The following is a 111882-nucleotide window of genomic DNA, read 5'->3' as shown; positions in this document are numbered from 1 at the left end:
CCGGGGATGTGGAAGTCTGTACCGGCCGGGAGTGGTGGGGCGGGCCTCGCGGGCGTGGGCAGTGCCAGGTTGCCCCGCACTGTGTCCAGCTCCCGCCGCCCGCCGAGCTGCCGCCCCAGCACGGCGGCCGCCCCGGCCACCACGATCCCGCCCGCCACCCCGGTGATCAGCCGCCGCCGGTCGAAACCGCGCTCCACCACCGTGGCACCCCCGGCCCGCATCACGGCCGGCCGCTCCACAACCCGCTCGCCGCCCCCGACCTCCTCCCCCTCAGCCCCGGACACCCCAGCCTCGGACACCTCAGGCGGGGAAGTCTCGCCCCGGGAAGTGTCGGCCGGGGGAACCTCAGCCCGGGAGATCTCAGCCCCGGAGACCTCGGGCCGCGCAGCCGCACCGGGCTCAGGAGCCGGAACCGTCCCGGAAGCCGGAACGGCGAGCCCGCCACCGGCGCGCCGGAGCAGCCACCCCAGGGCCAGCCCCCCGCACACGACCCCCACCACCGTCGGCAGCACGTCAACCGCGCCCGCCCCCGGACGGGTGAGCACCGCGACGGCACCCACCACCCCGAACCCGGCCAGCCCGACATACCCATACAGGAGCCGCCGCCGTGCCAGCACCCCGATGACGGCCGCGATCCCGGCGAGCACCACCAGCACGCCCCCGACGAGGACGGTCTTGTCGTTCTCCCCGAACGTGTTGATCGCGAAATCCTTGACCGGCGCGGGCGTCAGATCGACGGCGGCGTCCCCCACCGCCACCACCGGAAAGGTCTCAGGCCCCGCGAACCCGGCGACGAGCTGCGCGATCCCGAGCGCCAGCGCGCCCGCCGTCAGCCCCGCCAGGGCGCCGGCCCAGGCGGGTACCGTCTCGTTCTTCTGCACGGTACGACGTTACGTCGCCCGCGGTCAGGAGGTTCTTACGCGGTGGTTACGAGCCGACGATGTCGCGCACGATCGGCGCCAGCGCGCGGAAGGCGCGGCCCCGGTGGCTGATGGCGTCCTTCTCGTCGGGAGACAGCTCGGCGGTGGTGCGGTCGTGGCCGAGCGGCACCAGGATCGGGTCGTAGCCGAAGCCGTTGGTGCCCCGGGGGGTGGTGATCAGGTGACCGGGCAGCGTGCCCTCCACCACCCGGTGCTCCCCGGACGGCAGCGCGAGCGCGGCGGCGCAGGCGAAGTGCGCGGACAACTTCTCGGCGGGCACGTCGGAGAGCTGGGCCAGCAGCAGGTCGAGGTTGGCCTGGTCGTCGCCGTGACGGCCGGACCAGCGGGCCGAGAAGACGCCGGGCATGCCGTTGAGCACGTCGACGCAGAGCCCGGAGTCGTCGGCCACGGCCGGCAGCCCGGAGCCGTTGGCGACGGCGTGCGCCTTGAGCAGCGCGTTCTCCTCGAAGGTGACGCCGGTCTCGGCGACCTCGCCGATCTCGGGGAACTCCTCCAGCCCGACGATCTCGAACCCGACGAGGATGCGCCGCAGCTCCGCGATCTTGCCCGGGTTGCGGGTGGCGAGCACGATCTTCATGCGCCCAGCGCCTCCTGCTGGATCAGGGTGAGCTCCTCGCACCCGGCGGCTGCCAGGTCGAGCAGCTGGTCGAGGGCCGCGCGGTCGAAGGGCACGCCCTCGGCGGTGCCCTGCACCTCGACGAAGGCGCCCTCACCGGTCATCACGACGTTCATGTCGGTCTCGGCGGCGACGTCTTCGGTGTAGCACAGGTCGAGCATGGGGACCGAGCCGACGACGCCGACGGACACGGCCGCGACCGAGCCGATCAGCGGGTCTCCCGGGCACATCTTGCGCGCCTTCATCCAGGAGACGGCGTCGGCGAGCGCGACGTACGCGCCGGTGATCGCGGCGGTCCTGGTGCCGCCGTCGGCCTGGAGCACGTCGCAGTCGAGCAGAATGGAGTTTTCGCCCAGGGCCTTGTAATCGACGCAGGCGCGAAGTGATCTTCCGATCAACCGGGAAATCTCGTGGGTGCGCCCGCCGATTTTGCCGCGGACCGATTCACGATCATTACGGGTATTGGTCGCCCGAGGGAGCATGGCGTATTCGGCCGTAACCCAGCCCTGCCCGCTGCCCCTGCGCCAGCGCGGCACGCTGTCCTGCACCGACGCCGCGCACAACACCCTCGTGCCGCCGAACTCGACCAGGACCGAACCCTCGGCGTGCGCCAGCCACTGCCGGGTGATGGTGATGGGGCGGAGCTGGTCGGGGTTGCGGCCATCCTGTCGGGACATGCAGATCACCCTATCTCCGTGGCACGACACTCTTGACCAAATGTGTCCGACACATGGATCCTTACGCAATGACAACGGGGGTGTTGCGAAACCCTGACTTCCTCCGGTTCCTGACTTCACATGTGGGGAACGAACTGGGAGCGAATATCTCGCGCGTGGCCCTCCCGCTCGTGGCGGTCGTCACGCTGCACGCGCAACCGGCCCAGGTGGCCCTGCTGTCCGCGCTCCAGACCACCGCGTTCCTCCTGCTCGGCCTGCCCGCGGGGGTGTGGGTCGACCGGATGCGCCGGCGCCGCGTGATGATGGTCTCCGACCTGGCCAGGTTCCTGCTGCTGGCGACGATTCCGCTGGCGGCGCAGCTGGGCGTGCTGTCGATCGGCATGATGTTCGCGGTCGCCTTCCTGGCCGGTGTGGCGCAGGTGTTCAACGACGTCGCCGACCAGACGTACCTGCCCAGCCTGGTGAGCACGCCGCAGCTCAGCGACGGCAACTCCAAGCTGGAGGTCGTGCGCTCGGGCAGCTTCCTGGCCGGGCCGGGCGTCGGCGGCCTGCTGGTGCAGCTCATCGGCGCACCGCGGACGCTGGTCGCCACCGCGCTGGGCTCGCTGGCGTCGGTGCTGTTCCTCGGCAGCATCAAGACCCCCGACAAGCCGCCGGCATCGGGCGAACGCGAGCCGCTCCTGCGCGGCATCGGCGCGGGCCTGCGCTACGTGTGGCGCGACGGCCTGCTGCGCATGTTCGCCGCGTCCTCGGTGGTGACGAACGTCACGGTCGGCGGCGTGCTCGGTCTGTCGGTGCTGTTCCTGGCCGACGAGGTGGGGCTGGCGCCCGGTCTCATCGGCATGCTGCTCATGTCCGGCGGGTTCGGCGGCGTGGCCGCGGGCCTGCTCGGCGCCCTGCTGTCGAGGCGGATCGGCACGGCCAGGATGACCTGGCTCTCCGTCACCGTGCCGGCGCCCTTCGCCCTGCTGCTGCCGATGACCCAGTCCGACTGGCGGGTGGCGTTCTTCGCCGTCACCTCGATCGCGCTGTCGTGGAGCGCGGCGCTGAGCACCGTCGGCCAGATCACCTACCGCCAGACGACGGTGCCCGAGCATCTGCTGGGCCGGGTCAACGCCTCGTTCCGGTCGTTGATGTGGGGGTCGGTCCCGCTGGGCGCGTTGCTCGGCGGGATCATCGCCCAGCATCTCGGCGTCCGGACGGCCTTGTGGGTGCTGATGTGCGGGCGGGTCGTGTCGTTCGTGCCGCTGCTGTTCTCGCCGCTGCCCCGATTACGTGACTTCGACCAGACTCAGGCCAGCTCGTAGACCGCGCCGCTGCGCGCCAGCTCGATGGGCCCGGCATAGCCGCCCTTCGACGCGTCCTCCAGCACCCTGGCGTTGTCGTTCCACGGCACGAGATGGGTGAGCACGAGTTTGCCGGCGTTCGCCTTGGCCGCGTGCTCGGCCGCCTGACGGCCGGTCAGGTGCAGGTCGGGAGGCAGGTCGGGGCCTTCGACGAACGACGCCTCGCACAGCATGAGATCGGCCCCCGTGGCCAGCCTGACCAGCTCCGCCGACTCCCCGGTGTCCCCCGAGTACGCCACGCACACGTCGTCGGTGGCCACCCTGAACCCGTACGCCTCGACCGGATGGTTCACCAGGCCGGCCGTGACGATGAACGGCCCCACCTCGAACGAGCCGGGCGACAACACCGTGAAGTCGAAGGCGGTCTCCAGGCCGGGCTCGTCCGGCATCCCGTACGCCGCCGCCAGCCGCGCCGGAGCCCCCTCGGGCGCGTAGACCGGCACGGGCGGGTACGGCGCGTCGGGCCCGTACGTGCGGGCCACGTGGTAGCCGCAGACGTCGAGGCAGTGGTCGGCATGCAGATGGGACAGGCAGATGGCGTCCACGTCGTAGAGGCCGATGTGGCGCTGGAGCGCGCCGAGCGACCCGTTGCCGAGGTCGAGCAGCATCCTGAACCCCTCGGCCTCGACGAGATAGCAGGACGCGGGGCTGTCGGGGCCGGGGTAGCTGCCCGAGCATCCGACGATGGTCACCTTCATGTGGGCCTCCCGCTAAAGGTAGTACCCCCCACTGGCGCGACTTCGACCACGTCGATCTCCGGGCCCAGGAAGCGCCTGCCCAGGCGGGCGAAGAGCCGGGAGTCGCCGGTGGCGCGGAAGCGGTGCCGGGGGGTGGACTCGCCTCCCGCCGCCAGTCCGCGGTCGTGCAGGATCCGGTAGACGTCCTTGGCCGTCTCGTCGGCGCTGGAGACCAGCGTGACGCCGTCTCCGACGACGTAGGAGATCGCGCCGGTGAGCAGCGGGTAATGGGTGCAGCCGAGGATGAGCGTGTCGCAGCCGGCCGCGCTGATGGGCTCCAGGTAGCCGCGCAGGACGTCGATGAGCTCCTTGCTCATCGTCTCGCCGCGCTCGACGTACTCCACCAGGCGTGGGGCGGCCACGCCGGTGAGCTGCACGTCGGGGGCCGCGGTGAAGGCGTCGTGGTAGGCCAGCGACGTGATGGTGGCCTGGGTGGCGATCACGCCGACCCGGCCGGTGCGGGTGGCGCGGACCGCGCGCCTGGTGGCGGGCTGGATCACCTCGACGACCGGCACGTCGTAGCGTTCGCGGGCGTCGCGCAGCACGGCGGCGCTGGCGCTGTTGCAGGCGATGACGAGCATCTTGACGTCCTGGCCGACGAGGTGGTCCATCACCTCAAGGGCGTAGGCGCGCAGCTCGGCGATGGGCTTCGGCCCGTACGGCTGGCGGGCCGTGTCCGCCACGTAGGTGATCGACTCGTGGGGCAGCTGGTCGATGATCGCGCGTGCGACCGTCAGGCCGCCCACCCCGCTGTCGAAGATCCCAATACTCGCGTCCGGCACGTTCTAGAGGGTAGGCGACCTGCGCGATCAACACTGCGTAAGAATGCTCACACCTGGTGAAGGCGGGACTGTTGTGTTGCTCACATCAGCCCCTTCCGACCCTGGCGAGCTGGCGCGACTGGGCGACCAGGCGGCCCGTGGAGTCCCACACCTCGACCTCCTCGTCGAACCAGCCGTCCGCGATGAGACGGCCGCCGCCGATCAGGGTGAGCCAGCCGGGGGCGGGCAGGGCGCGCAAATGCCAGGTCAGCTCGACGGTGGGCGCCCAGCCGCGGGCGCCGGCGGAGAACACCACGGGCGGCAGCGCGTCCACGGCCAGGGCCAGCACGTACGGGTCGGCGTCCTGCGGCTCGGCCATCCTGAAGTACGCCCGCGACTCCGGCCGGCCCGTGGGGTCGCCCTTCAGCCAGGCGATGGTGGGCGGGTCGAAGCGCATGTCCATCTGGGCGTTGAGCGTCATGTTGTTCTCGGGCTTGGGATCGGGGAGCTTGACGCACTCCTCGACCTGCGGCATGACGACCGAGGGCGCGTCGGTGTAGACGGGATCGGCGCCGGTCAGTGTGGCGGTGGTGATCAGGCTCTCGATCTGCGGCACGCCGTCCTGGACGAGCGTGGCCCTGGCGAACGCGGCCGTGCGGCCCGACTTCAGCGGCTCGACCCTGACCTGGGCGGGGCCGGCGACCGGTGACCTGAGGAACTGCGAGGTGGTGCTCACCGGGTGCTCGAACGGCGAGGCGTCCACGGCGGCGCGCAGGACCACGGCCATCAGGTAGCCGCCGTTGAGCGGGCCGCCGATGGAGTATCCGGGGTCGAGGCACACGTCATAGGTGGTCTCGTCGACCCTGATCGCCTGTGTGGCCTCGTCGAACTTGGTCATCCCGCCCTGCCTTCACCGTACGGAACTATATTCTAGTAGTCCCCCCACTTTACGCGGGGCTGCGGCGTTCGCACCACGCCGTTCCCATATCAGCGCGCCTACCTGGGAAAACACCCTCAGGATGGAACAGTTCGATCATGGCAACTGTCACCGAACTCATCGGTCACTCGGTGTGGGACTCGAACGGGGTGTGGGTCGGTCACGTCGTCGACCTCCGCGTCCACAAGCACAAGGGCGAGCTCCAGCAGAGCCAGACGGTCTACGGGCTGGTCGTCTCGGGGCGGCGCGCGCCCGTCCTGCTCGGGCTCACGCGTGACCGCCATGGCCGCTCCCCCTGGCTGTCCAGGACGCTGGCGCGGACGGTGTACGTCGGGAGCACGTTCGTCCCCTGGGCCTACGTGACGGACTGGACAGGCGGCGAGGTTCACCTCGATGTGTTGAAAAAGGAGCTGAATCGGGCCTAATCCCGACTTCAGCACATTGCAAGCGGCCATCTAGCAACATCAGCTACCTTCTCTGTGGTCAAAAGTCCACATTGTGAGTTGAGTGATGTCTGCGAATAATCCCCCTTACGGCGATGATCCCGACCGCACCACGGCATACCGAGGCGGCTGGGAGCAGCCGCAGGAGCCGCAGCAGCAGTCGTACCAGCCGCAGCAGCCGTACCAGCAGCCCTATGGTCAGCAGGCCCCCCAGCCGGGGCAGCCGGCATACAGCCCCCAGTCCGCCTACGGCCAGCAGCCCGCCTACGGCGCCCCGTACGGCGGCCAGGCGCAGCAGAACCAGCAGAACTGGCAGCAGCAACAGCAGCAGCAGACCTGGCCGCCACAGGACCAGTACGCGCAGCAGCAGCAGCAGGGCTGGCAGCAACAGGACCAGTACGCCCAGCAAGGTTGGCAACAGCAGGACCAGCAGGGTTGGCAGCAGCAGGGCCCCGACGGCTTCGGCCCGCCGCAACCGGCGAAGAAGGGCGGCCGCAAGGGCTGGCTGATCGCCGGCGCGGCGGCGCTCGCGGTGGTGCTGCTCGGCGGCGGCGCGGTGTGGGCCGTGGGCGCGATCGGCGGTGGCGGCACGCAGCCGGACGAGGTCCTGCCCGCCAACGCGATCGCCTACGCCCGCCTCGACCTCGACCCGGCCGCCAACCAGAAGCTGGCGCTGTTCCAGCTCGCCAGGAAGTTCACGGTCACCAAGGGCTCCTTCACCGGCGAGGACCCGCGCCAGGCCCTGTTCAACCTGGTCAACGAGAGCGGCGACAAGAAGATCGACTTCGGCAAGGACGTGGACCCGTGGCTGGGCAGCAGGGTCGGCTTCGCCGCCGTTCCCTCGGGCAAGTCCGAGCCCGACTTCGCGGTCGCCGTCCAGGTCAAGGACCAGACGCAGGCCAAGGCGGGCATCGCCAAGCTCATGGACGGCGACAAGTACGGCATCGCCTTCCGCGACGACTACGCGCTGCTGTCCTCGACGCAGGCGCTGGCCGACAAGTTCGCGCAGGGTGAGGCCACCCTCGCCGACAACAACGAGTTCAGCGACGACATGGGCGACGTCGGCGAGCAGGGCGTGCTGTCGTTCTGGGCGGACATGGGCGGGCTGGCCAAGCTCACCGCCATCCCCGCCGAGCAGGCCGCGAGCATCGAGCCCATCAAGGACGCCCGCTTCGCCGGCGCGCTGCGCTTCGACAGCGCGTACGTCGAGCTGGCCGGCCTGGTCAGGGGCGCCAAGGGCGTGACCGCGGACGACCTCCAGCCCGCGTCCCTGGGCACACTGCCCGCGGGCACGGCCGGCGCCGTGTCGGTCTCCGGCATGGACCAGATGATCACCAAGCAGTGGGCCCAGATCCAGAAGTCGGCCGCGGCCAGCGGCGGCGCCGAGGTGCAGCAGCTCCTCGAACAGGCCAAGACCAAGTTCGGCCTCGACCTGCCGGGCGACCTCGCCACGGTGCTCGGCAAGAACTTCACGGTCGCGGTGGACAGCCAGGGCCTGGACGGCGACCAGATCAAGGCCGGCGTCCGCGTCGTCACCGACCCGGCGAAGGCCCAGGCCGTCATCGCCAAGATCGAGAAGGCGCTGGCGGCGAGCGGGCAGCCCGCTCCGCAGATCGCCAAGGTCCCCGGTGACGGCGTCTTCACGGCGGCGACGAGCGAGGAGTACGCCAAGAAGCTGGCCGAGGAGGGCACGCTGGGCGACTCCGAGACGTTCCAGACCGCGATCCCCAACGCCGGCGAGGCCACCTTCGCGCTGTTCGTGGACCTCGACAAGGTCGAGCACCTGTACCTGCAGAGCATGGACGGCGACGACAAGGCCAACGTGCAGGTCCTGCGGGCGGTCGGCCTGAGCGGCAAGCAGAGCGCCACCGAGGCGGACTTCTCGCTGCGGCTCCTGTTCAACTGACCATGGAAGAAGGGGGCGGCCGGACCGGCCGCCCCCTTCTCATGTCGTCAGGCCCAGAGCTGCCCTTCCAGGCGTTCTTCGGCCTCCTCCAGGGTGCCCTCGTAGGCGCCCGTGGACAGGTACTTCCAGCCGCCGTCGGCCACCACGAAGGCGACGTCGGCGCGCTCGCCCGCCTTGACCGCCTTCCTGGCCACGCCCAGCGCGGCGTGCAGCGCGGCGCCGGTCGAGACCCCGGCGAAGATGCCCTCGGCGGCCAGCAGCTCGCGGGTGCGCCGCAGCGCGTCGGCCGAGCCGACCGAGAAGCGGGTGGTCAGCACGGACTCGTCGTAGAGCTCCGGGATGAAGCCCTCGTCGACGTTGCGCAGGCCGTAGACCAGCTCGCCGTAGCGCGGCTCGGCGGCGACGATCTGCACGCCGGGCACGTGCTCGCGCAGGAACCGGCCGACGCCCATCAGCGTGCCCGTGGTGCCGAGCCCGGCCACGAAATGGGTGATCGTGGGCAGGTCGGCCAGGATCTCCGGGCCGGTGGTCTCGTAGTGGGAGCGCCAGTTGGCCGGGTTTCCGTACTGGTAGAGCATCACCCAGGACGGGTTCTCCGCGGCCAGGCCCTTGGCCACGCGCACGGCCTCGTTGGAACCGCCCGCGGCGGGCGAGGAGATGATCTCTGCGCCCCACATGCGCAGGAGCTGCCGGCGCTCCTCGGAGGTGTTCTCCGGCATCACGCAGATCAGCTTGTAGCCCTTGAGCCTGGCCGACATCGCCAGCGAGATGCCGGTGTTGCCGCTGGTGGGCTCAAGGATCGTGCAGCCGGGCGTGAGCAGGCCGTCCTTCTCGGCCTGCTCGATCATCCACAGCGCCGGCCGGTCCTTGATCGACCCGGTCGGGTTGCGGTCTTCGAGCTTGGCCCAGACGCGCACCTCGGGCGAGGGCGACAGCCGGGGCAGCCCGACGAGCGGCGTGCGCCCGACCGAGTCGATCAGCGAGTCGAACCGCATGTCACCCGCCGGCGACGGCGGGCAGCACGGTGACCGTGTCGCCGTCGGACACCGGGGTGCCGAGGCCGCCGAGGAAGCGCACGTCCTCGTCGTTGAGGTAGACGTTGACGAAGCGGCGCAGGCTGCCCTCGTCGACCAGGCGGGCCTTGATGCCGGGGTGCCGGGACTCAAGGTTGCTGATCAGCTCGTCGAGGGTGGCGCCCTCGGCGTCGACGGCCTTGGCGCCGTCGGTGTAGTTACGCAGGATGGTGGGAATGCGAACCTCGATGGCCATCGCGGTCATTCTCCTCTTATCTGGTCGTCGTCCCATCGGCGCCAACACCGAGGGCTGGGTACGGATTCCAGATCAGCGACAGTCGTAGACGACGACGGCCGGAGTGTGCGCGAAGAGGTAGCTCTGCACCGGCCGGACCATCATGGGAGGAATCTTACCTCTTCCTCCTCGATCACTCCGTCGAGGATCCGGTAGGAGCGGAACTCGACCTCGTTCTCGTCCCGGGTCGAGACCAGGACGTAGTGGGCCTGCGGCTCAGAGGCGTAGGACACGTCGGTGCGCGACGGGTACGCCTCGGTGGCGGTGTGGGAGTGGTAGATCACGACGGGCTCCTCGTCGCGGTCGTCCATCTCCCGCCAGACGCGGAACTGCTCCATGGAGTCGAACCGGTAGAACGTGGGCGAACGCTCGGCGTTCTCCATCGGGACGAACCGCTCGGGAACGCCGTTCCTACCCGCGATCACACCGCACGCCTCGTCGGGATGGTCGGCCCGCGCGTGCGCGACGATCTTGTCCACCAGTTCCTGCGAGATCGTGAGCATGCCCGGAAGCTACCAGAGGGCGCGTACCAGGCTGTCTTGGAGGTAGGTCAGCCAGTCGTAGGTGACGTAGGCCGGGTAGCGGGGGTCGTCCTCGGACATCGTGGCGATCTCGTCGTGGACCTCCTCGGTCACGTCGAGCTTGGTGCCGAGCGTCAGGCGGACGTCGTTGAGCGAGCGCAGCCACGCCTGGGCCTGCTCGGGCGTCAGGTCGGCGCGACCCGAGCGCGCGGTCTCCAGGACGGTCCGGGCGTCGGCGCGCTTGCCGTCGCGCAGCGTGGCCTCGGTGTAGCGGCGGAACTCCGTGGCCTCCTTCTCGTCCTCGTACGCCGAGGGGAACAGCCGGGCCAGCACCGGATCGGTCGGCGCCTGGGCCGCCCCGATGCCGAGCGCCCGCTCCAGCGGATCGTCGCTGGTCTCGCCCGGCGACACCAGGCCGAGCAACATCGAGACGAGCGAGCGCAGCAGCGAGACCTCCGCCGCCTCGAACTGCGCGATGACCGAGCCGTCCCGCCCGGCCGAGAACCCCGAACTCACCGCCGCCGCCTCACTTGACCGAATCCGGCTGGACCGTCGCCCACAGGCCGTAGGAGTGAAGAATCTGCACATCGCGTTCCATCTCTTCGCGCGTGCCACTGGACACGACCGCCTTGCCCTTTTGGTGGACGTCCAGCATCAGTTTCTCCGCCTTCTCCTTGGTATAGCCGAAGACGGTTTGGAAGACATAGGTCACGTAGGACATGAGGTTGACCGGGTCGTTCCAGACGATGGTCACCCATGGCAGATCGGGCCGGACGTCCGATGACGGACGCTCGACGGTGATTGGAGCGGTGCTACCCACATCCCCGAGTCTGCCCTATCTGGGCCGTAGTCTTCGAGTCGTGAGAATGACCATGAGCACTGCGTTGCTCACAGATCACTATGAGCTGACGATGCTCCAGGCGGCGCTGCGCAGCGGTGCCGCGCACCGGCGCGCGGTCTTCGAGGTGTTCGCCCGGCACCTGCCGGGCGGGCGCCGGTACGGGGTCGTGGCCGGCGTCGGACGCATCCTGGACGAGCTCGAACGCTTCCGTTTCGGTGACGAAGAACTCACTTTTCTCCGCGAGCAGGAGGTGGTCGACGAATCGACTCTGGCGTTTCTCGCCGATTACCGGTTTTCCGGGAACGTCTACGGCTACCGCGAAGGCGACCTCTACTTCCCCGCCTCCCCGATCATGATCGTCGAGGGCACCTTCGCCGAGGCCGTGCTGCTGGAGACGCTGGCACTGTCGATCCTCAACCACGACTGCGCCATCGCCTCGGCCGCCTCCCGCATGACCAACGCCGCCGGCAAGCGCCCGCTGATCGAGATGGGCTCGCGCCGCACGCACGAGTACGCCGCCGTCGCCGCCGCCCGCGCCGCCTACATCGCCGGATTCGCCTCCACCTCCAACCTCATGGCCGGCCACCGGTACGGAGTCCCGACCGCGGGCACGGCCGCGCACGCCTTCACCCTGCTGCACGACTCCGAGCGCGACGCGTTCGAGGCCCAGATCGCCTCGCTCGGCGCGGAGACGACGCTGCTGGTGGACACCTACGACGTGCAGCAGGCGGTGCGCACGGCGGTCGAGCTGGCCGGGAACAAGCTGGGCGCGGTCCGCATCGACTCCGGCGACCTGGCCGCCGCCGCGCAGGAGGTGCGCGAGCTGCTCGACTCGCTCGGCGCCTTCGACACCCGCATCGTGGTCACCTCCGACCTCGACGAGTACGCCATCGCCGCGCTCGCCGCCGCCCCCGTGGACGGCTACGGCGTGGGCACCTCCCTGGTGACCGGGTCCGGCGTCCCCACGGCGGCCCTGGTGTACAAGCTGGTGGCGCGGGAGACCGGGGCGGGCCGGCTGGAGGCCGTGGCCAAGCGCTCGGTCGGCAAGCCGTCGCGCGGCGGGCGCAAGGAGGCGTACCGGCTGCTCGACGCGGGCGGGCACATTGAGACCGAGCTGATCACCACCGGCGGCGTCGTCCCCGACGGAGGCATCCCCCTGCTGCACGAGCTGGTGCGCGACGGCGAGATCGTCGGCCGGGAACCCCTCTCGGCCGCCCGCGACCGCCACGCCGAGGCCGTCGCGCTGCTCCCCCAGGAGGCGCTGCACCTCGGCAGGGGGTATGCGGCGATCCCCACGGAGTTCGTCTGACGTATCGTGCTCTTATGGGCACCGCGTTGATCATCGTCGATGTGCAGAACGACTTCTGCGAGGGTGGGAGCCTGGCCGTGGCCGGCGGCTCCGAGGTGGCCGCCGAGATCACCCGCCATCTCAGCGAGCACGGCTACGACCACGTCGTGGCCACCCGTGACCACCACGTCGAGCCCGGCACCCACTTCTCGGACACCCCCGACTACGTCACGACCTGGCCCGCCCACTGCGTGGCCGGCACCCCCGGCGCCGACTTCCACCCCTCCTTCGACGTCTCGGAGGTGGAAGAGGTCTTCAGCAAGGGCTCCTACGCGGCCGCCTACAGCGGTTTCGAGGGCACCTCGGGCGACGGCGCGCCGCTGGCCGACTGGCTGCGCGAGCACGGGGTGACCGAGGTCGACGTGGTGGGCATCGCCACCGACCACTGCGTCCGCGCCACCGCGCTCGACGCGGTGGCCAACGGGCTGACCGTACGCGTGCTGCTCGACCTCACCGCGGGCGTCTCCCCGGCCACCACGCAGTCGGCCATGGCCCAGATGGAGGCCGCGGGCGTGACGCTGACGGGCGCCCCCAAGGAAGGCTGACCGGCCCCTTGACTTCACCGGCCACCGCCCGGACTTCGCCATGCCCACACTGATCACGGACGGTACACAGTGCGCAACCCTGCGGTCATGTGATATCCAAGGATGACCTAACCCCTCCGCAGTCGAAGTAGTACGTAGAGTCATATCTCTTCATCCTGTGCGAGGTTCCTCATGCTTGCCATCTCCCTGGGCGCGGCCTGGCTGCTCCTCGCCCCTCTCGCCCTCTGGGTGCTCGTCAAGGGCCGTCCGGGAGCGCGGGTGGGGGCGGTCGTGACACTGGCGCTGCTGGAGGTCGCGACGGTCGCGATGAGCGACGTGCCCGCCGGCCGTGGCCCCACGGTCGTGGCCCATGACATGCCGCCCGCGCCGGCGCTGCCCGCGTGCGACGAGCGCACCCCGATCCCCCAGTGGGCCACGGTCGGCGGGCACGTCGGCCGGCGGCTCGTGCTGTCGTGGACGGCCGCGCCGCACGAGTGCGCGACGGCCAAGGTGATCGCCCGTCCCGAGGGCCGCCGGTTGCTGGTGTGGGTGCACGAGGGTCCACTGAGCGGCGACCATGAGGGCGTACGCGTCCTTCCCGTCCGCGTCAAGGACGGCCGGGCCGCGCTGACGGTCCCGCTCCCGGCCGACGAGCGGTACATCCCGGTGGACGGCCGCTCCGGCAGGCGCATCCCGGCCCCCGCGCGCCTCTAGAGAGTCGCGACGGCCAGCCCCAGGGCGTCGTCGAACCTGGCGAACACCTCGAACGCGTGCCGCAACCCGGTGATGGACAACACCCGAGCCATCACCCCGTGCACCCCCGCGAGCAGCAGCCGGGTGCCCCTCGACTCGCACCGCTGCATGACCTCGACGAGCTCGTTCATGCCCATCGAGTCGCAGAAGGCGACCTCGCCGAGGTCCAGGATCAGGAACGGCTTGGCGGGCAGCTCCCAGATGCGCAGCAGGTGCTCGCGCAGGATCGGGATCGCGTAGACGTCGAGCTCCCCTTCGAGCCGGACGATGACGGCGTTCCGGGAGAGGCCGGAGGTGACGGTCAGCGTCGACTTGCCGGGGGCCTCAGACGACATGGGCAAGATCCTTCTGGTATCCCGAGACAGCCAAGAGGGTTCTTGCCGTTCTGGCCGGCCTTCTAACGGAAGGTCACTGCTCTGTGTCCAAATGTGCAGGGTCCCCCGCCGGCCCCTTCGCCGGTTTCAAGTGAACCGGCGAAGGGGGCGCGGCTAGCGTCGCTGGGTGGCCCAGCGGCGGATGGCGTCGATGCGTTCCTGGATCTGCTCGGACGTGGCCTGCGCGATCGGCGGGCCGCCGCACGTGCGGCGCAGCTCGGCGTGGATGACCCCGTGGGGCTGGCCCGTGCGGTGGTTCCAGGCGCCCACCAGGCCGTTGAGCTCGCGGCGCAGCTCGGCGATCTGCTCGTGGGGGGCCAAGGTCTCCTTGGGCTGCTCGGCCGGGCCCTGCCTGCGCTTGGCGGCCTGCTGGTCGGACTGGCGCTTGCGGAGCAGGGTGGCCACCTGGTCGGGCTCAAGGAGGCCGGGCAGGCCCAGGAAGTCCTCCTCCTCGGCCGAGCCGATCTCCGCGCCGGTGCCGAACTCGCCGCCGTCGAAGAGCACCCGGTCGAAGGTGGCCGAGGTCTCCATCGTCTCGAACGGCAGCTCGTCGCCCAGGACGTCGGGGTTGTCCTTCTGACGGTTGGCCTGCTCCAGCAGGCTGTCGTCGAGGCCGTCCTCCGGAGGCTTCCTGTTGAGCACGTGGTCGCGCTCGACCTCCATCTCGTTGGCCAGCCCCATGAGGGTGGGCACCGAGGGGAGGAAGACCGAGGCCGTCTCGCCGCGCTTGCGGGCGCGGACGAAGCGGCCCACGGCCTGGGCGAAGAAGAGCGGGGTCGAGGTCGAGGTGGCGTAGACGCCCACGCACAGGCGCGGGATGTCGACGCCCTCGGACACCATGCGGACGGCCACCAGCCAGCGGTCTTCGGAGGCGGCGAACTGCTTGATCTTCTTGGACGCCCCCGGGTCGTCGGACAGGACGACCGTCGCGCCCTCGCCGGTGATGTTGCGCAGGTGGCGGGAGTAGGCCCGGGCGGTCTCGTGGTCGGTGGCGATCACCAGGCCGCCCGCGTCGGGCACGCCCCGGCGGACCTCGGTCAGGCGGCGGTCGGCGGCCTGCATGACCTGGCGGATCCAGTCGCCCTTGGGGTCGAGCGCGGCCCGCCACGCCTGGGAGAGCTGGTCCTTGGTGAGCGGGGTGCCGAGCGTCGCGGCGATCTCGTCGCCCGCGCGGGTGCGCCACTTCATCTCGCCGGAGTAGGCCAGGAAGATCACCGGACGCACGACGCCGTCGTCGAGCGCCGGGCCGTAGCCGTAGGAGAAGTCGGAGACGCTGCGCTTGACGCCCTCGGCGTCCTCCTCGTAGCCGACGAACGGGATCGGGTTGTCGTCGGACCTGAACGGCGTGCCGGTGAGCTGGAGCCGGCGGGTGGCGGGCTCGAACGCCTCGCGCACGCCGTCGCCCCACGACTTGGCGTCGCCCGCGTGGTGGATCTCGTCGAAGATGACCAGGGTCTTGCGGGCCTCGGTGCGCGCCCGGTGGAGCGCGGGGTGCATCGCGACCTGCGCGTACGTCACCGCCACCCCGGTGTAGTCGCGCGAGGTGGTGCCCTGGCTGTTCTTGAACTCGGGGTCGATGCCGATGCCGACCCGGGCGGCGGCGTCGGCCCACTGGCGCTTGAGGTGCTCGGTGGGCGTGACGACGGTGACGGCCCTGATCACACCGTTGGCCAGCAGCTCGCTGGCGATGCGCAGGGCATAGGTCGTCTTGCCCGCGCCGGGGGTGGCCACGGTGAGGAAGTCACGCGGCTCGCGCCTGAAGTACAGGTCGAACGCCTGCTGCTGCCAGGCGCGCAGCTTGGGCGCGGTGCCCCACGCGGCGCGGTCTGGATAGGAAGGCGAAAGGTGGGACGCGGCGAAGGTGCTCACCGCATCACCTCTGGGGTTCGTGTGCTTCGCTCTCTCACAGTGACCCAAGAGTAATCGGGCTCACCGACAAGACGTGCCGTGCACCGAGGATTCTGGCCAAGGTCTTCCCTACGTGCTATGCGGCTTATCTGAAGCTCGTCATCACCGCGTCCAGCGCCTGTCTCCCGGTGGTCGCCTCGGGCTGGAGCAGCCCGAGGAGCAGTACCGCGCGGCCCGCGCGGGTGAGAAGCATCACGCGCAGGAAGGCGGGCCGGTTGACGACGTCCTGGTACTCGGCCCGCAGCGCCCTGGTGTGCCCCTGCGGGATGTCGCGGTCGTCGACGACCGTGACCTTGTCGCCCTTGAGCAGGAGCCTGGAGTACAGCTCGGCGGCCTCCCCGGCGGCCTTCTTGGCGTTCGGCACGGGGTCGGGCACCCGCATGGCCATGACCAGCGCGCCGTTCCCGTCCCTGGCGACCGACGTGAAGCCGGTGACCGGCGGGATCGTGCCGGCGCTCCAGCCGGGCGGCAGCCGCAGTGACACGCCCGCCACGGCGTCGCTCAGCCGGTCGGACTCCGGCGGCGGCGCGGTGAACCGGGACGCCACCGTACTCACCCCCGCGACCAGCCCCGCCACCGCCGCCACCGCCGCCACGGCGACCAGGGCGCCGGCCACGCGACGTCCGCGCCTCGGGGGCTCCTCCAGCGGCCCGGGGTCGGCCGGGGTGCCGTAGAGCCGCGCCGAGGGCGGCAGCGGCTCGGAGGCGGCCGGCGGGTCGAGCGGGGCGGTCCTGCGGATCCGCGGGTTCCACGCGGTCTCCCGCTCGTACGGGTCGCGCCCGCGGCGGGGCGGCCAGGGGGCCTCCTCCGCGTCCTCGTCGGGGTCGTCCGGGGGGTCCGCGTCCTGGGGAGGAGTGCGGCGGTGCCGGGGCCCGGAAGCGGGGGGCCAGACCCGGTGATCATCCTCCATGACACCTCCTCGTCCCGTTGTCCTATCACTCCTCGGGACGAAGATCTGGCGATCCGTGATCACTGTGGCGGGAGGGGCAGAATCGCACGATCAGCGCGTACGGGCGGCCAGGAACGTGGCAGTGAGCCCGATGAGCGCCATCATGACCGAGATCACCACGAACCCGGTGGCGATCTGCCCGGACTCGTGGCCGATGAAGTTGATCACCGCGCCGCCCAGGCCGACGGTCAGCGCGGAGCCCAGCATGTCGGTGACCGACAGCGCCGCCGAGTTGGCGCCCTGCTCGCTGACCGGCGACTGCCTGAGCGCGGTGACGCTGACCGTGGTCATGCCGAGGCCCATCCCGAACCCGGCCGCGATCCAGGCCGGCACCGCGATCCACCCGCTCACCGCGGGCAGCGCCGCGAACAGCGCGATCACGATCCCGACCGTGACGCACACCGCTCCGAGCCTGATCCGCCGGTGCGGCTCGGCGGTCCGCCTGCTCTGCAGGAACGAGCCCGCCGACCAGCCGAGCGCGCCCGTGGTCAGCGCGATCCCGGCGGCCCTGGCGTCGAAGAACTTGACCGACGTCAGCACCAGCGGGATGAAGGAGTTGACGCCGAAGAAGGCCGCCGAGAAGAACCCGCGCAGCAGCACGGTGGTGGGCAGCCCGCGGCCGAACCGCAGCGCGCCCGGCGGCAGCAGCCGGTACAGGCCGTAGATCAGGAAGCCCAGCCCGCCGAGCGTGGCGGCCGTGCCGACCAGCGGCTGTTTGTGCAGCTCGTCCACGCCCCACAGCAGCACGCCCGCGCCGCCGGCGGCGGAGGTGGCGGCCAGCGTCATCGCCAGCGGCTGCGAACGCGGCCCGCGCGGGCCCTCCTCGGCCTGCTCGGGCCCGGCCATCCGGAGCGCGGGGACGAGCATCACCAGCGCGGGCACCACCAGCGGGATGATCCCGTAGAAGACGTAACGCCAGCCCCACTGCTCGGCGACGGCCCCCGCCACGGCGGGCCCGACCATCGAGGGCACGACCCAGGCGGCCGACAGCGCCGCGAAGACCTTGGGCCGCAGGTCCGCCGGGTAGACCCGGGCGATCATCACGTACAGCGCCACGATCGAGGCTCCGGCCCCCAATCCCTGGACGGCCCGCGCGATCAGGAACAGCTCCTTGGCGTCCGCCGTGCCGGCCAGCGCCATCCCGGCGACGAACAGCACCACCCCGGCCAGGAACGGCAGCGGGTAGCCGCGCCGGTCCGACCAGAGCCCGGCGACCACGTTGGCGAACAGGCTGGCGATGAGGAAGGCGGAGAAGCTGATGCCGTAGAGGTTGAGCGCGTCGAGGTCGCGGGAGACCTCCGGCATCACGACGCCGACCGACATCCCCTCGAAGGCGATCAGGGTGACCACGAGGACGATCCCCAAAGTGGCCGTGCGGTACGCCGGTCCTAGGATCCGGGGTGAGATGTCGGGAGCGTCGATTGCCTTCGGTGCTGTCACCTACACATGGTAAATGCGTCGAATCTACGCATCTGCGCTGCGTCGGTACACCGTCCACATCTCGTGCATGCGGTCGGCCTGGCCCTGGGTGAACTCCGACATGCACCGGTCATGGGCATAGTCCATGTAGTTGTGCATCGGGTCGGTGCCGGTGTTGGGGCAGGTGTCCTTGCTCTCGGGACAGCCCTCGGTGGCGCGGGCCTCGGGGGCGGTGTCGGCGATGCCGTCGCCCGGCTCGTCGCAGCCGTTCTCGAAGGTGTGGAACAGGCCGAGCCAGTGGCCGATCTCGTGGACGACGGTGAAGCCCTTGTCGTAGTTGGTCATCGCGCCGCCGGGCAGGCTGCGCCAGTCGATCACGACGCCGTCGAGGGCGGGGGCGCCGGCGTACCAGTAGGGGTAGCTGGCGAAGCCCAGCATGAGCTCGCTGAGCTGGGCGATGTAGAGGTTGAGCGTCTGGGCGCCGCCCTGGTGCAGGCGGGTCTTCATGGCCTTCTCGCCGCCGACCGGGTCGGCGAACCAGGTGGCGTTCTCCTTGACGGAGACGGACTCCAGCTTGAAGCGCAGGCCGGTGTCCACGCCGCCGTTGCGGCCGGCGTAGGCGGCGTTGAGCACGTCGATCTGGGTTCTGACCAGCTGCTCGGAGATCTTGCGCCGGCCGTCGGTGAGGACGACCACCCGGGTCGGCACGGTGATGCGCGCGGGCACGGTCAACCCCCGCAACCGGGTCTTCAGCTCGGCCGAGATCCTGGCGACGTCTTCGGGGAGCGGCGAGCGCGGGCCGGTCCCGGCCGGCGCGCGGGGGACGGCCAGGCGCGCGGCCGACGGGACGCAGGCGGACGCCGGCTCGGCGCCGACCGGGAGCGGCATGGCACCGAGCGGGAACGGCGGGGCGAGCCCGGCCGCGAGCAGGCATGCCAACGAGACGGCGGTCGCGCGCCGGGCCATACGATCCCCCCGTGACGGTATGGGCTGGTCAGATTACCGACCGTAGCCTTACCCGGGGGGAATGGGCTTCAGCAACACTCACTGCTTCTTGTCGTCATCGCCACCGCCGCCGGGCGGGAGACCTTCGTAGATCTCCTTGCACTCCGGGCAGACCGGGTATTTCTTCGGGTCACGGCTGGGCACCCAGATCTTGCCGCAGAGCGCGCGGATGGGCGTGCCCGTCACCATGCTCTCGGTGATCTTGTGCTTGTCCGCGTAGTGGGCGAACCGCTCGTGGTCGCCGTCACCGTGAGAGGTGCGCGGAGTGGTCTCCTGCTCAGGGAGGATCTTCGTGCTCACCCCATCGAGTTTATGCCCGCCGGCGACCGGTCCCGCGTTCCGGACCGGCGCGGCAGCGCGGCGAGCCCGGGGAGCCAGCCGAGGACGATTCCCCAGATCAGACCCGCGACCAGGCCGCCGCCGAGATAGCCGAGGTAGGCGCCGATCCCGGCCTCGGCGACGGTGGCGAGCAGGGCGGCGCGCACCAGGTTCACCGCGACCGCGGCGACCAGGAACCTGCCCCAGGTGCGCCAGAGTCCGGCGCGCGTGGACGCCACCGCGCCGACCAGGGCGAGCGCGAGGACCGTGTCGGCGAGCGTGAGCAGCCAGGTCGTCTCGCCCAGGGGGACGACGCGCAGGCCCGGCAGCGCGTACGGGGCCCCGACCGCGGACGGCACGGCCAGGTAGCCGACCCTCGTGACCAGGACCGCGCCGAACAGACCGAACCCCACGACGATCAACAAGGTGACGATCGCCGGCAGGCTATTGCGAACAAGGCTCATGTTCGGCAGGCTAGCCGCGTCCATGATTCTGATGGAAGACCCTATTTCCCGGCATCCGCGGAGATCAGATGAAGCGTGCCAGGTTGCTCGCGACGACAGCCGTGCTCGTCCTGCTGGCCGGAGGCGCTGTCGCCGCCGCGACCAGGGACGCTCCTCCGTCCACCCCCCGCTACGTCACCGACGACCGCGGCCGGGCGCTGATCCTGCACGGGTTCAACACGGCGGGCAGCGCCAAGGGCGCCCCGGACGCGCTCCCGGAGCTGACCCCGGACGACATCGACCGCGAATACCGGGACATGGGCACGAACTTCGTGCGCTTCCTCATCCTGTGGCGGGCCGTGGAGCCCTCCCCAGGCACCTATGACATGAAATATCTGGACAAGGTGGCTGAGCGGGTGCGGTGGTACTCCGACCGCGGCTACCAGGTCATGCTCGACATGCACCAGGACCTGTGGGGCAACGCCATCACCCCCACCGGCGTCGCCGGCAACGGCGCGCCCGCCTGGGCCACCCACACCGACGGCCTGCCGGTGGCCACCGAGCAGTTCACCTGGGAGATGTACTACCTGGAACCCGGCGTCATCCGGGCCTTCGACCACTTCTGGAACACCACCGGCGACCACCCCGACCTGATGGACCGCTACGCCAAGGCGTGGGCGGCGGTCGCGGCCCGCTTCAAGGACGTGCCGGGCGTTCTCGGGTACGACCTGATGAACGAGCCGTGGGGCGGCTCGGTGCAGGGCGCGACGTTCGAGACCGGCCCCCTGGCCACCCTCTACCGCAGGACCATCGCCCGGATCAGGGAGGTCGACCCCGACCGCTGGATCTTCCTGGAGCCGCAGGCCGTGGGCGTCAACTGGGGCCTGCCGTCGGCGCTGCCGCGCTTCGACGACCCGCGCGGCGGCCCGCCGCGCATCGCCTTCGCCCCGCACCTCTACCCGCTGCCCCTGGACCTCGGCGACGACTACGCCGCCGGCTCCAAGGAGTGGACCGACCGCACGCTCGGCTGGTGGCGCGAGAACATCGCGCGGACGGCCGAGCGCATGCGGGCGCCGGTCCTGCTGGGCGAGTTCGGGCTGGACATGACCAGGCCGGGCGCTTCCGACCTGGTGCGGAAGGTGCAGGAGGTGAGCGACCAGGTGGGCACGGGCATGGCGTACTGGTCGCGGGACGCCGACGCCTGGGGGCCGTACGACGCGAAGGGGAAGGCCACTCCGCTGCCGGGCGTGTACGTCAGGGCGTACCCGAGGGCGATCGGCGGCGTCCCGGTCGCCGTCACGTACGGCGAGAACCGCCTCCAGGTGGTCTTCGAAGCCAACGAGACCGGCCCCACCGAGATCTACCTGCCCGAGCGCGGCTTCCCGAACGGCGCGCAGGTGGACGGCGGCACGGCCGTCTGGAACGCCGCCCGGCGCATCCTGACGGTCACCACCAAGACCTCGGGCCGCGTCATCCTGACCGTCACCGCAAAATAGCGGCCCCCGCGACAGAGGGGCCCGGACAGCGGAACGGCCCCCGCCACGATGGCGGGGGCCGTTCCGGCGGGAAGCGGTCAGCCCATGTGGACCGGCGCGCCCTCGCTCTTGCGACCGGCCCTGACGAACAGCGTCAGCAGGGCCGTCAGCACCGCGACACCGGTGCTGACCAGGAAGGCGAGGTGCATGCCGTCCATGAACGAGTTGTGCACGGCGTCCGTGACCACCTGCGGCAGCCCCGGCGGGGTCGCGCCGAACGCGGCGGCCTTCTCCAGCAGCGTGAGCTGCCCCGGCGGGATCGCCTGCGCCGCCGGGCCGAGGTAGCCGGGCAGCGTGTCGGCGATCTCGCCGGCCATCACGGCGCCCAGGATCGCGGTGCCGAGCGCGCCGCCGACCTGCATGGCCGACTGCTGAAGGCCACCCGCGACACCGCTCAGCTCGACCGGCGCGTTGCCCACGATGATCTCGGTCGCGCCGACGAACACCGGCGAGAGGCCGAAGGCCAGCAGCACGAACGGCAGGCCGCTCTCGATGAACGAGGCGTCGATGCTGAGACGCGACATGAGGAACATCGAGGACGCGGTGATCAGCAGACCGGCGGCCATCGTGATCTTCGGCCCGAGCTTGCCGATCGCCATGCCAGCCAGGGGCGAGGCCACGATCATGCCCGCGCTCATCGGCAGCATCCGCAGGCCGGCGTCGAGCGGGGTCAGGCCGTGCACGCCCTGGAAGAAGAAGCCCAGGAAGAACATCGCGCCGAACATCGCGAACGCGACCATCATCATCAGCAGGGTGCCGATCGAGATCGAGACGTTCCTGAACAGCGACAGCGGCACCAGCGGCTGCTTGGCCCTGCTCTGCCAGAAGATGAACAGGCCGATGAGCACCACGAACGCGGCGATGAAGGTCAGCGTCGTCGAGTCGCCCCAGCCCCACTCGGGGGCCTTGATGATCGTCCAGACCAGCGAGAACATCGCGCCGGACAGCAGCACCACGCCGAGCCAGTCGATGCGGGCGAACGTCTGGACGCGGTTCTCCTTGATCAGCAGGAAGCCCATGATCAACGCGATGATGCCCACCGGTGCGTTGATGAAGAAGACCGACTCCCAGCTCACCTTCTCCACCAGCACGCCGCCCACGATCGGGCCGGCGGCGCTGGAGAGGCCGATGATGGCACCCCAGGCCCCCATCGCCTGGTTCAGCTTCTCACCGGGGAAGGCGCCACGCAGCAGCGCCAGGGCGGCCGGCTGGAGCAGGGCGCCGAAGAGGCCCTGCAGCACCCGCAGGCCTATCAGCGCGCCCACCGGCGACAGGCCGGGGACGACGTCGGCCAGCTCCTGGCTGAGACCGATGCCCACCGAGGACAGAGCGAAGCCGGCCACACCGATCAGGAAGACGCGCTTGTGCCCGAACAGGTCACCGAGCTTGCCCGCGGTGATCAGGAACACGGCCAGCGCGAGCAGGTAGCCGCTGGTCACCCACTGCAGGTCGGACAGCGACGCCTTCAATTCCACCTGGATGACGGGGTTGGCGATGCCCACCACCGTGCCGTCCAGCATCACCATGATGACGCCGAGGCTGACCGCCAGCAGCACCAGCCATGGGTTCCCGCCACCCGTCCCCGTCTTGCCGAGGCCGGGCGACGACGGTTCGGCGACCGCCTTCGCGTTAGCCATAAGGTCCCCCTCAGTTACATACCGCCTCAACAAGCGGCATAGGTCTCGTAAGCCTCAGGTAGAGTATGTCAGGCCATGACTTATGACAAACGATTTTAAAAAGACGCCGCATGACTTCTGGCACACTGTGACAGAAAGGTGGCGAAGGGGTGTCCGCAGTGGGTCTACGGGAACGCAAGAAGGAGAAGACGCGCCTCGCGCTCCTCGACGCGGCGCTCGACCTGTTCCTCGAACAAGGATACGAGTCCACCACGATCGAGCAGATAGCGGGGGTCGTCGAAGTCTCCCCCCGCACCTTCTTCCGCTACTTCACCGGCAAGGACCATCTCGTGCTGTGGTTCCACGACCACGGCGAGGAGGTCCTGATGGAGGCCTTCGCCGGCCGTCCGGAGGACGAGCCCCCGTTCACGTCGCTCATGCACGGCCTGCGGGCCATGGTGGAGGACATGCAGGGGTCAACGCCGGAGGACACCGAGAGGTTCCTGAAGCTGCGGCAACTTTTCGATAAATATCCGCACTTGGTGGGGCAGTCCGTCGCCCGGGGCGCCTTGACCGAGAGCCGCCTGGCCGAGGCCGTCGCCGCCCGCCGGGGCGTCGACCCCGAGGACGATCAGCTGACGCACCTGATCGTGGCGTTCGCGATGTCCACCATGCGCATCGGCTTCGAGTGCCCCCGCAGGGAGACCACCATGCCGGAGATCGTCACGCGCATCGCCGAGGCGGTCACGCTGGCCGAGGAGTCGCTGCGGCCCGGCTGGGACACCCGCCCGGCCTAGTTCATCGTGGGGTCGTCGGGGCAGGTCGCCACAAAGGCCAGCTCGCCCGGCTGACGCCGCAGCACGTGCCGCCAGAGCGAGCCGGGGTCGCCGTGGAAGGTGTCGCCGGCCTCGGAGTCGACGACGTACCAGGCGCCCTCGGCGATCTCGCTCTCCAACTGGCCGGAGGTCCAGCCGGCGTATCCGGCGAAGATCCGCATCTGCGCGATCTCGCCCTGGAGGATCTCGGGGGGCGCGTCGAGGTCGACCGTGCCCAGCCGGGAGACGGCCGGGGTGCCGGCGTGCAGCCTGCGCCAGCCGAGCGGCTCCTGCCCGCTCGGGACCGCCGCCAGGGCGAGGGCGCTGTCGGTCTGCACGGGACCGCCCTCGAACAGCACCGGCGGCCCGGTGACCAGCGGATCCCAGACCGGGAGCACCTGGGTGACCGAGATGTCGCTCGGCCGGTTGAGCACCACGCCGAGAGTGCCGCCGTCGTGGTCGTGTTCGAGGATCAGCACGACGCTACGCCGGAAGTTGGGGTCGTCGAGAAGCGGCGTCGCCACCAACAAACCGCCGACGTAGATCGCTTCCGCCATACCTCCATCATGAAGGGTGTGACGGGCTTTCCGCTCCCCCGGCCCGGCCATGTTACTTTCTGTGGCCTTATGGGCACGATCTGTAGCAAAGATCATGCTTGCGGAAGGCTCGGGAGGAGCACATGCGCATCGGTACCCGCCTCGTCCTGGCCGCCCTTCCCGTGGGCGCGGTCCTGCTGCTGCCGTCGCCCGCCGAGGCATGGCCCGACCGGGGCGATCCGTTCACGATGACGACCGACAAGCTCGGGTGCGGGTCGGGGTCCGTACGGGTCACGTTGCGCAACCAGACCCCCCAGCTCGCCCGGTTCGACCTGCGGGTGGACGCGACCAGCGTGGCGACCGGCTCGATCCCGGCCCGCAAGCAGGTGGTCAGGACGGTCAAGATCGACCGGGGCGCCACCCGCGAGATCGAGGCCTTCTCCGTCACCGACACCCACCCCGACACGCTCATCGACTCCACCCGGGTGCGCAACGACTGCGCCTGGGGGCGGGGGCACGGCAGGGGACACGGCCGCCTGCCCTACACCGGGCCGCCCTCCGACCTGTGGGGCAAGCTGGCCACGGGCGGCGGACTCGTGGTGATGGGCGGGATCATGTGGTGGTACGGCTCCGTCTGGCCCCGTTCGGTCCCCGACGGCCCCCTGTGACCCCGCCCGTACGGTGTCAGGCGTCCCGTGGGACGAACGCGCCCGCCCGCGCCGCCGCCAGCGTGCGCAGCGCCGCGTCCGTGGCGACCCCCTGGTCCACCGGTTCCTTGGTGACCAGCAGGCGGTAGTAGAGCGGCGCGGAGATCGCCCGGATCACCTCCATCCCGTCAGTGCCCTCGGGCAGTTCCCCCCGCTTCACCGCGAGGTCGACGACCTTGGCCCATTCCTCGATGCGCCGCAGATAGAAGGCCCGCAACGCCTGGACGGCCTGCGCGTCGGACGTGCCCGCCGCGATCACCGCCTGGAAGGTGGCCCCGAGCCGGTGGTCGGTGACCGCGCCCACCACGGCCATGGCGTTGGCCAGCAGGTCGTCCTCGACGGATCCCGTGTCGGCGTGTGGTGACGACTGCTCGGCCAGCTCGATCATCAGATCCGTGACCAGCCCTGCCCTGCTCCCCCAGCGCCGGTAGACCGTGGTCTTGCCCACGCCGGCCCTGGCCGCCACCTGATCCATGGTCAGCCCATGGAAGCCGTGCTCGACCAGCTCGTCCTGAGTGGCCTCCAGCACGGCCGCGCGCACGCGCGCGGTGCGGCCCCCCGGCCGCACAGTCCCCGCCAAACGGGACTCTTGTTCCATCAACTCCCCTTTCATGCTGACGTCATGGCACACTTAATGGAGCACTTGTCCCATTAAGGAGCTGTCGTGATCGTACTTTTCGACCGGCCCCTCCGATCGGACGACGTCCGCACAGCGGCTGGTTCCCGCGCTCTTGCCGGGCTTCCGGTTGATGCTCGCCGTGGCCATTGCGAGCGGTGGGGGCCGTCCTTCAGGGGGTGAGCGTGGCGGCGTCCGTCAACGCCGCGCCGACCGTCGCGGGAGCGCTGATTCCATAAAAGCGTTCGGCAATGTCGAACCGATCTGCGCTATGGTTGCCGCCGTGGGAGAGACGATTCAATCGGTGGAGCGGGCGGCCGCGATCCTGCGCCTGCTCGCCTCCGGCCCCCGCCAGCTCGGCGTGGCCGAGCTGGCCAGGGCGCTGGGCCTGCCCAAGGGCACGCTCCACGGCATCCTGCGCACGCTGGTCCGGGTCGGCTTCGTCGAGCAGGACGCGGCGACCGGCAAGTACCGGCTCGGGGCCACGCTGCTCCACCTGGGCAGCAGCTACCTCGACGTCAACGAACTGCGCACCCGCTCGATCAACTGGGCCGACGCCCTGGCCGGGCGGAGCAGGGAGAGCGCCTGGATCGGCACCCTTCACGAGGGCCACGTGCTGGTGATCCACCACGTGTTCCGCCCCGACGACAGCATGCAGACCCTCCAGGTCGGCACCTACCTGCCGACGCACGCCAGCGCGCTCGGCAAGGTGCTGCTCGCCTACGACCCCTACGGGGAGTCGCTCACGGCGCCGCCGCTGCCGGCGTACACGGACCGGACGCTGGTCGACACCGCCAAGCTGGAGGAGGACCTGGAGCAGGTCCGGACCAGGGGGTGGGCGGCCGAGATGGAGGAGCTGACCGAGGGCGAGGTCGCCATCGCGGCTCCGATCAAGGACCCGCGCGGCCTCGTGGTGGGCGCCATCGGCATCCGGGGCGCGGTCGAACGGCTGACCGCCGACGGCGCCCTGACCATGGAGTACGTCTCCTACGTCCGCGACGCCGCCCGCGCGATCACCCGCGATCTGGCCAGATGACCGGTTGAACAACACCGGGGCGAACACGTAACATCGCTCACATCGTTCGACAATGTCGAACCCCGACTCCCAAGCGAGGAACCTCGTGCCTCGACCGCACTACATCGCAGCCATTGACCAGGGCACCACGTCCAGCCGGTGCATCGTCTTCGACCAGGCCGGCAACATCGTCACCGTCGCCCAGCGCGAGCACCGCCAGATCTTCCCCAAGCCGGGCTGGGTCGAGCACGACGCCGAGGAGATCTGGCAGTCGGTCCGGACCGTCATGGCCGAGGCCACCGAGGGGCTCGACATCGCCGCGCTGGGCATCACCAACCAGCGCGAGACCACCGTCCTGTGGGACCGGGAGACCGGGCGTCCCGTCTGCCCCGCGATCGTGTGGCAGGACACCCGCACCGACGCGCTCACCCAGGCGCTCGCCGAGCACGAGGCGCTGTTCAAGGAGAAGGCGGGGCTGCCGCTGACCACGTACTTCTCCGGGCCGAAGATCCGCTGGCTGCTCGACGCGTACGGGCTGCGGGAGCGGGCCGAGCGCGGCGAGGTGCTGTTCGGCACGATGGACAGCTGGCTGCTGTGGAACCTGACCGGCCGCCACCTCACCGACGTGACCAACGCCAGCCGCACGATGCTGATGAACATCCACACGCTGAGCTGGGACGACGACCTGCTCGCCGCCCTCGGCGTGCCGCGCGCGATGCTGCCGGAGATCCGTCCGTCCGCCGAGGTCTACGGCCACACCGCGGCCGGCGTGCCGGTGGCCTCCGCGCTCGGCGACCAGCAGGCGGCGCTGTTCGGCCAGACCTGCTTCGAACCCGGCGAGACCAAGAGCACCTACGGCTCGGGCAGCTTCCTGCTGATGAACACCGGCCAGGAGCCCGTCGTCTCCCGGCACGGCCTGCTCACCACGGTCGGCTACCAGATCGGCGACGGCCCGGCCACGTACGCGCTCGAAGGCGCGATCGCCGTCACCGGCTCGCTGGTGCAGTGGCTGCGTGACAACCTGGGCCTGATCTCCAGCGCCGCCGAGATCGAGACGCTGGCCAAGACCGTCGACGACAACGGCGGCTGCTACTTCGTCCCGGCCTTCTCGGGGCTGTTCGCGCCCCACTGGCGCTCCGACGCCCGTGGCGTGATCGCCGGGCTGACCGGGTTCGTCACCAAGGGACACATCGCCCGCGCCGTCCTGGAGGCCACCGCCTGGCAGACCCGCGAGGTCGTCGACGCGATGAACGCCGACTCCGGGCTCGACCTGACCACGCTGCGCGCCGACGGAGGCATGACGGCCGACAACCTGCTCATGCAGACGCTGGCCGACGTGCTGGCCGTCCCCGTGATCAGGCCGATGGTCGCCGAGACCACCGCGCTCGGCGCCGCGTACGCCGCCGGCCTGGCCATCGGCTACTGGCCCGACCTCGACAGCCTGCGCGCCAACTGGCACAAGGCGTCGGAGTGGCGGCCGGAGATCGACGAACAGGTCCGTGCGCGGGAGTACCGCAATTGGAAGAAGGCCGTGGCCCGCACCCTCGACTGGGTCGAAAAGTAGGACTGGAGCACGTCATGAACATCGCCATCGGCGCCGACAGGGCCGAGATCCGGGACGAGCTCTCCCGCGCCACGTACGACCTGCTGGTGATCGGCGGCGGCATCCTCGGCACCTCCGTCACCTGGATGGCCGCGCAGGCCGGGCTGCGGGTGGCGATGGTCGAGGCCGGCGACTTCGCCGGGGCCACCTCCAGCGCGTCGTCCAAGCTGGTCCACGGCGGCCTGCGCTACCTGCAGACCGGCAACGTCAAACTGGTCGCCGAGAACCACCGCGAACGCCGCGCCCTGGCCGGCGACATCGCACCCCACCTGGTCAAACCGCTCACCTTCCTGGTGCCGATCTACAAGGGCGGCCCGCACGGCGCGGCCAAGCTCGGCGCCGGCGTCTTCCTGTACTCCGCGCTGTCGGTGTTCGGCGACGGCATGGGCAGGGTCATCACACCGCACCAGGCCATGAGCCGGGTGCCCGCGCTGCGCAGCGAGGGCCTGCGCGCCGCCGCCGTCTACGGCGACCACCAGATGAACGACAGCCGCGTCGCCGTCATGACCGTGCGCGCCGCCGTGGACGCGGGCGCGGTCGTGCTCAACCACGCCGAGGTCGTCGGCCTGCGCAAGTCGGGCGGCAACGTGACCGGAGCGGAGCTGCGCGACCGCCTCGACGGCACCGAGTTCGGGGTGAACGCCCGGCTCGTCCTCAACGCCACCGGCCCGTGGGTGGACCACCTGCGGCGGATGGAGGACCCGAACGCCGCGCCGAGCATCCGGCTGTCCAAGGGCGCCCACCTGGTCATGCGCCGCCACGACCCGTGGAAGGCCGCGCTCACCACGCCGATCGACAAATACCGGGTCTCCTTCGCCATCCCGTGGGAGGACCACCTGCTGCTCGGCACCACCGACGAGGCGTACGAGGGCGACCCGGCCGACGTGCGCGCCACCGACGCCGACATCACCCAGATCCTCGACGAGGCCGGCCACTCCGTACGCGACTGCCAGCTCCGCCGCGAGGACATCACCTACGCCTTCGCCGGGTTGCGCGTGCTTCCCGGCGGGCCCGCCCAGGTGTCGGCCGCCAAGCGGGAGACCGTGGTGACCAGGGGCGCGGGCGGCATGTTGTCGGTCGCGGGCGGCAAGTGGACCACCTACCGCCACATCGGCAGGCACGTCCTGGAGACCCTCGCCCGCCTGCCCGGAAGGCCGCTCGGCGACGACCTGGCGGCCATCCTGCCGGCCGTGCCGCTGCCGGGCCTGGCCAGCCCCGACGCCGTCGCCATGCGCCTGTGGACCGAACGGGAGCCGGGCGCCCGCATGGACCCGCTGGTCGCCCGCAACCTGGCCACCCACTACGGCACGATCGCCTTCGACGTGGCCCGGCTCATCCGCGAGGACCCCTCACTCGGCGAGCGCATCCACCCCGACGGGCCCGACATCTGGGCCCAGGCCGTCTACGCCCGCGACCACGAGTGGGCGGCCACCGTGGACGACGTCGTGCGCCGCCGTACCACGCTCACCGTGCGCGGGCTCGACACGCCCGACGTCCGCACCCGGATCGAGCAGCTCCTCGGCTGACAGTGACCCCGGCCGCGGCCTGTGCCGCCGCGGCCGGGGTGACGGCCGTCACCGCAGATCAGAGGTTCATGTCGGCCGATTCTGGGCATCTCCACCCTCGCATCCGTCGCCGAGGACCGCCGGGAACCCCCCGCGGCCGCACCGAGGCGGCGGGCCGCCGACCGGCTGTACCCCTTTCTGCCGCCCCTACGGAGGTGACGTCATGTCCGCCCAGTCCCGGCTGCACATCGCGCTGGTGGCTCCCCCGAGGTTCGAGAACCCGTCCCGCTCGTACGGCGGTGTCAGGGTCATGATGGACGACCTCGCGCGATCCCTGCTCAGACTGGGCCACCAGGTCACCTTGATCGGAGCCGGCCGCCCCGGCGCCTCCGCCCACTTCCTCGCCGCCTACTCCGAACCCCCTTCCCACCCGCTGGACGAACCCGTCCCTGGAACGGCGGTCCCCGACGTCCGGCTGGAGGACCTGGACGTGGACGTCGTCCACGACCACTCTCCGGCGGGCCCGCTGACCGCCCTGAACCCCCGGATCCCGACGGTGACGACCGTGCACGGCCCGGCCTCGGGCGAGCAGGCCGAGCGGCTCCGCCGGCTCGGCGACTCCGTCGGCCTGGTGTCCACCTCGACGTTCCAGCGCATGCAGGCCCCCGACCTCAACTGGGTGGGCACCGTGCACAACGGCGTGGACCTGAAGAGCTTCCCCTTCCGCGAGCGCAAGGAGGACTACACGCTCTTCCTCGGCCGGTTCAGCCCCGACAAGGGCGCCCACCTGGCCATCGACGCCGCCCGGAAGGCCGGACGGCGCATCCTGCTCGCCGGCGGGATGAACGAGCCGTCCGAGCACGAGTACTTCGACACCCACATCCGCCCCCGGCTCGGCGACGACGCCGTCCACGTCGGCGAGGCCGACGGCCCGCGCAAGCGCGAGCTGCTGGCGAACGCGCACTGCCTGCTCTTCCCCAGCCGCCGGGAGGAGTCCTTCGGGATGGTGATGACCGAGGCCATGGCGAGCGGCACCCCGGTGGTCGCGCTGCGCGGCGGCGCCGTGGGCGAGGTCCTCGTCGACGGTGTCACCGGTTACATCTGCGACGGGCCCGCCGACCTGGCCGAGGCCGTCGAAGCCGCGGGCGGCCTGAACCCGGCCGACTGCCGCATGCACGTCAAGCGCAACTTCGACGCGCTCGGCATGGCCATGGGCTACGAGAAGATCTACGAACTGAGCGTCCGCGATCGGCGTCCGGCGCCCTTCGCCGCCTGACCTGCGCGTTCCCATGCGGCGGATCGCCGCCGCACAGGGTGTCGCCGCCGTCCCGGGGGAAGATGGTAGGCATGCGCACTGCCATGAACGAGGCTCTGATCAGGCATTTCACCGACCTGCGCGACGGCGTCCACGGCGGCGTCACCGCGCGGGAGGACAAGGAACGCCTGTTCGCCACGGCGGTCGAGCTGCTCGACCCGGTGGCGCGGGCGACGCTGGACGAGTTCAACGCCGACCTGCTCCTCGGCACCGGGCAGGTGGTGTCCAGCGGGCTCACCAGGTCTCAGGAGGGCGGGCTGAACGCCATGTGGTCGCTCACCTGGCCGGAACAGCGCGACAAGGACATCCTGCCGATCGCGATCGTGGCCCACTACGGCGCCGACTTCCACCACCCGCACCTACGCGGCAACACGGTGGGCGACTGGCCGCTGAACGTCTTCGACCACTCGGACGCGGCGGGCCAGCTCACGACCCTGCGCGCCATCGCCGCCGCCGACGCCCACAACCTCGTCTTCCAGGAAAGCTACCGCCTCATCCCCGCCGTCACCCACACGTAGACGACAACCAGCCGCCTTTTGTCTTCACGGCTTCGCGTGGTCACCCCACCCGCCGTACTTCGGCTGATGGCCTTCCAGGTCACGCCCTCTGACCCTTCACCGGCTCGCTCTGTGGGCCGCCCGGGTGGAAGGCACGCAGGGGCCGAACCGGACGGATCGGCCCCTGGCGGATCACGCCTCGGTGAAGCCCCGGGCCCGGCCGCCGGCGCTTTCGCGGACCGCGGCCGCCACCGCCGTCGCCACGTCGGGGTGGAACACGCTCGGCACGATGTAGTTGGGGCCCAGCTCCTCCGGCGTCACCACCGCCGCCAGCGCGCCCGCCGCGGCCAGCAGCATCTCCTGGGTCACCCCGCCGGCCTGCGCGTCGAGCAGCCCCCGGAACACGCCCGGGAACGCCAGCACGTTGTTGATCTGGTTGGGGTAGTCGGAGCGCCCGGTCGCGACCACCGCGGCGTGCTCACGAGCGTCGTCGGGCGACACCTCGGGCTCGGGGTTGGCCAGCGCGAACACCACGGAGTCCTTGGCCATCGTGGCGATGTCGTCGCCGGTCAGGATGCCGGGCGCGGACACGCCCACGAACACGTCGGCGTCCTTGACCGCGCCGCGCAGGTCGCCCGCGTAGCCCTCGGCGTTGGTGTGCTCGGCGATCCAGCGCAGCGACTCGTCGAGGTCGTCGCGGCCCTTGTGCACGGCGCCCAGGTAGTCGCAGACCACCACGTTGCGCGCCCCCGCGGCCAGCAGCAGCCGCAGCACCGCGTTCCCGGCCGCGCCGGCGCCCGCCATCGTGATCTTGACGTTCTCGATGGACTTGTTCACCACGCGCAGCGCGTTGGTCAGGGCCGCCAGCACGCAGATCGCCGTGCCGTGCTGGTCGTCGTGGAAGACCGGGATGTCCAGCAGCTCGCGCAGCCGGCGCTCGACCTCGAAGCAGCGCGGCGCGCCGATGTCCTCCAGGTTGATGCCGCCGAAGCCGGGGGCGATCAACTGCACCGTGCGGACGATCTCGTCGACGTCCTGGGTGTCGAGGCAGATCGGCCAGGCGTCGATGCCCGCGAACCGCTTGAACAGGGCCGCCTTGCCCTCCATGACCGGCAGCGCGGCCTCCGGCCCGATGTTGCCCAGCCCGAGCACCGCCGACCCGTCGGTGACCACGGCCACCGAGTTGCGCTTGATGGTCAGGCGGCGGGCGTCCTCCTTGTTCCTGGCAATGGCCATCGACACGCGCGCCACACCCGGGGTGTAGGCCATCGACAGCTCGTCGCGGTTGCGCAGCGGCACCTTCGACTTCATCTCGATCTTGCCGCCGAGGTGCATGAGGAACGTGCGGTCGGAGACCTTGTGGATGACGACGCCCTCGACCGCCTCCAGCTGGTCGACGATGGCCTGCGCGTGGTCGGTGTCACGCGCAGCGCAGGTGACGTCGATGCGGAGCTTCTCGTGGCCCGCGTTGGTGACGTCGAGTGCGGTCACCACGCCTCCGGCCGACTCTACGGCGTGGGTGAGCTGGCTCACGGCCTTGCCGCCTGCGGGCACCTCAAGACGCACGGTTATGGAGTACGACACACTCGGGACGGTCGCCACGTCAATCGCTCCTTCGGGACTGACCAAGAAGTCATCCCAGGATAGGGGGCATCAGGTCAACCCAGTGCCGTCGCTGCGGTGACGATGAGTTCGACACACGCGGGGACGGGGATCGTGGTGCTGTCGAGCACAAGGTGATAGTGGCACGGATCGCCCGGATCCGCCCGGTAGAAATGGCGTACGTACGCCGTCCTGGCCCGGTCGTTGTCCTCGATGACGGCCTTCGCCTCCCGCTCGCTCATCCCGCTCAGCGTGGCCGTCTGGCGGATCCGGCGCTTGAGCGGCGCGTCGAGCCTGACGTGCAGCGCGCCCGGATGGTCGGCCAGCACCAGGGCCCCGGCACGGCCCAGGAAGACGCCGCCCTGGGTGAGCGCCATCTCCTTCAGCATGCGCTCGGTGCGCCGGACGAACTCCTCCGGCGGCAGGGGCATCGCGCCCGGGACGTACATGTCCACCCCGCCGAAGGTGACCGTGGGCAGCCTGATCGCGCCGGACAGGAGCCTGCCGAGGCCGTGCTCGGCGCGGTCGTCGTGGGCCAGCGCCTCCTCCAGCGTGCAGCCGAGCTCCTTGGCCACCGCGCTGGGAATGGCACGGTCGACGAAGGGCACGCCGAGCCGTTCGGCGACGGCCGGGCCGATGTGGCTGCCGGCCGTGCCGTAGGCCGCGGAGATCGTGACGACCCGCATACCTCCAGGTTAGAACAGGGCGTTCGCCAATGCTCTACGCGCTTTCGCCAAGGATGGGTCGTCTGACGGCAATGCGTCGAAAAGCCCGAGCAAATGCTTCCTGGCCCGGTCGCGGTCGTCGCCCGAGGTGCGCTTGACCACGGCCACGACGCGCTCGAACGCCTCGTCGACCGCGCCGGAGAGCATCTCCAGGTCGGCGGCGAGCAGCTGCGCGTCGATGTCGGACGGGTCCTGGAGGCGCCGCTGCACGTCGGCCGGGTCGGCCTCGGAGGTGCGCTTGATCAGGCCGACGCCCGCCAGGCCCATCTTGGCGTCCTCGTCGCCCGGGATGCGGGCCAGCAGGCGCTGGTAGGCCGCCTCGGCCGCGTCGAGGTCTCCGGCGTCGATGGCCTGCTCGGCGGCCACCAGGTCGGGGTCGGCGGGCGGCCCGGCGGGCGCCTCCTCCCCCTCCTCGGCCGCGGGCGGCCGGGCGTCAGGGTTGGCCTGGTAGAACTGCTCGACCGCGCCCATCAGCTCGTCGAGCCAGCGGCGCACCTCCTGCTCGGGCAGCACCTGCTGGAAGCCGGTGACGGCCTGCCCCTGGAAGATGGCCAGCACGGTGGGCACGGCCTGCACCCGCAGCGCCTGCGCGATCTGGGGGCTGGTGTCGACGTTGACCTTGGCCAGCACGGCCCGGCCACCCATGTCGCCGACCACCTTCTCCAGCACGGGGCTGAGCTGGGCGCTGCCCGGCGACCGGGGCGACCACAGGTCGAGCACCACCGGCACGGTCATCGAACGGTCGATGACGTCCGTCGTGAACGTCTCCTCGGTCACGTCGACGACCGAGGCCGAGGTGGCCCCCTGGGGACCGGCGGCCTCCCGCCGGGCCTGGGCATCCAGTGCCTGTTTGCGCGCGCCCAGGTCCACAGCTCCGTAGAGCGACCCGGGCCTAGAGAAGTCCGCCATGCTCCTCATCTTGCCGCATGGACGGGCCGGAGAAGTCACCCGCCGCCACCCTCAGCGTGCGGAGCTGGTCGAAGATCTGCTGGAGTTCGTCCTCGGCGTACATCGTCAGGCCGAACTCGGCGGCCATCAGGTCGTCCGTTGCCCGGCGCACGACCTCCCTGCCCTGGTCGGTGATCTCGGCGAGCACGCCGCGGCCGTCGCGGGGGTTGGGCAGGCGGCAGACGAACCCGGACTTCTCCAGCCTGTCCACCGTGTTCGTGACGCTGGTGGGATGGACCATGAGCCGCTCGCCGATCTTCCACAGCGGCAGCGAGCCGGTGTGGCTGAAGGTCAGCAGCACCAGGGCCTCGTAGCGGGCGAAGGTGAGATCGTGGGGCTTGAGGAGGGAGTCGAGCTGTGACAGCAGGATCTGCTGTGCTCTCATGATCGAGGTGACCGCGGCCATCGCGGAGGAAGGCCCGAAGCGGGCACGCCAGCTCTCCGCGGCGCGGTCGATGGGATCGAACGGCAGATTGAGCGGCTTCGGCTGGGACACAGCGCTACGTTAGCGCGCCTCTCGTCCCGGTTTCGTCGGGCTACCTGGAGCGACAGGCTTCACCGCTTGACCAAGAATCCGACCGTCAATCATCACGCTCCGTTATGGTTCTCTTACGTAAGGTGACGCGGAAGCCAAGTCCAACTGCCGTGGGGACGGATCTGGGCTGACATTCTTCCGCATTGCCAGGGGCACGGGGGGTGCTTGGTGAACTGCAACGGGATACAGGGTGCGTGAGCACGCGGGCGTTACACGCGAGGAGCTGAAGCACAGCGCGGCCGTGACAGTGGCGGTGCTGCTCGCTCTCGGCCTGGTCGCGGCGTGGAACGTCCTGATACCTGGCGTCGACGCGTGGGAGAACATCCTGGCGGCGGTCATCGGCTCGCTGCGGATGACCGGGCCCGTGGCGGCCGCGTTCGCCGCGTGGGTGGCGCTGCGCAAGCGGCGCGCGCTGCGCGGGCGTTCGCTCACCACGTGGCGGGCGCTCAAGGCGCCGCTGGCCATCGTGGTGGTGGTGCTGGGCTCGTTCGGCGCGACGGTGCTGGTGCTGGCGGTCAAGACCGTGCTCACCGACCAGGCGGGGCGGCTGAGCCTGTCCGGCCTCGGCATGGGCATGGCGGGCCTGGCGCTCTACGCGGTGATCGGGTGGGTGGCCGGGTGGGTCGTGCCCAAGGCGCTCACGCCGCCGATCGCGGGGCTGGCCTGTTACGTCGCCTTCTCGTGGCTGGCCGACGACCGGGGGCTGGCCGACCGGCTGGTGCCGGGCACGGGCGAGCCGTACGACCTGTTCCAGGGGCTGGGCGGGGCGCCGTTCTTCGACCAGACGATCTGGCTGCTCGGCATCACCTGCGCGCTGCTGCTCGGCTGGGCGGCGCTGGTGACCAGGCAGGCCCTGGTGCTGGCGTGCGCGCTGCTGGCCGTGCTGGCGGCGGGCATGGGCGTGTCGCGGATGCTGGCCCACCCCAAGCCGGCCGCGGCCGAGGACATCGCCTACGCCTGCCAGGAATGGCCGATCACGGTCTGCCTGCACCCCGGGATGCGGGCCGGGCAGACCGAGCTGGGCGCGGTGTTCACGCAGATCGCCTCGCGCCTGGCCGGCACGCCGGCCGCGTTCACGCGGGTGGAGCAGCGGCCGCTGGACGAGCCGCTGAAGCCCTCCAACGGCCTGGCGCCCATCCACGTGCCCGACCTGTCGGCGGGGTTCGCCGAGGAGGCGGCCTACGAGTACATCGACGCGCTGGCCGCCCGCTGCCCCGGCACGCCGGCCGACGGTTACCGGGAGATCGTGATGGCCTGGCTGCGCGGCGAGCCGCTGCCCGGCGGCCCGCTGCCCGAGCACCAGTACGCCGCGTCCTGGTTCTCGGGCCTCGACGAGCACCAGCGCAGGGAGTGGCTGCGCATGTTCTACAGCGACTTCCAGTCCTGCCGCCTGTCCAGCACGCACTTCGGCGGCGGGCCGGCTCCCACCGCGGTCCTGACGCCGCCCTCCGGCGTCACGCCCGAGAGCAGCCACGTCTACCCGGTCTACCCCGACCCCGGCACCGCGGGCACCTCAGGCTGACGACGAAGATGTCACCATACGGCTGGCACTGATGATCGCCTGGCGGGTAGTCATGCCCCATGACGACTTCCCAGACGACGCCGCCGGACCTGGCTCCCCGGCGGCGCCGCAGGTGGCGATATGCGGCGGGGTTCCTCGTCCTGGCGGTCCTGCTCGTGGTGGGCGGCCGGCTGGCCTGGACGTGGCTCAACCCGTTCGGAGAGCAGACCGTCGACCGCAGTCAGCCGGTGCTGCTGCAGTCCATCAAGGACCTCAGCCGGTTCGAGGCGGCGACGGGCACCTTCCAGGTCGTCGTCGACCTGGAGAAGGACGCCAACTTCCTGCCTGACGCGGTCAAGGGCACCCGCACGCTGTTCGTGGGCGCCGGCGGCGTCGACGCGTACGTGGACTTCTCGGCCATGGCGGCGGGCGCGGTGACCGTGAACAAGGATCGCACCGAGGCCACCGTCCGGCTTCCGCGCGCCCAGTTGGAGAAGCCCAACCTGGACAACAGCCGCTCGTACGTGTTCGCCCAGCAGCGCGGCCTGCTCGACCGCGTCCAGGACTTCCTGTCGGGCTCCCCTGGCGACCAGCGCGAGCTCTACCTGCTGGCGGAGAAGAAGATCACGGAGGCGGCCGTGGCCAGCGACCTGCGGGCGCGGGCGGACGCCAACACCAAGTCGATGCTCACGGGCATGCTGAAGTCGCTGGGCTTCTCCAAGGTCACCGTCAAGTTCACGGACGAGCTCTGACCTGCCTGTTCGTCCTGCCGGCGGGCCGCCTCCCCTCGGGTGGGGCGGCCCGTCCGCGTTCCCGCCTAGGTATCCCCGTACGTGCTTAGTCCACGGACGCGCCCGCCTAAGTACCTCCCTACCTGCCCGAACCCCGGCAGATAGGACATCCGCCCGATGTGGCGGGAGGGGCCTTAGGAGGAGTCTTAAAAGTGCAGGGAACAAGGAACACGAACAGCAGGAGCACTCGAATGAACGCCGAACTCGAATACAGCGTCATGCAGCACCACGCCGCCGAACTCCGTCGGGCCGCCGCCGAGCAGCGGCGCGTACGGGAAGCACTGAAGGGACAGCGTTCCGAGCGTCGCCACCGCTCGGTCTTCGCCAAGTTCCTGGCTTCATGACGTCCCACAAGCAGCCCGGCCGCATCCTCCCTCGCGGCCGGGCTGAAATGCCCCCTTAGGGGGGCGCGTCCGGCGCCGGATTCCTGGCCGGCCCGAGCGCAGCGTCTGCGACACCCCGGTTCCCGTTCCTGGTGGGACCGGGGTGTCGCGCGTTCACGCCGTACGTCGCGGGGGCTCGTACGGCGTGAACGCACCGCCGCCGGGACACTGACGGAAGATGTCAGGGATGGGCGCTTACCGTCCGGGCATGGACAACAGCTTCGACTTCTTCGTCGGCACCTGGACCTCACGGCAGCGACGGCTGCGCAAGGCACTCGCCGGCAGCGACGAATGGTACGAGTTCACCGGCCACACCAGGTGCTGGAGCGTCCTGGACGGGACGGGCAACATCGACGAGGTCACCTTCCCCAGCGAGGGGTCCGCCGGGGTGACCCTACGCCTGTACGACAAGGCGGCCGACGAATGGGCGCTCTACTGGGCCGGCAGCGCCACCGGCATGTCACTGCCGCCCGTGGTGGGCCGCTTCGACGACACCGGGCGCGGGGTCTTCACCTGCGACGACGTGTACGACGGCCGGCCGATCAAGGTCGCCTACATCTGGTCGGACATCACCGGTGAGTCGGCCCGCTGGGAACAGCGGTTCTCGCCCGACGGCGGGGCCACCTGGGAGACGAACTGGATCGCCGACTTCACCCGTTCCTCCTGAATCCTTTTCGGGGGTCGATGCCTCTCATGTCCGTACAACCCAACGAGACAATGGGAGACCATCATGGTGATTGCCATCGCGGCCGGGGCTGCGGCCGTACTGATCTGCACGTGCGTGGTCGTACTGCGGCGAAGGAGCAAGGAACGTGGCTGACCCGCAGCGCCTCGGCATGTCCGCCGGCTCCGGTGCCGTGGCACCGGAGCCGGCCGGCGGCGGGCGCGCCTGGTCGGACGAGCAGCTGATCAACGCGGCCCGCGCCGGCGACGCCGACTCGATCGCCGCGCTGGTGTCGGGCGCCCACCCGCACGTGCGGCGCTTCGCCCACACGCTGTGCGCCACGCCCGAGGACGCCGAGGACGCCGCCCAGGAGGCGCTGATCGTCCTGTACCGCAAGATCGGCACCCTGCGGGCGTCCGGAGCGCTGGCCTCGTGGATGTTCCGGATCATCCGCAACGAATGCATCAGGCGGGCCCGCCTGATGCTGCGCCCCGGGCCGCCCGTGCCCTCCTCGGCCGCCGCACAGTCGGCCGAGGAGGAGATGTTCGAACGGCTGGAGGCCGCGCGGGTGGCCGAGGCCATCGCGGCACTCCCCGCCGACCAGCGGCGGGTGCTCATCATGCGGGACGTCCAGGGGCTCAGCGGCCGCATGGTCGCCGACGCCCTCGGGCTGAGCGTGCCCGCGATGAAGTCCCGCCTGCACCGCGCCCGTGCGACCGTGCACGGCCTGCTGTCCCAAGGAGCCCTCCATGACTGAGCCCACCGCGGGGACGTCACTGCCCCGTCACCTGGCCCGCGGCGCGCTGGGCTTCGGCGCGCTGATCGCGTCGGTCGCGCTGATCCCGTGGACCGGCCCCGTCAGCCTGGTGCTCGCCGTCGTCGGCGCGATCGCCCTGCGCGGGTGCCCGGCGTGCTGGGTGATGGCGCTGGTGCAGCTCGTCTCGATGGGACGCATGCAGCGGACCTGCACCGACGGCGTGTGCGAGCTGGTCCCGGCGGGCGGGCGGCATACGGGGAAGGGGCATCCGGGGATGTGAGCGGCTTGGCGTCGGGGGCCGCACCCGGTGACCAGGCAACGGACCGGGTGGACCACAGGCGCCGTCCCGACAGGCCCACCCGGTGACCAGGCGACGGGTGGGCCTCGAAGAAGGTCAGGGGACGCGGATGATGAGCGCGTCGCCCTGCCCGCCACCGCCGCACAGCCCCGCCGCCCCCAGGCCGCCGCCCCGCCGCTTCAGCTCGTACGCCAGCGTCAGCACGATCCGCGCCCCCGAGGCCCCGACCGGGTGCCCCAGCGCGATGCCGCCGCCGTTGACGTTCACCTTGTCCAGCGGCACCCCGAGCTCCTTGGCCGACTGCAGCACGACGCTGGCGAAGGCCTCGTTGATCTCGACCAGGTCAAGGTCGTCGGCGGTGAGCCCCTGCTTGGACAGCGCGTGCTTGATGGCGTTGGCCGGCTGCGACTGCAGGGACGCGTCGGGCCCGGCCACGTTGCCGTGCCGTCCGATCTCCGCCAGCCACGGCAGCCCCAGCTCCTCCGCCTTGGCCTTCGACATGACCACCACGGCGCACGCCCCGTCGGAGATCTGCGAGGCCGACCCGGCGGTGATGGTGCCGTCGGCGGCGAAGGCCGGGCGCAGCTTGGCCAGCGTCTCGACGGTGGTGTCCCCGCGTACGCCCTCGTCCTCCAGGACGACCACCGGCTCGCCACGCCGCTGCGGGATCTCGACCGGGACGATCTCCTCCCCGAAGACGCCGTTCTTGGTCGCGGCGGCGGCGAGTTGGTGGGAGCGGGCCGACACGGCGTCCTGCTCCTCGCGGCCGATGCCGAGCCTGGCGTTGTACCGCTCGGTCGACTCCCCCATCGCGCACTGGTCGAAGGCGCAGAACAGTCCGTCGTGGGCCATCGAGTCGACCACGTCGGAGCCGCCGTACTTGACGCCCTTGCGCAGTCCGGGCAGCAGGTGGGGCGCGTTGGTCATGGACTCCATGCCGCCCGCGACCACGATGTCGAACTCGCCGGCGCGGATGAGCTGGTCGGCCAGGGCGATGGCGTCGAGGCCCGACAGGCAGACCTTGTTGACGGTCAGCGAGGGCACGGTCATCGGGATGCCGGCCTTGACGGCGGCCTGGCGGGAGGGGATCTGGCCGGCGCCCGCCTGGAGCACCTGGCCCATGATCACGTACTCGACGGCCTCGGGGGCCACTCCGGCACGTTCCAGCGCGGCCTTGATGGCGATACCGCCCAGCTCCACGCCGGACAGCCCGGACAGGGCGCCGAGCAGCTTGCCGATGGGGGTACGAGCTCCGGCGACGATGACGGAACTGGACATTGGCGGCGGCCTCCTGTGCTCATGAGGGGTTCTTTGACACCATACCCACGAGTAGGAGCTCGCCCGCTATGGAGGTAGGCCACACAATGTTCATGCGCATCGACCACATCGGGATCGCCTGCCACGACCTGGAGGAGAAGATCGCGTTCTTCTCGGAGACGTTCGCACTCACCGTCGTGGCACGCGAGGTCAACGAGGCGCAGGGCGTCAAGGAGGCCATGCTGCACATCGCCGACGGCGAGGGCGGGGGCTCCTACATCCAGCTGCTGGAACCGCTCTCCGACGACTCCCCCGTAGGAAAATTCCTCGCCAAACGGGGCGAAGGTGTCCACCATGTGGCATTTGGGGTTTCCGACGTCGCCGAGGCCATGACTAAGATCAACGAGAAGGGCGTGAGGGTGCTCGACGAACGTCCGCGTCACGGTTCCATGGGGTCGCAGATCGCGTTCTTGCATCCCAAAGATGTGGGGGGAATGCTCACCGAGTTGGTCCAAGCGGCCTCGCGCTAGCAAACAGATATTTCGTACATAAGTAACTAGTCACGCAGAAAGCTGGACGGGGCCCGAAGGTGGCACCAGCGGAGTACGCTGGCTTCCCACCGGACAGGGAGCCTGCCGCGAGGCACAGGCTCCTGGCTCGGCTGCGCCGAACCCCCCGTCCGGCCCGTGTAGCCGTCTCGACAACCCAGGATCGAGCCTCCATGCAGTCCGACATCGACGCCCAGCTCAACAACTTCTTCGAGGACGCCCCGGCACGCGAGTTCGACGTCGTGCTCAGGGGCTACGACCGGCACCAGGTACACGACCACCTCAAGCAGCTCGACCTGGAGCTACGCCAGTCGAGGGAGCAGGTCACCAACCTGCAGCGGGATCTGTCCGACTCCCAGCGCCAGTTGCAGGAGCAGGAGCGTCCGACGTACTCCGGTCTCGGCGCCCGCATCGAGCAGTTGCTGCGCCTGGCCGAGGAGCAGGCCACCGAGCTCGTGCAGGCCGCCCGGACCGAGGCCAACGAGATCAAGGCCGCCGCCAAGGTCGAGGCGGCCGACCTGCGGGCAGCCGCCGAGGCCGAGGCCGCCGAGAAGCGGGCCCAGGCCACGCGGGAGAGCGACGACATGCGCTCCACCGCCGAGCGGGACGCCGAGGAGATCCGCTCCACCGCCCGCCGCGAGGCCGACGAGCTGACCAACACCACCGAGCGCGAGGCCGCCAAGCTGCGGGCCACCGCCGACCACGAGGTGGCCGAGAAGCGGGCCGACGCCGAGCGCGAGATCGCCAAGCTCCGCACCACCACCGAGCGCGAGGTGGCGCAGCTGCGCGCCTCGACCAAGCGTGAGCGCGACGAGGTGCTGACCACCGCCAAGCGGCAGGCCGACGAGATGCGCGCGCAGGCTCAGCGGGTGCTGGAAGAGTCGGAGGCCAAGCGGGCCCAGGACGAGGCCGAGTTCGAGATCCAGCTCGCCTCCCGCCGGGAGGAGGCCGAGCGCCAGGAGGCCGAGCGCCACGCCACCGCCCAGGCCAACACGCAGAAGATGGTCGCCGAGGCCGAGCAGCGGGCCGCCACGGCCGAGTCGCGCGCCACGAAGGCCACCCAGCAGGCCGAGCAGACGCGCCGCGAGGCCGACCTGCACGCCAAGCAGCTCGTCGCGAACGCCCGCAAGAGCTCCGAGACGGTCATGGCGGAGGCCAAGTCCAGCGCCGAGACGATCGTCACCGAGGCGAAGAACGACGCCGAGCGCACCCGTACGACGATGCAGCGCCAGGTCGACGAGCTGACCAGGCAGCGCGACAGCATCACCAGCCACCTGGCCCAGCTGCGCCAGCTCCTCGGCGGCGCCGCCCTGCCGGGCCTGGAGCCGGAGCCCGCGGTCGCCGCGGCCCCGGCCAAGCCGGCCATCGCGGCCCCGGCCGCCGAGCCGGCCGCGCCGCCCACGACCCCCGCTCCCAAGGTCGAGGCCAGGAGCGAGGACGACGCGGAGTGGTGGCAGGAGTGACGGCGGGCTAGACGGAGACCGCACACGGGGGCTGTACACGGCTGGAAGAGAGCCTGGTGACCTTGGGTCGCTAGGCTCTCTTTCTGTTTCACGACAAGCGTTCCACCGACACCCCCCGTCCCCCTAGGAGCCTAGGAGCCCTCCGTGTCCGCAGAAACCGAGCCCAGGACCGCCGAGGAGGCCAAGGCGCCCCAGGAGGCCGGGCCGTCCGAGGAGCAGGCGCCGTACGGGCTGCCGGGCAAGCCGTTCGCCCGCGGGCCGTTCCTGTTCGGGCTGGTGGGCGGGCTGGGCGTGCTGACGGCCATCGCGCTCGCGCAGATGATCGAGAAGTCGCTCAGCACGATCATCCTCATTGTCGTCGCGATGTTCCTGGCCGTGGGCCTCAACCCGGCGGTCGAGGCGCTACAGCGGCGCGGGCTGGCCAGGCGGCTGGCGATCTCGATCGTGTTCACCGGGGTGATCGTGGCGTTCACGCTGTTCGGCCTGGCCATCGTGCCGCCGGTCAGCCAGCAGTTGTCGGAGTTCATCGCGGCCGTGCCCGGTTACATCACCGACCTGAGCAACCACCCGACGGTCCGCCAGATCGAGGCCGAGTATCACGTGCTTGCGCAGGTGCGCCAGTTCGTGACCAGCACGCTCGGGCCCGCGCTGGCCAGCGGCATCATGGGCGCGGGGCTGGTGGTGCTCAACGGCGTGTTCACCACGGTGACGCTGCTGGTGCTCATGCTGTACTTCCTCGGCTCGCTGCACACGATCAAGGAGTACCTGCTCAAGCTCGTCCCGGCCTCGCGCCGGCCGCGCACGTCGGCCATCACCGAGCAGATCCTCACCGGCATCGGCGGCTACGTCGCGGGCAACGTCCTCATCTCGGTCATCGCGGGCGTGCTGACGTGGATCTTCCTGTCGATCGCCGGGGTGCAGTACGCGCTCGCGCTCGCCCTCGTCGTGGCGCTGACCGACCTGATCCCGCTGGTGGGCGCCACGATCGGCGCGGTGCTCGTCACCGGGGTCGCGTTGTTGCAGTCGCTGCCCGCCGGCATCGCCTGCGCGATCTTCTTCGTGGTCTACCAGCAGATCGAGAACTACTTCATCTACCCCAGGGTGATGAAACGCTCGGTGGACGTGACGCCCGCCGTAACGGTGATCGCCGCGCTGTTCGGCGGCGCCCTGCTCGGCATCGTCGGAGCGTTGCTGGCGATCCCGGTGGCCGCCGCCATCGCGCTGATCATCCGGGAGATCGTGCTGCCCCGCCAAGCTCGGTCCTGAGGAACTCGGTCACCGCCGCGTTGAACGCCTCCGGCTGCTCGACCGCGCTCAGGTGACCGGCCTTGGGGATGACCTCCAGCCTGCCCTCGGGCGCGGCCCGTGCCATGGCCTCGGCGTCGGCGGGCGGCGACAGCTCGTCCTCCTCCCCCACGACGATCAGCAGGGGCACCTTCAGCTCGCTCAGCGTGCCGAAGGAGTCGGGACGGGCGGCCATGGCCCGTTGCGCCCAGGCCACGGCTCCCGGCGGGGCCGACTGCACCAGGCCCTTGACCCGGCCGAAGACCATGGCCCTGCGTTCCTTGGTCGTGGGACCGATGAGCGCCGGCAGCACCTCGCCGACCAGCACCTCGCTCCCCTCGGCCAGCACGGCCTGCGCGATGCGCTCCCGGTTCTCCCTGGCCGCGGGCGGGTCGGGGCTGGCCTTGGTGTCGGCCAGGATCACGCCGAGCACCCGGTCGGGATGCCGCCGGCAGAGCGCCATGGTCACGTAGCCGCCCATCGACAACCCGCCGACCACCGCCCGATCGATGCCTTCCTCGTCGAGCAGCCTGACGACGTCGTCGGCCATCAGGTCGAGGGAGGGCTCGTCGTCGCCCAGCCGGGAGCCGCCGAAACCGCGCAGGTCGGGGGTGACGACCCGGCAGACCTTCGACAGCCCCTCGCGTTGGGCCAGCCACATCGCCGACGACAGCGGGAACGCGTGAAGCAGCACAACCGGGAGTCCGCTCCCGGCCGATCTCGTGTAGAGCTGCACGGACCACACGGTAGCCCGGTTCACGTTGACATTCACTTATTGACGTATGCCGGTATACCGCGATAAGCCCGCCCGGCGTCCGAGAGGGCTCAGCCGATCGCGGTGGCCCCGCCGTCCACGAACAGCACCTGGCCCGTCATGTACGCCGACGCCTCCCCGGCGAGGAACACGGCCGGCTGGGCCATCTCCTCCGGCGTCCCCCACCGCCGCATGGGCACGCCGGCGATCGTGGCGGCGCTCGCGGCCTCGTCCTCCCACAGGTTGCGGTTGAGGTCGGTGGCCGTCCAGCCGGGGCACAGGGCGTTGACGCGTACGCCGGCCGACGCCCACTCGGCCGCCAGCGTCTTGGTCAGGGCAACCAGCCCGGCCTTGGCGGCGGCGTACGGGGCGAGCAGCGGGGCGCCGCGCGCCGCCACCGACGCCACGTTGATCACCGAGCCGGAGCCGCGGCCCAGCAGATGGGGCGCGACGGCGTGGCAGACGGCCATGGCGGAGTCCAGATTGAGCCGCATCAGCTTGTCCCAGCCGGACAGGCGCAGGTCCTTGAACTCGACCAGGAAGTTCGAGCCGCCGGCGTTGTTGACGACGACGTCGAGGTGCCCGAGCCCGTCGATCGAGGCGGCGACGGCCGCGGCGGCGGCTTCGCGGTCGGTGAGGTCGGCGGCGATCACGACGGCCCGCCTGCCGAGCGCCTCGACCTCCTTGCCGACCTCGGCCAGCGTCTCGGCCGACCTGGAGACCAGGGCGACGTCGGCGCCCGCCGCGGCGTAGGCGAGCGCGATGGCCCGTCCGATGCCCTTCGACGCCCCGGTGACCAGAGCCGTCCTGCCGGACAGGTCGAACGCGCCCACAGTGCCTCCTCGCTCGGAACCGAACAAGATTCTACAAATCTTCGCCCGCCCGCGCCATGCCCGTCCCACCCCGAATCAGGACGGACCCACCGGCAATCGCGGCGCTTCCGGCGCGGCGGGAGCCTGCGGCTTGCCCGGCAGCCCCGCCCCTTCCGGCAGCAGCGACTCGCACGCCTTGACCGCCGCCCCGTACTTCTCCGACAGCGCGTCCACCCGCTCGCCGTCGATGCTGAGATTGACCAGGCCGTCTTCCGAGACGGTGACCCCGGGGAAGTCCGGCAGCCCGTGCGCGCGCACGCACGACGTGAACGCCTTCCCGCCGTCGTCCGGCCCGGCCTCCCCGTACGAGGCCGCCGCGCCGCCCGCGACGGCGGCGAAGACCAGCGCGGCCAGGACCACTCGCCCGACAGTCGAACCCTTCATGGTGACTCCTCCGTTTCGTCCGATGCTCACAGCGAACCCCGCCCCCGGTTACCACCCGGGAACGACGGCGGTTACCCCGCTGTAACCCCGCTCTGGGCATGCTGGGGCGACCATGAGGGTGCTGATCGTCGAAGACCACGAGGAGCTCGCCCACACCGTGGCCGCCGGCCTGCGCCGCGAGGGCATGGCCGTCGACGTGGCGCTGGACGGGCACACCGGGCTGGACCGCGCCTCCGTCAACGACTACGACGTGGTCGTGCTCGACCGCGACCTGCCCGGCCTGCACGGCGACGACGTGTGCCGGAGCCTGACCGCCGACGGCCGTCCGGCGCGCGTGCTGATGCTCACCGCCGCCGGGACCATCGACGACCGGGTGAGCGGGCTGGGCATCGGGGCCGACGACTACCTGCCCAAGCCGTTCGCCTTCGCCGAGCTGGTGGCCAGGATCAGGGCGCTGGCCAGGCGGGCGCGTCCAGCGCTGCCGCCGGTGCTGGTCCATGACGGGCTGCGGCTGGACCCGTCCACGCGGGTCGCCACCCGCGACGGGCGCCGGCTGGCGCTCAGCCCGAAGGAGTTCGCGGTGCTGGAGCTGCTGCTGTCGGCCGGCGGCGCGGTGGTCTCGGCCGAGCAGCTGCTCGAACGCGGGTGGGACGAGTTCGCCGACCCGTTCACGCAGACCGTGAAGGTGACGGTCAGCCGGTTGCGCCGCAAGCTCGGCGACCCGCCGCTGATCGAGACCGTCCCGCAGGCCGGCTACCGGATGGCCGGTCCCGGAGCCGGTTCGGACACGGGCGGAGGTGCCCCGGCGTGCGACGGACCGTACGGCTGCGGCTGACGCTGCTCTACAGCGGCCTGTTCCTGGCCGCCGGCATGCTGCTGGTCACCCTGATCTACCTGCTGGTCGCGCACTCGCCGTTCCCCGGCGCGCCGACCGCTCCCGTCCTGCCAGGGGGGCCGGCCGTGCCGGAGCCGCGGGTGGACCTGGCGTACCTGGCCGAGCAGCAGGCGGCCGGGCTGCGCAGGCTGCTGGTCAACTCGGTGATCGCCCTCGTGGTCATGGCGTTCGCGTCGATGTTGCTGGGATGGCTGACGGCCGGACGGGTGCTGCGGCCGCTGCACGACATGACGGCGACCGTCCGGCGCATCACGGCCGACCGGCTGGACAGACGGCTGGCCGCGTCCGGCCCGGACGACGAGCTGAAGAAGCTGGCCGACACCTTCGACGACCTGCTGGATCGGCTGGAGGCCGCCTTCACCGCGCAGCGGCGGTTCGTGGCCAACGCCTCCCACGAGTTGCGCACACCGCTGACCCTCCAGCGCGCCATGGCCGAGGTCGCGCTGGCCGACCCGGACGCCGACGCCGCGGCGCTGCGCCACGTCCTTGACCGCCTGCTGGCGGCCGGCCGGCATCAGGAACGGCTCATCGAGGCGCTGCTCGTCCTGGCCAGGAGCGAGCAGGGCCTGGACCACCGGGAGCCGCTCGACCTGGCCGCCGTCGCCGGGCAGGTGCTCGACCGGCGGCCGGGCCCGTCGCTCCGCGTCGAGGCGGCGCTGCGGCCCGCGCCCGCCTCCGGTGACCCCGCCCTGCTCGAACGCCTGGTCGCGAACCTGCTGGACAACGCGGCGCGGCACAACATACCGGACGGGTGGATCTCGGTGGCCACGGACGTGCGGGCGGGCCTGGCCACGCTCACCGTCGCCAACAGCGGCCCGGTGATCCCGCCCGACCGGGTCGCGACGCTGCTCCAGCCTTTCCAGCGGCTGGAGAGCGGCCGCAGGGCGGTCGGCGACGGGTTGGGGCTGGGGCTGTCGATCGTCGCCGCCGTCGTCCGGGCCCACCACGGGACGCTGGAGGTGGTCGCGCGGCCGGAGGGCGGGCTGGAGGTGACCGTCAGATGTCCGTCGGCAGCGGGTACGCCTCCGGATTGACCCGCCGGACGATCTCGTTCAGGACGATCCGGACGTAGGGCTCGCCCACCCACAGGTGCTTGGCGCCGTCCACGCCGATGACCTCGGCCTGCGGCACCCTGGCGAACCGCCGCCGGGCCTCCTCGGGACGCAGGTAGTCGTCGAACTCGGGCACCAGCGCCACCAGCGGCCGCCCGAACCCGGCCCACGCGTCGAGGTCGTCGTCGGTGGCCCTGTGGAGCGGGGGGGAGAGCAGGATCGCACCCTCGACGAGAGGGTCGTGCGCCCACTTCAGGGTCAGCTCGGTGCCGAAGGACCAGCCCACCACCCACACCCGCGGCAGGTCGTGGAACTCGGCGTACTCCAGCGCCGCCGCCACGTCGAACCGCTCGCCCTCGCCGCCGTCGAACGTGCCGCCGGAGGTGCCGCGCTCGGAGCCGGTGCCGCGCGTGTTGAAGCGCAGCACGGCGAGGTCGGCGAGCGCGGGCAGCCGGTTGGCGGCCTTCTTGTAGACGTGGCTGTCCATGAACCCGCCATGGGTGGGCAGCGGGTGCAGGGTGACCAGGGTGGCCACGGGCGGCCGGTCGAGGGGCTGGGCCAGCTCGCCGACCAGGGTCAGGCCGTCGCCCGTCTGCAGCTCGATCGGTTCACGTCGGGCGGGCAGCACGGTGGCCGCGCGAATCTCCACGGGGGTCCTCCTAGTAGCGGCTGCGGCCGGGGCCGCGGTCGAGTCTCTTGCGCCAGCAGGTCGGGTGCCAGTGGCGGCGCTCCTCGTCGCCGCCCGGCCAGTCGGGCCAGGCGACCAGGTGCGGCCTGCCGCCCAGGATCTCCTGGTCGCAGCCGGGGCAGCGGTAGGTCTTGGTCGAGGACGCGCCCGTGAGCATGCGCACCTTCCAGTCGCCGTCCGGCCATTCCTCCACCTTGTCGTTGCCGGTGGGAAGGCCGAGAGGGCGGGAGTCGTCCCGCCGGCGGGCGCGGCGGGGGCTCATGAGCGGGGGAACTCGCTCACACCGGCCGTGACGAGCTGGTCGAGCAGGGGGGCGGGGGCGAAGGCGGGCTCGCGGTATTCGGCGTAGAGGGCCCTGAGGCCGTCGCGGACCCTGGCCAGGCCGAGGTAGCCCAGTATCTCGAACGGGCCGGCCGGGTAGCCGCAGCCCAGCCGCATGGCGGCGTCGATGTCGGCGATGGAGGCGTAGCCGGCGTCGTACATGCGGACGGCGTCGTTGAGGTAGGGGAAGAGCAGGGCGTCGGCCACGAACCCGGCCCGGTCCTTGCACGAGACGGGTACCAGACCGGCCACCCGCATCAGGTCGCGCGCCGCCTTGGCGGCCGCGGGCGAGGTGAGCGCGGTGCCGGCCAGCTCGGCCACCTTGTCGCCGACGACGTGCACGCCGACCATCCTGGTGGGGTCGGACAGGCGTGCGGCGTACTCGATCACGGGACGATCGGTGCACCGCAGCACGGTGTCCGGCGAATCGGACGGGCGGAATCCGGACGCCCGCAGCCGCTCGCCGAGCCCGTGGACGTCGGGCCCGTCGATCCCGAAGGTGATGACCGTCGACTTCTCCGGCTCTTTGGGCGGCTCCTGCGGCCCGTAGAAGCCGTGGCCGGTCTTGCGGCCGAGCAGCCCGGCGGTGACCAGCTCGCGCAGCAGCGGCGAGGGCGCGTGCCGGCGGTCGCGCGTCTCGTCGAACAGCACCTCCATCACCTCGTACGCGGTGTCGAGCCCGATCAGGTCGAGCAGCGCGAACGGCCCCATCGGCAGCCCCACGCCCAGCCGCATGGCGTCGTCGATGCCGTCGCGCGTGGCGATGCCCAGCTCCAGCAGGACGGCGGCGTGGTTGAGGTAGGGCAGGAGCAGCCGGTTGACCACGAACCCGGCCCGGTCGCCCGCCGGGACGGCCGTCTTGCCCAGCCGCCCGGCCAGCTCGCAGACCTCGGAGACCACCCCGGGCGCGGTCACCACCGTGCCCACCACCTCGACCAGCCGCATGACCGGCGCCGGGTTGAAGAAATGCATGCCGACGACCCGCTCGGGCCGGCCGGTGGCGGCGGCGACGGCGGTGACCGGCAGCGAGGAGGTGTTGGTGGCCAGGACGGTCTCGGGCTTGCAGATGCGGTCGAGGTCCTGGAACAGCGAGATCTTGTGGTCGAGCACCTCGGGGATCGCCTCGATCACGAGGTCGACCTCGCGCAGGTCCTCGCGCGAGGTGGTCAGCGTGATGCGGCCCAGGATCGCGGCCCGCTGCTCGGCCGTCAGCTTGCCCCGGTCGGCCGCCCTGGCCGTGGAGCGCTCGACGTGCCCGCGCCCTCGGGCCAGCGCCTCGACGTCGGCCTCGACGCCGATCACCCGCAGCCCGGCGCGCGCGAAGACCTCGGCGATCCCGGCACCCATCGTGCCGAGCCCGACAACTCCCACCGTTTCAAACGCCATGCGACCAGTTTTCCAGAGCCGCTAAGGTGGGACGTCATGCGGCTGGTCATCGCGCGATGCAGCGTGGATTACATCGGACGGCTCACGGCACATCTGCCGATGGCGCCTAGGCTCGTCCTCATCAAGGCGGACGGGAGCGTCAGCATCCACGCCGACGACCGCGCCTTCAAACCGCTCAACTGGATGAACCCGCCGTGCAAGCTCAAGGAGGACGGCGGCACCTGGACGGTCACCCACGGCAAGACCGGCGAGAAGCTGGTCCTGACGATGGAGGAGATCATCCACGACTCCAGCCACGAGCTGGGCGTCGACCCCGGCCTGATCAAGGACGGCGTGGAGGCCCACCTCCAGGAGCTGCTGGCCGAGCACATCACGACCCTGGGCGAGGGCTACTCGCTGATCCGCCGCGAGTACATGACGGCCATCGGCCCGGTCGACATCCTCTGCCGTGACGCGCTGGGCGCGACGGTGGCGATCGAGATCAAGCGGCGCGGCGAGATCGACGGCGTCGAGCAGCTCACCCGCTACCTGGACCTGCTCAACCGCGACCCGCTGATCGCGCCGGTGCGCGGGGTGTTCGCGGCGCAGGAGATCAAGCCGCAGGCGCGGGTGCTCGCCACCGACCGGGGCATCGACTGCGTCACCCTCGACTACGACGCCCTGCGCGGCATCGAGCCGGAGAACCCGACCCTCTTCTGACCCTCCCGGCCCCGAACGGGCCGGGATTTCTCATGGCCTGACATTCCTGTGTTGACAGGTCGCTCATGGACATTCTAGTTTCGACCTATCGAGATTGGAGTGTTCATGAGCGTTCCTTCGTACCTCAGCGGCGATCTGGCGCCCGTGCCCGACGAGATCGAGGCGCGTGACCTTGAGGTCACGGGTGTGCTCCCCGGCGAGCTGACCGGGCGCTACTTCCGCAACGGGCCCAACCCCCGGCCGGGCGAGGACCCCGGTCACTGGTTCGCCGGGCACGGCATGCTGCACGGCGTCCGGCTGCGGGACGGGCGGGCCGAGTGGTACCGCAACCGGTGGGTGCGGACCAGCAAGTTCACCGACGACGCGCCGTTCGTCTCCGACGCCGGGGTCGATCGGGCCGCCGTGACGGCCAACACGCACGTCGTCCGGCACGCCGGGCGCATCCTGGCGCTGGTGGAGAACGGCCTGCCGCACGAGGTGACGCCCGAGCTGGCCACCGTGGGCCCGTGCGACTTCGGCGGACGGCTGACCACCGCGATGACCGCCCACCCCAAGCAGGACCCGCTCACCGGTGAGCTGCACTTCTTCGGCTACGGGTACTTCCCGCCGTTCCTCACCTACCACCGGCTCTCGGCCGCCGGCGAGCTGGTGGAGAGCAGGGAGATCGAGGTGCCGGGGCCGACGATGATGCACGACTTCGCCGTCACCGAGCACCACCTGGTCTGGCTCGACCTGCCCGTGGTGTTCGACCTCAACCGCCAGGGCATGCCGTACGCCTGGGAGGACGGCTACGGCGCCAGGATCGGCGTCACCCCCCGGACGGGCGGCCCGACGCGCTGGTTCGACGTCGACCCCTGCTACGTGTTCCACGTCGGCAACGCCTGGGAGGACGAGCGGGGACGTGTCGTCCTGAACGCCGCCCGCTACTCCCCCGAAGCCTGGTCCACGGTCTGGGACCAGATCGGCGGCGCGGCGGACCCCGCCAGGCACGCGGGGGCCGCCGGCGCCGCCGCCCTGCACCGCTGGATCCTCGACCCGGCCGACGGCACGGCCAAGGAGGAGGCGCTGGACGACCGCGGCGTGGAGTTCCCCACGTTCAACGAGGACCTGCTCGGACGGCCCAGCCGCTACCTCTACACGGTGAGCGCCGAGGCCGTCGTCAAGTACGACCAGCGCGACGGCTCCACCCAGGTCAGGAGGACCGGCGGCAGCACCGGCGAGGCCGTCTTCGTGCCGGCCGAGGGCGCCAAGGGCGAGGACGAGGGGTGGCTGCTGTCGATCGTCACCTCCGGGGAGTCGTCCGAGCTGGTGGTGCTGGACGCGAGCGATCTGTCCGACGTCGCGTCGGTGCGGCTGCCCAGGCGGGTACCGGCCGGCTTCCACGGCTCATGGTTCGCGGAGGGGTGACGGTGGACGTCAGGGAGTCGGACGACTTCGACGCCGCGGGCCAGGCGCTGGCCAGGGCCTTCCACGACGATCCGGTGATCGGGTGGCTGCTGCCCGGCAACCGCGGCGCGGCGGGGATGTTCGCCACGCTGGCCCGGCACACGCACGCGATCACCGAGACGGCGCCCAGCGGGGGCGGCGCCGTGGCGGGGGTCGCGCTGTGGGACCCGCCGGGCCACCGGCCCGACGACGAGGCGGCGATTCCCGGCCTGGTCGAGGCCATGGGCGACCGGGTGCACCAGGGCCTGCTGCTGGAGGCGGAGTTCGCCCGGCACAAGCCCGCCGGCCCCTACTGGTACCTGGCCCAGCTCGGCACGGTGCCCGAGCTCCAGGGCACCGGGGTCGGCGGCGCGCTGATGCGCGCGGGCCTGGCCAGGTTCGGCGGCCTGCCGGTCTACCTGGAGAGCAGCAAGGAGTCCAACGTGCCCTTCTACGAGCGGTTCGGGTTCGTGGTCACCGAGCGGTTCACGCTGCCGGACGGGCCGCCGGTCTGGGGGATGCTGCGCCCACCCCAGAGCTAGTAAGCGACGGCTTACCGGTTTATCGTGACGCCATGTCCACGCTGACGTTCGACTCACTGAACCCGGCTACCGGCGAGGTCGTCGGCAGTCACCCGAAACACGACGCCCAGGCCGTGCACGAGGCGGTGGCCAGGGCCGGGGCAGCTGCGGAGTGGTGGGCGGCCCTGCCTCCGGAGGAGCGCAGACGCCGCCTGCTCGACTACAAGGCGGTCATCACGCGGCGTCTGCGGGAGCTGGCCGCGCTCGTGCACGAGGAGACCGGCAAGCCCGTCGGCGACGCCACGCTGGAGATCGTGCTGGCCGTCACGCACCTCGACTGGGCGGCCCGCAACGCCGCCAAGGTGCTGGGCCGCCACCGCGTGGCCACCGGCATGCTCGGGCTCAACCTGGCCGCCACGCTCGAATACCTGCCGCTCGGCGTGGTCGGCGTGATCGGCCCGTGGAACTACCCGGTGTTCACCCCGATGGGCTCCATCGCGTACGCGCTGGCGGCCGGCAACGCCGTCGTGTTCAAGCCCAGCGAGCTCACCCCCGGGGTCGGCGTGCGTCTGGCGGAGCTGTTCGCCGAGTCGGTGCCCGAGCAGCCGGTGCTGCAGACGGTGACCGGGCTCGGCGAGACCGGCGCGGCGCTGGCCGCCGACCCCCGGGTGCGGAAGGTGGCCTTCACCGGTTCCACCGCCACCGCCAAGCGGGTCATGGCGGCGTGCGCGGAGAACCTCACGCCCATCGTGGCCGAGTGCGGCGGCAAGGACGCCTTCATCGTGGACGCCGACGCCGACCTGCCCGCCGCGGCCGACGCCTGCCTGTGGGGCGCGATGTCGAACGCGGGCCAGACCTGCGCGGGCGTCGAGCGGGTCTACGTGGTGGACGCGGTGTACGAGCCGTTCATGCGGGAGCTGTCGGAGCGGGCCGCCAAGGTCAAGGCAGGCCAGGACTACGGCCCGATCACCATGCCCGCCCAGCTCGACATCATCAGGCGGCACATCGACGACGCCACCAAGTCCGGAAAAGTAGTGACAGGCGGCCCCGACTCCGTACGGGCGCCGTTCGTGGACCCCGTGATCGTGGCGGACGTGCCGGAGGACTCGCCGGCCGTGCGGGAGGAGACGTTCGGGCCGACGATCACCGTCCGGCGCACCCGCGACGTGCAGGAGGCGCTGGAGCTGGCCAACGCCTCGGCGTACGGACTGGCGGGCACGATCTTCTCGCGGAACGCCCGCCGGGCGACGCAGCTCGCGCGCGCGATGCGTACCGGGATGACCGCCGTCAACTCGGTGATCTCCTTCGCCGGGGTGCCCGCGCTGCCGTTCGGCGGAATCGGCGACTCGGGGTTCGGCCGCATCCACGGCGCCGACGGCCTACGTGAGTTCACCAGGCCAAAAGCGGTCTCCCGCCAGCGCTTCGCCCTGCCCGGCATGAACCTGACCTCGTTCAGGAGGGGGCCGGATGAGCTTGAGCGACTGATCAGGCTTGTCACGTTCTTGCACGGGCGACGTAAAAGATAATCATCGCGCTCTTTCCCAAATCCGATCATCCGTCCATAATTGTGTGCTCTGGGGGCCACGATCATGTTGGACGGGTGGAATGTGAACCGGTCTTACCGGGGAATGTCGGCCGAGCAAAGGCTGGCGGACAGACGCGAGCGGCTGATGACGGCCGCCTACACGCTATACGCGAAACCAGGTTTCGCGGCGACGACCATCGAAAGATTGTGCTCGGAGGCGCGGATCTCCAACCGCGCCTTCTACGAATGTTTCGGCGGCCGCGAGGAGTTGCTCCAGGCGCTGCACGAGCGGTGCGTCGAGGAAAGCCTCGCGGTTGTGGCCAAAGCGTTACAGGAGGCGCCGAGCACGCTTGACGGAAGAGTCAAGGCGGGGATTCGCGCCTATATCGAGTTCGCCGCCGCCGACTGGCGGCGGGCCCGCATCATGCACCTGGAGGTGCGCAGATCGGGCGACGTCCTGACAGCCTCGCGTCAGCGGGCGGTGGACGCCTTCGCCCGGCTCGTGGAGGAGGCCTCGGCGGATTTCCCGCAGGGCCCGACGCTCAATCGGCGACTGGTGGCACTTGGCGTAATTGGCGCACTACAAGAGCTGCTGATCGAATGGATACTGGCCGAGGAGCAGCCGGGCATCGACGAACTCGTGGAGGTGGCCGTGCACATCTTCATCCGCAGCCTGAGTCCGTCGTGACCCGCCGATTACCCGCAGTGATGGGGTCACGAAATAATCACTTTCGAAGTTCTTTCCCGGAGCCCACGCCCATGATAGCGGCCGACCCGAAATCTACATTCCATCTATATTCGGCTCGTGGAAAGGGCGCGGGCGACGGCTGATCGGCACCCGGCCCCGATATGTGACCTCAGGCCACCGCGGCCGCGGGAACCTCGACGTGCAGGACCCGATTCAGCCGGGTCACCGCCAGGATCCTCATGATCCGCGGGGGCACCCCCCGAAGTACGAGGCGGCGTTGCACGCTGATCGCGCGCCGATGCGCCCCGACCAGCACCCCGAGGCCGGTGGCGTCGATCATCTCCAGCTTGGAGAGGTCGAGGATGAGGTCGCCCTCGCCGGCGTCGAGCGCGGCGTGCAGCCGCTCGCGCACGCCGGCCGACGTGCCGGCGTCGAGCCGGGCACCGATCCGTACCGTCTGGCCTCGTGGATTGCGCCGGACGCGCATGCCACCTCCTCAGTCACGCACATGGCGTGTGGTCGCCGGGATCGAAACCCCCGCTCTCCTCCTCTACCCAGCTATCGGCAGTGACACGACCGCCGTCAGCAGGAACTGTCCGTCGCCGATGGGAAGGGCCGTCATGCTCCCGCCCACGGCGGCCATCCGCTCACTCATGCCGATCAGCCCGCTGCCCAGGTCCTCGGCCTGCCTGCGGGCCACTCCGTCGTTGCGCACCGCCAGTTCCGCCTCCTGGTCGGTGAAGCGCAGCGTGATGTCGCAGAAGGTCGCGGCGCTGTGCTTCAGGACGTTGGTGACCGCCTCGCGCACCGCGTAGGCGAACACCGGCGCGACCCCCGGGGGCAGCTCGCGGTGCGGCAGACGCACCTCGCAGCGGACGCCCGCCGCTTCGAGCACTCCCCTCACGCTATTCAGCTCAGCGGTCAAGTCAAGTTCGCGGTAGCCGCGCACGGCCTGCCGCAGCTCACGCAGGGCCTTGCGGGTCAGCGTGTTCACCTCCGCCATCTCGTCCTTGGCCGCCCGGACGTCGGCGTCGGCCAGGCGCACGGCCAGCTCGGTCTTGACGGCGATGGCGGAGAGCTGGTGGCCGACCAGGTCGTGCAGGTCCCTGGCGAAGCGCAGCCGCTCCTCGGCCAGGGCCAGCCGGGTGTGCGCCTCGCGGCCGTCGTGGGCCTGCACGGCCAGGGTCCAGATCCAGGCCCACATCCGGTTGGTGCAGGGCAGCGCCGCGGCCCACAGGACGTCGAGGGCGGCGATGATGACCAGCGAGACGAGGAAGGTGTCACCGCTCTCCGCGAGCAGACCCGTCCCGCCCAGCACGGCCAGCGCGCCGAGCCCGATGCAGACCGCGCACGTCGCCACACCCAAAGCCAGCGCCCGGCGGCTCGGCAGCCCGATCACCGCCACCGACAGCCAGACCATGGGCACGAACCCCCAGCCCATCGGGTCGGCCCCGCCCAGCACCGCCGCCAGGAACGCCAGAGCGCCGGTCCACACGATCTCTCTCGTGGGATACCGGCGCTCCAGGACCGAGGCCACGACCCGGCCGAAGAGCCAGGTGAAGGCGAGCGCGGCGACCGTCGCGGGCACGAGCCGCGGCCAGCCGACCGACCCGGCGCCGAGGCCGAACACCGCCGAGGCGACCAGGAAGATCCACATGATCGCGAGCGTCGAGTTCAGCATCCGGCGGGTCGAGCGGCGTGCCCGCGTGATCGCGTCCATCTAGCCCGCGCGCAGCACGTCGCCGAGCTTGAGCCGGGCGCCCGTCCGCAGTACCGCCCGCTCGTAGACCTTGGCGCCGAACGACAGCACCGCCAGCACGGCCACCGCCATCGCCGCCATGGACGCCGCCACCTGCCACATCGGCACGTCGGCCGCCGCCATGCGGACCGGCATGATCATCGACGAGAACGGCGGGATGTAGGACATGACCGTGGCCAGCGTGCCCGTGGGATCGTTGGTGGCGTAGAAGGCCACGAAGTACGTGACCATGATGAGCATCGTCAGCGGCGACATCACGCTGCTCACCTCCTCCTGGCGGGAGACCAGCGAGGCGAACGCCGCCGCGAGCGTGGCGAAGAACGCGTACCCGAGCACGAACCAGACCAGCACGGCGGCCACCAGCCCCGGGATGCCCGGCGGGAAGTCGGCCGCGAAGCCCGACGCCGAGGTGGCGATCAGGCCGACGGCGAGGATCGTGAGCAGGTTGATCAACCCGAGCACGCCCAGCCCGACGATCTTCCCGGCGAGCAGCTGCCACGGGCGCACCGCCGCCAGCAGGATCTCCACGATCCTGCTGCCCTTCTCCTCCACCACGCCCATGGCCACCATCATGACCTGGCCCATGAGCAGCATGAACAGGACGAGCACCAGCACCACGGCGATCCCGGTCTTGGCGGCCTGGTAGCGGGTGTCCACGCCCACGGAGACCATCTGCAGCGGCGGGATCGTCACCCCGGCCGCGCCGAGGCGCATCTCCCGGTTGGTGCTCTGCATGAGCACGCCGAGCTTGGAGTCGACCTCGCCGTCGGTGAGCACCTTGTCGCCGTTGACCAGCACCGCGTCCACGTCGCCGGCCAGCACGGCCTTCTTGGCCGCGGCCTCGTCGGGGAAGGCGCGCCACTCGAACTCGGCCTCCGGCGCGGCGGCCTTCAGCGGGAGCTGCTGGGAGTTGACCGTGCCCAGCGTGTACGAGTCGTTCCCGCCCATGATCTTGGGCGCGAAGGACACCGCCGCCACCAGGATGACGGTCACCAGCAGGCCGACGAGGAACGTCTTCGTGCGCACCTGCGTCACGATCTCGCGGCGGGCGATCAGCATCAGTCCGTTCACGCCACGGCCTCCTTGAAGATCTCGGTGAGGGTCGGCTGCTCGACGCCGAAGTGCTCGACGCGGCCCGCCTTCATGGCGCGGCGCAGGATCTCCTGGTCGTCACCTTCGGTCGTCCGCAGGGTGTGCAGGTCGCCGTGGACGGCCACCGTGCCCGGCAGGCCGTCGGCCCAGCCCGGCGCGGGGTCGCGGACGTCCACGCGCAACGTCTCGCCCTCGGCGGCGCGCAGCTCGGCCACCGTGCCCGTGGCGACCATCCGGCCGCCGGAGACGATGCCCACCGAGTCGCACAGCCGCTCCACCAGGTCGAGCTGGTGGCTGGAGAAGATCACCGGCACGCCGCTCCTGCACCGCTCCTGGAGGGCCCCGGCCAGGGCGTCCACGGCGAGAGGGTCGAGCCCGGAGAACGGCTCGTCCAGGATCAGCACCTCGGGGTCGTGCACCAGCGCCACGGCCAGCTGCACGCGCTGCTGGTTGCCCAGCGACAGCGCCTGCACCGCGTCGCCCCTGCGCTCGGTCAGCCCCAGCCGCTCGATGAGGTCGTCGGCGGCCTTCTTCGCCGCCGCCGGGGCGAGCCCGTGCAGCCGGCCGAAGTACTCGATCTGCTCGGCGACCCGCATCTTCTGGTACAGCCCGCGTTCCTCGGGCATGTAGCCGAAGCGCGTCCGGTCGTCGTGGCCCAGCTGCCGGTCCCGCCAGCGCACCGATCCGGAATCGGCCTGGAGCACGCCCATGATGATGCGCATCGTCGTCGTCTTGCCCGCGCCGTTCGCGCCCACGAAGCCGTACATCTCGCCCGGACGTACCGTGAAGCTGATCCCGTCCAGCGCGACCTTGCCACCGGGGCTGTCGGGACCGCCGGCGAAGCGCTTGCGCAGCTCGCTGATCTCGAGCATCAGACCCTCTCTCTCGTCATGGGTAAATAGTGGCTTTGATGGCGTTCGTCCTGGTAGTCGTGGAAATCATGGAGGTGACATGGAAAGCGCGTCCCGCTCGGATGACATTTGTCATTACGCTGGGTCCATGACGCGTGCCGACAAGGACAAGCCCGTCGTCCTCTCCCGCATCTACACCCGTACGGGCGACGACGGCACCACCAACCTGAGCGACATGAGCCGCGCCGCCAAGACCGACACCCGGCTGGCCGCGTACGCCGACGTCGAGGAGGCCAACGCCTGCCTGGGCCTGGCCCTGTCCCATGGCACCCTGTCCGCCGACCTCGTGGCGGTCCTCGTGCGCATCCAGAACGAGCTGTTCGACGTGGGGGCCGACCTGGCCACGCCCGTGGTGGACGATCCGGAGTTCCCGCCGCTGCGGGTGGAGCAGTCCTACATCGACCGGCTGGAGGAGCAGTGCGACCGGCTCAACGCCGAGCTCAAGCCGCTGCGCAGCTTCATCCTGCCCGGCGGCGACCCGGCCACGGCCGCGCTGCACCTGGCCCGGGTGACCGTACGCAGGGCCGAGCGCACCACGTGGGCGGCGCTCCAGGCCCACGACGACGTCAACCCGCTGACCGCCAAATACCTCAACAGGCTGTCCGACCTGCTCTTCATCGCCTGCCGGGTCGCCCACGGCGGCAACGAGATCCTCTGGAAGCCCGGCGGCACCCGCTAGGCGACGTCGAGGTACGCGCTGGGCGGCGCCGACTCCAGCCAGGCCAGGAACCCGGTGAGCGCGTCGGCGCTCATCGCCAGCGACAGGCCGCGCGTGGTGCCGCCGCAGTCGACGGCGTAGAGGCCGCCGTCGATCTCACGCCGGGCGGAAACGACGAGGCCGCGCCTCGCGATCGCGTGGCGCGGCCTCAGACGGACGCTCATGAGCGGAATCCAGTGGAGCTCACCGTCGGCGTAGCGGGCTACCCCGCTCTGCCAGCCCCGGCTCTCTACTTTCAGCCGACAGGGGACGCTGCCGCGCGAGCGGGCCAGCGTCATCCCTCGCAGGACCACGAGGGCGACCAGCAGCAACAACAAAACCGAAACCGTCGCCACCATGGCCGCCCCCCTGAATCCCGTTGTATGTATTAAACCTCTTCGCCCGCCGCGCGCAGCCGGGCCCTGGCCCGCTTCGCCTCGATCGCCGCGTCGGCGTCCTCCTGGTTGGCCTCGATCGAAGCCTGAGCCCGGTCGAGAGCGTCTCGGGCGGCCGCGACATCGACCTCGGAACCGAGCTCGGCGACCTCGGCGAGCACTGACACCTCATCGTCGGCCACGGAGATGAACCCCCCGTGAACGGCCGCGACGAGCTCGGGCTCGCCTTCCCGCTTGACGCGCAGCACGCCGCCCTCGACGAGGACGCCGAGCACAGGTGCGTGTTGCGGCATAATACCGATCTCGCCGTCCACGGTCTTGGCAATCACCATGTCGGCCTCGCCCGACCAGATCTCACGCTCGGGTGAGACAACCCCTACGCGTAGCTTCGCCACTTCTGTAGGTTCCTTTCCGATCAGGTAGCGGCACGGGTTCTCACGCCCGTGCCACTACCGTAGGGCGATCAGCGACGCTCGAGTTCCTTGGCCTTGGCCACGGCCTGGTCGATGCCGCCGACCATGAAGAACGCCTGCTCGGGCAGGTGGTCGTACTCGCCGGCGCACAGGCCCTTGAAGGAGGCGATCGTCTCGTCCAGCGGGACGTTCTCGCCCGGCTGGCCGGTGAACGCCTCGGCGGCGTACATCGGGTGCGACAGGAACCGCTCGATACGACGGGCCCGCTGCACGGTGACCTTGTCCTCTTCGGACAGCTCGTCGATACCGAGGATCGCGATGATGTCCTGGAGCTCGCGGTACTTCTGCAGGATCCGCTTGGTCTCCTGGGCCACCCGGTAGTGCTCCTCGCCCACGACCTGCGGGTCGAGGATCCGGGAGGTGGAGTCGAGCGGGTCCACCGCGGGGTAGATGCCCTTCTCCGAGATCGGCCGGGACAGAACGGTCTGCGCGTCGAGGTGCGCGAACGCGTTGTGCGGGGCCGGGTCGGTGATGTCGTCGGCGGGCACGTAGATCGCCTGCATCGAGGTGATCGAGTGACCGCGCGTCGAGGTGATGCGCTCCTGGAGCACACCCATCTCGTCGGCCAGCGTCGGCTGGTAACCCACCGCGGACGGCATGCGGCCGAGGAGGGTGGAGACCTCCGAGCCCGCCTGCGTGAAGCGGAAGATGTTGTCGATGAACAGCAGCACGTCCTGCTTCTGCACGTCGCGGAAGTACTCCGCCATCGTCAGCGCGGACAGGGCCACCCGCAGACGGGTGCCCGGCGGCTCGTCCATCTGGCCGAAGACGAGCGCGGTGTCCTTGAGGACGTCCGCCTCCTCCATCTCCAGCCAGAGGTCGTTGCCCTCACGGGTGCGCTCGCCGACGCCGGCGAACACCGAGGTGCCACCGAAGTTGCGGGCGACACGGCGGATCATCTCCTGGATGAGAACCGTCTTGCCCACACCGGCGCCACCGAACAGGCCGATCTTGCCACCCTGCACGTACGGGGTGAGCAGGTCGATGACCTTGATACCCGTGACCAGCATCTCGGTACGGGACTCGAGCTGGTCGAAGGGCGGGGACGGCCGGTGGATGCCCCACTTCTCGGTGATCTGGAGCGACGCGGTCGGCACGTCGAGCGACTCGCCGAGCGTGTTCCACACGTGACCCTTGACGACGTCGCCGACGGGCACCGAGATCGGGTGGCCGGAGTCGGTGACGGCCGTACCGCGGACCAGGCCGTCGGTGGGCTGCATGGAGATGGCGCGGACCAGGTTGTCACCCAGGTGCTGGGCGACCTCCATGGTCAGGGTCTTGGTCTCGCCGCCGAGGGTCACCTCGACGTTGAGCGCGTTGTAGATGTCGGGCATCGCCTCGACGGGGAACTCCACGTCGACGACGGGCCCCTTGACGCTGGCCACACGACCGGCACCGGCCGACGTGGGCTCAACAGTCTCAACAGCCTCTGCAGTCATTTCACTCTTTCCCCGCTGCGGCGTCAGCCAGCGCGTTGGCGCCACCGACGATCTCGCTGATTTCCTGGGTGATCTCGGCCTGGCGAGCCTGGTTCATCTGCATGGTGAACACGCGGATCAGCTCGTTGGCGTTGTCCGTGGCGGACTTCATGGCGCGGCGGCGCGCAGCCTCCTCCGAAGCAGCCGACTGCAGCAGCGCCGTGAAGATGCGGGACTCCACATAGCGCGGCAGCAGCGTTTCGAGGACGTCGCCCGCGGTGGGCTCGAACTCGAAGTACGGCGGGATCGTCTCGCTCGCCGTCGCCTCGGTCTCCTCGACCTCCAGCGGCAGCACGCGCTTGACCACGACGTTCTGGGTCAGCATCGAGACGAACTCGGTCGAGACGATGTGGATCTCGTCGATCCCCGCCTCTTCCTTGAAGGAGTCGATCAGGATCTGCGCGATCTCCTTGGCGTCGGCGTAGGCCGGCTTCCTGGAGAAGCCCACCCACTGGCCGCCCATCGTACGGTTGCGGAAGGTGTGCCAGGTGACACCCTTCCGGCCGGTGACGAACGGCACCACCGTCAGGCCGCGGCTCTCCAGCAGCCCGCGCAGGGCCTCGGCCTCGCGCAGGACGTTGGCGTTGAAGCCGCCACAGAACCCGCTGTCGCTGGTGACGATGAGGACGCCCGCCTTGGCGGGGTTCTCCTTCGCCACGGTCAACGGATGGTCGACGCTGGCCGCGTTGCTGACGACGCCGGTGACGGCGCGAGTGATCTCACGCTCGTACGGCAGCGCCGCCTGCATCCGCATCTGTGCCTTCACGATCCGCGAGGAGGCGATGAGCTCCTGGGCACGCGTGATCTTGGCGGTCGACTTGACCGACTTGATCCGCCGCCGCAGCAGCCTTAGCTGGGCACCCATGAGCTACTTCTCCGTCGCCGGACGGACGACCTTCTTGATCTTCTCCTGGCCGACCTCGCCGGCTTCGAGCGGCGCCACCGGCTCGTCCTTGACCAGGAGCTCGCCCGAGGAGGTGGTGAAGCCCTTCTTGAACTCCGTGACGGCGTCCTTGAGGCTGGTCACCGCGTCGTCCGACAGCTCGTTGGTCTCGCGGATGCTGTCGAAGATGCCCTTGTGGCTGCTCTGCAGGTAGTCGAGGAACTCCTGCTCGAAGCGGCGGATGTCCTCGACCGGAACCTCGTCGAGCTCACCCGTCGTGCCCGCCCAAACCGACACGACCTGCCGCTCCACGGGGAACGGCGAGTACTGCGGCTGGATGAGCAGCTCGGTCAGGCGCTGACCGCGCTCCAGCTGGGCGCGGGAGGCCGCGTCCAGGTCGGAGGCGAAGGCCGCGAAGGCCTCCAGGTCGCGGTACTGCGACAGCGACAGACGCAGCGTGCCGGCCACCTTGCGCATCGCCTTGATCTGCGCCGAGCCACCGACTCGGGAGACCGAGATACCGACGTTGATGGCGGGACGGATACCGGCGTTGAAGTAGTCGGTCTCCAGGAAGCACTGGCCGTCGGTGATGGAGATGACGTTGGTCGGGATGAACGCCGACACGTCGTTGCCCTTGGTCTCGATGATCGGAAGACCGGTCATCGAGCCGCCGCCCATGTCGGCGGAGAGCTTGGCGCAGCGCTCCAGCAGACGGGAGTGGAGGTAGAAGACGTCACCGGGGAACGCCTCGCGGCCCGGCGGGCGGCGAAGCAGCAGCGAGACGGCGCGGTAGGCGTCGGCCTGCTTGGTGAGGTCGTCGAAGATGATGAGGACGTGCTTGCCCTGGTACATCCAGTGCTGGCCGATGGCCGAACCGGTGTAGGGGGAGATGTACTTGTAACCGGCCGGGTCGGAGGCCGGGGCGGCGACGATCGTGGTGTACTCCAGGGCGCCGGCCTCTTCGAGACGGGAACGCACCTGGGCGATCGTCGAGCCCTTCTGGCCGACCGCGACGTAGACGCAGCGCACCTGCTTCTCGGGGTCGCCCGAGAGCCAGTTGTCGCGCTGGTTGATGATGGTGTCCACGGCGACGGCCGTCTTGCCCGTGCCACGGTCACCGATGATCAGCTGGCGCTGGCCGCGGCCGATCGGCGTCATGGCGTCGATCGCCTTGATGCCGGTCTGCAGCGGCTGCTTCACCGGCTGCCGCTGAACGACCGAGGGGGCCTGCAGTTCGAGGGCGCGCAGGCCCTCGGACTCGATCGCGCCCTTGCCGTCGAGGGGGTTGCCGAGCGGGTCGACCACACGGCCGAGGAAGTTGTCGCCGACGGGCACGGACAGGACCTCGCCCGTCCGGCGGACCGTCTGGCCCTCCTCGATGTTGCTGAAGTCGCCCAGGACCACGACGCCGATCTCTCGGGGGTCGAGGTTCAGGGCCAGGCCGCGCGTGCCGTCCTCGAACTCGAGCAGCTCGTTCGCCATCGCCGAGGGAAGGCCGGAGACATGGGCAATGCCGTCGCCGGCGTCGACGACGGTCCCGATCTCCTCGCGCGCGGCGCCTTCCGGTTCGTACGCCTGGACGAAGCGCTCAAGCGCGTCCCGGATCTCGTCCGGCCGGATCGTAAGCTCCGCCATCTCTACTCTGTCTCCCTATTCATTCGGCGCTCACTGCGCCTCAGCCGGCCAACCGGCGGCGGACTTCTTCAATTCGTCCCACGATCGTGGTGTCGATCATCTCGTCGCCGATGCGAACCGAGAACCCACCGAGCACTCGCTTGTCCACCTCGACGTTCAGGTGCACGTCACGACCGTAGGAGGTGCGCAGCCAGTCGGCCAGTCGCTGCTTCTGCGCGTCGGACAGCTCGACCGCGCTGCGCACGACCGCCACCAGGCGCTGGCGCTGCTGGGCCACGAGCTGGCCGAACTCCTCCAAGCCCATTTCCAGGCTACGCCCTCGCGGGTGCACCGCCAGCTGCGTGATCAGGCGCAGGCTGGTGGGGGCGACCTTGCCGCCGAGCAGGTCGCTCAGCAACTGCCGCTTGCCCTCGCCGGGCGCGGCCGCGTCCGCGAGCGCGCGGCGGAGGTCGGGGTTGGCGGCGACGATGCGGCCGAAGCGGAAGAGCTCGTCCTCGACGTCGTCGAGCCGGGACTGGCTCTCCGCCTCAGCGGCAGCGGCGACGACGCCGAGCCGTTCGAGCGAGTCGGCCAGGTCTCCGGCGCGCGACCACCGGGCCGAGACCGCGGCCTCGGTCGTGGCGATGGCCGCCTCGGAGACCTTGCCGCCGAGCAGGGCGCGGATGGTGCCCGCCTTCTGCTCGCCGGGCCTGGCCGGGTCGGACAGCGCGCGGCGCAGGCCGTGCTCGCGGTCGAGCAGATCCGCGACGGCGAACAACTCGTCGGAGAGCGCGCCGAGGTCGGCGCTGCCCGCGACCGCGTTGAAGCGCTCCTCGACCTCTGCCAGCGAGGTCCTGCTCAGACCTCGCATTAGCGCACCGCCTGCGCGTTGCTGCTCTCGAGCTCGTCGAGGAACCTGTCCACGATGCGGCTCTGGCGGGCCTCGTCCTCAAGGGACTCGCCGACGATGCGGCCCGCGAGGTCCGTGGACAGACGGCCGATCTCCGTGCGGAGCTGCGCGAACGCGGCGGCACGGTCGGCCTCGATCTGGGCGTGCGCGGCCTCGACGAGACGACGGGCCTCGGCCTGCGCCTCCTCGCGGAGCTCCGCCTTGATCTGCGCGGCCTGCTCGCGAGCCTCTTCACGGAGCCTGCCGGCTTCGCGGCGGGCCTCCTCAAGCTGCTGCGCGTACTGCCGCTGGAGGTTCTGCGCCTCGGCCTGGGCCTCCTCAGCCCTCTTGATGCCACCCTCGATCGCGTCGGTCCGCTCGGCCAGAGTCTTCTGGATGCGCGGAACGAGAATCTTGCCGACGACGAGGAGGACGACGAGGAACGAGAAGATACCGACGACGAGCTCGAACGTGTGCGGAAGGAGCGGGTTCGCCCCTTCTTCCTGCGCGAGGAGCGTAGCTGCCTTAATCATGGGTGCAGCCTTTCGTCAGAATTCTTCTGGTCCTAGATGCCCTGGAAGATGAAGGGCGCGACCAGACCGATCAGGGCGAGGGCCTCGGTGAGGACGAAGCCGAGGAGCATGTTCTGGCGGATCAGGCCGTAAGCCTCGGGCTGACGCGCGATGGCCTGCACGCCCTGACCGAAGATGATGCCGACGCCGATGCCGGGGCCGATGGCGGCGAGACCGTAACCGATGGCGGTGACGTTGCCGGAGACCTCAGCGAGAACGCTCATTGCTATTTCCTTTACTGGACGGCCGGTGAAGGGAGTCCCACCGGTCATGGATATTCCGGTATGTGGTTCTCAGTGATCTGGGTGCAGCGCGCCGCCGATGTACATCGACGCCAGCATCGCGAACAGGAAAGCCTGCAGGAACTGGATGAACAGCTCGAACCCGGTCAGGATGATCGTCATGATCACACCCACCACGCCGACGGGAGCACCCAAGGGGGTCAACTTCTCGAACAGGAACCAGAAGCCGACCATGCTGAAGAACGCGAGCAGCATGTGACCGGCGAACATGTTCGCGAACAGTCGGACCGCGTGCGTGAACGGTGCGATGATCATGTTCGAGAGGAACTCGATCGGCGCCAGGAGGAAGTAGATCGGCTTGGGCAGACCGGGCGGGAACATCATGTTCTTGAAGTAACCGATGCCGCCCTGGTGCTTGACGCCCAGGTAGACCTTGATCACGTAGATCGAGATCGCGAGCACGGCCGGGAACGCGATGTGCGAGGCGACCGGGAACTGCGCGAGCGGGATCACACCCAGGACGTTCCAGAACAGGACCAGGAAGAAGAGCGTGATCAGCAGGCCCATCCACCGATCGGCGTCCTTGCCGAGGAACGGCCGGGCGATCTGGTCGCGGACGAACATGTAGCCGTACTCGACGACGTTCTGGGTGCCCCGCGGCACGAGCTTCGGCTTGGCGAAGGCGACCCAGCAGACGGCGATCACCACGAGCGCGCTCAGGATCGCCAGCAGGACCGGCTTGGTGAACCAGGTCACCCCAGGGATGATCGGCGTGAACGAATTGAACAGCTCATCGGGCGATGGCGCCCGGAAGTTGTCTTCGGGGGCGAGGACCGTCAGCGCAATCACGCGGCGTTCCCTTCAACGTCGTAGTGGATCACAAGGGTTTCCTCAGCGAGGCGATCGCTGCGTCGGGTTAGCGACCGAACTTCCGGTAGACCGCGTAGCCGCCGAGCACGACCCCAAGGACCACGCCTATGGGGAAGAACGCGGACATGTCGAGCCACCGGTCCAGCAACCACCCGAGACCGCCATAGATCGCCATCCCGGCGAGCAGATAGCTGGGGACTGACCACATGGCATCGGAGAAGTCGCGACCGTCGTGTTCCGGTCGGCGTTCCTGTGCGCTCATCGCGGCCCCGACGATAGCAGGCGAGTGGAGGACTAGTCATATCGGACCCCATCCCTTTACCTGCCTCATGAGTCGCCCTTTCCGGGGACCGAGGCTTCGGGGTCGACGTAGAGCATCTTGGTCTTCATGAACGCGCGGACCTCGAACCCGGTCCAGACGAGCGTGCAGCCGACCACGGACCACGCGAAGGCCTGGGTGTTCCAGGCGGTGGTCTCACGGAAGGCGGTGAGCACCGCCATGATGGCGATGACCTTGACGAGGTAGCTGACCATGGCCGCGATCGCCATCATCTGCGGGGAGATGCGGGCGGCATAGGAGACCGCTACCACGCTGACGCTGAAGAAAACCCCGACGAGCAAGGTGCCGAGGGCCGCGCCAAGCGCTCCCTTGCCGCCCGCCACGAGGAAAGCGACGATGACCGCGACCACCCCGACCGCGAAGGTCGGAACAGCGGCGCTCTTGAGTACGCGCACGTCGTTGGCCTGCATCGGTGCTCCATCAGCATGTTGTCAAGCGAGCGTTTGCTACCTCCAGAACATGTGCGTCTGGAGGTCCCTGCTCGTGAAAGATATCACAAGCTCACGGAAGACCGCTTTTACCTGCCGTTTCTAGTTCCCGATCAAGGACGACTCGGAAATGCAGGAATGACCGGTTTGCCCTCGGCGCTCGCGCGTTCCTGCGAGGACGGGCCGCTCTGCGGCGGCATCTGCCGCCTGACCTCGGTGTCCGGCGGGATCGGCGGCATCGGGCCGGTGGGCGGGCCGTCGTCGTCGGGCTGCTTGTTGCGCGCGGCCGAGTGCGCACCGCCCCTGCCCCGCCAGCGCGGCGCCGCCATCAGGACGAGCACCGCCAGCGCCAGCACGATCACCACGACGAACAGCAGCACCGGCACGCCCTCGCGCGACATCGCCACCATGCCGAAGGCGAACAGGAACGCCCACGCGTACATGATCAGCACCGACCGGCGGTGCGAGTGGCCGATGTCCAGCAGCCGGTGGTGCAGGTGACCCCGGTCGGGGGCGAACGGCGACATGCCGTGGGACGTGCGCCGGACCACGGCGGTGATCAGGTCGATCAGCGGCAGGACCAGCACCGCCGCCGGCAGCATCAGCGGCAGCAGCACCGGGACCTTGTTCATGTCCTCGATGGCTGCCGGGTCGAGCGGCGTGACCGTGACGATCGACGAGGCGAGCACCAACCCGATCAGCATCGCCCCGGTGTCGCCCATGAAGATCTTCGCGGGATGGAAGTTGTGCGGCAGGAAACCCAGGCACGTGCCGATGAGGACGGCCGCGATGGCCGCCGTCGTGGTGATGTTCCCCACGCTCATGCTCTGGGCCAGCAGGATCGAGTACGCCCACGTGGCCATGGCGGCGATGCACACGATGCCGGCCGCGAGCCCGTCGAGACCGTCGACGAAGTTCACGGCGTTGATGGTGACCACCACGATCATGATGGTGATGATCGTGCTCAGCGTGTAGTCGAGGCTGGTGGAGCCGCCCCAGTCCTTGGGCAGCGGGATGTAGAGCAGCCGCAGGTCGAAGTAGACCAGCACGCCCGCCGCCGCGATCTGCCCGCCGAGCTTGATGAAGGCGTCCATGCCCCACCAGTCGTCGAGGAAGCCGGTGAGCGTGATCAGGCCGCCCGCGACGATCAGCGCGGTGACCGCCTTGCCGTTGTACTCCGACAGCGCCTCGCCGGTGTGTTTCAGCTGGGTGGCGACCAGCAGGCCGACCACCAGGCCGCCGTACATGGCCAGGCCGCCGAGCCTCGGCGTCGGCGTGGTGTGCACGTCGCGCTCGCGAACCTCGGGCATGGCGCCGATGCGGATGGCGAAGCGGCGCACCAGCGGGACCAGCAGATACGTCACCGCTGCCGAGATGAGCGCCATGAACAGGTATTCGCGCACGGACCTAGTTTCCCGGATGCTCCGGCCAGCTGTGACCGGAAACCGACACAGACCAGCTTAATATTCGCTGAGATATGGCTGATGGATGGCGAGAAGCGCCGACACTCTTTCCCTGACCTCGGGCGCGACGGACGGATCGCGCACAGCGCGCGAGATCAGACTTCCCACCTCTTTCATCTCCCTCGGGCCCATGCCCTGCGTGGTCACGCACGGCGTGCCCACCCGGATCCCCGAGGTGACCGCCGCAGGCTCCGGATCGTACGGGATGACGTTGCGGTTGAGCGTGATCCCGGCGGCCGCGCAGCGCCGTTCGGCCTCGGCCCCGGACACGCCCAGCTCACGCAGGTCGATCAGCGCCAGATGGGTGTCCGTGCCGCCCGTGACCGGACGCATGCCCTCCACGGCCAGCGCGTCGGCGAGCGTACGGGCGTTGGCGACGACGCGGCCCGCATACTCGGCGAACTCCGGCCGCAGCGCCTCCCCGAACGCCACCGCCTTGGCCGCCACGGCGTGCATCAGCGGCCCTCCCTGCACGAACGGGAACACCGCCCGGTCGATCTTCGCGGCCAGTTCCTCCGTGCACAGGATCGCGCCGCCGCGCGGCCCGCGCAGCACCTTGTGGGTGGTCAGCGTCACGACGTCCGCGTACGGCACCGCCGACGGGATCACCCCGCCCGCCATCAGCCCGATCGGGTGCGCCACGTCGGCGAGCAGCCACGCGCCCACCTCGTCGGCGATGCCGCGGAAGATCGAGAAGTCGATCAGCCTCGGGTACGCGGTCGCGCCGCACACGATCACCTTGGGCCGCCGCCGCAGCGCCAGGTCCCGCACCTCGTCGTAGTCGATGAGCTCGGTGTCGCGCCGCACGCCGTAGGAGGCGACGTCGAACCACCTTCCCGAGAAGTTCACCTTCGAGCCGTGCGTGAGGTGGCCGCCGTGCAGGAGCGCCATGGCGAGCATGGTGTCGCCCGGCTGGAGCAGCGCGGCGTAGGCGGCCAGGTTGGCGGTGGCCCCGGAATGCGGCTGGACGTTGGCGTGCTCGGCCCCGAACAGCCTGCGCGCCCGCTCGACGGCCAGGCGTTCGGCCCGGTCGACCACCTCGCAGCCGCCGTAGTAGCGCCTGCCGGGGTAGCCCTCGGCGTACTTGTTGGTGAGGGTGGAACCCAGGGCGGCCATGACGGCCGGGGAGGTGAAGTTCTCGCCGGCGATCAGCTGGATGCCGGCGCGGACCCGTTCGAGCTCGTCGAGCAGCACCTGCGCCAGCTCGGGATCCTGCCGCCGCAACTGCCCGAAGTCGGGACCGTAGTAGGGCTCACCACCCATCCCTCCACTGTACGACCGCATGCCCGATTTGCCCAGGTAGAAGGCCCGTGGCGGTCGTTGTCTCGTCCGGGGTGGTTGCGCGTGGCGGTCGTTGTCCGCCAGGGGTGGTTGCGCGTGGCGGTCGGTGTCCGCCAGGGGTGGTTGCGCGTGGCGGTGGTCGTTCGCCGGGCCGCTCCCCGTGAGGACCCTTGGCTTTGAGGACCCTCACCCGTGAGGGCCGTTGCCCATGGGAGCCGTCATCTGGGAGGGCCGTCGTTCGCGGAGACGGGCGCCTGCGGGGGGCGCCTGCGGGGGGGCGCCTGCGGGTCAGGGGAAGGCGTGCGGTGCGCCGGTCTGGCTGGGGATCCATCTCGGGGTGTCGTCGGCCTCATCGCTGATCGCGGTGAGCACGGAGTGGCGGTAGATGGCCAGCTTGGACCGCCATTCCCGGATGTCCTGCACATAGCGCTCGCCGACCGGGGCGTCCCAGGTCTGCGGGCTCTTGGCCAGTGTGTACGCCTTGTCGAGGGCCGTGCTGAGCTTCTCCAACACGGGCATGACGGTGTTCCAGGCGGTGATGAGACGTTCGTAGTCCGGGTTGAACTCGTAGGCCAGCGGCTGGTTGTCCAGCGGGCCCGCCGCGGTGACGGGGGGCATCTCGTCCCTGCTCCTGGGCCTGGGGGCGGGCGGGTCGACGTACATCACGCACTCCTTCCCGGCGTCCCGGAGTCGATCTCACCTGCCGGACCGTCCGGTCCGATGTCCTCGGGCATCCATTCGCCCTTGCCGTACTCGCCGGGCGGAACCTCCACGGACGGCATGTCGAGCGGCTGAATGCCGCGGGCGTCCTGAATCAGCGTCCTGAGCACGTCCTCCCCGGCGTCGGGCAACTCCACCGCCACAACCCCGTCACCCACACTCACCCACTTCCCGCCATGGCCGCCGCCGACATCCAACCCCTGCACCCCACCGCCGACGCCATGACCGGTTGCACCGTGACCACCCGCCCCGTGACCGCTGGCATCGTGACCGCTGGCACCGTGATGAGCATTCACGCCGTAAGCACCTGCACCACCGTCCGCCGCCGTAGCCGTCGCACCACCTGCGCTCGCGCCCCCTGCTCCCCCAGCCGGTACGTCGCCTCCAGGAGGTACGGCCGCCCCTCCCCCCGGCGCCGTAGGCGGAATCCGCACCCCGGTAGAAGCATCACCACGCCCACCCCCACCTCCATCGGCAGTACCACCACCGCCCCGACCAGCCGCGACGCCGCCACCATCAGAACGGCCCGCATCCGCTGCGCCACCATCAGAGCGACCGGCATCGGTTGCCCCACCGCCGGTCCCGCCATCGGCGCGTCCGCCATCCGCGCCACCGGAGCCCCCACCGACGTCACGACCAACGTTCGTAGCACCGCCATCAGCCCGAGCCCCGTCAGCTTCCCCACCGCGGCCATAGCCGCCGCCATCAGTGCCGCCGACGTCACGACCGCCATTCGTGGCGCCCCCATCAGCCCGAACCCCGTCGGAACGCGCACCATCAGCGTTGCCGCCACCGGCGTCACGGCTGCCGTTCGCGTCCTTGCCGTCCGCGCAGGCGCCGCCGTCAGCGCGGTCGGTGCCCGCGGCGCCCCCCTCGGAGCGACCAGTGTCCGTTGTGCCGCCATGGGAGCGACCGGTGTCGGTAGTACCGCCGTCCGAGCGGCCGGTGTCCGCGGTGCCGCCGTCGGAGCGGCCGGTGTCGCTGTTCGCGACGCCGGTGGACCCGTCGGTTCGGCCCGTGCCGTGGTCCGTGTGGCCATTTGTGCCGTCGGCTTGACCGGTGTCGCCGATGGGCTGGGTGCCGGTGCCGGTGGTGGCGTCGGGGCGGGTTTGGGTGGAGGAAGCGCCGTCGGGGTGGGTGCCGTGGGCGTTGCCCGCGTCTCCAGGAGTGCCGTAGTGACCGCTCTCGCCTGCTGCGGTGCCGGCGTGCGAGCCCGTGTCCCCTGCGGTGCCGACGTGGGAGCCCGCGGCCTCTGATGTGCCGACATGGGTGTCCGGGAGTCCTGGTGTGTCGTAGGGGTGGCGGCCGGTGGTGCCTGGGGTGGTGGTCGAGGGGTCGGTGCCGCCCTCTCCTGCCGGCACCGACAGCCCTTCGCCCCCGCCCGCCGTCGCCCCGGCGCCATCGGCGTGCACCGTCGGCATGTCGGCGGGCTGCACGTTGTCGACGTTCTTGAGCAGGGACTCCAGTTGTTCGGCCGTGGGCGGGTCGATGGGGACCTGGAGAACCTTCACGCCGTCGACCACCACGACCTGGGGCTTGTGCGCGTCGGCCGGTCGGTCGCCGGCGGGGACGTCGGTCGTGCCGGTGTCGGCTTCCGCTCCCCGGTCGCGCCTGCTGTCCTGGTCGGCGGCCTTCGGATCGTCGACGGACGAGGTGTCGCCGGTCCGGGTGTCGGTTCCGCGAGGGTCGTTCGTGCGGGTCCCGGTGTCCTTGTCGGTGTCGTCGCACGACTTGCCGTCACCGTCGGCCTTGGCGTCGTCGCCGGTCTTGGTGCCATCGCCGGTCTTCGGGCTGTCGCCCGCTTTGTGCCCGTCGCCCGTCTTGGTGTCGTGGTCCTTCGGCGTGGGTGGTTCCGTGGGCTTCGGGTCGTGGTCCTTCGGGGCGGGTGGGTCGGCGGGCTTGGTGTCGGGGGCTTTCGAAGGTGGCTCGGTGGGTTTCGGGTCGTGGTCCTTCGAGGCGTCGGGGTGTTTGGGGGTGGCAGGGGTCGAGTCGTCGGCGCGGGGGTTGTCGTACTTGTCGTTGCGGGTGCCCGGCAGTTCCTTGGGCTCGTCGTCCTTGCCGCCGCCGCCCGTCTTCGACGTGTCGCCCGGCTTCCCGTCGGCGCGCTTCTCCAGGACGGCCAGCCGCGCGTTGACGTCCTTGACCATGTGATCGGCGGAGTCGGCCACCTGGACCGGACGATGGGTGCTCCGCGTGGACAGCCCGGCACGGCTCATCACCGCTCTGACCTGGTCCTCGGCCGTACGCAGCACCGAGGACGCGTGCTTGACCTCGGTCAGCAGGTCACGGACCAGCTGCGGATCCATGCCGTCGAACTTGCCCATGGGCCACTCCCGGACGTGTCGCCGTTCCGGGACTCACCGTAATCGTGTCCGAGGCACCGCCGCAGCCGGGATAAAAAGACGGTATACGTCAGTCGTCGGTGGCGACGTAACCGATGATGCCGCGCAGCTTCTCCACCGGGATCGCGCCGCGGCGCAGCAGGCGGGGCACCGCCGTGGTGAGGTCTAGGATGGTGGAGGGCGTGTTGTCGGTGGTCTTGCCGCCGTCGAGGTAGACCGCGACCGAGTCGCCGAGCTGCTCCTGGGCCTCCTCCACCGTCGTCGCCGCGGGGGCGCCGGAGCGGTTGGCGCTGGAGACGGCCATCGGGCCGGTCTCCTTGAGCAGGTCGAGCGCGACCGGGTGGAGCGGCATGCGGACCGCGACCGTGCCCTTGGTGTCCCCCAGGTCCCAGGAAAGGGCCCTGTTGGCCCTGCAGACCAGCGTGAGCGGCCCGGGCCAGAAGGCGTCGATGAGATCCTGCCCATAGGGCCCGAGGTCGTCCACGAGCGCTGTGGCGGCTCTGACGGTGCCCACGAGGACGGGCGGAGGCATGTCGCGGCCGCGCCCCTTGGCGTCGAGCAGCGCGGTGACGGCCGGCGGCATGAACGCGTCGGCGCCGATGCCGTAGACGGTGTCGGTCGGCAGCACGACCAGCTCGCCGCGGCGCACGGCGGTGGCGGCCTCGATCAGGCCCTCGGCGCGCTGGTCGAGGTCGGAGCAGTCAAAGCGTCTTCCCACGGCGTGCATCCTAGTCCTGGCCGAGTCTGGCCGTGACGAAGCGGTCCCTTCGGGTGAGGTCCTGGCGCAGGCGGACGTCGCGCCAACCGTTGTCCTCGGGGAAGGTCAGGTAGACGGCCCTGCCCTGCTCGTCGGCGTGTTCGACGGCCACCCAGCCGCCGGGGCGCAGCAGGCGGCGGGCGGTGCGTTCGACCGCGCGCACCTCGCCCAGCCCGTCGTCGCCGGAGCCGTACAGGGCCCTGGAGGGGTCGTAGTCGCGGACCTCGGGGTCGCGCGGGATGGCGCCGGGCGGGATGTACGGCGGGTTGGAGATCACCAGGTCGACCTTGCCGTTGAGCTCGGGAAGGGCTCCGGCGAGGTCTTCCGGGTGCAGGTGCGTACGCCCCTGGCCCAGCTCGGAGATGTTGCGCTTGGCCCAGGTGTAGGCCGCCGGGTCGACCTCGACGGCGTGCACCTCGGCGAGCGCGACCTCCTGGGCGATCGACAGCGCGATGGCCCCCGAGCCGGTGCCGAGGTCGACGACGAGCGGGGCCGTCACGTCCATGGCGCGCAGGGTCTCGATCGCCCACCCGGCCATGACCTCGGTCTCCGGCCGCGGCACGAACACGCCGGGGCCGACCGCCAGTTCCAGGTAACGGAAGTAGGCGTGGCCGGTGATGTGCTGCAGCGGCTCACGCGCCTCGCGCCGGGCGACGCCCTCCCAGAACAGCGCGTCGAAGTCGGAGTCCTTGACCGTGTGGAGCTCGCTCCTGCGCACGCCGTGGACGAACGCCGCGATCTCCTCCGCGTCGGTGCGCGGCGAAGGCACACCTGCCTCGGCCAGCCGGGCGGTGGCTAGAGCGATCTCGTCCAGCAGAAATGTCATGAGTGTTGTGCGAGCTTCTCCGCCATCTCGGCGTCGATGAGTGCCTGGGTGACGGCGGTGAGCTCGCCGTCGAGAACCTGGTCGAGGTTATACGCCTTGAAGCCTACGCGGTGGTCGGAAATCCGGTTCTCGGGAAAGTTGTACGTGCGGATGCGCTCGGAACGGTCGACCGTGCGAACCTGCGACTTGCGCTCGGCCTGCGCCGCGGCGTCGGCCTGCTCCTGGGCCACGGCCAGCAGGCGGGCACGCAGGATGCGCATCGCCGACTCCTTGTTCTGGAGCTGGCTCTTCTCGTTCTGGCAGGAGACGACCACGCCCGTGGGCAGGTGGGTGATGCGGACGGCCGAGTCGGTCGTGTTGACGCTCTGGCCGCCGGGACCGCTGGAGCGGTAGACGTCGATGCGCAGGTCGTTGGGGTCGATCTGGACCTCGACCTCCTCCGCCTCCGGGTAGACCAGCACGCCCGCGGCGCTCGTGTGGATGCGGCCCTGGGACTCGGTGACGGGCACCCGCTGCACGCGGTGGACGCCGCCCTCGAACTTGAGCCTGGACCACACGCCCTCGTCGCCCTTGGCCTTGATGCCGACCGTGACGTCCTTGTAGCCGCCGAGGTCGGAGGGCTGGGTGTCGATGATCTCGGTCTTCCAGCCCAGGCGCTCGGCGTACCGGAGGTACATGCGCAGCAGGTCGCCGGCGAACAGCGCGGACTCCTCGCCGCCCTCGCCCGCCTTGATCTCCATGATGATGTCTTTGTCATCGTTGGGGTCGCGCGGGATGAGCAGGTGCCTGAGCTTCTCCTCAAGCTGCGGGATGCGCTCTTCGAGCTCGGCCGCCTCGGCGGCGAACGCCTCGTCCTCGCCGGCCAGTTCCTTGGCCGCGGTCAGGTCGTCGCGGGCGGAGTCGAGCTCGCGGTAGGTGCTGACGATCGGGGTGAGCTGGCTGTAGCGCCGGCCGAAGGTGCGGGCCTTGTTCTGGTCGGCGTGCACGGCGGGGTCGGCAAGCTGCAGCTCCAGCTCGGAATACTCCTTGAGCAACTCGTCGAGGTTCACCGTGGGTCCTTCAGTGGTTTGAATGCCGTTTCACCAAGAACGCCGACCCGGCGCACGTGGTGCGGGCCGGGTCGGCGTCGGTGAAGCTACTTGCCCGTGGCCTTCTTGCCGAAGCGCTTCTCGAAGCGAGCCACCCGGCCGCCGGTGTCGAGGATCTTCTGCTTGCCCGTGTAGAACGGGTGGCAGGCCGAGCACACGTCGGCGTGGATGACGCCGTTCTTCGCGGTGCTGCGGGTCGTGAACGTGTTCCCGCAGGAGCAGGAGACCTGCGTCACGTGGTAATCGGGGTGGATGTCGGGCTTCATGGCTGTCCTTTCGGGCTGCGGCCGCCGGGTCGCCTTCACGCATGGCGTGAACCGGAACCGCAAAATGGTCAGCTACCAGTGTGCCAGATCGTGCAACCTCCCCAGGCCATGAGGCATTCCCACGATCTTCATGACGCGGCCGCACGCGTCACACTAGGCTCCCACGCACAAACTATCACTTTCCCCTCAAATGGGACTTAGTCAAAGGATCATCCAACTGATGAAGAGAAGGGTGCGGCTGCTCCTCGCGGCCGCCACGGGGGCCGCCGTTCTCCTCGGAGGCGCCGGTCTCTCGGCCACCGGCGCGTCGGCCTCGGCGTACGCGCTGGCGGACGACTTCACGGGAGACGCGTCGGCGAACGCGTACATCCCCCTGGAGAAGGACGTCGACGCGACCGTCACGCTCAAGCTCAAGAACCCGGACACCGTCACCGGCGTGACCGGGACCATCGAGCCGCCCGGCAAGACGGCCAAGACGGTGACGTTCGACTTCACGCCGAGCACGCCGAGCACGTCCACCCCCAGCCCGTCGCCCACGCCGTCCCCGGTCGCCGACAAGACGATCACCGGCAAGTGGACGATCGGCAAGGACGACCCGGCGGGCGACTGGAAGCTCACCGTCAACGTCGCCCGGTCGGGCGGGAGCAGCCCGAGCACCTTCACCGTCAAGGTCTCCGGCAAGCAGGGCATCTCCGGCGCGAACGTCACGCCCGACCCGGTCCAGCTCGTCAAGGGCAGGGACACCAAGGTCACGGTCGAGGCGTCGGTGAAGGACGCGGGCACGGTCTCGGCCAAGCTCGTCAGCGACACCACCAGCGAGTACTACGACCTCGGTGAGCTGGCCAAGGAGTCGGACACCTACTACCGGGGCGTCACGTACTTCACCGACGACACCACCGAGGGCTCCTGGACCCTTGAGGTGTACGCCACCCGCGGCGGCCAGACGCTCAAGGGCGAGGCGTCGTTCTCGGTCGTCGCCCCGACCGGCGGCGCGTCGAAGAAGGTCAAGACCCGGGTGACGATCTCGGCCCCGAACAAGGTCACCAAGGGCCGCGCGTTCAAGGTGTACGGCAAGGTCTACCGCGGCACCAAGGCGTACAAGGGCAAGATCGTCGAGGTGTACTTCAAGACCAAGGGCACCAAGACGTACAAGTTCATGGGTTACGCCAAGGCCACCTCGACCGGCAAGTACAGCAAGACGTTCAAGGGCAAGAAGGACGGCTACTTCCAGGTCAAGGTGCCCGGCACGAGCAAGACGCGCACCTCCCTGTCGCCGCAGGAGTTCGTGGACGTCAGGTAGCGGGTACGGCCCGCATCCCCAACCCCGGGTGCAGGCCGTATCAGCGACCCAGGTACGTCAGGACGGCGAGTACCCGCCGATGGTCCTCGGGCGCCGGCCCGAGGGCCAGCTTGGTGAAGATGCCGGACACGTGTTTCTCCACCGCGCCTTCGGTGACGACCAGCCTGGAGGCGATGGCGGTGTTCGAACGGCCCTCGGCCATCAGGGCCAGGACCTCGCGCTCCCGGGGGGAGAGCAGGTCGAGCGGCGCGCCCCTGCGCCTGCGGCTGAGCAGTTGCACGACGACCTCCGGGTCGACGACCGTGCCGCCCGCCGCCACCTGGCGCACCGCCTCCATGAACTCGGCCACGTCGGCCACCCGCTCCTTCAGCAGGTAGCCGACGGCGCGGCCGATCAGCTCGCCCGCGTAACGCTCCTCGACGTACTGGGACAGCACCAGGATCGGGAAGTCGGGCCGGGCCGCGCGGACCCTCAGCGCCGCCTTCAGCCCCTCGTCGGTGTGGGTGGGCGGCATGCGCACGTCGACGATCGCCAGGTCGGGCTCGTGTTCGAGGACCGCGGCCACCAGCGCCGGCCCGTCGGACACGGCGGCCACGGTCTCGAAGCCGCCGTCGGCGAGCAGCCGCGCCAGCCCCTCGCGTAACAGTACGGAATCCTCGGCGATGACCACGCGCATGAGCACATGACTACCATTCGCAGGGCAGCTCCGCGCGCACGATCGTCGGCCCGCCGACGGGGCTGTGCAGCACGAGCACGCCGTCGATGGTGGCCGCCCGGTCGGCCAGCCCCGACAGGCCGCCGCCCGGCGTGACGAGGGCGCCGCCGATGCCGTTGTCCCACACGTCCACGACCACGCCGCGGTCGTCCCTGAACACCGCCACCGACGCCTCCGTCGCGCCCGAGTGCTTGGCCAGGTTGGTCAGGGCCTCGGCGACGATGAAGTACGCGATGCTCTCCACCGCCGGGGGCGGCCGTTCGGACAGCTCGACGGAGACGTCCACGTGCACCGGGGCCCGCGCGGCCAGCCCCGACAGTGCCGCGTCGAGCCCGCGGTCGGTGAGGATGGCCGGATGGATGCCGCGGGCGAGGTTGCGCAGCTCGGCGATGGCCGCCTTCGTGCCCGCGTGGGCCTGCACGATCAGCGTCCTGGCCGCCTCCGGCTCGGTGTCGAACTTGGCCTGCGCCCGTCCGAGGTCCACCGCCACCGACAGCAGCCGCTGCTGCGCGCCGTCGTGCAGGTCGCGCTCGATCCTGCGGCGTTCGGCCTCGGCCGCGTCGATGCCCCTGGCCCTGCTGGCCCGCAGCCGCTCCTCCTCGCTGCCGCCGAGCAGCACCGTGGCGAGCGTGCCGTGCAACCAGGCCATCCCCCGTACGAGATAGGCCGTCACGACGAGCAGCAGCACCCCGAACGCGCCCGCCACCAGCGCGCCCGTCCAGTCGTCGATGACCAGGCCGCTGCGCACGTCGCCCAGGACGTACAGGACGCGTGCGAAGGGCGCGAGCAGCAGCATCCCCGTGGCCGTCCACAACGCGACCGACAACGCGGACTCGACCAGACCCAGCGGCACCAGCATGAGGAGGTAGCCGAGGTCCTGCCAGGTGGCCTTGTCACCCAGCAGCCAGGTGAGGTGCGCCAGCAGCCCGCCCTCGGGCCTGCTCCGGTACGGGTCCGCGATCCGCACCCCGAACGCCGCCCCCATCAGCCGCCGCTCCAGCATCGCCCCGCCGCGCCACATCAGCACGGCCGCCATCGTCAGCGGCAACCCCACCCAGACGATCACCAGCGGCACCGCGACCGTCGTCGCCAGGGCCACGACGACGAACCAGGCCACCCCGAACCCCGCGCTGACCAGCAGGTACGGAGCCGCCCGCCAGGTCATGGGGTCCACCAGCACCCCTAACGGCCCCATCGGCCCGAACCGCACCCTGTCCTTCAGCCTCACCGATCGCATGCCTCCAGCCTGCCCGGCGGCGCGGGCGGGGTGAATGGAGCAGGCGTCCGGTCCACGGGTGGGGTTAACCCCACCCCTTCGGCCCCGCGCGAACGCGAAAGGGGCGGCGGGGAGAACTCCCCACCGCCCCTCAAGGCGCGCGGCCGCTAGTCGCGGTCGTTGCTCACCGTGGTCTTCTGGACCTGCATGAGGAACTCGGCGTTGGACTTGGTCTCCTTCATCTTCTCCAGGAGAAGCTCCAGAGCCTGCTGCATGTCCAGAGCGTGCAGCACCCGCCGCAGCTTCCAGACGATCTGCAGCTCGTCCTTGCCCATGAGGATCTCTTCCTTACGCGTGCCGGACGCGTCGACGTCGACCGCGGGGAAGATGCGCTTGTCGGCCAGGGAGCGGTTGAGCTTGAGCTCCATGTTGCCGGTGCCCTTGAACTCCTCGAAGATGACCTCGTCCATCTTGGACCCGGTCTCGACCAGGGCCGTGGCGAGGATCGTCAGCGAGCCGCCGTTCTCGATGTTGCGGGCGGCGCCGAAGAAGCGCTTGGGCGGGTAGAGCGCCGTGGAGTCGACACCACCCGACAGGATACGACCGGAGGCCGGGGCCGCCAGGTTGTAGGCACGGCCGAGTCGCGTGATCGAGTCGAGCAGGACGACCACGTCGTGACCCAGCTCCACCAGGCGCTTGGCGCGCTCGATGGCCAGCTCCGCGACCGTGGTGTGGTCCTCGGCCGGACGGTCGAAGGTCGAGTGGATGACCTCGCCCTTGACCGACCGCTGCATGTCGGTGACCTCTTCGGGACGCTCGTCCACGAGCACGACCATCAGGTGGCACTCGGGGTTGTTGCGGGTGATCGCGTTGGCGATCGCCTGCAGCACCATCGTCTTGCCGGCCTTCGGCGGCGAGACGATCAGACCGCGCTGGCCCTTGCCGATCGGCGAGACGAGGTCGATGATCCGCGTGGTGAGGATGTTGTGCTCGGTCTCCAGGCGCAGGCGCTCCTGCGGGTAGAGCGGCGTCAGCTTGTTGAAGTCGGGCCGGTTGCGGGCCTGCTCCGGGTCCATGCCGTTGACGGTGTCGAGGCGGACGAGGGCGTTGAACTTCTCGCGGCGCTCGCCGTCGCGCGGCTGGCGCACCGCGCCGGTGATGACGTCGCCCTTGCGCAGGCCGTTGCGGCGGATCTGGGCCAGCGAGACGTAGACGTCGTTGCTGCCCGGCAGGTAGCCGCTGGTCCTGACGAACGCGTAGTTGTCGAGGATGTCGAGGATGCCGGCGATCGGGATGAGCACGTCGTCGTCGCCGATGACGGGCTCGGTGCTGTCGAAGCGGTCACGGCCGCGGCCGCGGTTGCGCTCACGGAAACGGCCCCTGCGGCCACGGCCGCTGCCGTCGTCGTCGACGCCGCCGCGCTGGTCACCGCGCTGGTCACCGCGCTGGTCACCGCGCTGGTCACCGCGCTGGTCACCGCGCTGGTCACCGCGCTGGTCGCCGCGCTGGTCGCCACGGCCGCTCTCGGCGCGGCCGCCCTCACCGCGGTCGGCACGGTCACCGCGGTCGCTGCGCTCACTGCGCTCGCCACGGTCACTGCGCTCGCCGCGGTCACTGCGCTCGCCACGCTCGCGGCGCTCGCCGCGGCTGCGCCGCTCGCGACGGCTCTCACGCTCGCCCCGCGTGTCGGCCTGACCGGCGTCCACGACCTGGGCCTGCTGCTCGACGGCCGGCTCGGCCGGCGCGGCCACGGGCTCGGGGGCCGCGGCCACCGGCTCGGCGGCCTGCGGTGCGGCCTCCTCGGCGGGCTTGGTGCGGGAACGTTCCCTGCGCGTACGGGTGGGCCGCTCGGCCACGGGAGGCGCCGCCTCCGTCGTGACGGGCGCAGCCTCCACCGCGGGTGCCGCCGGAGCGCCGTCTCCGGAGGCGCCACCCTGCTTCTCCTGGATGGCCGCGATGAGCTGGCTCTTCCGCATGCGCCCGGTGCCGCTGATGCCCAGCTCAGCGGCCATCTTCTGCAGCTCGGGCAGCACCTTGGCGGACAGGCCGGTGCCGGAGCGACGCGCACGAGGCTTGGCCGCGGCGCGGGTGGGGGTGTCGCCGGACGCGGGCTGAACGCCTGGTGCGTCGGAGAGGAGTTCGGTGGTGTCGCTCAACTAAAAGGTCCTTCCCAGGGGTCGGGCGCCGGTTTTGTTCTGCCGGGCGTCCCGGAGGTGCTTGCGACCCGGCGGGACAGACCGGGTCGGGGTGCACGTTGCGATCTTCGGCTGTCGCGGACGGCCGCCACTCTTGGGGAGGGGTTCGTCCAGGCCGCCACAGGACCGTGGCGCGTGGCTGACACCCCCCAGATTGCTGTCGCCAACCAGATGTCGATGTGCGTCGAACGCGCAGGTCCCCGTCGTCGCCGCCTCACGTTGAGCCAACCGGGTGTGGGCCAACCGGAGGCAACGGATTCCGGGGAGACAGCCGCGCTGCTCACGCCTCGCGACGTGAAACATGATGCAGCGATGTATGGCTGACAAGCACGCACCCACCAAGGGGGCATCTGGTGCGGCTATCAGCCTAACATCACCAGCGCACACGGCTATTCCCTGAAGGTCTAAAGAGGCATCAGCGTGTCTCGGGGAACTGAACGTTCGCACCAACCGGGTCGACGTCCATTTGCTGGATGTGCCAGTCATTACCCACTTCTGGCGCGATCAAATCCTGCGTATCCGGTGACGAAAACGCAAGAACCGTGGGACCCGCCCCCGAAACGACCGCGGGCACGCCGACTGCACGCAGACGTTCTACCAGACGTGCGCTCTCCGGCATGGCAGGCGCGCGGTAGGGCTGGTGGAGACGGTCTTCGGTGGCGGCGAGCAACAGCTCTGGTTCCGGCCGCGAGGTCAGCGCGGCGATCAGCAACGCGGCCCTGCCGGCGTTGAAGGAGGCGTCCTTGTGGGGCACGTCCTTCGGCAAGAGCCCCCGAGCGGTCTCCGTGGCCAGCCGCGTCGTCGGGACGACGGCGACCGGGCGGACCCTCTCGTCGGGGGCCAGCTTCACCATACGCGGCGCTCCGGCGTGGTCGGTCCAGGCCACCGTCAGGCCCCCGGCCAGGCACGGAGCGACGTTGTCCGGGTGGCCCTCCATCTCGGTGGCCAGCGCGAAGACGTCGTCGTCGGACAGGACGGCGTCGCTCAGCGCGCGGGCGGCCAGGATGCCGGCGCAGACGGCCGCGGAGGACGAGCCGAGGCCGCGGGCGTGCGGGATGCGGTTGACGCAGCGCAGGCTGATGCCCTCGGGCTGCGGCGCTCCCATGCGGGTGTACGCCTCGCGCATCGCCCTGATGACGAGGTGTCCCTCGCCGAGGTCCACCTCGCCCGCGCCTTCGCCCTCCACGCTCACGCGCACGCCCGGCTCGGCGGTGAGCGTGGCCTCCACGTCGTCGTAGAGGGTGAGCGCGAGGCCCAGCGCGTCGAAGCCGGGCCCCAGGTTGGCCGACGTGGCCGGCACGCGGATCCGCACCGTCGTCATTGGTTCACGATTCCCTCGTCGTTCGCTCACTGCCCGTGCGGGCCTCAGGCGAGGTTGAGCGCCGCGGCGGCGGCGTGCACGTCGATCGGGATGACCACCGGGGCGGGCGCGCCCGCGATGGCCCAGTCGGGGTCCTTCAGGCCGTTGCCGGTGACGGTGCACACGATGCGCCGCCCGGGCTCCACGAGCCCCTGGGAGTGGGCCTGGAGCAGCCCCGCGACGCTCGCCGCCGAGGCCAGCTCCACGAACACGCCCTCTTCCTGGGCCAGCAGCTTGTACGCCGCCGCGATCTGCCGGTCGGTCACCGCCTGGATGACGCCGCCGGACTCGTCGCGCGCCGCCGTGGCCAGGCCCCAGGACGCCGGGTTTCCGATGCGGATGGCGGTGGCGATCGTGTGGGGATGGGTCACCGGGGCGCCCTCGACGATCGGCGCGGAGCCGCTGGCCTGGAAGCCGAACATGCGCGGACGCTTCGTCGAGACCCCGTCGGCGGCGTACTCCTGGTAGCCCATCCAGTAGGCCGAGATGTTGCCCGCGTTGCCCACCGGGATGCAGTGGATGTCGGGCGCGTCGCCGAGCGTGTCGACGATCTCGAACGCGGCCGTCTTCTGGCCCTGCAGCCGGAACGGGTTGACCGAGTTGACCAGCGCGATCGGGTAGCTGGAGGACAGCTTGCGGGTCATCTCCAGGCAGTCGTCGAACGACCCTTCGACCTGCAGCAGCGTGGCCCCGTGGACGAGCGCCTGCGCCAGCTTGCCCATCGCGATCTTGCCCTTGGGCACCAGTACGGCGCAGGTCAGCCCCGCGCGTACGGCGTAGGCCGCCGCGCTGGCCGAGGTGTTGCCGGTGGAGGCGCAGATGACCGCCTTGGCGCCCTCTTCGACCGCCTTGCTGATGGCCATGGTCATGCCACGGTCCTTGAAGCTGCCGGTCGGGTTGGCCCCCTCGACCTTCAGATAGACCTCGCAGCCCGTCAGCGCCGACACGCGGTGCGCCGGGACGAGCGGGGTGCCGCCTTCCAGGAGCGTGATGACGGGCGTCTTCGTGGTGACCGGAAGACGCTCTCGGTACTCCTCGATGAGGCCACGCCATGACCTGCCCATGATGACTCCCTACCTGCGGTGTTGGCCACCGAGTGTACGGGGTGCGCGGCGGTGACGCGGAGCCGAGTCCACTGTGTGGACAGGTCGTTGGACAGCGGCACTATTCAGGAAAGTCTCAGCATCTCCCGATAAGGTCTCGGCAGGGGGTCACCATGAACGCGCGTCCTGCTTTGAGGCAGAACGACTATTCACCAGTAGTGCCGCCGGAGCTCGGGGCCTGGTCGCCGGGGCTGTCCGTGAGCGTGGTGATACCGGCGCACGGCGGGCAGGACAAACTCGATCTGGCGCTGGCCGCGCTGGCCGCGCAGACGTACCCGGACCAGCTGATGGAGGTCCTGGTCGTGGACGACGGCAGCGCGCCGCCCGTCCGGTTGCCGGAGATCCGGCCGGTCAACACCAGGCTCGTCCCGGTACGCGACGGCTGGGGCATCTCGAACGCGGTCAACACGGGTGCGAAGGCCGCCGACGGCGAGATCATCCAGCGGCTCGACGCCGACATGGTCGCCTGCCGCGAGCACATCGAGGCCCTGGCCCGCTGGCACCACGTGACCGACTACCTGGTCACCATCGGGATGAAGAAGTTCGTCGACGCGCCGCCGGTCACCGCGCGCCAGGTCTTCGGCGCCGGACGTCTGGACGAGGTGTTCGACCTGGCCGGGGCCGTGTCGAGCTCGACCGAGGCGACGATCGACAAGACCGACGGGCTGCGCAGGAGCCGCAACCCGTACCACGTGTGCACCGGGCCGACCTTCGCACTCCCCCGCGAGGTCTTCGACGCCGTGGGCGGCCTCGACCCGACCGTGGTGCGCGGCGAGGACACCGAGTTCTCCTACCGGCTGGCCATGCACGGCGTGGTGTTCGTGCCGGACCCGGCCGCCCAGGCCGTGCATCTCGGGCTGCCGGCGCAGCACCGCGACCGGGAGCGGGCCGTGCGGGCGGTGGAGCCGTACCTGGCGCACCGGATCCCGCTCCGCCGGGACCTGCGCAAGGACCGGGGGCGGCGGTGGCTGGTGCCGTACGTGGAGATCGTGCTGGACGTCACCGACACCTCCGAGTCGGTGGTGCGGCGGGCGGTGGCGGCGGCCCTGGACGGCAAGCTCCAGGACGTCGTGCTGACGCTGGTGGGCCCGTGGTCGCGGCTCGACGACGGCCGGCGCGCGGTGTTGTCGGACCCGTGCTTCGAACTGCGGCTCATGCGCGACCTGTTCGCGCACGACGAACGCATCCGGCTCATCGACGAGGCCGCGCCGACGCCCGCGCCCACGCCGTTCCGCTACCGGGGGCCGGTGGACGTGCCGCTGCACCGGGCGACGCTTGAGCGCATGGTCGAGTCGGTGCAGAAGGACCTGGCGGGGGTGCTCGTCGTGGACCTGCCCGACGGGCGCACGGCCCGGCTCGAACGCACCTCGGCGCTGGGCCGGGCGCTGCTGCTCGCCGATCCCGGCGCCGACCTCGACGACGTCATCGACACCACCCACGGGGTGCGCCACGAGCCGCCGGACCGCTACTGGCCCGCGCCGCCGCAGCCGGAGCCGGTCACCATCCCCGCGACGGTGGCGGTTCCGGCCGAGTCCGCCGAGAACTCCCTGTTCCGACGACTGAAGTCGGCCCTGCGCCCGAACTGACCTCCCTGGACGCCGGGGGCGCCCGCGCGGCCCCGGGGCGCCCCGGGGCCTGGCTGTGTCGGGGGTCAGCCGCGCAGGCGGCGGCCCAGTGCTCGTTTCATCGTGGCGGACAGCAGTGTGCGCAGGCTCTGCTGGGCGCGGTTCGCGGCGGCGAGCTGGCGGCGCAGGGTGCTCACGTCGCGCCGCAGCTCGACGGCCGTTTTGCGCCACCGTGTGGCCTCGTCCTTCCACTTGCTCACCTGGGCGCGCAGGCGGTCGGCCTCCCTGGTCAGCCGTTCGGCCTCGGCCTGGGCCTCCATCCGTGCCCGGTACGCCCCGCGCCGCCCGACCAGGGGCGCCGCCTCCGTGGTGAACCCGTAGGTCTCGCCCTCGACCCAGGACACGCCGGACACGGCATCCACCACGTCGTCAAGGTCGTCGGGGTCGCCGGCGGCGACCATGCGGGCCCTGGCGAAGGACGACCGGCGCTCCAGACGGGCCGCGACGACCCCTTGGGACGACTCCCGCAGCAGCACGGAGACCAGCCCGAGCCCCTCGTCGCGGGCCAGGTCGAGCAGGCCGGCGACGGTGTCCTCGCCGGGGATCCAGCCGGGCGGCAGGCGCAGCACGAAGGGCGTGGCCGGATCGATCTGCGCGGCCTCCTCGGAGACGGCCAGGCGCACCCGGCCTTCGTGCCGGTAGTGGCCCTGGACCAGCGCCAGGTCGAGGTCGGGGTCCTTGAGCGGGGAGCGGCGTTCGCGGCCCAGCTCGTCCCAGGGGCCGAGCAGGAGCACCGACAGGTCGGGGACGGTGCCCGCGAGCAGCGCGTCCACCGTCGCGCGCACGCTGTCGTAGCCGGCCGTGCCGTCCACGACGGCGGTGACGTACGGGATCTTCCAGTGCCTGGACGGATGAGAGCGCAACCACCGGTACGCCGGGATGCGGTCGGCCACGAACGCGTGGCTCACCCGGTCGATGGACTCCTTGTCGCGCATGCGCATGGTCGGGCCGAGATGGTAGGCGCGGGCGCGCGGCTCGGGCACGAACACCGCGCCGGCCTGGCCCAGCCGGTAGCCCATCTCGGTGTCCTGGCCGAGGATCAGCTCGTCGTCCATGGGCCCGGCGGCCTCGATCAGGCGGGCGCCCACGGAGGTGGCGCCGCCGACGTGCAGGCTGAAGGGGCGCTGGGGGTTGGCGGTGAGGCCGTCGGTGCGTTCGACGAGGTCGACGATCCAGGTGTGCGGCTCGGCGGGCTCGAAGTGATTCTCCAGGTCGGCGGGCAGCTCGGCGGGGACCGGCGCGTCGGTGAACCTGATGTAGCCGGTCACCACCAGGTACGGGGCCGCGTGATGCCAGCGCATGTGGGCCTCGATCGCGCCCGGGGTGAGGACGACGTCGGAGTCGAGCCAGTGGATCACGTCGCCGGTGGCCTCGGCCAGGCCGGCGTTGCGGGCGTTCGCGCGGCCGGGCTGGGAGCAGACGATCAGGCGGGTGCCCTCGGGCCGGGTGGCGGGCAGCCGCAGCGGCGGTGAGCTGCCGTTGTCCACGACGATGACCTCGGTGAGCGCGGCCGGGTAGGTCTGGCGGGCGAGGGCGGCCAGCACCAGGTCCAGCTTGTCCTGGCCGCCGTAGGCCGGGACGATCACGCTGACCTTGAGCGACGGGGTGAGGTCCTCGCCCGGACGCAGCACGCGGTAGTCGTTGCCGCGCACCGGGGGGTTCTGGCCGGGCTTCATGCGGGGTCCATCGGCAGGCACGGGTTCATGCGGCTTCCATCGAGCACGGGTTCATGCGGGGTCCATCGGGCGGGGGTTCAACAGGTTCAGCGGGTCCATACAGGCACGTGTGGGTTCATGCGAGTTCATGCGGTTCCATCAGCAGGCTCGGCCGGAAGCCGTGCCATTGGTTCGTGGCGATCCTGACGAAATGGGCCAGCGGCAGCTGCCAGGTGTGCTCGGCGGTGAGCGCCCTGCGCAGCACGTAGCCGAGGCCGTGCGTGCGATAGGTGCGCGCGCCGATCTTTTGCGCCGCTTTCAGGAACTCCAGATCGACCGCCCGTGGCAGTGCGGGAAATCCTCCAATTTCCCGAAATTTCGCCGTTTCGAGCAAAATGGTGCCTCCGGCCACATGATCTGCCCAGACCTCGCTGGGGTACGCCGCCCCGCTCGCGAACGTCGTCCGCCGGATCGTGGCGCGCAACGGCTCCAGGTAGAAGAACTCGGCCGTCGTGCCCACCACGTCGGCCCCCGCGTACGAGCGGGCCATGAGGAGGTCGGCCAGGTGGTCGGGGCCGTACCAGTCGTCGTCGTCCCACTTGGCGAGATGGTCGCCCGACGCCGGGGCGGCGGCCCGGTTCAGCACCTCGCCGAACGGCACCGTCTGCTCCGCCTCGACCCATCGCACGGGCAGCGAGCACGCCTCGACGGCCGCGCGTACCTGCTCGAAGGCCACCCCGTGCAGCCCGAGCAGGACCTCGGCCTCGACGCCGCGCTGCCGCTCCATCTGCGCCAGCGCCGCGCCGACCAGGGCGGGCCGCTTGGTCGACATGACGACACTGACCGTCGGGCTGACCGACGTGCGGGCCGGCCGGTGCGCCAGGCGGCGCAGGCGTACGCTGTGCTCCTCCCGCCGCAGGTCGGCGAGGCAGCGCGCGGTGCCGTCGGGCTCGGCGAGCCAGTCGCGGTCGGTGAGCAGCGCGGCCAGGTCGCCCGGCACCCACGCGGGGGCGTCCTTGGCGGTCAGCGGCATCCCCGCGCCGGCCAGGGCCGTCAGGCCGTCGAGCGGCACCGGCGCGGCGGGCCAGTCGATCTCCAGCCCGCGCCGCGAGTGCAGCTCGGGCACCTCGGGCGGCCCGTCGTCGACCTGCCATCCGCCCGCCCAGTGCAGCCGGGCGAACCCCTTGCCCGGCGTACGCGTGAAGCCGCAGGGGGTGACGGACATGGAACGGCGCTCCTCCGGTCGGGACGGGATCGGCGCCTACCTTACGCCCGTTTTTACACGTCAGTAGACGGACAGGCAGCTTTCGCATGGCGGGCGACGCAGGCCGTGGGGCAGCCGGTTCCCAGTTTTCCTCCAGGAACTTATGGCACGGTAGTGGCCAGGATTTATTAGGGTGGCAATAATCCCGCTCCGACTCCTATGCCCGACTCGTCGTGACTATGAAAGGTTTGCGCGGATGCTCTCGCCCCGCCGACTGGCCGCGACCGCCGCACTTCTCGCAGTTGTGGCCACCGGGGTGCTCGTGCTCCTCGTCCTGGCCGGCCTGCTCACACTCGGCGCGGCGGCGACCGTCGCGGCGTTCGCGGTCACCCTGGCCGCCCTCGCCCTCCTGCTGCTCACCGTCCGCCGCGTGGACGGCAAGGCGCACCGGATCGACCTGCGGATGAAGAAGCACGAGGCCGAGCTCGCCCGCGCCACGACCGCGCTCAGGAACCTCGAATCCCGGGTGGAGCTGCTGGTCCAGGCCGTCGAGGAGTCGGCCGCGCGGCGCGCCGACGACATCGGGGCGATCCTGGCCTCGCTCGGCGAGGACCGCGTGCACGCCATGACCAGGGCCCGCGAGGTCGAGGAACTGCGCGAGGAGGTTCGCGCGCTGGCCAAGGGCCTGGCATGACCCGCGTCCGGCACAACGACTACGGGGTGCTGCGCCCGCCCGCGATCGGGGCCTGGGAGCCGTCGCTGAGCGTGTCCGTGGTCATCCCGGCCTACGACTGCCAGGAGGCGCTGGAGCGTACGGCGTCCGCGCTGGCCGCACAGACGTACCCGGCCGAACTCGTCGAGATCGTGGTCGCCGACGACGGCAGCACGCCGCCGGTCGAGCTGCCGGGGGCCCGCGTCGTTCGGGTGACCGACGGCTGGGGACGCGGCGCGGCCCGGCAGACCGGGCAACTGGCCGCCACCGGCGAGGTGATCCACTGGCTGGACTCCGACATGATCCTGGCCCCCGACCACCTTGAGGCGCACATGCGCTGGCACCACCTGCTCGACCACGTGGTGGTGATCGGCGACATCCGGTTCGTGACGGAGCCCGGCGAGGAGGGCACGCGGCCGGAGTACACGAGGAAGACGCTGGAGTCGACCCGGATGCTCAAGGACGCGGGCACGAGCGCGTACCTGCTGCACACGGGGGCCTCCACGTCGGTGCGCGCGGAGCTGCTGCGCGCGGCGGGCGGCGTGGACGTCTCACTCAACATGGCCGAGGACACCGAGCTGGGCTACCGGCTGGCCCAGGCGGGCGCGGTGTTCGTGCCCGATCCGCAGGCCAGGGCGTGGCACGTCGGGCCGTCCACGGTGATGCTGCGGGAGAAGGAGGTCCACCGGCACAACTGGTCCTACCTGGGCGACCTCGTCCCGGATCTGCGCTGGCTGCGGGGCCATCCCCGGCGACACTGGCGGGTGCCGTACGTGCGGGTCGTGGTGGGCGCGACCACGTACGAGGAGACCCGGGCGAGCGTGGACGCGGCGCTCGCGGGCACGCTGCCCGACGCCGCCGTCACCGTCGTCGGCCCCTGGGGCAAGCTGACCGGCGAACGCCGGTCCAGCCTCGACGATCCGCTGCTCGACCTGCGCCTGCTGCACAACCTGTACGCCCACGAGCCGCGCGTCACGTTCGCGGAGAGCGAACCGGTCTCGGCCGCCCCCACGCCGTTCCTGCTGCGGCTGCCCGCCGGCTGGGTCCTGGGGGCCGACACCCTCGCCCGGCTCGTCCGGCTGGCCGACGAGGACCTGCTCGGCCTGGTCTGCATCGCGCTGGCCGAGGACGGCGGGGAGGTCGTGGCCGCCCGGCTGGAGCGCACGGCCGCCTTCGCCCGCGCCGCACGCCTCGACGGCGCCGCTGATGACCAGGCCGACCACCCCGCCGACAACCGGGCCGACAACCGGGCCGACGAGCGGGCCGACGAGCGGGCCGACGAGCGGGCCGACGACCTGGTGGACGCCCTGTTCGGCGTCCTGTGGGTCGAGGGCGGCGAGCACGGCTTCGGCACCGCCGAAGAGGCGCCGCCGCTGGGCGGCGACCCGGCCAAGTGGCGCGCGCTGGCGGCCCGGCGGCTGGCCGAGATCAAGGAGTTGCGGGCCGCGGCCGACCGGCTCGCCGCCGAGGTCGAGCGCCTGTCCGGCCCGCAGGACGAGGAGCCCTCCGCTCCCGGGCCGCTGAGCTCCCTGATCCGGCACCTGCGGAGCGCCGGATGATCGCTGACCAGCCGCCCGCCGAGCGGCGGACGGTCTCCGCGCTGCTGGCGGAGCTGCCGGGCGCCCGGGTGTTCCTGGCCGGCATCGAGAGCCGGTCCCTCCTGACCGGGCAGACCGGGACGGGCGGCGTCGTGGATCTGGACCGGGACCTGCTGGAGCCGCCCGCCGAGCCGGAGTCGGCCGACCACGTCCTCGTGCTCGCCAGGACGCCCGCCGACCTGCGCAGGGTGGCGACCCTGCACAAGCTGCTCCCGCTGGCCGGGCGGGTGGTGGTGTGCGTGCTCGACGCCCCGGCCTCGCATCCGGCCCCCGTGCCCACGCCGACCCCGGCGCATCGCTGGCGGTCGCTGACGGACCTGCGGGTGTACCAGCCCAGGAGCCGGGTGTGGGTGGTGGACGCCCGTTTCTCCGCCGCGACGCCCGCCGGCCGTACGGTGACCGCGACCGCGCGGGCCTTCGCCGGGCACCGGCTGGACGTGATCGCCGCGCCGGCCGCCGGGATCGCCGGGATCGGCTCGGCCGACTGGCGTCCAGGCGACCCGAACGCGACCCCCGCCGAGGTCACCGGCCCGGTCCCGGAACGCGTCGGCGCCCCCGGCAGCGACGTCGTGCTCCGCACGCTGGGCGACGTCGCCCTCCGCGGCCTGGCCGGCGACGCCCTGCGCCTGCCGGGCGACGGCCGCGCCCCGGACGCGTCCAAGGCCCTGACGCCGGGCGGGGCCGGAGAGCCGGGCGGGATCGGCTGGGCCGGTGATCAGGCGCCCGTCGAGAGACCCACGATCGTGGCCGCGAGCTGGGAGAGCATCGGGCGTCCCGGTGGGGCCGGGTCGCCGCTGGCCGATCCCGACGTGCTCGCCGAGCCGTCGATGGTCCCGCCCGTGGACGAGCGCCTGGTCAACCCCCAGGGTTTCGTGACCACGCCGTCCCGGGGCACGGCCGCGCTGGCCGAGCGCGACGGCCGCTGGTCGGTGCTGCTGGACGGCAAGGTCGTCACGACATTCGCCGAGTCCGGCGGGGTCACCGACGCCGACGTGGCCAGGCTGCGGCAGATCCGGGGCGTCGAGGTGAGCTGGCACCATCCGCACAGCGGCCCGCTGGCGGCCGTACGGGTGCTGGCCGGTCTGTCCGCCGCCGGGGTGCCGCTGGTGACCGGGGCCGTGCCGCGCTGGGCGGGGGCTCTCGGGGACGAGCTGGTCACGCTCCTGCCCGCCGCGCCCGACCTGTCCGACGACCTGCGGCGCGAGGAGCACAGCATCCGGTTGCGCCGGGCCGCCCTGCGTACCCATGGCGTGGCGGCGCGATGGGAGCAGCTCGGCGCGCCCGCCCCCGCTCCTCCGCTCACCTCCGTCCTGCTGGCTACCCGGCGCGCGGACATGGTGCCGTTCGCCCTGCGGCAGATCGCCCGCCAGCGCGACGCCCAGCTCGAAGTGGTGCTCGCGCTGCACGGCGTGCCCCGGGAGCATCCCGACGTCGCCGCCGCCCTGGCCGCCTTCGACGGTCCGCTGACCGTGTACGAGGCCGACCCCGGAGCCGTCTTCGGCGAGGTGCTGAACGAGGCCGCCGCCAGGGCCTCCGGCTCGTTCCTGCTGAAGATGGACGACGACGACTGGTACGGCCCCGACTTCCTGGCCGACCTGCTGCTCGCCCACGCCTACTCGGGGGCCCAGGTGGTCGGCACGGTGCCCGAGTTCGTCTACCTGGCCTCGATCGACGTCACCGTGCACCGCAGCCAGGTCACCGAGCAGATCACCAGCTTCGTGGCGGGCGGCACGATCCTGGTGGAGCGCTCGGCGTTCCAGGCCGTGGGCGGCTTCCGGCCGCTGCGCCGCTCGGTGGACACCCAGTTCCAGGAGGCCCTCCAGGCGGCGGGCGGCCAGATCTACCGCACCCACGGCCTGGGCTACATCCTGCGCCGGGGCCCGGCCTCCGCCCACACCTGGCAGGAGCCGATCGGCACGTTCCTGCGGCGCAACAGACGCCAGTGGCGCGGGTTCCGCCCGAACGCCCTGATGGAGCTGGAGGGGAGCAGCCGCCCATGACCGTGCCCCGGATCCGCGGGAACGACTTCGGCGTCCTGGACCCTCCCGAGCTGGGGGCCTGGGAGCCGGAGCTCACCGTCACGGTCGTCGTCCCGGCGCACGACCGCCAGGAGACCCTGGACCTGACGCTCGCCGCCCTGTCCGCGCAGAGCTACCCGGCCCACCTGCTCGACGTGATCGTGGTGGACGACGGCAGCGCCACCCCCATCCGCCTGCCCGAACTCGTCCCGGGCGGCACCAAGCTGATCTCCGGTCCACCGGGCGGCTGGGGGCGCGCCTGGGCCGTCCAGGCGGGCCTGGACGCCGCCTCCGGCGAGGTCGTCCTCGTGCTGGACGCCGACATGGTCCCGTACCGGCGGCACGTCGAGGCCCAGCTCCGGTGGCACCACCTGGCCCCGTACGTGGTGGTGCTCGGCTGGATCGACTTCACCTCGGCCGCCGAGCTGCCCACGCCCGGCCAGGTCGTCCAGGCGCTGGACGACGGCGCCGAGGACGGCCTGTTCCCCCTGTCACCGCACCGGCACGACTGGGCCGAGAAGATCATCCACGACCACGACGGCCTGCGCACGGCGTCCGGCGCGACGGCCGCCCGCGTCCACGTGGGGGCGACGGCGTCGTACCCGGCGGCGTTGCTGCGCTCGATCGGCGGCCTGGACACCTCGCTGGTGCTGGCCGAGGACACCGAGCTGGGGTACCGGCTCACGCAGGCGGGGGCGGTCTTCGTCCCGGACCCCGAGGCGCGGGCCTGGCACGTCGGCCTGCCGACCGCGATGCGCGACGTGGCCGCGTTGAAGCGGTACAACGATCCCTACGTGGCCGACCGGGTTCCGTACCGGCGGTACCTGCGTACGGAGGCGGGGCGGCAGTGGCTGGTGCCGTACGTGGAGGCGGTGGTGCCGGCGGGCGGCTACGAGGACACCCGCGCCACCGCGGACGCCCTGCTCGCCTCCTCCATCCCCGACGTGCGCCTCACCCTCACGGGCCCGTGGCCCGCGCTGCCCACCGGACGCCGGTCCCCCCTGAACGACCCCGACCTGGACCTGCGCCTGGTCAAGGCCACCTTCGAGCACGACCCGCGGGTCCGGCTGGCCACCGAACCGCCTCCTGGGCCGCCCGCCGGCACGACGGCCCCCTTCCGGCTGAGCGTGCCGCCCGGCTGGACGCTCTCCCCCGGCACGCTCGAACGCCTGATCGCCCACCTGGAGGAGCACGACCTCGGCAGCCTCTGCCTGGCCCTGGACGAGACCGGGCACGGCGTGGTCGCCGCCCGCCTCGACCGGACGGCCGCCCTGTCCAGAGCCGCCCTGGTCGCCACCCCCGACGACCACCCGGACGACCTGATCGACGCCCTGTACGGCGTGGAATGGGCGGACGGCGCGTCGTGGGGCCTCCACCGCCGCCCCGGCGTCTACCCGCCCAGCAGGCCGCCGGTCGCGGAACTCGCCCGGCTGGCCGCCCGCCACGAGAAGGACCTGACCCTCCACCGCAAGCGCGTGGCCGCCCTGCGCGCCGAGATCGCCCAGCTCCGCCGGGAGTCCGCCAAGAACGGCAGGGACGCCTCCCGCTGGCGGGAGAAGGCCGAGAGCTGGCGGCGCGAGGCGGTGCGGCTGGCCCGCGAGCAGGACCGCACGGTCCTGAAACGGGCCGTGCGCCGCGTCCGCGACCTGGCCTTCCGCACCCACTGAGACCTGGGCGGGGGCAGGCGTCAGTCGTCGCCCTCCACGCGCATCACACTGGCGACCGCCCGGACGATGTCGAGCCCGCGCAGCCCCTCCATGGTCGCCGTGAGGGCGGCGTCGGTGGCGCGGTGGGTGACGATGACGAGCTGGGCGTCGTCGCCGTGGCCCTCCTGGCGGACGGTCTGGATCGACACGTCGTGCTGGGCGAACAGGTCGGCCACCCGGGCCAGCACGCCCGGCTTGTCGGCCACGTCGAGCGCCACGTGGCAGCGCGTGACCGTGTCGCCCATCGGATGGACGGCCAGGTCGGCGTAGGTGGACTCCTCGGGCCCGTGGGTGCCGGCCAGGCGGTTGCGGCCGACGGCCACGAGGTCGCCGAGCACGGCCGAGGCCGTGGGCGCGCCACCGGCGCCCTTGCCGTAGAACATGAGCTGCCCGGCCGACTCGGCCTCCACGAACACCGCGTTGTACGCCTCGCGCACCCCCGCGAGCGGATGGGTGCGCGGGATCATCGCCGGGTGCACCCGCACGCCGAACGAACGGCCGTCGTCGGAGCGCTGGCAGATGGCCAGCAGCTTGATGACGTAGCCCATGGCCTTGGCGGAGGCGACGTCGGTGGCGGTGATCTCGGTGATGCCCTCGCGGTGCACCTTGTCGGCGGTGACCCGGCTGTGGAAGGCCAGACCGGCCAGGATGGCGGCCTTGGCGGCGGCGTCGAAGCCCTCGACGTCGGCCGTCGGGTCGGCCTCGGCGTAGCCGAGCGTCTGGGCCTCCTCCAGGGCGTCGGTGAAGGACGCGCCCGTGCTGTCCATCTTGTCGAGGATGTAGTTGGTGGTGCCGTTGACGATGCCGAGCACGCGCTTGACGTGGTCGCCGGCCAGCGACTCGCGCAGCGGGCGCAGCAGCGGGATGGCGCCGGCGACGCTGGCCTCGAAGTAGAGGTCGCCCTTGCCACGCCGGGCCGCCTCGTGCAGGGCCGAGCCGTCCTCCGCCAGCAGGGCCTTGTTGGCCGTGACGACCGACTTACCGCGTTCGAGGGCGGCCACGATGAGCGTGCGGGCCGGTTCGATGCCGCCGATCACCTCGACGACGATGTCGATGTCGTCGCGGGTGACCAGGGACTCGGCGTCGGTGGTCAGCAGCGCCGGGTCGACCTCGATGTCGCGCTTGCGCCCGAGCCTGCGCACGGCCACGCCGGCCAGCTCAAGCGGGGCGCCGATGCGCGCGGCCAGGTCGTCGGCCTGCTCGTGCAGGAGCCTGATGACCTGCGAGCCGACGACGCCGCAGCCCAGCAGAGCCACTTTCAGCGGTTTCACAGCTGCCCCCTCAACAGGTCGTCCTCGGTCTCGCCCGCCACGATCACCCGGGCCGCGCCGTCGGCGACGGCGACCACGGCGGGCCTGGGCAGGTAGTTGTAGTTGCTGGCCAGCGAGCGGCAGTAGGCGCCGGTCGCGGCCACGGCGACCAGGTCGCCGGGCGCCAGGTCGGCGGGCAGGTGGCAGTCGCGCACGATGATGTCGCCGCTCTCGCAGTGCTTGCCGACCAGGCGGCTGAGCATGGGCTCGGCGTCGCTGGCCCGGCTGACGAGGGTGGCGGTGTACTCGGCGCCGTAGAGGGCGGTGCGCACGTTGTCGCTCATGCCGCCGTCGACGCTGACGTACGTGCGCAGCCCCTCGACGTCCTTGACCGTGCCGACCTCGTAGAGGGTGATGCCGCCCGGGCCCACGATGGTGCGGCCCGGCTCGACGGTCAGGCGCGGCACCGGCAGGCCGGCGTCGACGCAGACCTTGGTGACGATCTCGCGCAGGCCGTCGGCCAGCTCCTTGATGTCGGGGGCCTCGTCGCCCTCGACGTAGGCGATGCCGTAGCCGCCGCCGAGGTCGAGCTCGGGCAGGACGACGTCGTGCTCGTCCTTGATCTGGACGAGCAGCGAGGCCAGCCGCCGCGCGGCCACCTCGAACCCGGCGGTGTCGACGATCTGCGACCCGATGTGGGAGTGGAGGCCGACCAGGTCGAGCTGCGGCAGCGCGAGGATGCGGCGCACGGCCTCGGCGGCGGCGCCGGTGTTGAGCGACAGGCCGAACTTCTGGTCGTCGTGGGCCGTGGCGATGAACTCGTGGGTGTGGGCCTCGACCCCGGTGGTCACCCGGATCATCACCTTGGGCCGCTTGCCGAGCTGTTCGGCGAGGTAGCCGAGGCGGGCGATCTCCTCGTAGGAGTCGACCACGATGTGCCCGACGCCGCACTCCAGGGCGCGGGTCAGCTCGGCCTTGGACTTGTTGTTGCCGTGGAGGGTGATGCGCTCGGGCGGGAAGCCGACGCTGAGCGCCACCGCCAGCTCGCCGCCGCTGGCGACGTCGAGCCCGAGGCCCTCCTCGGCCAGCCAGCGCACGATCTCCTTGCACAGGAACGCCTTGCCCGCGTAGTGGACCTCCGAGCCCTGGAAGGCCGTGGCGTAGTCGCGCATACGTGAGCGCACGTCGGCCTCGTCGAGCACGTAGAGCGGCGTGCCGTGCTCGCGGGCGAGGTCGCGCACGTCGACGCCGCCGACCGTGAGCGTGCCGTCGGTCCGGGCCGACGTTCGGGGCCAGATCGCGGGGTCGATCCGGTTGAGGTCGGCGGGCGCCATCGGGGGGCGCTCGTGGGGCAGCATCTCGGCGTGCCGGTCCCCGGCTGGATGGACGAAGCTCACCCGATCGAGGCTATCGGAATCGCCGCCCCTTCTTGGACCGCTGCCCACGTATCGAGACGCGATCAAGGTCCACAAGGGATATTTTTACGATTTTTCGCGGTTTGGCCGGATATTTTACGAGCCGTCACAATCTTTCCGGTCCCACCAGCACCTCCCGTACGGCCTCCGCCAGCCGCAGCCGCGCCGTGTGCACCGGCCGGACCGGCTCGTCCCCCACCGGGACGGCGGGCGCGTGCTCATGGGCGTCGTGGTAGGCCAGCGCCAGCCGGACCAGGAAGTTGTCCCAGGCGGGGGCGCGGCTGACGGCCCGTCCCGGCAGCTCGGCCAGCACCCGCAGCACCCCGCGGTCGTAGGGGCCGTCGAGCAGCTCGGGCCGGAACCCGGTGAGCGGCACCCCCAGCTCGCCCGCCCACCGCCGTACCGCGCAGGCGCGGGCGTGGCCGTACCGGACGACGAAGCCGGGGTTGTCCCACGTGCGCGGGAAGTCGGGCCAGCCGGGGTCGGGCAGGTCCGGCACGGCCTGCGGCGACTCGACCAGCCGTCCCGGCACGTCCACGACGATGCGCAGGAAGCCGTTCGGCCGCGCCTCGGCCCCGGCCACCCCTTCCACGGCCCGCACCCGCGCGGCCAGGTCGGACGGGGGGATCCGGCGGCGGAGCGCGGCGGCCGACACGTAGACGGCCTCCCGCTCCCACGTGCCCTCGGGCACCGGCGGCTCCCCCAGCACCTCGGCCAGCAGGTCGATCATGGGCCCCAGCGTAGGCGTCAGATCAGCGCGTGCGGCTCGGCCGAGCCATACTCGACCAGGTGGGCCGCGCCGAGCAGCCAGCGGTCCTCGTCGCGCACCCGTACGTAGCCGAACCGGTCGGCGGAGAAGACCTTGACGCCGTCGGTGCGGCACTGGCGCATCATGACCTCGTCCCAGCCCTCGGTGAGGTCGGCGAAGCCCACCTCGCGCAGGGCGTTCCTGCGCGCGAGCAGGGTGGACCCGGCGATCTCGGGGAGGTAGGCGTACTCGGCCTCGGGCTGCTTGAGCAGGGTCGCCTGGGGCTTGCGCAGGTGGGCGTAGAAGGCGGCCTTGCCGACGATGTCGGCCGTGCTGAACAGGAAGGCCCGGCGCAGGTCCGTCAGGTAGTGCGGGCCGTAGACGTCGCGCGGGTCCATGACCGCGACGAGGTCGGCCTCGCACAGGTCGAGGCCCTTGGCCAGCATCGCGCCCTCGGACATGGCCGGGTGGGGCCGCCGGTACAGGACCTCGGCGTCGGTCAGCACGTCGCGGGCGCGCAGCTCGGCCTCGGGCGGGCCGATGACGATCACCTGGGCCACGCCCGACTGCCTGGCCACCTGGGCCAGCGCGTGCTCCATGAGCGACGGGTCGAGGATGGGCAGCAGCACGGAGGTGTCGAGGGTGGCGCGGGCGCTCGGCAGGCCGACGGCCTCCAGCAGCTCGTCCACGCGTTCGGTCATCGTCCCCATGTTGTAGGCCCGGCGCAGCGCCACGTGCGCCCGGCGCGAGTCGGGCTCGGTGCCGATCGGCGTGCCGCAGGCGGCGATCTCGGCCAGCCGCCACTGCGGCGTGCCGGGCGGGCACTCGGCCGCGGCGGGCCAGCGGTAGGAGGTGAGCACGTCGGGATAGGCCAGGTGCGGCGGCAGGAGCTGGTCGAGCGTGAGCACCCGGTCGACCCGTCCGCCGGCCAGCGGCAGCGGGTTGTGCACCCGCGGCTGCACGCCGAAGTGCAGGCGCGGCCACGGGACGGTGGTGTCGCCGGTGAAGCGGTGCTCGAACAGCTCGGCCGCGGCGGCGTAGTCCGCCACGTCGCCCTGGGTGTGCCAGAAGACGGTGCGGATGCCGCGCTCGGCGCACCAGGCCAGCAGGGCCCTGAGCCCATCGCCCGGCTCGCCGGTCAGCTCCTCCAGCCACGGCCCCTGCGTGACGGACTCCACCACGAGCAGGTGGGGCACCTCCAGCGGCAGCACGCGGGCGAAGTCGCGCGGCGTGAACCCGGTCGTCTGGCGCCACTCGTAGCGCAGCAGCGCCTCGACGTGCGGGTCGGCGATCACGGCGGCGGTCAGGTGCGGGCGGGTGTTGGGCCCGGTGGGGATCCGGTACGGCTTGAGCTTGAACGAGGCCCCGCCCAGCGTCCTGGTCGTGCTGGTGGCCTGGAACGACGCCCCCGGACGCGCCTCCTTGGCCCCCTGGACGGCCACCGGCCGGCGCTTGGGCGCGCTGGGCCGCTTGACCGGCTTCGCCGCGCCCCTGAGCCCCTTGGCCAGGCGCATCGGGTTGTTCCTGCCGCTCTTGATGGCGTCGCCCAGCCGGTTCCAGCGGGCGACCTTGATCGAGGACAGCTTCCAGTTGGCCACCTCGGCCTGGAACCGCTGCTCGGCCAGCTCCCTGCGCAGCTTGTCGGCCGCGGCCCGCTCGGTCTCCAGCCGCTCCTCGGCCTCGTCGAGCCGCTCGGCCAGCTTCCTGACCTCCTCGGCGTTCTCCTCGGCGGCCGCCAGCCTGGACTGCGCGGCGTCCAGCAGCCTGGCCAGTTCGGCCGCGCGCTCGGCCTGCGCGACAGCTTCCCGCAACGCCCGACGCGTGCTTTCCAGCTCGGTAGACAACCGGACCTCCGCTCTCTCAGCCCGGCAAAGGATACTCTTTTGCAGGAAGCGTCTCGAAGGGATGAGATCCGGTGCAGTTCAACGTGCGACCCTACGTATGCGGCGCTCTCGGCCGGATCGACACCTCCATACTGGGCAAACTCACCGCCGCGGGCCCCAAAGTGCGGCCCGCGCTCCAGACGGACGAGGCCGCGCTGTTCAGCTCCGCGCCGCTGCCGCCCTACCACCGGGCGGGCGGCGCGTTCGCGTTCTCGTGGGGCGAGCGCAGGCCCGCCGCAGCCGAGGACTGGATGACGGTCGCGGAGACGTACGAGACGCCCGGCCTGATCGGCGACGACGCGCGGGTGACGCTGCACGCGGGCGCGCTCGGCCTGGTCGACGTCTACTACGTGCGCCAGGGCGACGCCGTCTACTTCTCCTCGCTGATCCAGCCGCTGCTCAGCCTGGCGCCCGTCGAGATCGACTGGGCCGCGTGGGCCTCGATCATCCAGGTGACGTTCCCGCTGGGCGAGGCGACCCCGTACCGGGAGGTCAGGCGGCTGCCGGGGTCGAGCGCGCTGGTGTTCGAGCACGGCCGCCTGGCCACCGAGCGCCGGCTGCCGCGCTGGCTGCGCACCGAGCCGTACGAGGCGTGGACGAGCCCCGAGGAGATCGTCGAGCTGCTGCACCACGTCTACGAGGACTACGACGGGCGCAGGCTGCTCGTGCCGGTCAGCGGCGGCTACGACTCGCGGCTGCTGGCGAGCGTGGCCATGGCCCGCGGCGCCGACGTCGAGTCGTGGACCACCAGCCCCGACGACGGCACCGACACCGACATCGCCTTCGCCCAGGCGATCACCCGCGAGCTGGGCATCCCGCACCGGATCGTCACCCAGGACGCGGCCGCCTACCCCGGCGACGCCGCCGAGGTGGCCCGCAGGCTGGAGTACCTGACGCCGCACCACGCCTGGTACGCGCCCTTCGCCAAGGAGGTGCACGGCTCGGGCCGCGTCCTGGTGGACGGCCTGGCCGGCGGCCCGCTGCTGAAGAACTTCATGGTCAGCGGCGCCGCCCTGGAGGCCAGGACGCAGGCCGAACGGTCGGCGGCGCTGCTGGGCTCGTTGTCGCTGGGCGCGCCCGCGCAGCCGTTCCTGTCCAAGGCCGCCGCGCAGTGGATGGAGGAGACCGTGCGCGACCAGTTCGCGGCGGCCACCTCGATGCTCCACGGCCATCGGGCCGAGCTGCCGCTGTCGGTGCTGCACACCAGGACCGTGCGCGGCATCGCGCGGTCGGCGGTCAACCTGGTGGGCCCGGAGGCGTCGTTCGCGGCGCCGTTCATCCATCCCGCCTTCTTCGACGCCGCGCTCAGCGTCGGCGTCGCGCGCAAGGACAAGGGCCGCTTCTACCGCGAGGTGCTGCACGCGGCCAATCCGAGGGTGGCCGCGCTGCCCTCGACGAACGTGGTCAAGCAGCCGCTCCGGCGGGTGCCGCTGCGCTCCACGGCCGCCCCGGCGCGGGCCTACTCCCACGCCATGCTCGAAGTCGTGGCCGGGCGCGTGCCCGGCCTGCTCTCCGACGAGCTGCACGAGGTGATCGCCGGCGGACCCGACGCACTGACCCGGTTCAACGGCTGGAACGACCGGTTCTGGGTGCGCGGCCTGGTGCTTTTCGGACTCTGGCTGAACGACTTCGAGAACGACCTCACGGACGTCACGGCACCTTTTTAGTGAACTCTGGGTAACAGGGCGATTACATACGGATCTCGCGGGTATTACACGTCGCACAGCAGAAGCGGGTTCCGGAAAGCCACCGGGCTGGTAGTGTTCGGCCCGTAAGCGCCGCAACAAACGGGCACCAGATCACAAATCCGGTCTCGTTCGAGGGCATGGAGTTCGCAGGGATGACGACTCCACGCGGCGCGGTCACCAGCTAAGAACGCCGGGGTAACCGGTGACTTCGTCCTGCCCACATCTCTTCCTGTGAGCGACATCATGATCAACGCATCCCCATCACCGGAGTCGATCTCTGAGGCTTTCGTCTCGGAAGATCCGCGATGGTACAAGCGGGCGGTGTTCTACGAGGTTCTCGTCCGGGGGTTCAAGGACTCCAACGGTGACGGCACGGGGGACCTGCGCGGTCTCATCGAGAAGCTCGGGTACCTGGAATGGCTCGGCGTCGACTGCCTCTGGCTGTTGCCGCTGTACGAGTCCCCGCTGCGCGATGGCGGTTATGACATTTCGGACTACATGAAGATCCTTCCGGATTTTGGCGATCTGGGAGACTTTGTCCAGTTGATCGAGGCCGCGCACGAGCGAGGTCTTCGGATCATCACCGACCTGGTCATGAACCACACCAGCGACAGACACCCGTGGTTCCAGGCCTCCCGGCACGACCCGGAGGGCCCCTACGGGGACTTCTACGTCTGGTCGGACGAGCCCACGGGCTATCCGGACGCGCCCATCATCTTCATCGGCGCCGAGGAGTCCAACTGGACGTACGACCCGGTGCGCAAGCAGTACTACTGGCACCGTTTCTTCCACCACCAGCCGGACCTGAACTATGACAACCCGGCGGTGCAGGAGGCCATGCTGGAGGTGCTGCGGTTCTGGCTCGACCTGGGCATCGACGGCTTCCGCCTCGACGCGGTGCCGTACCTGTTCGAGCGTGAGGGCACGGCGTGCTCCGGGCTGCCCGAGACGCACGCGTACCTGAAGAAGATCCGCGCGGAGGTCGACCGGCTCTACCCCGACCGGGTGCTGCTGGCCGAGGCCAACGGCTGGCCCGAGGACGTCGTGGAGTACTTCGGCGACCCCACCGTCGGCGGCGACGAGTGCCACATGGCCTTCCACTTCCCGCTGATGCCGCGCATCTACATGGCGGTGAAGAAGGAGACCCGCGAGCCGATCTCCGAGATCATGTCCCGCACGCCCAAGCTGCCCGACACGGCCCAGTGGGGCATCTTCCTGCGCAACCACGACGAGCTCACGCTCGAGACGGTGACCGAGGAAGAGCGCGACTACATGCACAAGGAGTACGCCAAGGACCCGCGCATGCGGGCCTACCTCGGCATCCGGCGGCGGCTGGCGCCCCTGCTGGACAACAACCGGGACCTGATCGAGCTGTTCACGGCGCTGCTGCTGTCGCTGCCGGGCTCGCCGGTCATGTACTACGGCGACGAGATCGGCATGGGCGACAACATCTGGCTGGAGGACCGCGACTCGGTCCGCACGCCGATGCAGTGGAGCCCCGACCGCAACGCCGGGTTCTCCCAGGCCGACCCGGGCCGCCTCTACCTGCCGGCCGTCATGGACCCGATCTACGGTTTCCAGGCGGTCAACGTGGAGGCCCAGCAGCGCCACGAGGGCTCCCTGCTGCACTTCACCCGGCGCATGCTGGAGATCCGCAAGAACCACCCGGTGTTCGGCCTCGGCGCCTACACCGAAATGTGGTCCTCCAACCCGTGCGTGCTCACGTACGTGCGCGAGGACCGCGACGACGTGATGCTCTGCGTCAACAACCTGTCGAAGTTCCCGCAGCCCGTCGAGCTGGACCTGCGCAGGTTCGAGGGCATGGTGCCGGTCGAGGCCCGCGGCGGGGTGCGCTTCCCGCGCATCGGCGAGCTGCCCTACCTGCTGACCCTGCCGGGCCACGGGTTCTACTGGTTCGCGCTGAAGCCCGAGGAGATCAGCGCGAAGTGACGGGCACCTGGGCACGGGCCGCGCGGCGGGCGGGAATGATCGCCACCGCGAGGGCCGTGCCCACGGCCGTCACCACGGCCACCGCCAGCGTCACCGGCGAGGGCGCGCGGCCGATGCCCGCGCCCACGCCGCTCGTGTGACCCTGCAGGTCGATCAGCCCCACCACCACCGACGCCCCCACCGCCGTGCCGGCGCCGACGCCGAGCACGACCAGCAGGCCCGTGCCGGTCACCAGCGTGGCCATGACCTGACGTGGCGTCAGCCCCATGGCCTTGAGGACGGCCAGGTCGAAGGCGTGGTCGCGCAGCCCGATCGCGCTCGCCGTGAGCAGGTTCGCCAGCCCGATCAGGGCCAGCACGGCGATCAGCGCCACGATCACCACTCTGATGATCGACAGCCGGTCGGCCGGGTTGACCGCGGCCTGCACGTCGAGGCCCTCCGCCGACTCGGCCAGCAGCCGGGCCCGCACCTCCGCCTTGTCCGCGCCCGGCCGCAGGGCCAGCGCGTAGTACTGGGGCGGCACGGAGTCCTTGGCGGCCAGGCTGTCCAGGCCCACCGAGAGCACCTCGCCGTCCAGGTCGGGCTCGACGGTACGGCCCACGATCCGGACGATCAGCGGCGAGCCGCCCACGGTCAGGCGCACCCGGTCGCCGATCCTGACCCCCAGGAGGTCGAGCAGGCCCTGCCCGGCGACCGCCTCACCGGGCTCGGTGTAGCTCCGGCCCTCCACGACGGGGAACGGGTAGGGATCGGTGGAACTGCCGACCGCCCGTACCCTGACCGAACGGGCCTCGCCCGGGGCCAGGGCGTTCACGTCGGTGCCCGGGTAGACCGAGCGCACGTCGCGGTCGCGTTCGGCGATGCGCTGGGCCTCGGCCGACTCCATCAGCTTGCCGGGGCGGACGTACAGGCTGGCGTGCTGGCCGACCTGCTCGGGGTGGCTGAGGAAGTTGTCCATGGTGGACCAGACGCCGAGGCCGATCGTGATCATCATCATCGGCACGGCCAGGCCGAACGCCGTCAGGAACGCCGGAACGCGCCTGGTGAAGGCGTCGCGGGTGCCCAGGATCAGGGCGGGCGGGAGGCGCACGAGCAGGCCGAGCCGGGCCAGCCGGGACAGGTGGCCGCGCGGCGGCGAGGCCGGCACGGCGGGGATCGGCGGCGTGCGCGCGCCCCGCCAGGCGGGCACCCCCACCGCCCCCAGCACCACCAGCGTCGTGCCCGCCACGATGGCCAGCACCGGCACCGGCGCGGCCGAGTACGTGCCGAGCACCACCGCCGTCGCCCCCCAGCCGGCCAGCGCGCCGAGCGCGACGCCGAGCAGGCCGAGCGCGCCGTGCTCGACCAGGAGCAGCAGGGCGACCTGGCCGCCGGTGAAGCCCATCGACTTGAGCGTGGCCAGGTCGCGGAGCTGGCCGAGCACCCGGCCGCCGGCCGCGTTGGCCAGCGCGAGCGCCGCCGCGACCATGCCGACCACGCCGAACAGCGCGAGCAGGGTGCCGAGCAGCCGGTTGTCCAGCTCCATCGCGGCCCTGACCTCGCGCCAGGTGTAGACGCGCTGGAGCTTGTCCTCCAGCATCACCACGACGCGCTGGGCCACGACCTGGCTGGCGTCGGGGTCGGCCAGGCGCAGCCCGGTCACCCATTCGCTGCGGCCCAGCATGGGCTCGACGCGGTCGAGCGTGGCGGGCAGCACCCAGGCCAGCCCCGGGGTCCATTCGGGGTAGAAGCCCTGGTCGGCGGAGTCGGCGATGCCGCGTACGTAGAGGGTGTGGCGCTCGCCGTTGAGCGCGATGACCGTGAACGGCGAGCCGATCGCCAGGCCCAGAGACCTGGCGTAGGAGTGCTCGACGACCACGCCGTCGGGCTGCGTGCCGTCGAGCCACCTGCCCTCGGCCAGCACGGGATGGGCCACCGCGGGCGGCGCGGCGGGCATCGCGCGCAGCGACGCGGGCTCCTTCTTGCCCTCCTGCGCCACGGTCACGGGGGCCGAGCGGTAGGGACCGGTGGTGCCGGTGACGCCGTCGATGTCGCCCAGGGCGACGTTCGGGTCGTCGTCGGTGTAGACCCAGACGTGGGCGCCGTCGGTCTGGGCCGACAGGCTGCGCCACGGGTTGGTGCCGTCCTCCAGGAGGGTCGCCGCGGTGATCAGGGCGGCCACGATCCCGGCCACCACCAGCACGGTGAGCACCGCCTGGCCCTTCCTGGCCCGCAGGTCGGCCTTGATCCAGCGGCTTCCGGCCAGAGCGGCGCTCACTGGTCGCTCACTCCGCGGAGCCCCTCCCCGGTCGGGCCTCCGGTCCGCTCGCCGCGTCGGGTTCGCTTCGCGCTCATCGGAGGTCGATCACCTCGCCGGCGGTGCGGGTGCGGCGGCGGGCGATGCGGCCGTCGTCGACGATGGCGCCGTCGAACAGCGACACCAGCCGGTCGGCCAGGCCGGCCACCCGGGCGTCGTGGGTGACCATGACGATCGTCTGCCCCTCTTTGTGCACGTCGCTGAGCAGGCGCAGCACGTCGCGCGTGTTGCGGCTGTCGAGGTTGCCGGTCGGCTCGTCGGCCAGCAGCAGGCTGGGCTTGTTGGCCAGGGCCCTGGCCAGCGCGACGCGCTGCTGCTCGCCGCCGGAGAGCTGGGCGGGCGAGGCTCCGGCGCGGTCGGCGAGGTTGAGCGCGCCGAGCAGGCTCTCGCGCCGCTCGCGCGCCACCTTGGGCGAGGCTCCGGCCAGCAGCGCGGGCAGCTCGACGTTGTCGCCGACGGTCATGTTGGCGACCAGGTTGAAGAACTGGAAGACGAAGCCGACCTTCTTGCGCCGCAGCAGCGCCCAGGCGCTCTCGGAGAGGGTGTCGACCCGCTGCCCGTCGAGCCAGATCTCGCCGCTGGTGCGCGCGTCGAGGCCGCCGAGCATGTGCACGAGCGTGGACTTGCCGGAGCCGGACGGCCCCATGATCGCGACGAACTCGCCCGGCTCGACCTGGAGGTCCACCCCGCGCACGGCCGGCACCGGGACCGCGCCGTCTTGGTAGATTTTAACCAGATTGACCGTTTTTAGGACCGAGCTCATGCCAGATCCTCCTGGCATCGCTCCAGCCAGTCAAGATCGGCCTGCAGGTGCAGCATGGCCCCTTCGATCAGCAGCAGCGCCACCCGGTCGGTGGGCGCCGTACGGGAGAGCAGCTCATTGAGGTCGCCCATGAGCGACAGGTAGTGGCGGCGCTGGCGGTTGATCAGCGCCATCCGGTCGGCGATGCCGGTGAGCGGCGCGAGCACGAGCTTCATGAAGAACTCGTCGCGCACCCGGGGACCTTCGGTGGGCTCGTCGACCCAGATGGTGAGCAGGTCGCGGCCCTTGGCGGTCAGGTAGTAGACCTTCTTGTTCGGCCGGTTGGACTGTTCGACGTCGACGGCCCTGACGAGCCCGTCCTTCTCCAGCCGGCCGAGCGTCACGTATATCTGCCCGATGTTCGGGGAGGGGTAGGCGCTGCCGAACGTCTGTTCAAGGGCCTGTTTGAGCTCGTAGCCGTGGGCCGGTTCCTTGGCCAGGAGCGCCAGCAGGTGAAGCCGCACGCCTCACCTCCCCGCTTTGTGTTACGTGAGCGTTACGTAGGTATCCGTTGACCATCAGATTACAGGTGTGCATAACATGAATGCATCTACCTAACACGTATGTAACCCCGCTGAATGTGGAGGAAACAGAGTGCTGCGCCCGCTTTCGTTCGTTCTGGTCGTCCTGCTGGCGGCCGGATGCGCGGCGGCGGGTGACGAGGGCGGCGGCGAGACGGGAATGGGCGGCACAGGCCCGATCACCTTCGCCACCGGACGCGACACCACGGCGTACCTGCAACCCTTGCTGGACCGCTGGAACCAGGCCCACCCGGCCGAGAAGGTGACGCTGCTGGAGCTGCCCGAGGCCGCCGACGAGCAACGCGCCCAGATGGTGGCCAACCTCCAGGCCCAGAGCAACCGCTACGACGTGCTGGGGCTCGACGTGGTGTGGACCGCCGAGTTCGCGGAGAACGGCTGGATCATCCCCCTGGAGCGCGGGTTGTTCCCGCTCGACAGGTTCCTGCCGCCCGTCGTGGACACGGCCGTCTACAAAGGCAAGCTCTGGGCCGTCCCGTACACCAGCAACGCGGGACTGCTCTACTACCGGACCGATCTCGTCAAGAAGCCGCCGCAGACCTGGGCGGAACTTCGCGACGAAGCACGAAAAATAACGAAAAAGCGTGACATCGGAGGCTATGCGGCCCAACTCCTGGCCTACGAAGGCTTGACGGTGAACTTCTCCGAGGCAGTGCAGTCGGCGGGCGGGCAGATTCTCAACCACGACGGCACGGAAGTGACCCTCGATCCGGCCAAGGGGAAGATCGCGCTCGACTTCCTGATGCAAGGGCTGCGGGAGGGCTGGATCACCGGCGACTCCCTGACCTTCAAGGAGGAGGAGACCCGGCTGGCCTTCCAGGACGGGAAGCTGGCCTTCGCCCGCAACTGGCCGCACGCCTACGGCCCGGCCAGGGCCAAACTGGGTGACCGTTTCGCGGTGACCCGGCTGCCCGGCCTGAACGGTCAGGGATCCAGCTCCCTCGGCGGGATCAACCTGGCCGTCAGCGCCTACTCCAAGCACCAGCAGACCGCACAGCAGTTCATCCGCTACTTCACCAGCCTGGAGAACGAACGCCGCGTCCTCACCGAGGGCTCCTTCCCGCCCGTGTGGACCGAGCTGTACGACGACCCGGCCCTGATCAAGCGGTTCCCGTACCTGCCCGTGCTCAAGGAGAGCATCCTCGCCGCCAAACCACGGCCGGTGAGCGCCAACTACAACCAGGTGAGCCTGGTGATCGCCAGCTCGGTCGCCAAGGCCCTGGCCGCTCCCTCGAAAGAGTCCGCCGACGACGTCGCGGTCTCCATGAAGTCAGAACTCGAAGAGATCATCAGAACCCAGTGAGGCAAAGCCATGCGTAAAGCCAGAGCAGCAGTAGTCCTGGCAGGGCTCGCGGTCGCCGTCGCCGCCTGCGGCAACGCCCCGACGACGACCACCCCCACCGCCTCGGAGTCCGCGCCGGCCGGCAACGCCGGCGGCGGCAAGACCCTCGAAGGCGTCAAGCTGGAGGTGGCGGCCAAGTGGACCGGCGCCGAGCAGAAGAACTTCGAGCAGGTGCTCAAGGCCTTCTCCGACAAGACCGGCGCCACGGTCACCTACGCCTCCACGGGTGAGGACACCGGCGCCTACCTCGGCCCGCGCATCCAGGGCAAGAACCCGCCGGACGTCGCGATCCTGCCGCAGCCGGGTCTGGTGCAGCAGTACGCCAAGCAGGACGCGCTCAAGCCGCTGTCCGCCGAGGTCACCCAGGAGATCGACACCAACTACACGCCGTACTGGAAGGAGCTGGGCTCCGCCGACGGCAAGGTGTACGGCGTGCTGATCAAGGCGGCGCACAAGTCGCTGGTCTGGTACCGCTCCGACGCCTTCGAGGAGGCCGGCGTCCAGGTGCCGACGACCTGGGACGAGCTGATCAAGGCCGGCCAGACCATCGCCGACTCCGGCACCCCGCCCTTCTCCCTCTGCGGCGCCTCGGGCTGGACGCTGACCGACCTGTTCGAGAACGTCTACCTGTCCAGCGCCGGCCCGGAGAACTACGACAAGCTCTCCAAGCACGAGATCCCGTGGACCGACCCCAGCGTCGCCACCGCCCTGGAGAAGATCGCGCAGATCGCGGGCAAGAAGGAGTTCGTGCTCGACGGCGCCTCCGGCGCGCTGCAGACCGACTTCCCGACCTGCGTGACCAAGGTGTACGGCAACAAGAAGGCCGCCATGGTCATCGAGGCCGACTTCGTCGCCACCCAGGCCACCCAGGACGGCGCCAAGGTCGGCGAGGGCGCCAAGTACTTCCCGTTCCCGAAGGCCGGCGACACCGCTCCGGTCGTGCTCGGCGGCGACGTGGCCGTGGTCATGAAGGAATCCCCCGGCGCGATGGCCCTGGTGCAGTTCCTGGCCTCCAAGGAGGGCGGCGAGATCTGGGCCAAGCTCCCCGGCTACCTGTCGCCCAACAAGAACGTCTCCCCCGACAACTACCCCGACGAGCTGACCAAGCAGCTCGGCCAGACGATCGTCTCCGCCGGTGACGCCGTCCGCTACGACATGTCGGACCTGGCCCCGAGCGCCTTCGGCGGCACCGACGGCAAGGGCGAGTGGAAGGTGCTGCAGGACTTCCTGCGCGACCCCAGCGACGTCAAGGGCGCCCAGGCGGCGCTCGAGGCCGAGGCCAAGAAGGCCTGGAAGTAAAGAGGTAAGGCCGTGACCGAACGGTTGGACGGCCCGGCGGCCCCGCCCGCGAAGACCGCGGGCGGGCCCTCCGCAGGACCGGCTGAAACCCCCCGTACGAGACGACGCCTCGGCCCATCGCCGGCGGTCGCCATCGCCTTCCTCCTGCCGGCGGCCCTGCTGCTCGGCGTCTGGGTGGTCTACCCCATCGTCTACTCCATCTTCCGCAGCCTGTTCGACGCCTCGGGCAGCGGGTTCGTGGGGCTGGGCAACTACACCACGATCTTCAGCGACAACGGCATGCTCGTCACGATCCGCAACAACCTCATCTGGGTGGTCGTGGCCCCGATCGTGGTCACCACGATCGGCCTGATCTTCGCGGTGCTGACCGAGCGCATTCGGTGGGCGACGGCCTTCAAGCTGATCGTGTTCATGCCGATGGCCGTCTCGCTGATGGCCGCCGGCGTGATCTTCCGCCTCGTCTACGAGGAGGACCCCGACAAGGGCCTGGCCAACGCGGTGCTCACCACCGTGCACGACACGTTCTCCTCCTCGCAGGGCTACCCCGAGGCACGGGCACGCGGCGGCGACCAGTCTCCCGTGACCGAGCAGAACGGCGCGGTCGTCACCAAGCAGCCCGTCCAGGCGGGCACGCCGGTGCTGATCCCGATCGTCGGCGTCAAGCCGCAGATCATGCCGTCCAACGCCCAGCCCGCCCACGCCCCCACCGGCGGCTCGGCGGTGTCGGGGACGGTGTGGTTCGACTTCACGCAGGGCGGCGGCGGCCAGAGCGGCGCCGTGGACCCGACCGAGAAGGGGCTGCCCGGCGTGACCGTCGAGGCGGTCAAGGACGGCCAGGTCGCGGCCACCGCCACGACCGCCGACGACGGCAGCTTCAGCTTCGCCGGCCTGCCGGCCGGCTCCTACGTCGTACGGCTGCCGCAGTCGAACTTCCAGGCCAGCTACGGCGGCCTGACCTGGCTCGGCCAGACGCTCATCACGCCGGCCATCATCGGCGCGTTCGTCTGGGTGTGGGCCGGGTTCGCGATGGTGCTGATCGCCGCCGGGCTCGCCGCCATCCCGCGGGACGCCCTGGA

At 70.8% G+C, this 111882-nt stretch carries 110 protein-coding genes and 1 pseudogene (2 of these 111 running past the window's edge); 42 read left to right on the top strand and 69 right to left on the bottom strand.

Annotation, left to right across the window (positions count from 1 at the left end; all coding sequences use genetic code 11):
• The 3 genes in view from ACIA8R_RS22465 to rph are tightly spaced (at most 46 nt apart) and all read right to left on the bottom strand, a layout consistent with a single transcriptional unit that may run on beyond the window.
• Positions 1 to 881, bottom strand: the 5' portion of a protein-coding gene (locus ACIA8R_RS22465; RefSeq protein WP_397040133.1) for a molybdopterin-dependent oxidoreductase. 880 nt of this gene lie to the left of the window's left edge; 881 of the gene's 1761 nt are visible here — the first part of the coding sequence; it begins with the start codon at positions 879 to 881; its stop codon lies off the left edge, out of view.
• A 46-nt stretch (positions 882 to 927) separates the two neighbouring features.
• Positions 928 to 1518, bottom strand: a complete 591-nt coding sequence (gene rdgB / locus ACIA8R_RS22460) for an RdgB/HAM1 family non-canonical purine NTP pyrophosphatase (RefSeq protein ID WP_357695228.1) — start codon at positions 1516 to 1518, stop codon at positions 928 to 930.
• Complete coding sequence (gene rph / locus ACIA8R_RS22455) at positions 1515 to 2234, bottom strand: ribonuclease PH (protein WP_357695226.1); 720 nt, start codon at positions 2232 to 2234, stop codon at positions 1515 to 1517. Before rph ends, rdgB begins: the two co-directional genes overlap by 4 nt.
• 53 nt (positions 2235 to 2287) lie before the next feature.
• On the opposite strand from rph, the gene ACIA8R_RS22450 reads away from it, so the two are divergent.
• A complete protein-coding gene (locus ACIA8R_RS22450) occupies positions 2288 to 3541 on the top strand; it encodes an MFS transporter (RefSeq protein ID WP_397040130.1) in 1254 nt (417 codons plus the stop codon).
• Here the strand turns inward: ACIA8R_RS22450 and ACIA8R_RS22445 are convergent.
• From ACIA8R_RS22445 to ACIA8R_RS22435, 3 genes are all read right to left on the bottom strand, one after another.
• Positions 3526 to 4278: an MBL fold metallo-hydrolase gene (locus ACIA8R_RS22445; protein ID WP_357695222.1), complete on the bottom strand. Its 753-nt coding sequence runs from the start codon at positions 4276 to 4278 to the stop codon at positions 3526 to 3528. The two genes, ACIA8R_RS22450 and ACIA8R_RS22445, sit on opposite strands and share 16 nt — an antisense overlap.
• Positions 4275 to 5099 carry a glutamate racemase gene (gene murI / locus ACIA8R_RS22440; protein ID WP_357695220.1) on the bottom strand — a complete coding sequence of 275 codons (825 nt, stop codon included), beginning with the start codon at positions 5097 to 5099 and terminating at the stop codon, positions 4275 to 4277. Before murI ends, ACIA8R_RS22445 begins: the two co-directional genes overlap by 4 nt.
• 85 nt (positions 5100 to 5184) lie before the next feature.
• Positions 5185 to 5976, bottom strand: a complete 792-nt coding sequence (locus ACIA8R_RS22435) for a thioesterase family protein (RefSeq protein ID WP_364088903.1) — start codon at positions 5974 to 5976, stop codon at positions 5185 to 5187.
• A 137-nt stretch (positions 5977 to 6113) separates the two neighbouring features.
• On the opposite strand from ACIA8R_RS22435, the gene ACIA8R_RS22430 reads away from it, so the two are divergent.
• Positions 6114 to 6440, top strand: coding sequence for a hypothetical protein (locus ACIA8R_RS22430; protein ID WP_357695216.1), 327 nt, complete (start codon positions 6114 to 6116; stop codon positions 6438 to 6440).
• Positions 6441 to 6525: 85 nt separating this feature from the next.
• On the top strand, positions 6526 to 8364 hold the full coding sequence (locus ACIA8R_RS22425; RefSeq protein WP_397040312.1) for a DUF3352 domain-containing protein: 1839 nt from the start codon (positions 6526 to 6528) through the stop codon (positions 8362 to 8364).
• 47 nt (positions 8365 to 8411) lie between these two features.
• On the opposite strand, the gene ACIA8R_RS22420 is transcribed toward ACIA8R_RS22425, so the two are convergent.
• From ACIA8R_RS22420 to clpS, 5 genes are all read right to left on the bottom strand, one after another.
• Positions 8412 to 9359, bottom strand: a complete 948-nt coding sequence (locus tag ACIA8R_RS22420) for a cysteine synthase (RefSeq protein WP_364088906.1) — start codon at positions 9357 to 9359, stop codon at positions 8412 to 8414.
• Between the two features lies 1 nt (position 9360).
• Positions 9361 to 9633: a MoaD/ThiS family protein gene (locus ACIA8R_RS22415; RefSeq protein WP_357695212.1), complete on the bottom strand. Its 273-nt coding sequence runs from the start codon at positions 9631 to 9633 to the stop codon at positions 9361 to 9363.
• A gap of 140 nt (positions 9634 to 9773) precedes the next feature.
• On the bottom strand, positions 9774 to 10175 hold the full coding sequence (locus ACIA8R_RS22410) for a M67 family metallopeptidase (protein ID WP_357695210.1): 402 nt from the start codon (positions 10173 to 10175) through the stop codon (positions 9774 to 9776).
• A 9-nt stretch (positions 10176 to 10184) separates the two neighbouring features.
• Positions 10185 to 10709, bottom strand: a complete 525-nt coding sequence (locus ACIA8R_RS22405; RefSeq protein WP_364088910.1) for a DUF2017 domain-containing protein — start codon at positions 10707 to 10709, stop codon at positions 10185 to 10187.
• A gap of 10 nt (positions 10710 to 10719) precedes the next feature.
• A complete protein-coding gene (clpS, locus tag ACIA8R_RS22400; RefSeq protein WP_352350112.1) occupies positions 10720 to 11013 on the bottom strand; it encodes an ATP-dependent Clp protease adapter ClpS in 294 nt (97 codons plus the stop codon).
• Between the two features lie 46 nt (positions 11014 to 11059).
• Here clpS and ACIA8R_RS22395 point away from each other — a divergent pair, with 46 nt between their 5' ends.
• The 3 genes from ACIA8R_RS22395 (at position 11060) to ACIA8R_RS22385 (ending at position 13620) form a co-directional block, all read left to right on the top strand.
• Positions 11060 to 12343 carry a nicotinate phosphoribosyltransferase gene (locus ACIA8R_RS22395; protein WP_357695206.1) on the top strand — a complete coding sequence of 428 codons (1284 nt, stop codon included), beginning with the start codon at positions 11060 to 11062 and terminating at the stop codon, positions 12341 to 12343.
• A gap of 14 nt (positions 12344 to 12357) precedes the next feature.
• Positions 12358 to 12927 carry a nicotinamidase gene (locus ACIA8R_RS22390; RefSeq protein WP_397040126.1) on the top strand — a complete coding sequence of 190 codons (570 nt, stop codon included), beginning with the start codon at positions 12358 to 12360 and terminating at the stop codon, positions 12925 to 12927.
• A gap of 171 nt (positions 12928 to 13098) precedes the next feature.
• Complete coding sequence (locus ACIA8R_RS22385; protein ID WP_364088918.1) at positions 13099 to 13620, top strand: hypothetical protein; 522 nt, start codon at positions 13099 to 13101, stop codon at positions 13618 to 13620.
• Here the strand turns inward: ACIA8R_RS22385 and ACIA8R_RS22380 are convergent.
• The 7 genes from ACIA8R_RS22380 to ACIA8R_RS22350 all read right to left on the bottom strand — a co-directional run bounded on the left by ACIA8R_RS22380 (position 13617) and on the right by ACIA8R_RS22350 (position 20096).
• Positions 13617 to 13994, bottom strand: a complete 378-nt coding sequence (locus tag ACIA8R_RS22380) for an STAS domain-containing protein (protein WP_364088921.1) — start codon at positions 13992 to 13994, stop codon at positions 13617 to 13619. The genes ACIA8R_RS22385 and ACIA8R_RS22380 overlap by 4 nt on opposite strands.
• Before the next feature lie 153 nt (positions 13995 to 14147).
• Positions 14148 to 15902 (bottom strand): DEAD/DEAH box helicase, encoded by a 1755-nt coding sequence (locus ACIA8R_RS22375; RefSeq protein ID WP_397040123.1) that lies wholly within the window; start codon positions 15900 to 15902, stop codon positions 14148 to 14150.
• 124 nt (positions 15903 to 16026) lie between these two features.
• Positions 16027 to 16851, bottom strand: coding sequence for a hypothetical protein (locus ACIA8R_RS22370; RefSeq protein WP_397040121.1), 825 nt, complete (start codon positions 16849 to 16851; stop codon positions 16027 to 16029).
• 90 nt (positions 16852 to 16941) lie between these two features.
• Positions 16942 to 18330: an MFS transporter gene (locus tag ACIA8R_RS22365; RefSeq protein WP_364088930.1), complete on the bottom strand. Its 1389-nt coding sequence runs from the start codon at positions 18328 to 18330 to the stop codon at positions 16942 to 16944.
• A gap of 24 nt (positions 18331 to 18354) precedes the next feature.
• Complete coding sequence (locus ACIA8R_RS22360; RefSeq protein WP_397040119.1) at positions 18355 to 19275, bottom strand: zinc metalloprotease; 921 nt, start codon at positions 19273 to 19275, stop codon at positions 18355 to 18357.
• 78 nt (positions 19276 to 19353) lie between these two features.
• Entirely contained in the window at positions 19354 to 19614 is a 261-nt protein-coding gene (locus tag ACIA8R_RS22355; RefSeq protein ID WP_357695193.1) for a DUF3039 domain-containing protein, read from the bottom strand.
• Positions 19611 to 20096 (bottom strand): hypothetical protein, encoded by a 486-nt coding sequence (locus tag ACIA8R_RS22350; RefSeq protein ID WP_364088937.1) that lies wholly within the window; start codon positions 20094 to 20096, stop codon positions 19611 to 19613. The genes ACIA8R_RS22355 and ACIA8R_RS22350 overlap by 4 nt, the downstream gene beginning before the upstream one ends.
• 68 nt (positions 20097 to 20164) lie before the next feature.
• Between ACIA8R_RS22350 and ACIA8R_RS22345 the strand changes: the two genes are divergently transcribed.
• The gene (locus ACIA8R_RS22345; protein WP_364088940.1) at positions 20165 to 21571 is read left to right on the top strand and encodes a cellulase family glycosylhydrolase; all 1407 of its coding nucleotides are present in this window, start codon (positions 20165 to 20167) and stop codon (positions 21569 to 21571) included.
• Positions 21572 to 21648: 77 nt separating this feature from the next.
• On the opposite strand, the gene ACIA8R_RS22340 is transcribed toward ACIA8R_RS22345, so the two are convergent.
• Positions 21649 to 23247 carry an MFS transporter gene (locus tag ACIA8R_RS22340; protein ID WP_364088943.1) on the bottom strand — a complete coding sequence of 533 codons (1599 nt, stop codon included), beginning with the start codon at positions 23245 to 23247 and terminating at the stop codon, positions 21649 to 21651.
• A 149-nt stretch (positions 23248 to 23396) separates the two neighbouring features.
• Here ACIA8R_RS22340 and ACIA8R_RS22335 point away from each other — a divergent pair, with 149 nt between their 5' ends.
• Entirely contained in the window at positions 23397 to 24023 is a 627-nt protein-coding gene (locus tag ACIA8R_RS22335; protein ID WP_357695185.1) for a TetR family transcriptional regulator, read from the top strand.
• Here the strand turns inward: ACIA8R_RS22335 and ACIA8R_RS22330 are convergent.
• Positions 24020 to 24598, bottom strand: a complete 579-nt coding sequence (locus ACIA8R_RS22330) for a YqgE/AlgH family protein (RefSeq protein WP_357695183.1) — start codon at positions 24596 to 24598, stop codon at positions 24020 to 24022. The genes ACIA8R_RS22335 and ACIA8R_RS22330 overlap by 4 nt on opposite strands.
• A 122-nt stretch (positions 24599 to 24720) precedes the next feature.
• Here ACIA8R_RS22330 and ACIA8R_RS22325 point away from each other — a divergent pair, with 122 nt between their 5' ends.
• Entirely contained in the window at positions 24721 to 25245 is a 525-nt protein-coding gene (locus ACIA8R_RS22325) for a hypothetical protein (RefSeq protein ID WP_357695181.1), read from the top strand.
• 16 nt (positions 25246 to 25261) lie between these two features.
• On the opposite strand, the gene ACIA8R_RS22320 is transcribed toward ACIA8R_RS22325, so the two are convergent.
• Positions 25262 to 25882 (bottom strand): TetR/AcrR family transcriptional regulator, encoded by a 621-nt coding sequence (locus tag ACIA8R_RS22320; RefSeq protein WP_357695179.1) that lies wholly within the window; start codon positions 25880 to 25882, stop codon positions 25262 to 25264.
• 301 nt (positions 25883 to 26183) lie between these two features.
• On the opposite strand from ACIA8R_RS22320, the gene ACIA8R_RS22315 reads away from it, so the two are divergent.
• The 5 genes from ACIA8R_RS22315 to ACIA8R_RS22295 all read left to right on the top strand — a co-directional run bounded on the left by ACIA8R_RS22315 (position 26184) and on the right by ACIA8R_RS22295 (position 31856).
• Positions 26184 to 26936 carry an IclR family transcriptional regulator gene (locus ACIA8R_RS22315; protein ID WP_357695177.1) on the top strand — a complete coding sequence of 251 codons (753 nt, stop codon included), beginning with the start codon at positions 26184 to 26186 and terminating at the stop codon, positions 26934 to 26936.
• Between the two features lie 52 nt (positions 26937 to 26988).
• Positions 26989 to 28479 carry a glycerol kinase GlpK gene (glpK, locus tag ACIA8R_RS22310; RefSeq protein ID WP_397040115.1) on the top strand — a complete coding sequence of 497 codons (1491 nt, stop codon included), beginning with the start codon at positions 26989 to 26991 and terminating at the stop codon, positions 28477 to 28479.
• Between the two features lie 14 nt (positions 28480 to 28493).
• Positions 28494 to 30044 carry a glycerol-3-phosphate dehydrogenase/oxidase gene (locus tag ACIA8R_RS22305; RefSeq protein WP_357695173.1) on the top strand — a complete coding sequence of 517 codons (1551 nt, stop codon included), beginning with the start codon at positions 28494 to 28496 and terminating at the stop codon, positions 30042 to 30044.
• A gap of 202 nt (positions 30045 to 30246) precedes the next feature.
• Positions 30247 to 31299, top strand: a complete 1053-nt coding sequence (locus tag ACIA8R_RS22300) for a glycosyltransferase family 4 protein (protein ID WP_364088956.1) — start codon at positions 30247 to 30249, stop codon at positions 31297 to 31299.
• A gap of 71 nt (positions 31300 to 31370) precedes the next feature.
• Entirely contained in the window at positions 31371 to 31856 is a 486-nt protein-coding gene (locus ACIA8R_RS22295) for a hypothetical protein (RefSeq protein ID WP_364088959.1), read from the top strand.
• Between the two features lie 171 nt (positions 31857 to 32027).
• Here the strand turns inward: ACIA8R_RS22295 and ACIA8R_RS22290 are convergent, their stop codons facing one another.
• From ACIA8R_RS22290 to ACIA8R_RS22275, 4 genes are read right to left on the bottom strand one after another with little or no spacing between them, the layout of a single operon-like run.
• Entirely contained in the window at positions 32028 to 33437 is a 1410-nt protein-coding gene (locus tag ACIA8R_RS22290; protein ID WP_357695167.1) for an NAD-dependent malic enzyme, read from the bottom strand.
• Positions 33438 to 33493: 56 nt separating this feature from the next.
• Positions 33494 to 34123: a cytidylate kinase-like family protein gene (locus ACIA8R_RS22285; protein WP_357695165.1), complete on the bottom strand. Its 630-nt coding sequence runs from the start codon at positions 34121 to 34123 to the stop codon at positions 33494 to 33496.
• A gap of 9 nt (positions 34124 to 34132) precedes the next feature.
• A complete protein-coding gene (locus ACIA8R_RS22280; protein WP_397040111.1) occupies positions 34133 to 35071 on the bottom strand; it encodes a co-chaperone YbbN in 939 nt (312 codons plus the stop codon).
• Positions 35055 to 35606, bottom strand: coding sequence for a MarR family transcriptional regulator (locus ACIA8R_RS22275; protein ID WP_357695162.1), 552 nt, complete (start codon positions 35604 to 35606; stop codon positions 35055 to 35057). Before ACIA8R_RS22275 ends, ACIA8R_RS22280 begins: the two co-directional genes overlap by 17 nt.
• Positions 35607 to 35835: 229 nt before the next feature.
• Here ACIA8R_RS22275 and ACIA8R_RS22270 point away from each other — a divergent pair, with 229 nt between their 5' ends.
• The 6 genes from ACIA8R_RS22270 (at position 35836) to ACIA8R_RS22245 (ending at position 40021) form a co-directional block, all read left to right on the top strand.
• Entirely contained in the window at positions 35836 to 37167 is a 1332-nt protein-coding gene (locus ACIA8R_RS22270; protein WP_357695160.1) for a hypothetical protein, read from the top strand.
• A gap of 59 nt (positions 37168 to 37226) precedes the next feature.
• Entirely contained in the window at positions 37227 to 37898 is a 672-nt protein-coding gene (locus ACIA8R_RS22265) for a DUF4230 domain-containing protein (protein WP_357695158.1), read from the top strand.
• A 230-nt stretch (positions 37899 to 38128) separates the two neighbouring features.
• Positions 38129 to 38281 (top strand): hypothetical protein, encoded by a 153-nt coding sequence (locus ACIA8R_RS22260; protein WP_352324303.1) that lies wholly within the window; start codon positions 38129 to 38131, stop codon positions 38279 to 38281.
• A gap of 247 nt (positions 38282 to 38528) precedes the next feature.
• Positions 38529 to 38987, top strand: a complete 459-nt coding sequence (locus ACIA8R_RS22255; protein WP_397040108.1) for a hypothetical protein — start codon at positions 38529 to 38531, stop codon at positions 38985 to 38987.
• A gap of 145 nt (positions 38988 to 39132) precedes the next feature.
• Positions 39133 to 39741 (top strand): RNA polymerase sigma factor, encoded by a 609-nt coding sequence (locus ACIA8R_RS22250; RefSeq protein WP_397040106.1) that lies wholly within the window; start codon positions 39133 to 39135, stop codon positions 39739 to 39741.
• Positions 39734 to 40021 (top strand): hypothetical protein, encoded by a 288-nt coding sequence (locus ACIA8R_RS22245; protein WP_364088974.1) that lies wholly within the window; start codon positions 39734 to 39736, stop codon positions 40019 to 40021. The genes ACIA8R_RS22250 and ACIA8R_RS22245 overlap by 8 nt, the downstream gene beginning before the upstream one ends.
• Before the next feature lie 114 nt (positions 40022 to 40135).
• Here ACIA8R_RS22245 and ACIA8R_RS22240 read toward each other — a convergent pair whose 3' ends face one another.
• Entirely contained in the window at positions 40136 to 41317 is a 1182-nt protein-coding gene (locus ACIA8R_RS22240; RefSeq protein WP_397040104.1) for an acetyl-CoA C-acetyltransferase, read from the bottom strand.
• An 86-nt stretch (positions 41318 to 41403) separates the two neighbouring features.
• Here ACIA8R_RS22240 and mce point away from each other — a divergent pair, with 86 nt between their 5' ends.
• The 3 genes from mce (at position 41404) to ACIA8R_RS22225 (ending at position 44573) form a co-directional block, all read left to right on the top strand.
• Positions 41404 to 41826, top strand: a complete 423-nt coding sequence (gene mce, locus ACIA8R_RS22235; RefSeq protein ID WP_357695148.1) for a methylmalonyl-CoA epimerase — start codon at positions 41404 to 41406, stop codon at positions 41824 to 41826.
• Between the two features lie 191 nt (positions 41827 to 42017).
• Entirely contained in the window at positions 42018 to 43307 is a 1290-nt protein-coding gene (locus tag ACIA8R_RS22230; RefSeq protein ID WP_357695146.1) for a DivIVA domain-containing protein, read from the top strand.
• Between the two features lie 144 nt (positions 43308 to 43451).
• Complete coding sequence (locus tag ACIA8R_RS22225; RefSeq protein ID WP_357695144.1) at positions 43452 to 44573, top strand: AI-2E family transporter; 1122 nt, start codon at positions 43452 to 43454, stop codon at positions 44571 to 44573.
• Here ACIA8R_RS22225 and ACIA8R_RS22220 read toward each other — a convergent pair.
• The 3 genes from ACIA8R_RS22220 to ACIA8R_RS22210 form a co-directional block, all read right to left on the bottom strand.
• The gene (locus ACIA8R_RS22220; RefSeq protein WP_364088982.1) at positions 44533 to 45285 is read right to left on the bottom strand and encodes an alpha/beta fold hydrolase; all 753 of its coding nucleotides are present in this window, start codon (positions 45283 to 45285) and stop codon (positions 44533 to 44535) included. The two genes, ACIA8R_RS22225 and ACIA8R_RS22220, sit on opposite strands and share 41 nt — an antisense overlap.
• A 131-nt stretch (positions 45286 to 45416) precedes the next feature.
• On the bottom strand, positions 45417 to 46178 hold the full coding sequence (locus ACIA8R_RS22215; RefSeq protein ID WP_397040101.1) for an SDR family NAD(P)-dependent oxidoreductase: 762 nt from the start codon (positions 46176 to 46178) through the stop codon (positions 45417 to 45419).
• Positions 46179 to 46253: 75 nt separating this feature from the next.
• A complete protein-coding gene (locus ACIA8R_RS22210) occupies positions 46254 to 46601 on the bottom strand; it encodes a hypothetical protein (protein WP_397040099.1) in 348 nt (115 codons plus the stop codon).
• 112 nt (positions 46602 to 46713) lie between these two features.
• Between ACIA8R_RS22210 and ACIA8R_RS22205 the strand changes: the two are divergent.
• Both ACIA8R_RS22205 and ACIA8R_RS22200 read left to right on the top strand, forming a co-directional pair.
• Positions 46714 to 47364 (top strand): annotated as a pseudogene (locus ACIA8R_RS22205) (response regulator transcription factor); the annotation flags it as partial.
• Between the two features lie 44 nt (positions 47365 to 47408).
• Positions 47409 to 48530, top strand: a complete 1122-nt coding sequence (locus ACIA8R_RS22200) for a sensor histidine kinase (protein ID WP_397040097.1) — start codon at positions 47409 to 47411, stop codon at positions 48528 to 48530.
• On the opposite strand, the gene ACIA8R_RS22195 is transcribed toward ACIA8R_RS22200, so the two are convergent.
• From ACIA8R_RS22195 to ACIA8R_RS22185, 3 genes are read right to left on the bottom strand one after another with little or no spacing between them, the layout of a single operon-like run.
• The gene (locus ACIA8R_RS22195; protein ID WP_357695134.1) at positions 48493 to 49197 is read right to left on the bottom strand and encodes an alpha/beta fold hydrolase; all 705 of its coding nucleotides are present in this window, start codon (positions 49195 to 49197) and stop codon (positions 48493 to 48495) included. The genes ACIA8R_RS22200 and ACIA8R_RS22195 overlap by 38 nt on opposite strands.
• 10 nt (positions 49198 to 49207) lie before the next feature.
• Positions 49208 to 49498, bottom strand: a complete 291-nt coding sequence (locus ACIA8R_RS22190; protein WP_364088995.1) for an ATP/GTP-binding protein — start codon at positions 49496 to 49498, stop codon at positions 49208 to 49210.
• The gene (locus ACIA8R_RS22185) at positions 49495 to 50943 is read right to left on the bottom strand and encodes a 3-hydroxyacyl-CoA dehydrogenase family protein (RefSeq protein WP_397040095.1); all 1449 of its coding nucleotides are present in this window, start codon (positions 50941 to 50943) and stop codon (positions 49495 to 49497) included. The genes ACIA8R_RS22190 and ACIA8R_RS22185 overlap by 4 nt, the downstream gene beginning before the upstream one ends.
• Before the next feature lie 36 nt (positions 50944 to 50979).
• Here ACIA8R_RS22185 and nucS point away from each other — a divergent pair, with 36 nt between their 5' ends.
• The 5 genes from nucS to ACIA8R_RS22160 all read left to right on the top strand — a co-directional run bounded on the left by nucS (position 50980) and on the right by ACIA8R_RS22160 (position 55801).
• Positions 50980 to 51642, top strand: coding sequence for an endonuclease NucS (nucS, locus tag ACIA8R_RS22180; RefSeq protein ID WP_357695128.1), 663 nt, complete (start codon positions 50980 to 50982; stop codon positions 51640 to 51642).
• A gap of 105 nt (positions 51643 to 51747) precedes the next feature.
• Positions 51748 to 53049 carry a carotenoid oxygenase family protein gene (locus ACIA8R_RS22175; protein ID WP_357695126.1) on the top strand — a complete coding sequence of 434 codons (1302 nt, stop codon included), beginning with the start codon at positions 51748 to 51750 and terminating at the stop codon, positions 53047 to 53049.
• A 2-nt stretch (positions 53050 to 53051) separates the two neighbouring features.
• Positions 53052 to 53609 carry a GNAT family N-acetyltransferase gene (locus tag ACIA8R_RS22170; protein WP_397040092.1) on the top strand — a complete coding sequence of 186 codons (558 nt, stop codon included), beginning with the start codon at positions 53052 to 53054 and terminating at the stop codon, positions 53607 to 53609.
• A 32-nt stretch (positions 53610 to 53641) separates the two neighbouring features.
• Positions 53642 to 55114: an aldehyde dehydrogenase family protein gene (locus ACIA8R_RS22165; RefSeq protein ID WP_397040090.1), complete on the top strand. Its 1473-nt coding sequence runs from the start codon at positions 53642 to 53644 to the stop codon at positions 55112 to 55114.
• A gap of 63 nt (positions 55115 to 55177) precedes the next feature.
• Positions 55178 to 55801 (top strand): TetR/AcrR family transcriptional regulator, encoded by a 624-nt coding sequence (locus ACIA8R_RS22160; RefSeq protein WP_397040088.1) that lies wholly within the window; start codon positions 55178 to 55180, stop codon positions 55799 to 55801.
• Positions 55802 to 55970: 169 nt separating this feature from the next.
• On the opposite strand, the gene ACIA8R_RS22155 is transcribed toward ACIA8R_RS22160, so the two are convergent.
• The 4 genes from ACIA8R_RS22155 to ACIA8R_RS22140 form a co-directional block, all read right to left on the bottom strand.
• A complete protein-coding gene (locus ACIA8R_RS22155) occupies positions 55971 to 56288 on the bottom strand; it encodes an STAS domain-containing protein (protein WP_352324282.1) in 318 nt (105 codons plus the stop codon).
• Between the two features lie 63 nt (positions 56289 to 56351).
• On the bottom strand, positions 56352 to 57521 hold the full coding sequence (locus ACIA8R_RS22150) for a sensor histidine kinase (RefSeq protein ID WP_397040086.1): 1170 nt from the start codon (positions 57519 to 57521) through the stop codon (positions 56352 to 56354).
• On the bottom strand, positions 57522 to 58631 hold the full coding sequence (locus ACIA8R_RS22145; protein ID WP_397040084.1) for an ABC transporter permease: 1110 nt from the start codon (positions 58629 to 58631) through the stop codon (positions 57522 to 57524).
• Positions 58628 to 59524: an ABC transporter ATP-binding protein gene (locus ACIA8R_RS22140; RefSeq protein WP_397040082.1), complete on the bottom strand. Its 897-nt coding sequence runs from the start codon at positions 59522 to 59524 to the stop codon at positions 58628 to 58630. Before ACIA8R_RS22140 ends, ACIA8R_RS22145 begins: the two co-directional genes overlap by 4 nt.
• A gap of 127 nt (positions 59525 to 59651) precedes the next feature.
• Here ACIA8R_RS22140 and ACIA8R_RS22135 point away from each other — a divergent pair, with 127 nt between their 5' ends.
• A complete protein-coding gene (locus ACIA8R_RS22135) occupies positions 59652 to 60242 on the top strand; it encodes a cob(I)yrinic acid a,c-diamide adenosyltransferase (RefSeq protein WP_357695112.1) in 591 nt (196 codons plus the stop codon).
• On the opposite strand, the gene ACIA8R_RS22130 is transcribed toward ACIA8R_RS22135, so the two are convergent.
• From ACIA8R_RS22130 to rpmE, 19 genes are all read right to left on the bottom strand, one after another.
• Positions 60239 to 60619, bottom strand: coding sequence for a DUF2550 domain-containing protein (locus ACIA8R_RS22130; RefSeq protein ID WP_357695110.1), 381 nt, complete (start codon positions 60617 to 60619; stop codon positions 60239 to 60241). The two genes, ACIA8R_RS22135 and ACIA8R_RS22130, sit on opposite strands and share 4 nt — an antisense overlap.
• Before the next feature lie 29 nt (positions 60620 to 60648).
• Entirely contained in the window at positions 60649 to 61050 is a 402-nt protein-coding gene (locus ACIA8R_RS22125; RefSeq protein ID WP_080042501.1) for a F0F1 ATP synthase subunit epsilon, read from the bottom strand.
• A 68-nt stretch (positions 61051 to 61118) separates the two neighbouring features.
• Positions 61119 to 62567 (bottom strand): F0F1 ATP synthase subunit beta, encoded by a 1449-nt coding sequence (gene atpD / locus ACIA8R_RS22120; protein WP_357695107.1) that lies wholly within the window; start codon positions 62565 to 62567, stop codon positions 61119 to 61121.
• Position 62568: 1 nt separating this feature from the next.
• Positions 62569 to 63471, bottom strand: a complete 903-nt coding sequence (locus tag ACIA8R_RS22115; protein ID WP_357695105.1) for a F0F1 ATP synthase subunit gamma — start codon at positions 63469 to 63471, stop codon at positions 62569 to 62571.
• Between the two features lie 3 nt (positions 63472 to 63474).
• The gene (gene atpA, locus ACIA8R_RS22110) at positions 63475 to 65124 is read right to left on the bottom strand and encodes a F0F1 ATP synthase subunit alpha (protein ID WP_364089026.1); all 1650 of its coding nucleotides are present in this window, start codon (positions 65122 to 65124) and stop codon (positions 63475 to 63477) included.
• Positions 65125 to 65164: 40 nt separating this feature from the next.
• The gene (locus tag ACIA8R_RS22105; protein ID WP_397040078.1) at positions 65165 to 65974 is read right to left on the bottom strand and encodes a F0F1 ATP synthase subunit delta; all 810 of its coding nucleotides are present in this window, start codon (positions 65972 to 65974) and stop codon (positions 65165 to 65167) included.
• Positions 65974 to 66525 (bottom strand): F0F1 ATP synthase subunit B, encoded by a 552-nt coding sequence (locus tag ACIA8R_RS22100; RefSeq protein WP_357695099.1) that lies wholly within the window; start codon positions 66523 to 66525, stop codon positions 65974 to 65976. The genes ACIA8R_RS22105 and ACIA8R_RS22100 overlap by 1 nt, the downstream gene beginning before the upstream one ends.
• Positions 66526 to 66557: 32 nt before the next feature.
• Positions 66558 to 66788: an ATP synthase F0 subunit C gene (atpE, locus tag ACIA8R_RS22095; protein ID WP_138666586.1), complete on the bottom strand. Its 231-nt coding sequence runs from the start codon at positions 66786 to 66788 to the stop codon at positions 66558 to 66560.
• 69 nt (positions 66789 to 66857) lie between these two features.
• Positions 66858 to 67655 (bottom strand): F0F1 ATP synthase subunit A, encoded by a 798-nt coding sequence (gene atpB, locus ACIA8R_RS22090; RefSeq protein ID WP_364089032.1) that lies wholly within the window; start codon positions 67653 to 67655, stop codon positions 66858 to 66860.
• A gap of 67 nt (positions 67656 to 67722) precedes the next feature.
• The gene (locus ACIA8R_RS22085) at positions 67723 to 67938 is read right to left on the bottom strand and encodes an AtpZ/AtpI family protein (RefSeq protein WP_357695095.1); all 216 of its coding nucleotides are present in this window, start codon (positions 67936 to 67938) and stop codon (positions 67723 to 67725) included.
• Positions 67939 to 68003: 65 nt separating this feature from the next.
• Complete coding sequence (locus tag ACIA8R_RS22080; protein WP_364089035.1) at positions 68004 to 68426, bottom strand: hypothetical protein; 423 nt, start codon at positions 68424 to 68426, stop codon at positions 68004 to 68006.
• 131 nt (positions 68427 to 68557) lie between these two features.
• The gene (locus tag ACIA8R_RS22075) at positions 68558 to 69847 is read right to left on the bottom strand and encodes an MraY family glycosyltransferase (protein ID WP_364089038.1); all 1290 of its coding nucleotides are present in this window, start codon (positions 69845 to 69847) and stop codon (positions 68558 to 68560) included.
• Between the two features lie 57 nt (positions 69848 to 69904).
• A complete protein-coding gene (gene glyA, locus ACIA8R_RS22070; protein ID WP_397040074.1) occupies positions 69905 to 71170 on the bottom strand; it encodes a serine hydroxymethyltransferase in 1266 nt (421 codons plus the stop codon).
• Positions 71171 to 71476: 306 nt separating this feature from the next.
• Positions 71477 to 71851: a hypothetical protein gene (locus ACIA8R_RS22065; RefSeq protein ID WP_364089044.1), complete on the bottom strand. Its 375-nt coding sequence runs from the start codon at positions 71849 to 71851 to the stop codon at positions 71477 to 71479.
• Entirely contained in the window at positions 71851 to 74232 is a 2382-nt protein-coding gene (locus ACIA8R_RS22060) for a hypothetical protein (RefSeq protein ID WP_397040072.1), read from the bottom strand. Before ACIA8R_RS22060 ends, ACIA8R_RS22065 begins: the two co-directional genes overlap by 1 nt.
• Before the next feature lie 88 nt (positions 74233 to 74320).
• A complete protein-coding gene (locus ACIA8R_RS22055; RefSeq protein WP_397040070.1) occupies positions 74321 to 74977 on the bottom strand; it encodes an L-threonylcarbamoyladenylate synthase in 657 nt (218 codons plus the stop codon).
• A gap of 1 nt (position 74978) precedes the next feature.
• Positions 74979 to 75833, bottom strand: coding sequence for a peptide chain release factor N(5)-glutamine methyltransferase (prmC, locus tag ACIA8R_RS22050; protein WP_364089052.1), 855 nt, complete (start codon positions 75831 to 75833; stop codon positions 74979 to 74981).
• Positions 75830 to 76882 carry a peptide chain release factor 1 gene (gene prfA / locus ACIA8R_RS22045; RefSeq protein WP_357695079.1) on the bottom strand — a complete coding sequence of 351 codons (1053 nt, stop codon included), beginning with the start codon at positions 76880 to 76882 and terminating at the stop codon, positions 75830 to 75832. The genes prmC and prfA overlap by 4 nt, the downstream gene beginning before the upstream one ends.
• 86 nt (positions 76883 to 76968) lie before the next feature.
• Positions 76969 to 77187: a 50S ribosomal protein L31 gene (gene rpmE, locus ACIA8R_RS22040; RefSeq protein ID WP_352320396.1), complete on the bottom strand. Its 219-nt coding sequence runs from the start codon at positions 77185 to 77187 to the stop codon at positions 76969 to 76971.
• 220 nt (positions 77188 to 77407) lie between these two features.
• On the opposite strand from rpmE, the gene ACIA8R_RS22035 reads away from it, so the two are divergent.
• Positions 77408 to 78487 (top strand): hypothetical protein, encoded by a 1080-nt coding sequence (locus ACIA8R_RS22035; protein WP_397040067.1) that lies wholly within the window; start codon positions 77408 to 77410, stop codon positions 78485 to 78487.
• A gap of 40 nt (positions 78488 to 78527) precedes the next feature.
• Here the strand turns inward: ACIA8R_RS22035 and ACIA8R_RS22030 are convergent, their stop codons facing one another.
• The 5 genes from ACIA8R_RS22030 to thrC form a co-directional block, all read right to left on the bottom strand.
• Positions 78528 to 79163, bottom strand: a complete 636-nt coding sequence (locus ACIA8R_RS22030) for a response regulator transcription factor (RefSeq protein WP_357695075.1) — start codon at positions 79161 to 79163, stop codon at positions 78528 to 78530.
• A 10-nt stretch (positions 79164 to 79173) separates the two neighbouring features.
• Complete coding sequence (locus ACIA8R_RS22025) at positions 79174 to 80439, bottom strand: sensor domain-containing protein (protein WP_364089057.1); 1266 nt, start codon at positions 80437 to 80439, stop codon at positions 79174 to 79176.
• Positions 80440 to 80585: 146 nt separating this feature from the next.
• Positions 80586 to 82574: a transcription termination factor Rho gene (gene rho / locus ACIA8R_RS22020; protein ID WP_397040065.1), complete on the bottom strand. Its 1989-nt coding sequence runs from the start codon at positions 82572 to 82574 to the stop codon at positions 80586 to 80588.
• Between the two features lie 454 nt (positions 82575 to 83028).
• Positions 83029 to 83934: a homoserine kinase gene (thrB, locus tag ACIA8R_RS22015; RefSeq protein WP_364089063.1), complete on the bottom strand. Its 906-nt coding sequence runs from the start codon at positions 83932 to 83934 to the stop codon at positions 83029 to 83031.
• Between the two features lie 44 nt (positions 83935 to 83978).
• Positions 83979 to 85037, bottom strand: coding sequence for a threonine synthase (gene thrC / locus ACIA8R_RS22010; RefSeq protein ID WP_357695067.1), 1059 nt, complete (start codon positions 85035 to 85037; stop codon positions 83979 to 83981).
• A gap of 236 nt (positions 85038 to 85273) precedes the next feature.
• Here thrC and ACIA8R_RS22005 point away from each other — a divergent pair, with 236 nt between their 5' ends.
• Positions 85274 to 86662, top strand: a complete 1389-nt coding sequence (locus tag ACIA8R_RS22005; RefSeq protein ID WP_397040062.1) for a glycosyltransferase — start codon at positions 85274 to 85276, stop codon at positions 86660 to 86662.
• A 65-nt stretch (positions 86663 to 86727) separates the two neighbouring features.
• Here the strand turns inward: ACIA8R_RS22005 and ACIA8R_RS22000 are convergent, their stop codons facing one another.
• Together ACIA8R_RS22000 and ACIA8R_RS21995 are read right to left on the bottom strand one after the other, a co-directional pair.
• A complete protein-coding gene (locus tag ACIA8R_RS22000) occupies positions 86728 to 88377 on the bottom strand; it encodes a glycosyltransferase family 2 protein (protein ID WP_397040060.1) in 1650 nt (549 codons plus the stop codon).
• A 115-nt stretch (positions 88378 to 88492) separates the two neighbouring features.
• Complete coding sequence (locus tag ACIA8R_RS21995; protein ID WP_397040059.1) at positions 88493 to 89581, bottom strand: family 2 glycosyl transferase; 1089 nt, start codon at positions 89579 to 89581, stop codon at positions 88493 to 88495.
• 235 nt (positions 89582 to 89816) lie between these two features.
• Here ACIA8R_RS21995 and ACIA8R_RS21990 point away from each other — a divergent pair, with 235 nt between their 5' ends.
• The 4 genes from ACIA8R_RS21990 to ACIA8R_RS21975 are packed head-to-tail and all read left to right on the top strand — an operon-like array spanning position 89817 to position 95555.
• The gene (locus ACIA8R_RS21990) at positions 89817 to 90254 is read left to right on the top strand and encodes a hypothetical protein (protein WP_357695059.1); all 438 of its coding nucleotides are present in this window, start codon (positions 89817 to 89819) and stop codon (positions 90252 to 90254) included.
• Positions 90251 to 91831 (top strand): glycosyltransferase, encoded by a 1581-nt coding sequence (locus tag ACIA8R_RS21985; RefSeq protein WP_397040057.1) that lies wholly within the window; start codon positions 90251 to 90253, stop codon positions 91829 to 91831. The genes ACIA8R_RS21990 and ACIA8R_RS21985 overlap by 4 nt, the downstream gene beginning before the upstream one ends.
• Positions 91828 to 93870, top strand: coding sequence for a glycosyltransferase (locus ACIA8R_RS21980; protein ID WP_397040055.1), 2043 nt, complete (start codon positions 91828 to 91830; stop codon positions 93868 to 93870). Before ACIA8R_RS21985 ends, ACIA8R_RS21980 begins: the two co-directional genes overlap by 4 nt.
• Positions 93867 to 95555 carry a glycosyltransferase gene (locus ACIA8R_RS21975; protein WP_364089080.1) on the top strand — a complete coding sequence of 563 codons (1689 nt, stop codon included), beginning with the start codon at positions 93867 to 93869 and terminating at the stop codon, positions 95553 to 95555. The genes ACIA8R_RS21980 and ACIA8R_RS21975 overlap by 4 nt, the downstream gene beginning before the upstream one ends.
• Before the next feature lie 20 nt (positions 95556 to 95575).
• On the opposite strand, the gene ACIA8R_RS21970 is transcribed toward ACIA8R_RS21975, so the two are convergent.
• From ACIA8R_RS21970 to ACIA8R_RS21955, 4 genes are all read right to left on the bottom strand, one after another.
• The gene (locus ACIA8R_RS21970; protein ID WP_364089083.1) at positions 95576 to 96865 is read right to left on the bottom strand and encodes a homoserine dehydrogenase; all 1290 of its coding nucleotides are present in this window, start codon (positions 96863 to 96865) and stop codon (positions 95576 to 95578) included.
• Entirely contained in the window at positions 96862 to 98202 is a 1341-nt protein-coding gene (gene lysA, locus ACIA8R_RS21965; RefSeq protein WP_357695416.1) for a diaminopimelate decarboxylase, read from the bottom strand. Before lysA ends, ACIA8R_RS21970 begins: the two co-directional genes overlap by 4 nt.
• A gap of 163 nt (positions 98203 to 98365) precedes the next feature.
• Positions 98366 to 98989, bottom strand: coding sequence for an anticodon-binding protein (locus ACIA8R_RS21960; RefSeq protein ID WP_364089086.1), 624 nt, complete (start codon positions 98987 to 98989; stop codon positions 98366 to 98368).
• A gap of 17 nt (positions 98990 to 99006) precedes the next feature.
• Positions 99007 to 100818, bottom strand: coding sequence for a hypothetical protein (locus ACIA8R_RS21955; protein WP_397040052.1), 1812 nt, complete (start codon positions 100816 to 100818; stop codon positions 99007 to 99009).
• A 116-nt stretch (positions 100819 to 100934) separates the two neighbouring features.
• Here ACIA8R_RS21955 and ACIA8R_RS21950 point away from each other — a divergent pair, with 116 nt between their 5' ends.
• Together ACIA8R_RS21950 and treS are read left to right on the top strand one after the other, a co-directional pair.
• Complete coding sequence (locus ACIA8R_RS21950) at positions 100935 to 102557, top strand: asparagine synthetase B family protein (RefSeq protein ID WP_397040050.1); 1623 nt, start codon at positions 100935 to 100937, stop codon at positions 102555 to 102557.
• A gap of 264 nt (positions 102558 to 102821) precedes the next feature.
• Positions 102822 to 104528 carry a maltose alpha-D-glucosyltransferase gene (gene treS, locus ACIA8R_RS21945; RefSeq protein WP_357695043.1) on the top strand — a complete coding sequence of 569 codons (1707 nt, stop codon included), beginning with the start codon at positions 102822 to 102824 and terminating at the stop codon, positions 104526 to 104528.
• On the opposite strand, the gene ACIA8R_RS21940 is transcribed toward treS, so the two are convergent.
• The 3 genes from ACIA8R_RS21940 to ACIA8R_RS21930 form a co-directional block, all read right to left on the bottom strand.
• Positions 104515 to 106785, bottom strand: a complete 2271-nt coding sequence (locus tag ACIA8R_RS21940; RefSeq protein WP_364089096.1) for an FtsX-like permease family protein — start codon at positions 106783 to 106785, stop codon at positions 104515 to 104517. The genes treS and ACIA8R_RS21940 overlap by 14 nt on opposite strands.
• A gap of 73 nt (positions 106786 to 106858) precedes the next feature.
• Positions 106859 to 107587 (bottom strand): ABC transporter ATP-binding protein, encoded by a 729-nt coding sequence (locus ACIA8R_RS21935; protein ID WP_357695039.1) that lies wholly within the window; start codon positions 107585 to 107587, stop codon positions 106859 to 106861.
• Entirely contained in the window at positions 107584 to 108090 is a 507-nt protein-coding gene (locus ACIA8R_RS21930) for a PadR family transcriptional regulator (RefSeq protein ID WP_357695037.1), read from the bottom strand. Before ACIA8R_RS21930 ends, ACIA8R_RS21935 begins: the two co-directional genes overlap by 4 nt.
• 130 nt (positions 108091 to 108220) lie before the next feature.
• Between ACIA8R_RS21930 and ACIA8R_RS21925 the strand changes: the two genes are divergently transcribed.
• The 3 genes in view from ACIA8R_RS21925 to ACIA8R_RS21915 are tightly spaced (at most 12 nt apart) and all read left to right on the top strand, a layout consistent with a single transcriptional unit that may run on beyond the window.
• Positions 108221 to 109468 (top strand): ABC transporter substrate-binding protein, encoded by a 1248-nt coding sequence (locus tag ACIA8R_RS21925; protein WP_357695035.1) that lies wholly within the window; start codon positions 108221 to 108223, stop codon positions 109466 to 109468.
• A gap of 9 nt (positions 109469 to 109477) precedes the next feature.
• Positions 109478 to 110806, top strand: coding sequence for an ABC transporter substrate-binding protein (locus tag ACIA8R_RS21920; protein ID WP_397040046.1), 1329 nt, complete (start codon positions 109478 to 109480; stop codon positions 110804 to 110806).
• Positions 110807 to 110818: 12 nt separating this feature from the next.
• Positions 110819 to 111882, top strand: the 5' portion of a protein-coding gene (locus ACIA8R_RS21915) for an ABC transporter permease subunit (RefSeq protein WP_364089103.1). 313 nt of this gene lie beyond the right edge of the window; only the first 1064 of its 1377 coding nucleotides appear in the window; the start codon lies at positions 110819 to 110821; its stop codon lies beyond the right edge, outside the window.

The organism is Nonomuraea sp. NPDC051191, assembly GCF_044455665.1.
Lineage (GTDB): Bacteria > Actinomycetota > Actinomycetes > Streptosporangiales > Streptosporangiaceae > Nonomuraea.
Note: the sequence above shows the minus strand (reverse complement) of the source record. Positions and strands in the feature narration are given on the sequence as shown.

What these genes read in the sequence shown, in the direction of transcription:
- rdgB (WP_357695228.1), bottom strand. Translation starts at nt 1,518, where the DNA reads ATGAAGATCGTGCTCGCCACCCGCAACCCGGGCAAGATCGCGGAGCTG.
- rph (WP_357695226.1), bottom strand. Translation starts at nt 2,234, where the DNA reads ATGTCCCGACAGGATGGCCGCAACCCCGACCAGCTCCGCCCCATCACC.
- ACIA8R_RS22450 (WP_397040130.1), top strand. Translation starts at nt 2,288, where the DNA reads ATGGATCCTTACGCAATGACAACGGGGGTGTTGCGAAACCCTGACTTC.
- ACIA8R_RS22445 (WP_357695222.1), bottom strand. Translation starts at nt 4,278, where the DNA reads ATGAAGGTGACCATCGTCGGATGCTCGGGCAGCTACCCCGGCCCCGAC.
- ACIA8R_RS22435 (WP_364088903.1), bottom strand. Translation starts at nt 5,976, where the DNA reads ATGACCAAGTTCGACGAGGCCACACAGGCGATCAGGGTCGACGAGACC.
- ACIA8R_RS22430 (WP_357695216.1), top strand. Translation starts at nt 6,114, where the DNA reads ATGGCAACTGTCACCGAACTCATCGGTCACTCGGTGTGGGACTCGAAC.
- ACIA8R_RS22425 (WP_397040312.1), top strand. Translation starts at nt 6,526, where the DNA reads ATGTCTGCGAATAATCCCCCTTACGGCGATGATCCCGACCGCACCACG.
- ACIA8R_RS22420 (WP_364088906.1), bottom strand. Translation starts at nt 9,359, where the DNA reads ATGCGGTTCGACTCGCTGATCGACTCGGTCGGGCGCACGCCGCTCGTC.
- ACIA8R_RS22415 (WP_357695212.1), bottom strand. Translation starts at nt 9,633, where the DNA reads ATGGCCATCGAGGTTCGCATTCCCACCATCCTGCGTAACTACACCGAC.
- ACIA8R_RS22410 (WP_357695210.1), bottom strand. Translation starts at nt 10,175, where the DNA reads ATGCTCACGATCTCGCAGGAACTGGTGGACAAGATCGTCGCGCACGCG.
- ACIA8R_RS22395 (WP_357695206.1), top strand. Translation starts at nt 11,060, where the DNA reads ATGACCATGAGCACTGCGTTGCTCACAGATCACTATGAGCTGACGATG.
- ACIA8R_RS22390 (WP_397040126.1), top strand. Translation starts at nt 12,358, where the DNA reads ATGGGCACCGCGTTGATCATCGTCGATGTGCAGAACGACTTCTGCGAG.
- ACIA8R_RS22385 (WP_364088918.1), top strand. Translation starts at nt 13,099, where the DNA reads ATGCTTGCCATCTCCCTGGGCGCGGCCTGGCTGCTCCTCGCCCCTCTC.
- ACIA8R_RS22380 (WP_364088921.1), bottom strand. Translation starts at nt 13,994, where the DNA reads ATGTCGTCTGAGGCCCCCGGCAAGTCGACGCTGACCGTCACCTCCGGC.
- ACIA8R_RS22370 (WP_397040121.1), bottom strand. Translation starts at nt 16,851, where the DNA reads ATGGAGGATGATCACCGGGTCTGGCCCCCCGCTTCCGGGCCCCGGCAC.
- ACIA8R_RS22360 (WP_397040119.1), bottom strand. Translation starts at nt 19,275, where the DNA reads ATGGCCCGGCGCGCGACCGCCGTCTCGTTGGCATGCCTGCTCGCGGCC.
- ACIA8R_RS22350 (WP_364088937.1), bottom strand. Translation starts at nt 20,096, where the DNA reads ATGAGCCTTGTTCGCAATAGCCTGCCGGCGATCGTCACCTTGTTGATC.
- ACIA8R_RS22345 (WP_364088940.1), top strand. Translation starts at nt 20,165, where the DNA reads ATGAAGCGTGCCAGGTTGCTCGCGACGACAGCCGTGCTCGTCCTGCTG.
- ACIA8R_RS22340 (WP_364088943.1), bottom strand. Translation starts at nt 23,247, where the DNA reads ATGGCTAACGCGAAGGCGGTCGCCGAACCGTCGTCGCCCGGCCTCGGC.
- ACIA8R_RS22330 (WP_357695183.1), bottom strand. Translation starts at nt 24,598, where the DNA reads ATGGCGGAAGCGATCTACGTCGGCGGTTTGTTGGTGGCGACGCCGCTT.
- ACIA8R_RS22325 (WP_357695181.1), top strand. Translation starts at nt 24,721, where the DNA reads ATGCGCATCGGTACCCGCCTCGTCCTGGCCGCCCTTCCCGTGGGCGCG.
- ACIA8R_RS22320 (WP_357695179.1), bottom strand. Translation starts at nt 25,882, where the DNA reads ATGGAACAAGAGTCCCGTTTGGCGGGGACTGTGCGGCCGGGGGGCCGC.
- glpK (WP_397040115.1), top strand. Translation starts at nt 26,989, where the DNA reads ATGTCGAACCCCGACTCCCAAGCGAGGAACCTCGTGCCTCGACCGCAC.
- ACIA8R_RS22305 (WP_357695173.1), top strand. Translation starts at nt 28,494, where the DNA reads ATGAACATCGCCATCGGCGCCGACAGGGCCGAGATCCGGGACGAGCTC.
- ACIA8R_RS22300 (WP_364088956.1), top strand. Translation starts at nt 30,247, where the DNA reads ATGTCCGCCCAGTCCCGGCTGCACATCGCGCTGGTGGCTCCCCCGAGG.
- ACIA8R_RS22295 (WP_364088959.1), top strand. Translation starts at nt 31,371, where the DNA reads ATGCGCACTGCCATGAACGAGGCTCTGATCAGGCATTTCACCGACCTG.
- ACIA8R_RS22285 (WP_357695165.1), bottom strand. Translation starts at nt 34,123, where the DNA reads ATGCGGGTCGTCACGATCTCCGCGGCCTACGGCACGGCCGGCAGCCAC.
- ACIA8R_RS22280 (WP_397040111.1), bottom strand. Translation starts at nt 35,071, where the DNA reads ATGGCGGACTTCTCTAGGCCCGGGTCGCTCTACGGAGCTGTGGACCTG.
- ACIA8R_RS22265 (WP_357695158.1), top strand. Translation starts at nt 37,227, where the DNA reads ATGACGACTTCCCAGACGACGCCGCCGGACCTGGCTCCCCGGCGGCGC.
- ACIA8R_RS22260 (WP_352324303.1), top strand. Translation starts at nt 38,129, where the DNA reads ATGAACGCCGAACTCGAATACAGCGTCATGCAGCACCACGCCGCCGAA.
- ACIA8R_RS22255 (WP_397040108.1), top strand. Translation starts at nt 38,529, where the DNA reads ATGGACAACAGCTTCGACTTCTTCGTCGGCACCTGGACCTCACGGCAG.
- ACIA8R_RS22245 (WP_364088974.1), top strand. Translation starts at nt 39,734, where the DNA reads ATGACTGAGCCCACCGCGGGGACGTCACTGCCCCGTCACCTGGCCCGC.
- ACIA8R_RS22240 (WP_397040104.1), bottom strand. Translation starts at nt 41,317, where the DNA reads ATGTCCAGTTCCGTCATCGTCGCCGGAGCTCGTACCCCCATCGGCAAG.
- mce (WP_357695148.1), top strand. Translation starts at nt 41,404, where the DNA reads ATGTTCATGCGCATCGACCACATCGGGATCGCCTGCCACGACCTGGAG.
- ACIA8R_RS22230 (WP_357695146.1), top strand. Translation starts at nt 42,018, where the DNA reads ATGCAGTCCGACATCGACGCCCAGCTCAACAACTTCTTCGAGGACGCC.
- ACIA8R_RS22210 (WP_397040099.1), bottom strand. Translation starts at nt 46,601, where the DNA reads ATGAAGGGTTCGACTGTCGGGCGAGTGGTCCTGGCCGCGCTGGTCTTC.
- ACIA8R_RS22190 (WP_364088995.1), bottom strand. Translation starts at nt 49,498, where the DNA reads ATGAGCCCCCGCCGCGCCCGCCGGCGGGACGACTCCCGCCCTCTCGGC.
- ACIA8R_RS22185 (WP_397040095.1), bottom strand. Translation starts at nt 50,943, where the DNA reads ATGGCGTTTGAAACGGTGGGAGTTGTCGGGCTCGGCACGATGGGTGCC.
- nucS (WP_357695128.1), top strand. Translation starts at nt 50,980, where the DNA reads ATGCGGCTGGTCATCGCGCGATGCAGCGTGGATTACATCGGACGGCTC.
- ACIA8R_RS22175 (WP_357695126.1), top strand. Translation starts at nt 51,748, where the DNA reads ATGAGCGTTCCTTCGTACCTCAGCGGCGATCTGGCGCCCGTGCCCGAC.
- ACIA8R_RS22165 (WP_397040090.1), top strand. Translation starts at nt 53,642, where the DNA reads ATGTCCACGCTGACGTTCGACTCACTGAACCCGGCTACCGGCGAGGTC.
- ACIA8R_RS22160 (WP_397040088.1), top strand. Translation starts at nt 55,178, where the DNA reads ATGTTGGACGGGTGGAATGTGAACCGGTCTTACCGGGGAATGTCGGCC.
- ACIA8R_RS22155 (WP_352324282.1), bottom strand. Translation starts at nt 56,288, where the DNA reads ATGCGCGTCCGGCGCAATCCACGAGGCCAGACGGTACGGATCGGTGCC.
- ACIA8R_RS22150 (WP_397040086.1), bottom strand. Translation starts at nt 57,521, where the DNA reads ATGGACGCGATCACGCGGGCACGCCGCTCGACCCGCCGGATGCTGAAC.
- ACIA8R_RS22140 (WP_397040082.1), bottom strand. Translation starts at nt 59,524, where the DNA reads ATGCTCGAGATCAGCGAGCTGCGCAAGCGCTTCGCCGGCGGTCCCGAC.
- ACIA8R_RS22135 (WP_357695112.1), top strand. Translation starts at nt 59,652, where the DNA reads ATGACGCGTGCCGACAAGGACAAGCCCGTCGTCCTCTCCCGCATCTAC.
- ACIA8R_RS22130 (WP_357695110.1), bottom strand. Translation starts at nt 60,619, where the DNA reads ATGGTGGCGACGGTTTCGGTTTTGTTGTTGCTGCTGGTCGCCCTCGTG.
- atpD (WP_357695107.1), bottom strand. Translation starts at nt 62,567, where the DNA reads ATGACTGCAGAGGCTGTTGAGACTGTTGAGCCCACGTCGGCCGGTGCC.
- ACIA8R_RS22115 (WP_357695105.1), bottom strand. Translation starts at nt 63,471, where the DNA reads ATGGGTGCCCAGCTAAGGCTGCTGCGGCGGCGGATCAAGTCGGTCAAG.
- atpA (WP_364089026.1), bottom strand. Translation starts at nt 65,124, where the DNA reads ATGGCGGAGCTTACGATCCGGCCGGACGAGATCCGGGACGCGCTTGAG.
- ACIA8R_RS22105 (WP_397040078.1), bottom strand. Translation starts at nt 65,974, where the DNA reads ATGCGAGGTCTGAGCAGGACCTCGCTGGCAGAGGTCGAGGAGCGCTTC.
- ACIA8R_RS22100 (WP_357695099.1), bottom strand. Translation starts at nt 66,525, where the DNA reads ATGATTAAGGCAGCTACGCTCCTCGCGCAGGAAGAAGGGGCGAACCCG.
- atpE (WP_138666586.1), bottom strand. Translation starts at nt 66,788, where the DNA reads ATGAGCGTTCTCGCTGAGGTCTCCGGCAACGTCACCGCCATCGGTTAC.
- ACIA8R_RS22085 (WP_357695095.1), bottom strand. Translation starts at nt 67,938, where the DNA reads ATGAGCGCACAGGAACGCCGACCGGAACACGACGGTCGCGACTTCTCC.
- ACIA8R_RS22080 (WP_364089035.1), bottom strand. Translation starts at nt 68,426, where the DNA reads ATGCAGGCCAACGACGTGCGCGTACTCAAGAGCGCCGCTGTTCCGACC.
- glyA (WP_397040074.1), bottom strand. Translation starts at nt 71,170, where the DNA reads ATGGGTGGTGAGCCCTACTACGGTCCCGACTTCGGGCAGTTGCGGCGG.
- ACIA8R_RS22065 (WP_364089044.1), bottom strand. Translation starts at nt 71,851, where the DNA reads ATGTACGTCGACCCGCCCGCCCCCAGGCCCAGGAGCAGGGACGAGATG.
- ACIA8R_RS22060 (WP_397040072.1), bottom strand. Translation starts at nt 74,232, where the DNA reads ATGGGCAAGTTCGACGGCATGGATCCGCAGCTGGTCCGTGACCTGCTG.
- ACIA8R_RS22055 (WP_397040070.1), bottom strand. Translation starts at nt 74,977, where the DNA reads ATGCACGCCGTGGGAAGACGCTTTGACTGCTCCGACCTCGACCAGCGC.
- prmC (WP_364089052.1), bottom strand. Translation starts at nt 75,833, where the DNA reads ATGACATTTCTGCTGGACGAGATCGCTCTAGCCACCGCCCGGCTGGCC.
- rpmE (WP_352320396.1), bottom strand. Translation starts at nt 77,187, where the DNA reads ATGAAGCCCGACATCCACCCCGATTACCACGTGACGCAGGTCTCCTGC.
- ACIA8R_RS22035 (WP_397040067.1), top strand. Translation starts at nt 77,408, where the DNA reads ATGAAGAGAAGGGTGCGGCTGCTCCTCGCGGCCGCCACGGGGGCCGCC.
- ACIA8R_RS22030 (WP_357695075.1), bottom strand. Translation starts at nt 79,163, where the DNA reads ATGCGCGTGGTCATCGCCGAGGATTCCGTACTGTTACGCGAGGGGCTG.
- ACIA8R_RS22025 (WP_364089057.1), bottom strand. Translation starts at nt 80,439, where the DNA reads ATGCGATCGGTGAGGCTGAAGGACAGGGTGCGGTTCGGGCCGATGGGG.
- thrB (WP_364089063.1), bottom strand. Translation starts at nt 83,934, where the DNA reads ATGACGACGGTGCGGATCCGCGTGCCGGCCACGTCGGCCAACCTGGGG.
- thrC (WP_357695067.1), bottom strand. Translation starts at nt 85,037, where the DNA reads ATGGGCAGGTCATGGCGTGGCCTCATCGAGGAGTACCGAGAGCGTCTT.
- ACIA8R_RS22000 (WP_397040060.1), bottom strand. Translation starts at nt 88,377, where the DNA reads ATGAAGCCCGGCCAGAACCCCCCGGTGCGCGGCAACGACTACCGCGTG.
- ACIA8R_RS21995 (WP_397040059.1), bottom strand. Translation starts at nt 89,581, where the DNA reads ATGTCCGTCACCCCCTGCGGCTTCACGCGTACGCCGGGCAAGGGGTTC.
- ACIA8R_RS21990 (WP_357695059.1), top strand. Translation starts at nt 89,817, where the DNA reads ATGCTCTCGCCCCGCCGACTGGCCGCGACCGCCGCACTTCTCGCAGTT.
- ACIA8R_RS21985 (WP_397040057.1), top strand. Translation starts at nt 90,251, where the DNA reads ATGACCCGCGTCCGGCACAACGACTACGGGGTGCTGCGCCCGCCCGCG.
- ACIA8R_RS21980 (WP_397040055.1), top strand. Translation starts at nt 91,828, where the DNA reads ATGATCGCTGACCAGCCGCCCGCCGAGCGGCGGACGGTCTCCGCGCTG.
- ACIA8R_RS21975 (WP_364089080.1), top strand. Translation starts at nt 93,867, where the DNA reads ATGACCGTGCCCCGGATCCGCGGGAACGACTTCGGCGTCCTGGACCCT.
- lysA (WP_357695416.1), bottom strand. Translation starts at nt 98,202, where the DNA reads ATGCTGCCCCACGAGCGCCCCCCGATGGCGCCCGCCGACCTCAACCGG.
- ACIA8R_RS21960 (WP_364089086.1), bottom strand. Translation starts at nt 98,989, where the DNA reads ATGATCGACCTGCTGGCCGAGGTGCTGGGGGAGCCGCCGGTGCCCGAG.
- treS (WP_357695043.1), top strand. Translation starts at nt 102,822, where the DNA reads ATGATCAACGCATCCCCATCACCGGAGTCGATCTCTGAGGCTTTCGTC.
- ACIA8R_RS21935 (WP_357695039.1), bottom strand. Translation starts at nt 107,587, where the DNA reads ATGAGCTCGGTCCTAAAAACGGTCAATCTGGTTAAAATCTACCAAGAC.
- ACIA8R_RS21920 (WP_397040046.1), top strand. Translation starts at nt 109,478, where the DNA reads ATGCGTAAAGCCAGAGCAGCAGTAGTCCTGGCAGGGCTCGCGGTCGCC.